Annotated in this window: 108 protein-coding genes, 1 tRNA gene and 5 pseudogenes (1 of these 114 running past the window's edge); 66 read left to right on the top strand and 48 right to left on the bottom strand. The window is 34.6% G+C overall.

The features are described 5' to 3' along the window. The 4 genes from PQO00_RS12615 to PQO00_RS12600 all read left to right on the top strand — a co-directional run. A protein-coding gene (locus PQO00_RS12615) for a 3-phosphoshikimate 1-carboxyvinyltransferase (RefSeq protein WP_274185200.1) crosses the window boundary here: on the top strand, window positions 1-468 show its 3' end. Its footprint begins 756 nt before the window's first position; 468 of the gene's 1,224 nt are visible here — the last part of the coding sequence; its start codon lies off the left edge, out of view; it ends in the stop codon at window positions 466-468. A 174-nt stretch (window positions 469-642) separates the two neighbouring features. After that, complete coding sequence (queA, locus tag PQO00_RS12610) at window positions 643-1,692, top strand: tRNA preQ1(34) S-adenosylmethionine ribosyltransferase-isomerase QueA (RefSeq protein WP_274185199.1); 1,050 nt, start codon at window positions 643-645, stop codon at window positions 1,690-1,692. 274 nt (window positions 1,693-1,966) lie between these two features. Next, the gene (gene rlmN / locus PQO00_RS12605; protein ID WP_274185198.1) at window positions 1,967-3,007 is read left to right on the top strand and encodes a 23S rRNA (adenine(2503)-C(2))-methyltransferase RlmN; all 1,041 of its coding nucleotides are present in this window, start codon (window positions 1,967-1,969) and stop codon (window positions 3,005-3,007) included. A gap of 392 nt (window positions 3,008-3,399) precedes the next feature. Beyond that, window positions 3,400-4,377, top strand: coding sequence for a polyprenyl synthetase family protein (locus PQO00_RS12600; RefSeq protein WP_274185197.1), 978 nt, complete (start codon window positions 3,400-3,402; stop codon window positions 4,375-4,377). Window positions 4,378-4,660: 283 nt separating this feature from the next. Here the strand turns inward: PQO00_RS12600 and PQO00_RS12595 are convergent, their stop codons facing one another. Then, window positions 4,661-5,422: a phospholipase D-like domain-containing protein gene (locus PQO00_RS12595; protein WP_274185196.1), complete on the bottom strand. Its 762-nt coding sequence runs from the start codon at window positions 5,420-5,422 to the stop codon at window positions 4,661-4,663. 223 nt (window positions 5,423-5,645) lie between these two features. Between PQO00_RS12595 and PQO00_RS12590 the strand changes: the two genes are divergently transcribed. The 4 genes from PQO00_RS12590 (at window position 5,646) to PQO00_RS12575 (ending at window position 9,071) form a co-directional block, all read left to right on the top strand. Continuing rightward, entirely contained in the window at window positions 5,646-6,224 is a 579-nt protein-coding gene (locus PQO00_RS12590; RefSeq protein ID WP_274185195.1) for an RNA polymerase sigma factor, read from the top strand. After that, window positions 6,211-6,972 carry a hypothetical protein gene (locus PQO00_RS12585; protein WP_274185194.1) on the top strand — a complete coding sequence of 254 codons (762 nt, stop codon included), beginning with the start codon at window positions 6,211-6,213 and terminating at the stop codon, window positions 6,970-6,972. Before PQO00_RS12590 ends, PQO00_RS12585 begins: the two co-directional genes overlap by 14 nt. A 72-nt stretch (window positions 6,973-7,044) precedes the next feature. Next, the gene (locus PQO00_RS12580) at window positions 7,045-8,139 is read left to right on the top strand and encodes a hypothetical protein (protein WP_337992842.1); all 1,095 of its coding nucleotides are present in this window, start codon (window positions 7,045-7,047) and stop codon (window positions 8,137-8,139) included. A 728-nt stretch (window positions 8,140-8,867) separates the two neighbouring features. Further along, window positions 8,868-9,071 carry an RHS repeat-associated core domain-containing protein gene (locus PQO00_RS12575; RefSeq protein ID WP_274185276.1) on the top strand — a complete coding sequence of 68 codons (204 nt, stop codon included), beginning with the start codon at window positions 8,868-8,870 and terminating at the stop codon, window positions 9,069-9,071. Window positions 9,072-9,483: 412 nt separating this feature from the next. Here the strand turns inward: PQO00_RS12575 and PQO00_RS12570 are convergent, their stop codons facing one another. Continuing rightward, window positions 9,484-11,661 carry a M1 family metallopeptidase gene (locus PQO00_RS12570; RefSeq protein WP_274185193.1) on the bottom strand — a complete coding sequence of 726 codons (2,178 nt, stop codon included), beginning with the start codon at window positions 11,659-11,661 and terminating at the stop codon, window positions 9,484-9,486. 175 nt (window positions 11,662-11,836) lie between these two features. Between PQO00_RS12570 and PQO00_RS12565 the strand changes: the two genes are divergently transcribed. Both PQO00_RS12565 and PQO00_RS12560 read left to right on the top strand, forming a co-directional pair. Beyond that, a complete protein-coding gene (locus tag PQO00_RS12565; RefSeq protein ID WP_274185192.1) occupies window positions 11,837-12,364 on the top strand; it encodes an inorganic diphosphatase in 528 nt (175 codons plus the stop codon). 331 nt (window positions 12,365-12,695) lie between these two features. Continuing rightward, window positions 12,696-15,080, top strand: coding sequence for a sodium-translocating pyrophosphatase (locus PQO00_RS12560; protein ID WP_274185191.1), 2,385 nt, complete (start codon window positions 12,696-12,698; stop codon window positions 15,078-15,080). Window positions 15,081-15,262: 182 nt separating this feature from the next. Here the strand turns inward: PQO00_RS12560 and PQO00_RS12555 are convergent, their stop codons facing one another. Next, window positions 15,263-17,779, bottom strand: a complete 2,517-nt coding sequence (locus tag PQO00_RS12555) for a DPP IV N-terminal domain-containing protein (RefSeq protein ID WP_274185190.1) — start codon at window positions 17,777-17,779, stop codon at window positions 15,263-15,265. A 470-nt stretch (window positions 17,780-18,249) separates the two neighbouring features. On the opposite strand from PQO00_RS12555, the gene PQO00_RS12550 reads away from it, so the two are divergent. The 5 genes from PQO00_RS12550 to PQO00_RS12530 all read left to right on the top strand — a co-directional run bounded on the left by PQO00_RS12550 (window position 18,250) and on the right by PQO00_RS12530 (window position 22,855). Then, entirely contained in the window at window positions 18,250-18,393 is a 144-nt protein-coding gene (locus PQO00_RS12550) for a DUF5679 domain-containing protein (protein WP_274185189.1), read from the top strand. A 327-nt stretch (window positions 18,394-18,720) separates the two neighbouring features. Then, window positions 18,721-19,728, top strand: a complete 1,008-nt coding sequence (locus PQO00_RS12545; protein ID WP_274185188.1) for a LacI family DNA-binding transcriptional regulator — start codon at window positions 18,721-18,723, stop codon at window positions 19,726-19,728. A 340-nt stretch (window positions 19,729-20,068) separates the two neighbouring features. Next, the gene (locus PQO00_RS12540) at window positions 20,069-20,221 is read left to right on the top strand and encodes a hypothetical protein (protein WP_274185187.1); all 153 of its coding nucleotides are present in this window, start codon (window positions 20,069-20,071) and stop codon (window positions 20,219-20,221) included. A gap of 109 nt (window positions 20,222-20,330) precedes the next feature. After that, window positions 20,331-22,166, top strand: a complete 1,836-nt coding sequence (locus PQO00_RS12535) for a tetratricopeptide repeat protein (protein ID WP_274185186.1) — start codon at window positions 20,331-20,333, stop codon at window positions 22,164-22,166. 14 nt (window positions 22,167-22,180) lie between these two features. Next, the gene (locus PQO00_RS12530) at window positions 22,181-22,855 is read left to right on the top strand and encodes a response regulator (protein WP_274185185.1); all 675 of its coding nucleotides are present in this window, start codon (window positions 22,181-22,183) and stop codon (window positions 22,853-22,855) included. Window positions 22,856-23,795: 940 nt separating this feature from the next. Here PQO00_RS12530 and PQO00_RS12525 read toward each other — a convergent pair. Then, a complete protein-coding gene (locus tag PQO00_RS12525; protein ID WP_274185184.1) occupies window positions 23,796-24,278 on the bottom strand; it encodes a DUF456 domain-containing protein in 483 nt (160 codons plus the stop codon). Window positions 24,279-24,476: 198 nt separating this feature from the next. Between PQO00_RS12525 and PQO00_RS12520 the strand changes: the two genes are divergently transcribed. The 3 genes from PQO00_RS12520 to PQO00_RS12510 all read left to right on the top strand — a co-directional run bounded on the left by PQO00_RS12520 (window position 24,477) and on the right by PQO00_RS12510 (window position 27,726). Continuing rightward, window positions 24,477-24,839: a BlaI/MecI/CopY family transcriptional regulator gene (locus PQO00_RS12520; RefSeq protein WP_274185183.1), complete on the top strand. Its 363-nt coding sequence runs from the start codon at window positions 24,477-24,479 to the stop codon at window positions 24,837-24,839. A 2-nt stretch (window positions 24,840-24,841) separates the two neighbouring features. Then, window positions 24,842-26,980 (top strand): energy transducer TonB, encoded by a 2,139-nt coding sequence (locus PQO00_RS12515; protein ID WP_274185182.1) that lies wholly within the window; start codon window positions 24,842-24,844, stop codon window positions 26,978-26,980. Window positions 26,981-27,249: 269 nt separating this feature from the next. Further along, complete coding sequence (locus PQO00_RS12510; protein WP_274185181.1) at window positions 27,250-27,726, top strand: hypothetical protein; 477 nt, start codon at window positions 27,250-27,252, stop codon at window positions 27,724-27,726. Here the strand turns inward: PQO00_RS12510 and PQO00_RS12505 are convergent. Both PQO00_RS12505 and PQO00_RS12500 read right to left on the bottom strand, forming a co-directional pair. Further along, window positions 27,719-28,852, bottom strand: coding sequence for a glycosyltransferase (locus PQO00_RS12505; RefSeq protein ID WP_274185180.1), 1,134 nt, complete (start codon window positions 28,850-28,852; stop codon window positions 27,719-27,721). The two genes, PQO00_RS12510 and PQO00_RS12505, sit on opposite strands and share 8 nt — an antisense overlap. A gap of 2 nt (window positions 28,853-28,854) precedes the next feature. Next, window positions 28,855-29,814, bottom strand: a complete 960-nt coding sequence (locus tag PQO00_RS12500) for a lysylphosphatidylglycerol synthase domain-containing protein (RefSeq protein ID WP_274185179.1) — start codon at window positions 29,812-29,814, stop codon at window positions 28,855-28,857. A gap of 49 nt (window positions 29,815-29,863) precedes the next feature. Here PQO00_RS12500 and PQO00_RS12495 point away from each other — a divergent pair, with 49 nt between their 5' ends. The 9 genes from PQO00_RS12495 (at window position 29,864) to PQO00_RS12455 (ending at window position 36,912) form a co-directional block, all read left to right on the top strand. After that, window positions 29,864-30,499 carry an outer membrane beta-barrel protein gene (locus PQO00_RS12495; RefSeq protein WP_274185178.1) on the top strand — a complete coding sequence of 212 codons (636 nt, stop codon included), beginning with the start codon at window positions 29,864-29,866 and terminating at the stop codon, window positions 30,497-30,499. 1 nt (window position 30,500) lies between these two features. Next, entirely contained in the window at window positions 30,501-31,100 is a 600-nt protein-coding gene (gene ruvC / locus PQO00_RS12490; protein ID WP_274185177.1) for a crossover junction endodeoxyribonuclease RuvC, read from the top strand. Between the two features lie 61 nt (window positions 31,101-31,161). Then, on the top strand, window positions 31,162-32,364 hold the full coding sequence (gene hemW, locus PQO00_RS12485; RefSeq protein ID WP_274185275.1) for a radical SAM family heme chaperone HemW: 1,203 nt from the start codon (window positions 31,162-31,164) through the stop codon (window positions 32,362-32,364). Window positions 32,365-32,787: 423 nt separating this feature from the next. Beyond that, entirely contained in the window at window positions 32,788-33,537 is a 750-nt protein-coding gene (locus PQO00_RS12480; protein WP_274185176.1) for a cyclase family protein, read from the top strand. Between the two features lie 161 nt (window positions 33,538-33,698). Beyond that, window positions 33,699-34,049 carry a DUF4260 domain-containing protein gene (locus PQO00_RS12475; protein ID WP_274185175.1) on the top strand — a complete coding sequence of 117 codons (351 nt, stop codon included), beginning with the start codon at window positions 33,699-33,701 and terminating at the stop codon, window positions 34,047-34,049. A gap of 5 nt (window positions 34,050-34,054) precedes the next feature. Further along, window positions 34,055-34,663, top strand: coding sequence for a DUF4230 domain-containing protein (locus PQO00_RS12470; protein ID WP_274185174.1), 609 nt, complete (start codon window positions 34,055-34,057; stop codon window positions 34,661-34,663). A gap of 141 nt (window positions 34,664-34,804) precedes the next feature. Next, window positions 34,805-35,173 (top strand): MmcQ/YjbR family DNA-binding protein, encoded by a 369-nt coding sequence (locus PQO00_RS12465; protein ID WP_274185173.1) that lies wholly within the window; start codon window positions 34,805-34,807, stop codon window positions 35,171-35,173. Window positions 35,174-35,393: 220 nt separating this feature from the next. Beyond that, the gene (locus tag PQO00_RS12460) at window positions 35,394-36,194 is read left to right on the top strand and encodes a hypothetical protein (protein ID WP_274185172.1); all 801 of its coding nucleotides are present in this window, start codon (window positions 35,394-35,396) and stop codon (window positions 36,192-36,194) included. A gap of 139 nt (window positions 36,195-36,333) precedes the next feature. After that, entirely contained in the window at window positions 36,334-36,912 is a 579-nt protein-coding gene (locus PQO00_RS12455; RefSeq protein WP_274185171.1) for an alkylphosphonate utilization protein, read from the top strand. Between the two features lie 177 nt (window positions 36,913-37,089). On the opposite strand, the gene PQO00_RS12450 is transcribed toward PQO00_RS12455, so the two are convergent. Next, window positions 37,090-37,566, bottom strand: a complete 477-nt coding sequence (locus PQO00_RS12450; protein ID WP_274185170.1) for a GNAT family N-acetyltransferase — start codon at window positions 37,564-37,566, stop codon at window positions 37,090-37,092. Window positions 37,567-37,569: 3 nt separating this feature from the next. Next, entirely contained in the window at window positions 37,570-38,001 is a 432-nt protein-coding gene (locus PQO00_RS12445; protein WP_274185169.1) for a nuclear transport factor 2 family protein, read from the bottom strand. 254 nt (window positions 38,002-38,255) lie between these two features. Here PQO00_RS12445 and PQO00_RS12440 point away from each other — a divergent pair, with 254 nt between their 5' ends. Then, entirely contained in the window at window positions 38,256-38,534 is a 279-nt protein-coding gene (locus tag PQO00_RS12440; RefSeq protein ID WP_274185168.1) for a hypothetical protein, read from the top strand. 6 nt (window positions 38,535-38,540) lie between these two features. Here PQO00_RS12440 and PQO00_RS12435 read toward each other — a convergent pair whose 3' ends face one another. The 3 genes from PQO00_RS12435 to PQO00_RS12425 all read right to left on the bottom strand — a co-directional run bounded on the left by PQO00_RS12435 (window position 38,541) and on the right by PQO00_RS12425 (window position 42,175). Beyond that, window positions 38,541-39,641: a DUF4407 domain-containing protein gene (locus tag PQO00_RS12435; RefSeq protein ID WP_274185167.1), complete on the bottom strand. Its 1,101-nt coding sequence runs from the start codon at window positions 39,639-39,641 to the stop codon at window positions 38,541-38,543. A 145-nt stretch (window positions 39,642-39,786) separates the two neighbouring features. Continuing rightward, window positions 39,787-40,653: a DMT family transporter gene (locus PQO00_RS12430; RefSeq protein WP_274185166.1), complete on the bottom strand. Its 867-nt coding sequence runs from the start codon at window positions 40,651-40,653 to the stop codon at window positions 39,787-39,789. A gap of 133 nt (window positions 40,654-40,786) precedes the next feature. Then, window positions 40,787-42,175, bottom strand: a complete 1,389-nt coding sequence (locus tag PQO00_RS12425) for a dipeptidase (RefSeq protein WP_274185165.1) — start codon at window positions 42,173-42,175, stop codon at window positions 40,787-40,789. 345 nt (window positions 42,176-42,520) lie between these two features. On the opposite strand from PQO00_RS12425, the gene PQO00_RS12420 reads away from it, so the two are divergent. Beyond that, a tRNA-Leu gene (locus tag PQO00_RS12420) sits at window positions 42,521-42,602 on the top strand. A 237-nt stretch (window positions 42,603-42,839) separates the two neighbouring features. On the opposite strand, the gene PQO00_RS12415 is transcribed toward PQO00_RS12420, so the two are convergent. The 6 genes from PQO00_RS12415 to PQO00_RS12390 all read right to left on the bottom strand — a co-directional run bounded on the left by PQO00_RS12415 (window position 42,840) and on the right by PQO00_RS12390 (window position 46,414). Next, complete coding sequence (locus PQO00_RS12415) at window positions 42,840-43,619, bottom strand: nucleotidyl transferase AbiEii/AbiGii toxin family protein (protein WP_274185164.1); 780 nt, start codon at window positions 43,617-43,619, stop codon at window positions 42,840-42,842. Between the two features lie 121 nt (window positions 43,620-43,740). Continuing rightward, entirely contained in the window at window positions 43,741-44,031 is a 291-nt protein-coding gene (locus PQO00_RS12410) for a type IV toxin-antitoxin system AbiEi family antitoxin domain-containing protein (RefSeq protein ID WP_274185163.1), read from the bottom strand. Then, window positions 43,925-44,344, bottom strand: a complete 420-nt coding sequence (locus PQO00_RS12405) for an AbiEi antitoxin N-terminal domain-containing protein (protein WP_274185162.1) — start codon at window positions 44,342-44,344, stop codon at window positions 43,925-43,927. The genes PQO00_RS12410 and PQO00_RS12405 overlap by 107 nt, the downstream gene beginning before the upstream one ends. A 19-nt stretch (window positions 44,345-44,363) precedes the next feature. Further along, window positions 44,364-44,504, bottom strand: a complete 141-nt coding sequence (locus tag PQO00_RS12400) for an AbiEi antitoxin N-terminal domain-containing protein (RefSeq protein ID WP_274185161.1) — start codon at window positions 44,502-44,504, stop codon at window positions 44,364-44,366. Window positions 44,505-45,063: 559 nt separating this feature from the next. Continuing rightward, the gene (locus tag PQO00_RS12395) at window positions 45,064-45,432 is read right to left on the bottom strand and encodes a DUF4260 domain-containing protein (RefSeq protein ID WP_274185160.1); all 369 of its coding nucleotides are present in this window, start codon (window positions 45,430-45,432) and stop codon (window positions 45,064-45,066) included. A 235-nt stretch (window positions 45,433-45,667) separates the two neighbouring features. Next, window positions 45,668-46,414 carry an SDR family oxidoreductase gene (locus tag PQO00_RS12390; RefSeq protein ID WP_274185159.1) on the bottom strand — a complete coding sequence of 249 codons (747 nt, stop codon included), beginning with the start codon at window positions 46,412-46,414 and terminating at the stop codon, window positions 45,668-45,670. A 104-nt stretch (window positions 46,415-46,518) separates the two neighbouring features. Here PQO00_RS12390 and PQO00_RS12385 point away from each other — a divergent pair, with 104 nt between their 5' ends. Further along, window positions 46,519-46,875 (top strand): helix-turn-helix domain-containing protein, encoded by a 357-nt coding sequence (locus tag PQO00_RS12385; protein WP_274185158.1) that lies wholly within the window; start codon window positions 46,519-46,521, stop codon window positions 46,873-46,875. A 190-nt stretch (window positions 46,876-47,065) separates the two neighbouring features. Here the strand turns inward: PQO00_RS12385 and PQO00_RS12380 are convergent, their stop codons facing one another. From PQO00_RS12380 to PQO00_RS12370, 3 genes are all read right to left on the bottom strand, one after another. After that, on the bottom strand, window positions 47,066-47,986 hold the full coding sequence (locus tag PQO00_RS12380) for an AraC family transcriptional regulator (RefSeq protein ID WP_274185157.1): 921 nt from the start codon (window positions 47,984-47,986) through the stop codon (window positions 47,066-47,068). 20 nt (window positions 47,987-48,006) lie between these two features. Then, on the bottom strand, window positions 48,007-48,894 hold the full coding sequence (locus PQO00_RS12375; RefSeq protein ID WP_274185156.1) for an NAD(P)H-binding protein: 888 nt from the start codon (window positions 48,892-48,894) through the stop codon (window positions 48,007-48,009). Window positions 48,895-49,235: 341 nt separating this feature from the next. Then, window positions 49,236-49,841, bottom strand: coding sequence for a tyrosine-type recombinase/integrase (locus PQO00_RS12370; protein ID WP_337992844.1), 606 nt, complete (start codon window positions 49,839-49,841; stop codon window positions 49,236-49,238). Between the two features lie 1,222 nt (window positions 49,842-51,063). On the opposite strand from PQO00_RS12370, the pseudogene PQO00_RS12365 reads away from it, so the two are divergent. The 9 genes and pseudogenes from PQO00_RS12365 to PQO00_RS12325 all read left to right on the top strand — a co-directional run. Beyond that, a pseudogene (locus PQO00_RS12365) lies at window positions 51,064-51,502 on the top strand (DUF5712 family protein); the annotation flags it as partial. 320 nt (window positions 51,503-51,822) lie between these two features. After that, window positions 51,823-52,485 (top strand): RNA polymerase sigma factor, encoded by a 663-nt coding sequence (locus PQO00_RS12360; RefSeq protein WP_274185155.1) that lies wholly within the window; start codon window positions 51,823-51,825, stop codon window positions 52,483-52,485. 313 nt (window positions 52,486-52,798) lie between these two features. Further along, complete coding sequence (locus PQO00_RS12355) at window positions 52,799-54,025, top strand: FecR family protein (RefSeq protein ID WP_274185154.1); 1,227 nt, start codon at window positions 52,799-52,801, stop codon at window positions 54,023-54,025. 206 nt (window positions 54,026-54,231) lie between these two features. Next, window positions 54,232-57,693: a SusC/RagA family TonB-linked outer membrane protein gene (locus PQO00_RS12350; RefSeq protein WP_274185153.1), complete on the top strand. Its 3,462-nt coding sequence runs from the start codon at window positions 54,232-54,234 to the stop codon at window positions 57,691-57,693. Between the two features lie 12 nt (window positions 57,694-57,705). Then, window positions 57,706-59,061 carry a RagB/SusD family nutrient uptake outer membrane protein gene (locus PQO00_RS12345; RefSeq protein ID WP_274185152.1) on the top strand — a complete coding sequence of 452 codons (1,356 nt, stop codon included), beginning with the start codon at window positions 57,706-57,708 and terminating at the stop codon, window positions 59,059-59,061. A gap of 43 nt (window positions 59,062-59,104) precedes the next feature. After that, the gene (locus tag PQO00_RS12340; protein ID WP_274185151.1) at window positions 59,105-60,022 is read left to right on the top strand and encodes a DUF1735 domain-containing protein; all 918 of its coding nucleotides are present in this window, start codon (window positions 59,105-59,107) and stop codon (window positions 60,020-60,022) included. Window positions 60,023-60,078: 56 nt separating this feature from the next. After that, the gene (locus tag PQO00_RS12335) at window positions 60,079-62,151 is read left to right on the top strand and encodes a TlpA disulfide reductase family protein (RefSeq protein ID WP_274185150.1); all 2,073 of its coding nucleotides are present in this window, start codon (window positions 60,079-60,081) and stop codon (window positions 62,149-62,151) included. Window positions 62,152-62,480: 329 nt separating this feature from the next. Then, complete coding sequence (locus tag PQO00_RS12330; protein ID WP_274185149.1) at window positions 62,481-65,291, top strand: pitrilysin family protein; 2,811 nt, start codon at window positions 62,481-62,483, stop codon at window positions 65,289-65,291. Between the two features lie 99 nt (window positions 65,292-65,390). After that, entirely contained in the window at window positions 65,391-65,852 is a 462-nt protein-coding gene (locus PQO00_RS12325; RefSeq protein WP_274185148.1) for a protein-disulfide reductase DsbD domain-containing protein, read from the top strand. Here the strand turns inward: PQO00_RS12325 and PQO00_RS12320 are convergent. Beyond that, a complete protein-coding gene (locus tag PQO00_RS12320) occupies window positions 65,845-66,138 on the bottom strand; it encodes an Arm DNA-binding domain-containing protein (RefSeq protein WP_274185147.1) in 294 nt (97 codons plus the stop codon). The genes PQO00_RS12325 and PQO00_RS12320 overlap by 8 nt on opposite strands. Window positions 66,139-66,849: 711 nt before the next feature. After that, window positions 66,850-67,519 (bottom strand): annotated as a pseudogene (locus PQO00_RS12315) (IS6 family transposase). Here PQO00_RS12315 and PQO00_RS12310 point away from each other — a divergent pair. The 17 genes from PQO00_RS12310 to PQO00_RS12235 all read left to right on the top strand — a co-directional run bounded on the left by PQO00_RS12310 (window position 67,519) and on the right by PQO00_RS12235 (window position 85,585). Beyond that, entirely contained in the window at window positions 67,519-68,514 is a 996-nt protein-coding gene (locus tag PQO00_RS12310) for a LysR family transcriptional regulator (RefSeq protein WP_274185146.1), read from the top strand. The pseudogene PQO00_RS12315 and the gene PQO00_RS12310 overlap by 1 nt on opposite strands. A 198-nt stretch (window positions 68,515-68,712) precedes the next feature. Continuing rightward, window positions 68,713-69,348 carry a peroxiredoxin gene (locus PQO00_RS12305; protein ID WP_274185145.1) on the top strand — a complete coding sequence of 212 codons (636 nt, stop codon included), beginning with the start codon at window positions 68,713-68,715 and terminating at the stop codon, window positions 69,346-69,348. 19 nt (window positions 69,349-69,367) lie between these two features. Next, window positions 69,368-71,188, top strand: coding sequence for an assimilatory sulfite reductase (NADPH) flavoprotein subunit (locus PQO00_RS12300; protein WP_274185144.1), 1,821 nt, complete (start codon window positions 69,368-69,370; stop codon window positions 71,186-71,188). Window positions 71,189-71,216: 28 nt separating this feature from the next. Then, the gene (cysI, locus tag PQO00_RS12295) at window positions 71,217-72,917 is read left to right on the top strand and encodes an assimilatory sulfite reductase (NADPH) hemoprotein subunit (RefSeq protein ID WP_274185143.1); all 1,701 of its coding nucleotides are present in this window, start codon (window positions 71,217-71,219) and stop codon (window positions 72,915-72,917) included. 318 nt (window positions 72,918-73,235) lie between these two features. Then, window positions 73,236-74,255: a 3-dehydro-L-gulonate 2-dehydrogenase gene (gene yiaK, locus PQO00_RS12290; protein WP_274185142.1), complete on the top strand. Its 1,020-nt coding sequence runs from the start codon at window positions 73,236-73,238 to the stop codon at window positions 74,253-74,255. Window positions 74,256-75,233: 978 nt separating this feature from the next. Next, window positions 75,234-76,550 carry a Na+/H+ antiporter NhaA gene (nhaA, locus tag PQO00_RS12285; protein ID WP_274185141.1) on the top strand — a complete coding sequence of 439 codons (1,317 nt, stop codon included), beginning with the start codon at window positions 75,234-75,236 and terminating at the stop codon, window positions 76,548-76,550. A 26-nt stretch (window positions 76,551-76,576) separates the two neighbouring features. After that, entirely contained in the window at window positions 76,577-77,380 is an 804-nt protein-coding gene (locus PQO00_RS12280; protein WP_337992841.1) for a mechanosensitive ion channel domain-containing protein, read from the top strand. Window positions 77,381-77,391: 11 nt separating this feature from the next. Beyond that, window positions 77,392-77,676 carry a mechanosensitive ion channel family protein gene (locus PQO00_RS20340; protein ID WP_337992840.1) on the top strand — a complete coding sequence of 95 codons (285 nt, stop codon included), beginning with the start codon at window positions 77,392-77,394 and terminating at the stop codon, window positions 77,674-77,676. A gap of 11 nt (window positions 77,677-77,687) precedes the next feature. Then, window positions 77,688-78,779, top strand: coding sequence for a sensor histidine kinase (locus tag PQO00_RS12275; protein ID WP_274185140.1), 1,092 nt, complete (start codon window positions 77,688-77,690; stop codon window positions 78,777-78,779). An 8-nt stretch (window positions 78,780-78,787) separates the two neighbouring features. Further along, on the top strand, window positions 78,788-80,116 hold the full coding sequence (locus PQO00_RS12270; RefSeq protein WP_274185139.1) for a sigma-54 dependent transcriptional regulator: 1,329 nt from the start codon (window positions 78,788-78,790) through the stop codon (window positions 80,114-80,116). Between the two features lie 128 nt (window positions 80,117-80,244). Then, on the top strand, window positions 80,245-80,472 hold the full coding sequence (locus PQO00_RS12265) for a hypothetical protein (RefSeq protein ID WP_274185138.1): 228 nt from the start codon (window positions 80,245-80,247) through the stop codon (window positions 80,470-80,472). Window positions 80,473-80,875: 403 nt separating this feature from the next. Continuing rightward, window positions 80,876-82,180 (top strand): Glu/Leu/Phe/Val dehydrogenase, encoded by a 1,305-nt coding sequence (locus PQO00_RS12260; protein WP_274185137.1) that lies wholly within the window; start codon window positions 80,876-80,878, stop codon window positions 82,178-82,180. Between the two features lie 31 nt (window positions 82,181-82,211). Continuing rightward, window positions 82,212-82,622 carry a GreA/GreB family elongation factor gene (locus tag PQO00_RS12255; protein ID WP_274185136.1) on the top strand — a complete coding sequence of 137 codons (411 nt, stop codon included), beginning with the start codon at window positions 82,212-82,214 and terminating at the stop codon, window positions 82,620-82,622. A gap of 11 nt (window positions 82,623-82,633) precedes the next feature. Further along, the gene (locus PQO00_RS12250) at window positions 82,634-83,041 is read left to right on the top strand and encodes a hypothetical protein (protein ID WP_274185135.1); all 408 of its coding nucleotides are present in this window, start codon (window positions 82,634-82,636) and stop codon (window positions 83,039-83,041) included. A 99-nt stretch (window positions 83,042-83,140) separates the two neighbouring features. Beyond that, window positions 83,141-83,440: a hypothetical protein gene (locus PQO00_RS12245; protein WP_274185134.1), complete on the top strand. Its 300-nt coding sequence runs from the start codon at window positions 83,141-83,143 to the stop codon at window positions 83,438-83,440. Window positions 83,441-83,745: 305 nt separating this feature from the next. Further along, entirely contained in the window at window positions 83,746-84,576 is an 831-nt protein-coding gene (locus PQO00_RS12240; protein ID WP_274185133.1) for a universal stress protein, read from the top strand. A gap of 559 nt (window positions 84,577-85,135) precedes the next feature. Beyond that, the gene (locus PQO00_RS12235) at window positions 85,136-85,585 is read left to right on the top strand and encodes an HdeD family acid-resistance protein (RefSeq protein ID WP_274185132.1); all 450 of its coding nucleotides are present in this window, start codon (window positions 85,136-85,138) and stop codon (window positions 85,583-85,585) included. Between the two features lie 351 nt (window positions 85,586-85,936). Here the strand turns inward: PQO00_RS12235 and PQO00_RS12230 are convergent, their stop codons facing one another. The 11 genes and pseudogenes from PQO00_RS12230 to PQO00_RS12180 all read right to left on the bottom strand — a co-directional run bounded on the left by PQO00_RS12230 (window position 85,937) and on the right by PQO00_RS12180 (window position 95,706). After that, window positions 85,937-86,755 carry a DUF4249 domain-containing protein gene (locus tag PQO00_RS12230; protein WP_274185131.1) on the bottom strand — a complete coding sequence of 273 codons (819 nt, stop codon included), beginning with the start codon at window positions 86,753-86,755 and terminating at the stop codon, window positions 85,937-85,939. 19 nt (window positions 86,756-86,774) lie between these two features. Beyond that, on the bottom strand, window positions 86,775-89,384 hold the full coding sequence (locus tag PQO00_RS12225) for a TonB-dependent receptor (RefSeq protein ID WP_274185130.1): 2,610 nt from the start codon (window positions 89,382-89,384) through the stop codon (window positions 86,775-86,777). Window positions 89,385-89,481: 97 nt separating this feature from the next. Then, entirely contained in the window at window positions 89,482-90,324 is an 843-nt protein-coding gene (locus PQO00_RS12220) for a FecR family protein (RefSeq protein WP_274185129.1), read from the bottom strand. Window positions 90,325-90,334: 10 nt separating this feature from the next. Continuing rightward, window positions 90,335-90,544 (bottom strand): hypothetical protein, encoded by a 210-nt coding sequence (locus PQO00_RS12215; protein WP_274185128.1) that lies wholly within the window; start codon window positions 90,542-90,544, stop codon window positions 90,335-90,337. 198 nt (window positions 90,545-90,742) lie between these two features. After that, window positions 90,743-91,093: a hypothetical protein gene (locus PQO00_RS12210; protein ID WP_274185127.1), complete on the bottom strand. Its 351-nt coding sequence runs from the start codon at window positions 91,091-91,093 to the stop codon at window positions 90,743-90,745. Window positions 91,094-91,144: 51 nt separating this feature from the next. After that, the gene (locus PQO00_RS12205) at window positions 91,145-91,672 is read right to left on the bottom strand and encodes a sigma-70 family RNA polymerase sigma factor (RefSeq protein WP_274185126.1); all 528 of its coding nucleotides are present in this window, start codon (window positions 91,670-91,672) and stop codon (window positions 91,145-91,147) included. Between the two features lie 286 nt (window positions 91,673-91,958). Further along, a pseudogene (locus tag PQO00_RS12200) lies at window positions 91,959-92,149 on the bottom strand (IS3 family transposase); the annotation flags it as partial. Between the two features lie 36 nt (window positions 92,150-92,185). Then, window positions 92,186-93,100, bottom strand: coding sequence for an AraC family transcriptional regulator (locus tag PQO00_RS12195; protein ID WP_274185125.1), 915 nt, complete (start codon window positions 93,098-93,100; stop codon window positions 92,186-92,188). A gap of 33 nt (window positions 93,101-93,133) precedes the next feature. Then, window positions 93,134-93,870: pseudogene (locus tag PQO00_RS12190) on the bottom strand (SDR family oxidoreductase). 10 nt (window positions 93,871-93,880) lie between these two features. Next, window positions 93,881-94,783 carry an NmrA family NAD(P)-binding protein gene (locus PQO00_RS12185; RefSeq protein ID WP_274185124.1) on the bottom strand — a complete coding sequence of 301 codons (903 nt, stop codon included), beginning with the start codon at window positions 94,781-94,783 and terminating at the stop codon, window positions 93,881-93,883. 311 nt (window positions 94,784-95,094) lie between these two features. Next, on the bottom strand, window positions 95,095-95,706 hold the full coding sequence (locus PQO00_RS12180) for an FMN-dependent NADH-azoreductase (RefSeq protein WP_274185123.1): 612 nt from the start codon (window positions 95,704-95,706) through the stop codon (window positions 95,095-95,097). Between the two features lie 115 nt (window positions 95,707-95,821). Between PQO00_RS12180 and PQO00_RS12175 the strand changes: the two genes are divergently transcribed. Further along, window positions 95,822-96,190 (top strand): helix-turn-helix domain-containing protein, encoded by a 369-nt coding sequence (locus PQO00_RS12175; RefSeq protein WP_274185122.1) that lies wholly within the window; start codon window positions 95,822-95,824, stop codon window positions 96,188-96,190. A gap of 7 nt (window positions 96,191-96,197) precedes the next feature. On the opposite strand, the gene PQO00_RS12170 is transcribed toward PQO00_RS12175, so the two are convergent. Then, window positions 96,198-96,455, bottom strand: a complete 258-nt coding sequence (locus tag PQO00_RS12170) for a helix-turn-helix domain-containing protein (protein ID WP_274185121.1) — start codon at window positions 96,453-96,455, stop codon at window positions 96,198-96,200. Between the two features lie 22 nt (window positions 96,456-96,477). Between PQO00_RS12170 and PQO00_RS12165 the strand changes: the two are divergent. Beyond that, window positions 96,478-97,059: pseudogene (locus PQO00_RS12165) on the top strand (NAD(P)H-dependent oxidoreductase). 37 nt (window positions 97,060-97,096) lie between these two features. Continuing rightward, complete coding sequence (locus PQO00_RS12160; RefSeq protein WP_337992843.1) at window positions 97,097-97,381, top strand: SDR family NAD(P)-dependent oxidoreductase; 285 nt, start codon at window positions 97,097-97,099, stop codon at window positions 97,379-97,381. Here the strand turns inward: PQO00_RS12160 and PQO00_RS12155 are convergent. Beyond that, the gene (locus PQO00_RS12155) at window positions 97,365-97,961 is read right to left on the bottom strand and encodes an NADPH-dependent F420 reductase (RefSeq protein WP_274185120.1); all 597 of its coding nucleotides are present in this window, start codon (window positions 97,959-97,961) and stop codon (window positions 97,365-97,367) included. The two genes, PQO00_RS12160 and PQO00_RS12155, sit on opposite strands and share 17 nt — an antisense overlap. A gap of 95 nt (window positions 97,962-98,056) precedes the next feature. Beyond that, window positions 98,057-98,926, bottom strand: a complete 870-nt coding sequence (locus tag PQO00_RS12150; protein ID WP_274185119.1) for an SDR family oxidoreductase — start codon at window positions 98,924-98,926, stop codon at window positions 98,057-98,059. Between the two features lie 136 nt (window positions 98,927-99,062). On the opposite strand from PQO00_RS12150, the gene PQO00_RS12145 reads away from it, so the two are divergent. Together PQO00_RS12145 and PQO00_RS12140 are read left to right on the top strand one after the other, a co-directional pair. Continuing rightward, window positions 99,063-99,491: a helix-turn-helix domain-containing protein gene (locus PQO00_RS12145; RefSeq protein ID WP_274185118.1), complete on the top strand. Its 429-nt coding sequence runs from the start codon at window positions 99,063-99,065 to the stop codon at window positions 99,489-99,491. 177 nt (window positions 99,492-99,668) lie between these two features. Further along, window positions 99,669-100,187 carry a GNAT family N-acetyltransferase gene (locus tag PQO00_RS12140; protein WP_274185117.1) on the top strand — a complete coding sequence of 173 codons (519 nt, stop codon included), beginning with the start codon at window positions 99,669-99,671 and terminating at the stop codon, window positions 100,185-100,187. 160 nt (window positions 100,188-100,347) lie between these two features. Here the strand turns inward: PQO00_RS12140 and PQO00_RS12135 are convergent, their stop codons facing one another. From PQO00_RS12135 to PQO00_RS12120, 4 genes are read right to left on the bottom strand one after another with little or no spacing between them, the layout of a single operon-like run. After that, window positions 100,348-100,623 (bottom strand): hypothetical protein, encoded by a 276-nt coding sequence (locus tag PQO00_RS12135; protein ID WP_274185116.1) that lies wholly within the window; start codon window positions 100,621-100,623, stop codon window positions 100,348-100,350. A 32-nt stretch (window positions 100,624-100,655) separates the two neighbouring features. Beyond that, window positions 100,656-100,973 (bottom strand): hypothetical protein, encoded by a 318-nt coding sequence (locus tag PQO00_RS12130; protein ID WP_274185115.1) that lies wholly within the window; start codon window positions 100,971-100,973, stop codon window positions 100,656-100,658. Window positions 100,974-100,986: 13 nt separating this feature from the next. Beyond that, window positions 100,987-101,232 (bottom strand): hypothetical protein, encoded by a 246-nt coding sequence (locus tag PQO00_RS12125; RefSeq protein ID WP_274185114.1) that lies wholly within the window; start codon window positions 101,230-101,232, stop codon window positions 100,987-100,989. Window positions 101,233-101,246: 14 nt separating this feature from the next. Continuing rightward, complete coding sequence (locus PQO00_RS12120; RefSeq protein WP_274185113.1) at window positions 101,247-102,068, bottom strand: NAD(P)/FAD-dependent oxidoreductase; 822 nt, start codon at window positions 102,066-102,068, stop codon at window positions 101,247-101,249. Window positions 102,069-102,412: 344 nt separating this feature from the next. Between PQO00_RS12120 and PQO00_RS12115 the strand changes: the two genes are divergently transcribed. The 5 genes from PQO00_RS12115 (at window position 102,413) to PQO00_RS12095 (ending at window position 106,278) form a co-directional block, all read left to right on the top strand. After that, the gene (locus tag PQO00_RS12115) at window positions 102,413-102,970 is read left to right on the top strand and encodes a TetR/AcrR family transcriptional regulator (RefSeq protein WP_274185112.1); all 558 of its coding nucleotides are present in this window, start codon (window positions 102,413-102,415) and stop codon (window positions 102,968-102,970) included. A 12-nt stretch (window positions 102,971-102,982) separates the two neighbouring features. Further along, entirely contained in the window at window positions 102,983-103,858 is an 876-nt protein-coding gene (locus PQO00_RS12110; protein ID WP_274185111.1) for an alpha/beta fold hydrolase, read from the top strand. 45 nt (window positions 103,859-103,903) lie between these two features. After that, complete coding sequence (locus PQO00_RS12105) at window positions 103,904-104,257, top strand: nuclear transport factor 2 family protein (RefSeq protein ID WP_274185110.1); 354 nt, start codon at window positions 103,904-103,906, stop codon at window positions 104,255-104,257. Window positions 104,258-104,525: 268 nt separating this feature from the next. Next, the gene (locus tag PQO00_RS12100; protein ID WP_274185109.1) at window positions 104,526-105,359 is read left to right on the top strand and encodes an oxidoreductase; all 834 of its coding nucleotides are present in this window, start codon (window positions 104,526-104,528) and stop codon (window positions 105,357-105,359) included. Window positions 105,360-105,366: 7 nt separating this feature from the next. After that, complete coding sequence (locus PQO00_RS12095) at window positions 105,367-106,278, top strand: AraC family transcriptional regulator (protein ID WP_274185108.1); 912 nt, start codon at window positions 105,367-105,369, stop codon at window positions 106,276-106,278. A gap of 35 nt (window positions 106,279-106,313) precedes the next feature. Here the strand turns inward: PQO00_RS12095 and eptA are convergent, their stop codons facing one another. From eptA to PQO00_RS12055, 8 genes are all read right to left on the bottom strand, one after another. Then, window positions 106,314-107,834 carry a phosphoethanolamine--lipid A transferase EptA gene (eptA, locus tag PQO00_RS12090; RefSeq protein WP_274185107.1) on the bottom strand — a complete coding sequence of 507 codons (1,521 nt, stop codon included), beginning with the start codon at window positions 107,832-107,834 and terminating at the stop codon, window positions 106,314-106,316. Window positions 107,835-107,841: 7 nt separating this feature from the next. Beyond that, window positions 107,842-108,591, bottom strand: a complete 750-nt coding sequence (locus PQO00_RS12085; RefSeq protein ID WP_274185106.1) for a phosphatase PAP2 family protein — start codon at window positions 108,589-108,591, stop codon at window positions 107,842-107,844. Window positions 108,592-108,686: 95 nt separating this feature from the next. Further along, window positions 108,687-108,989 carry a hypothetical protein gene (locus PQO00_RS12080; protein WP_274185105.1) on the bottom strand — a complete coding sequence of 101 codons (303 nt, stop codon included), beginning with the start codon at window positions 108,987-108,989 and terminating at the stop codon, window positions 108,687-108,689. Window positions 108,990-109,101: 112 nt separating this feature from the next. Beyond that, window positions 109,102-109,695, bottom strand: coding sequence for a phosphatase PAP2 family protein (locus PQO00_RS12075; protein WP_274185104.1), 594 nt, complete (start codon window positions 109,693-109,695; stop codon window positions 109,102-109,104). Between the two features lie 5 nt (window positions 109,696-109,700). Further along, entirely contained in the window at window positions 109,701-110,744 is a 1,044-nt protein-coding gene (locus PQO00_RS12070) for a glycosyltransferase family 9 protein (RefSeq protein WP_274185103.1), read from the bottom strand. Window positions 110,745-110,956: 212 nt separating this feature from the next. After that, entirely contained in the window at window positions 110,957-111,793 is an 837-nt protein-coding gene (locus tag PQO00_RS12065) for a DUF4249 domain-containing protein (protein WP_274185102.1), read from the bottom strand. Between the two features lie 4 nt (window positions 111,794-111,797). After that, window positions 111,798-114,206, bottom strand: coding sequence for a TonB-dependent receptor (locus PQO00_RS12060; RefSeq protein WP_274185101.1), 2,409 nt, complete (start codon window positions 114,204-114,206; stop codon window positions 111,798-111,800). An 856-nt stretch (window positions 114,207-115,062) separates the two neighbouring features. Next, window positions 115,063-115,343 (bottom strand): AraC family transcriptional regulator (locus PQO00_RS12055; RefSeq protein ID WP_274185100.1); only part of this gene is annotated, 281 nt, incomplete at its 5' end.

Below are 115,343 nucleotides of genomic sequence, written 5' to 3'. Positions count from 1 at the left end.
GTTGAAGTCTATAAACATTTTGGAGTAAGTACGGTCTTTAGTGGTAATAAAGTGACCTTAAAGAAAGCATTTTCAAACCTAGAGCCATTAGCTTTAAATTTAAAAAATGCTCCCGATATTGCCCAAACGATTACGGTAACCTGTTTTGCTTTAGGTATGTCTTGTGATTTAACAGGGCTTCATACACTTAAAATTAAAGAAACGGATAGGTTGGTTGCTTTAAAAAATGAAATCGAAAAACTAGGAGGTCAGGTTAAAATTACAGACAGGTCCCTACATTTATCGGCTTCAAATACAATGAACGAACTGGTGTCAATTGAGACATATCACGATCATAGAATGGCAATGGCATTTGCTCCTATAGCGCTTAAAACAGCTGTTGTTATTGAAGATGCAGACGTTGTTTCAAAATCTTATCCAAGTTTTTGGGATGACCTTAAATCTATTGGATTTAAAATAACTAAATAATAATCACCTATTTACTTGACAACCCCTACTTGCAGATTGTATATTTGCAGCTTTCAAAAAATAACTAAACAGCTAGCTAAATAAACCTTTCAATACTATTAGGTTACGTGTTAACCTAATATTTGTGCTATTGAAAGCACTCTTTGGCTTATTAAGAACAATAAAAACTAACAAATGAAATTATCACACTTTGGTTTCAATCTCCCAGAAGAATTATTAGCAGAATACCCAGCGGAAAACAGAGATGAGTCGCGTTTAATGGTTTTAAATAGAAAAGAGCAAACCATTGAACATAAAATGTTTAAGGATTTAATAGACTATTTTGAAGAAGAAGATGTATTAATACTTAATAATACTAAAGTGTTTCCTGCAAGATTATATGGTAATAAAGAAAAAACAGGAGCTAGGATAGAGGTATTCTTATTAAGAGAATTAAACGAAGAACAACGTCTTTGGGATGTTTTGGTAGATCCAGCTCGTAAAATAAGAATTGGTAATAAATTATACTTTGGTGATGATGATACCTTGGTTGCAGAGGTTATAGACAATACGACATCCAGAGGACGTACATTACGTTTTTTATATGATGGATCATATTCTGAGTTCCGTAGAAAATTAAATGAACTTGGTGAAACACCGCTTCCAAAGTATATAAAAAGAGATGTAGAGCCAGACGATGAAGACCGTTACCAAACTATATATGCAAAAAACGAAGGCGCTGTAGCAGCTCCAACTGCTGGACTTCACTTTTCTAAGCATTTACTGAAAAGATTAGAAATTAAAGGGGTTAATTTTGCAGAAGTAACTTTACATGTAGGGTTAGGTACTTTTAACCCGGTTGAGGTAGAAGATTTGTCGAAACACAAAATGGATAGTGAAGAGTTAAAAATTGATGAAAAAGCAGTAAGCGTTGTAAACAAAGGTATTGATAACAAAAGACGTATTTGTGCTGTGGGTACTACTGCCATGCGTGCTATAGAAAGTTCTGTGTCTTCAAATGGCATGCTAAATGAAATTGATGGATGGACCAATAAATTTATTTTCCCTCCGTACGACTTTAGTATTGCTAATTGTATGATTACTAATTTTCATACCCCAAAGTCAACATTGTTAATGATGGTTTCGGCATTTGCAGGACACGACTTTATTAAAAGAGCATACGAAGAAGCTGTAAAGGAAAAATACAAATTTTACAGTTATGGCGATGCCATGTTGATCATTTAATCCTGAACTCGTTTCAGGATCTTTTGAAATAAAAAGATGAGGGTGTCTAAAAAGTAAGTTCGATGTCATATTGAGCTTGTCGAAATATTTTTAACTTACTGATAATCAATATCGGTTTCGACAGGCTCAACCTGACAAATCAAATTATAAAGACTTTTTAGACACCCTCATCTTTCCTGTACCTGTCTTGTTGGCAGGCAGGAGAGCAGGAATAACAAAATGGATAGATTAAATACCAAAATTCGAAAAACCTTTCACTACTTTTGAAACACTTATGGCAACGGGTAAAAAAGACATTCGGGCATTAACCAAGGAAGATCTAAGAGCATTCTTTGAAAAACAAGGAGATAAAGCCTTTCGAGGTAACCAGGTTTATGAATGGCTTTGGCAAAAATCGGCACATACTTTTAAGGATATGACCAATGTTTCAAAAGAAACACGCCAAATGCTGGAAGATAACTTTGTTATTAACCATATCGAAGTTGATACGATGCAACGTAGTAAAGATGGTACCGTAAAAAATGCGGTTAGATTGCACGATGGTCTCATAGTAGAGTCGGTTTTAATTCCAACAGCCACAAGAACAACAGCCTGTGTGTCCAGTCAGGTAGGGTGTAGTTTAGACTGTAAGTTTTGCGCAACAGCACGTTTAAAGCGTATGCGTAACTTAAATCCGGATGAGATTTACGATCAGGTTGTCGCTATCGATAAAGAAAGCCGTTTATATCATAACCGCCCATTAAGCAATATTGTGTTTATGGGCATGGGGGAACCTCTTATGAATTACAACAATGTTATTAAGGCTATCGATAAAATTACATCCCCAGAAGGATTGGGGATGTCTGCAAAGCGAATTACGGTGTCAACATCGGGCGTGCCGAAAATGATAAAAAAGATGGCAGATGATGGGGTGAAGTTCAATTTGGCAGTGTCTTTGCACTCGGCTATTGATGCTGTTCGTACATCCATCATGCCCTTTAATGAAACCTTTCCTTTAGTAGATTTAAAAGAAGCATTAGAATATTGGTACGAAAAAACAAGCAGAAAAATAAGTTATGAGTATGTGGTTTGGAAAGGGATAAACGATACTCAAAAAGATATCGATGCTTTTGTGAGGTTCTGTAAGTATGTACCATGCAAAGTAAATATAATTGAATATAATCCTATTGATGATGGCGCTTTTCAGCAAGCAACGAATGAAGCCTTAGAAAACTATATTAATACCTTGCAGAAAAATGGAATTGTCGTAAATGTACGCCGCAGTAGAGGAAAAGATATAGATGCTGCTTGCGGACAATTAGCAAATAAAAAATGAAAAATGAAAAAAGATCTTTAGTCAAAGTTCTTTTTTCATCTTCTTTGTTAGAATAGCATTATTCTTTTATTTAATTTACGCTTATTGCTTGTGAAAAATTGCGAAGCAATACATTCAAAATGGGTAATATAACCACGCCTAAGACGTGGCATGCTAATCCCGTTTTTGAAATAAATTCAGGATAAATGTTTCAGTATCCAGTGGGATTCTAGGTTTAATGCCTAGTTATTCTATATGTAAGATAGAAAATCTTTTTTATGAATGAACATTTTATCGATCAAATGTTTTTTTTGTAAGATAAATAGTAAAAAATGTTTAAAATAAACTTTCGAGAATCTATAGTAGTAATATTTTAACATTATTAGTAATTTCGCTGAGATTAAGTTTGAATATTGAAAATAGTAGAGCAAATAAAACAACCTATAGCTTATGAGATGGATCTTTTTGAACAGAAGTTCCAACTTTCCATGTCTAGTAAAGTTGCCCTGCTAAATAGGATTACTCATTATATTGTAAACAGAAAAGGGAAACAAATGCGTCCCATGTTCGTGTTTTTAGTTTCTAAAATGGTATCCAATGGTGAGGTTAGTGAGCGTACCTACAGGGGCGCTTCGGTCATTGAGCTTATCCATACGGCGACTTTAGTACATGATGATGTGGTTGATGATAGTAATCGCCGACGTGGATTTTTCTCTGTAAATGCGCTTTGGAAAAATAAGATAGCTGTTTTAATTGGTGATTATTTATTGTCTAAAGGATTGCTTTTAAGTATTGATAATAATGATTTTGATTTACTTAAGATTATTTCTATTGCAGTTCGCGAAATGAGCGAAGGTGAGTTGCTTCAAATTGAGAAAGCACGAAAACTTGATATTACAGAAGCTGTTTACTATGAAATTATCCGTCAGAAAACAGCAACTTTAATTGCGGCTTGCTGTAGTTTGGGAGCAGCCTCTGTAAAACCAGAATCGCAGCATGTGGAGTCTATGAGAAAGTTTGGTGAACTTATAGGCATGGCGTTTCAAATAAAAGATGATTTATTTGATTATGGCGATACTCAAATTGGCAAGCCTACAGGGATAGATATTAAAGAGCAGAAAATGACCTTGCCTTTAATCTACGTGCTTAACCAAGCTTCAAAAAAAGATAAAAACTGGCTTATTAATTCCATAAAAAACCATAATAAGGATACTAAGCGCGTTAAAGAAGTTATTGCTTTTGTGAAAAACAATGGCGGTTTAGATTACGCTATAAAAAAGATGAAAGCCTTTCGGGAAGAAGCTTTGCAAATACTTCAAACATATCCAGAATCAGATTATAAGAATTCATTGGAACTTATGGTGAATTATGTGATTGATAGGAAAAAATAGGTTGTTTTTTAACTCATTTATTATTGATAATTATTGTTGTCCGATAAAAACTATTGACTATAATTAGAAGTCCATCAATAATAGTAAAAGTAAAAGCATTACAGATTAGACACCTTGCTTTAAATACAAGTAAAAACAAACAAGAAATATTTAGTTTTCAGGAAGTAAAACAATAGAGGAGTCTCTGTTTGTCTGTTAGTTACAATCAAGTCTTTGTTCTTGGTTCCAATAGCGAAGTGGTCTTACGTCTTTAGTCGGACACTAATGATTGATAATAGTATTTTTAGTTTATGGGTTCTTGATATAATTGTTTCCCCCATAATTGGATATCTCTTTCTGGCAAATAAGAATGATTCATTAACTGATAAATCTCATCTTTGATTTCTTTAATAGCATTTAGATCATTTGTTCGTATTCTAGTTTCGTAATTATGTTTTGTTCCGCTAGATGTAAAATTCAAGGAGCCTAAATATGCTATTTGATCATCTATTAAATAGATTTTGCTATGAATAAATGTGTCACTTTCATCAGTCGTATCTGGTGACATATAAACTTTAAAAGGGAATAGTTGAGAATACCAATATGAATAGATTCTTTTATTATTAATCTTGTTTTTGTATAGCTTAATAATTAGAAATAAAATGATAATAGGAGTGAGTCCTAAGATTAATTTTACATCTTTAAGATAATAAATGATTCCTATTAAAATGACTAGAAGACCAAATCCAATATAAGTCAGTATTTTTATTAGGTCTTTCCACTTTTCACGCTTTTCAACAGCTTCTTTGTCAATTTTCTTGTTTTGAATTATCAGTTTATGAATATTCTTTTCATAGCTTCCATAAAAATCCTCAATATTATCGGTCGTAATTAATTGAACTTCTAGATTCCTTTTTCGAAAGTTTATTAATTCGGTAATTAAAAAAGGGGAAAGGTAAGGAGAAACTATTTTGATTGATTTTTTTGCATTACGAATATCATTCAGGAGTTTTTTCCCAGCTCCTTTACCAATATAAATATCGCAATTTGCCCCATTATAAAACATTCCTAATTTTGTTTTATCTATAACTATTACCAATATGTAACGAATATGATTTCATTTTAATGAAAAATATTCGGAGTTAAACGAAGGTAGTTGAAAATTTTTACAAAATCAAATACCTCAATTTTAATGTATTACCTTTTATTTCTTTTTAAATTGCATGTGTGTGTTTTTCTTCAGGCAACCATTAGCATGAAATTTGCGTCTTTAAAAATAGAGCGCTATAATGAAATCATTTTTGAAAGTCATACAACTGCATAAAAACGAATCGTTACTTATAAAAAAAGCGATTAAAAATAATCGTGAGGCACAGCACGTATTGTTTGAAATACATGCCCCAAAAATGCTAAGTGTTTGTAGGTATTATATAAAAGATTTACAACAAGCAGAAGAAGCCATGCTTAATGGCTTCTTTAAGGTATTGTCCAATTTGAAAAGTTTTAAGGGCAAAGGCAGTTTTGAAGGATGGATTAGACGTATCATGATAAGAGAGGCTCTATCATTTTTAAGACAGAAAAAGCAGGTAGTATTTTCTGTTGAGGATTTTGACCCTAAGAACGATTATGCTAATAATATTAGTGCCAACATAGAAGTTGCCGAAATACAACAGCTTATCGACGCGCTTCCCGAAGGCTATAGAGCGGTATTTATTATGTATGCTATTGAAGGCTATAAGCATTACGAAATAGCAGAGATGCTAAATATAACAGAGGGCACATCAAAATCGCAATTATTTAAGGCACGAAAATGGCTTCAGGAGAAAATTAAGGAATTAAACAAAACAACAAGCTATGGAACCAATTAAATTTGAAGAACGCATAAAGGATAAGTTGGATAAGAGAAGGTTGCAACCTTCTCATAGTGCTTGGGATAAACTTTCGGAACGTTTAGATAATCAAGAAAAAAAGAGAAATAATAAGCCTATCTTATGGTTAGGTTTAGCAGCAAGTATCGTTGGGATTTTATTAGTAATTTCTCAGCTTTTTAATAATGAAACCATTGCAAATGATGTTCCTAAAACGATGGTAAATCCAGAAATTGTAGAGCAGAATGAAAGTAAGGTTATAGACGTTGAAGAATACATTAATACTGAAAATACCTCAGAAAGGACCCTAGTCAATCCAAAGGAAATCGTTAAAAAACCAATAAAAAAGCCAGTTCTAATTAAATCTGAACTTAATAAAGGGCAAACGGTCATTGTTCAGGAAAACGGCGTAAAGAAAATAAACAAAGAGACTGTTAATACTGTTAAAATTGCTCTCGATCCTTTATCGTTTGAAGAAGAAAAGGTTCAGGCAGTCGCCCATAAAATACAAGCACTAAAAAATAATAATGCTGTTACGGATGATGCCATAGACGCTTTGTTATTGGAGGCCCAAAAAGAAATTAGATTAAACCGATTATATAATGAAACCACAGGAGTGGTCGATGCTAATTTATTACTTAAAGACGTTGAAGCAGAATTAGATGCATCCTTTAGAAGTAAAGTTTTTGAGGCTATAAAGGCAAGTTATGGCACCGTAAAAACAGCAGTAGCCCAACGTAATGATTAATTTTATTTCCGCGAAAGCGGGAATCTCGCAAATTATAACTATAAACATCATCAATTATCAAGAGATACTGAAATGAATTCAGTATTAAAAAAACGAACAGTTATGCAAACCATTACCAAGTATTTAGCACTTGTCGTGCTATGTGTAAACGTGCAATTAATCAATGCACAAGACACGATCCCAGCTATTAAAAATGAAAAGAATATTAAAATGCTTAGGCATTTAAAAACAGTTGTTGAAAAGGAAGAAAAAGAATTTTTGAAAATAGAAGTAGAAGCTATTAATAAACGTTTGGACAATGGCAAAATAACAAGTGAAGAAGCTCAAAAGCTAAAAATGAAGGCAGCAAAATTAGCAGCACTGAATATTGAAAATCGTATAGGGATTATAGACAATAAGATAGCGCTTTTTGAACGAAATGATTATGGACTGAATAGAGGAGGGAAAGAAACTAAACTAGGCGTTATTATAGGAGGAGAGGAAGTGCTTTATGTGAGGGAGAATGATGACAAACGAAAGAAATATGATAAGCGAACTTCCAGTGATTTTGTATTGGCTTTTGGCTTAAATAACGCTATTGTTGAAGGCGAAAATCTTGAGGACTCTCCGTATAAGTTTGGCGGATCCCGATTTTTAGAGTTGGGTTGGGCATGGAAAACAAGGGTGTTTAAAAACTCTAATTTTTTGCGCTTTAAATACGGGTATTCTTTTCAAATAAATGGGTTAAAACCTGATGACAATAAGTATTTTGTTCAACAAGGCAATCAAACTATATTGCAAGAATTCCCTGAAAACCTTAAAAAGTCTAAACTGTCGATTACCAATTTGGTGTTTCCTGTCCATTTTGAGTTCGGACCTTCAAAAAAGGTTGACAAAGAGACTTATTTTAGGTACTCTACACGAAATCAATTTAAAATAGGAATGGGCGGATATGCTGGTTTTAATATTGGCACACGTCAAAAGCTAAAATATAAATTGAATGGCGAGCAAATAAAAGACAAACAAAAACGTGGATTTAATACCAGTAATTTAGTGTATGGGTTAAGTGGTTATATTGCTTTTGATAGTGTTGCCCTATATGTTAAATATGATGTATCACCTATTTTTAAAGATCAGATCATCGACCAGAATAATATCTCGTTGGGAGTTCGATTTGATGTGGATTAAAATAAAAGAGGTCTGAAAAGTAAAGTATTTTATCCATGTGTGAGGAGCATTGGTATCACTTTCTTTAACTTAAAAACAACAAATTGACTGTCATTGCGAAGCTTCCCCGCTACCGCTAGTTTTAAAAACTAGTGGCGTACCGAGTAAGAAAAAAACACAAGGCACATTAGATAGTTGTAGTGTGGTTTTTGTTTATAACCCCTGCTAGTCCTCGTATGCGCTAGCGCTTCGTCTTTGACGAGTGCCGTGTCGAGTAGGAAATAAATAAAAATAAGAAGCCATGCTTTAGCGATAAAGTGTGGTTTTAGTATACGTTCTTAAAAAGAAAAATTTTGTAGCTACTCTTTGGAGTAATAGGCTGTAAAAGGTGACCGTAGTTAAAAAAAACGCATAGACTACTACCCCCTTTGGTGGGAAACATAAAGGATACAATAATAACGTTGCCCCGCTACCGCTAGTTTTAAAAACTAGTGGCGTACCGAGTAAGAAAAAAACACAAGCCACATTAGATAGTTGTGGTGTGGTTTTTGTTTATAACCCTGCTAGTCCTCGTATGCGCTAGCGCTTCGTCTTTGACGAGTGCCGTGTCGAGTAGGCAATAAATAAAAATAAGAAGCCACGCTTTAGCGATAAAGTGTGGTTTTAGTATACGTTCTTAAAAATAAAATTTTTGTAGCTGCTCTTTGGAGAGGTAGGCTTGAAAAGGTGACCGTCGTTGAAAAAAACGCATAGACTACTACCCCTTTGGACTTGAACATAAAGGATACAATAATGTTGTGAATGGTACTGAAAATAACCATCACACATTCCAAGGAAAAGAAAATCAAAAAGAGTTAGGTTTAAACTGGCACGACTTCCACGCCAGAAATTATGATGCAAGTTTAGGTAGATGGATGAACATTGACCCCGCTACCGCTAGTTTTAAAAACTAGTGGCGTACCGAGTAAGAAAAAAACACAAGGCACATTAGATAGTTGTAGTGTGGTTTTTGTTTATAACCCCTGCTAGTCCTCGTATGCGCTAGCGCTTCGTCTTTGACGAGTGCCGTGTCGAGTAGGAAATAAATAAAAATAAGAAGCCATGCTTTAGCGATAAAGTGTGGTTTTAGTATACGTTCTTAAAAAGAAAAATTTTGTAGCTGCTCTTTGGAGTAATAGGCTGTAAAAGGTGACCGTAGTTAAAAAAACGCATAGACTACTACCCCCTTTGGTGGGAAACATAAAGGATACAATAATAACGTTGCTTCCAGTAATATAGCCCCCGCTCGTGACAGTATGAGTGCTATCGGGTTTTTACTTTTTGTGTCAAAAACCAAAATTCTTTATTTTCTATTATAAGCTTCCTTTATTTAGTGTTCTTAAAAGCATCAAATTGAGATGGCGTTTCAACTTTAGGAAACGAGTTGTTTTTCATATTGGTATCGGCATATTCAAAATTAGGATCCAAATTCACCTCCTTAACCTTTTTTTCTTTTATAAAAGTTTTTTGGATTTCGTATTCGTTTCTGCGCCAAACTTCAGCAGGAATGATATCTATTTCTTTAGAACCATCAGTAAATGCCCATTCAATAGTAACGGGCATAACAAGACCCCCTACATTTTTGATAGTGATTTCATAAATATTTTTACCAGAAAGTTGTTTGCGTAGTTTGGGTTCATCAATTCTTGATAAAAATTGGCCATACGCAGCATCGGGAGTTGTATTCATGGTAATCATTTCCGGACCACTAGAAAAGTCTTTAGCTTGCACTTGCACATTTTTACCGGAGGCATCAATTTTTACTTTAGAGCTGTTATTTTGATCTTCAATATTCGAATTTTCTTCATACACTTTAAACCATTTTACCTGGCTCAATTCCATATCTACATGATCGGTAGTAAAAAACCAACCTCTATAAAACCAATCTAGATCGGTAGCAGTGGCATCTTCAAGGGTTCTAAATAAGTCGGCAGGATTTGGATGTTTATATTTCCATCGATTGGCATACTCTTTAAAAGCTTCATCAAATAGCTCTTTTCCAATAATGGAGTTACGAAGCATTTGTAGGCCAACAGTTGGTTTTAAATAAAAATTAGCCCCAAATTGAGACATAAGCTCATTATCTGAAGTTGTCATAATTGGACGTAAAATATTTTTGTCACCACTCATAAAAGGTACAATGCTTTTAGGTGTTACACTATTAAAACCAGGGTAGCGTTCTGCAAGGGTTCTTTGGTGTAAAAAAGTATTTAAACCTTCGTCCATCCACATCCATTTACGTTCGTCCGAACTCACAATCATAGGAAACCAGTTATGGCCAACCTCATGAATAATAGTGCCTATCATACCTTGCTTGGCTCCATCACTTATTTTGCCATTTTTTGGTCGTCCGCCATTAAAGCTGATCATAGGGAATTCCATACCAATATTAGACGTATTTACAGAAATAGCTACCGGATAAGGGTAATCGAAAGTCGCTTCAGAATAAACCTCTAAAGCCTGCCTCACCGCTTTAGTAGATTCTTCTTGCCAGACGGGCAAACCTTCTTTTGGGTAAAGAGACATGGCCATAACGGTGTTGGTCGGTAATTTTACAGCTTGGGCATCCCACATAAATTTACGAGAGGATGCAAAGGCAAAATCACGAACATTTTTAGCACTAAACTTCCAGGTTTTTTGCTTCTTTGATTTTTGTTTTTCATGGGCTTCAGCTTCTTTTTGTGTAATGATCATGACGGGTTTGTCAAAAGACTTCCGGGCGTCATCTAGTCTTTTGCGCTGTGTTTTTGATAGCACGGACTCACTATTTTGAAGCAAGCCAGTAGCGGCAACAATATGGTCTTCTGGTACCGTGATTTCAACATCATAATCACCAAACTCTAGAGCAAATTCCCCAAGCTTTTGAAATTGCTGATTCTGCCAACCTTCTGTATCGTTATAAACGGCCATTCTGGGAAACCAGTGGGCAATGAGGTAAATAGTATTATCATCGGATGGAAAATACTCATAACCTTCTCGAGATAACAAATACATGCTTCTGTCGGTAATGGGATAGGACCATGCTATGGAAAAACGTGTAGATTCACCCGATTTAAGAAGGGTGTTCAATTTAACCTTCATCATGGTATTGTTAATCATGGTTTTTATATGGTTCCCATCGGCATCTTTTACATATTTAATAGAATAGCCAGCAGGGAAATCTATGGCTCTAGTAAGAAATTGCATTTGCCTGCTGGTCATACCATTTTTTATAGTATTATTTATACTGCCAAAATCTTCGTTTCCTTTTTTGTTGACGTTTTGTTCAAGTTGGATCCATAAATAGCTCAGATCATCTGGAGAATTATTGTAATAAGTAATAGTTTCTTCACCAGAAATGGTATTGTTGCTTTCGTCAAGGATCACTTTTATTTTATAATTAGCACGTTGTTGCCAATAATCCCTTCCAGGAGCCCCACTAGCAGTTCTGTAGGTGTTAGGAGGTTTAATCATATGGTCAATAGGCTCAAATTTGCCTTGCCAAGGTTGCGTTTGTGCCTTCATGAATGCTAAAGAAAAAAGAGTCAAAAATAAAAAAAGGAAAAATCTCATGGTTTTTAGTGTATTATTTGAATTAGTCAGGCACAAGATAGGAAATATTAATGTAAAACAACCTTAGTTTTTGTTGCTTAAAGTCTAAGCGTTCAGTACATTTGCGTCCCTAAAATATTTATAATTTATGAGTAAGAAAAAAGATTTAACATTTGATGTGTTAATAGAAATACCTAAAGGGAGTAGAAATAAATATGAGTACGATTTTACACTACACAAAATACGTTTCGACCGCATGTTATTTTCATCAATGATGTATCCAGGAGATTATGGGTTTATCCCAGAAACTTTGGCTTTAGATCAAGACCCATTAGATGTATTGGTTATGGGTACAGAACCAACATACCCTATGGTAGTTATGGAAGTAAGGCCGATTGGTGTATTCCATATGACTGACGAAAAAGGACCTGATGAAAAAATTATTTGTGTACCCGTTTCGGATCCCATTTGGAGTAAAAACAAAGATATATTAGATTTAAACCCGCATAGATTAAAAGAAATAGAACATTTTTTCCAAGTATATAAGGATTTGGAAAAAAAGAAAGTAGATACTGGTGGATGGGGAAATGCAGAAGAGGCCGTTAAAATTTATCACGAATGTATTAAGCGGTATGAAAATAGCGAACACAAGAAAAAAAGAACTTTTACTATCTAAATACCAATTTTAGTGTAAAATGCCACATATCGACTCGTTTCCCTAATCTTTGTCGGTAGGCAAGAAGTTGAGTACAGGCTTTTTAAACACTAAATATCCTGTTCATAAATCTATAACGATGCTATGTCATCCAATCACAGTGTTTTTGGATTTTAAAAAAGCACCAGCTTAATACGATATTTTACCTTCAGACAGGTATAATTGAAAGATTAATAAAATATCACGAAAAAAAATGAGCCATCTTTAATTAAGGGTGGCTTTTTTTATCACTTATATTTTCCTATTTTTAGCTCCATTAAAATAATAATAACCAATAAAATAACTAATTAATATGGAATTAATAGTGAGATTTTTACCAGTATTTGGTGTTTTAGCATTGCTCTATGTCTTTATAAAAAGTGCGTGGGTGTCCAAACAGGATCAAGGTGATGAAAAAATGATTAGAATTGCGAAAAACATTGCCGATGGCGCTATGTCTTTTCTTAAAGCAGAATACAAAATTTTATCAGTATTTGTAATAGCTGTGGCGGTTCTATTATATTTTAAAGGAAATGCAGAGGAAGGGTCTAATGGTATGGTTGCCGTATCATTTATTGTTGGAGCTATTTGTTCGGCCTTAGCTGGATTTATAGGGATGAAAGTTGCTACTAAGGCAAATGTTAGAACGACAAGTGCAGCAAGGACGTCTTTGGGGAAAGCATTAGAGGTTGCTTTTGCCGGTGGTGCTGTTATGGGATTAGGTGTTGTTGGATTAGGTGTATTGGGGCTAAGTGGTTTGTTTATGATTTATCAGGAGATGTGGAGTGGTCCTGAGAATTTATCATTGGTATTAAATGTGCTTTCTGGATTTTCATTGGGAGCGTCATCTATAGCATTATTTGCACGTGTTGGGGGTGGTATTTATACCAAAGCAGCCGATGTTGGAGCCGATTTAGTTGGTAAAGTGGAAGCGGGAATTCCTGAGGATCACCCTCTAAACCCTGCGACCATTGCAGATAATGTAGGTGATAATGTAGGTGATGTAGCTGGTATGGGAGCCGATTTATTTGAATCTTATGTGGGGTCTATTATTGGTACCATGGTATTAGGTGCTTTTATTTTAACACCGGATTTTAATGGTTTAGGAGCTGTGTATTTACCGTTGGTATTAGCAGCCGTTGGTATTATTATGTCTATTATAGGAACGTTTTTTGTAAGAGTTAAAAATGGTGGAAACCCACAAACAGCTTTAAATATTGGTGAATTTGGTTCGGCAGGATTAATGGTTGTTGCTTCTTATTTTATTATTAATGCTTTAATTCCTGAAACTGTTGATGGTTTACCTTTTGGAGCCATGGGTGTATTTTGGGCAACGATTGCTGGTTTAGTTGCTGGTTTAGCAGTTGGTAAAATAACAGAATATTATACGGGAACAGGAAAAGGACCTGTAGCGTCTATAGTTAGACAATCTGAAACCGGTGCTGCAACAAATATTATTGCTGGTTTGGGTATTGGAATGATGTCTACTGCGATTCCTATTATATTAATTGCTGGAGCTATTTTGGTGTCACATCATTTTGCCGGTTTATATGGTATCGCTATTGCAGCGGTAGGGATGCTGGCAAATACGGGAATACAATTAGCGGTGGATGCTTATGGACCAATTTCGGATAATGCCGGGGGTATTGCTGAAATGGCGGAACTACCAAGTGAAGTTCGTGAACGTACCGATAAGTTAGATGCTGTAGGGAATACAACAGCTGCCATAGGGAAGGGATTTGCAATTGCTTCTGCGGCATTGACGGCATTGGCTTTATTTGCAGCTTTTATGAAAACAGCAAATGTGATTGCTATTGATGTTTCACAACCTCAAATTATGGCAGGACTATTAGTAGGAGGTATGTTGCCTTTTGTGTTTTCTGCCTTGTCTATGAATGCGGTTGGTCGTGCAGCAATGGCCATGATTGAAGAAGTACGCCGTCAATTTAGGGATATTCCGCAGTTAAAAGCGGCTCTTGAAGTGATGCGTAAATATGATTCTGATATGTCTAAAGCTAATGAAGAAGATAGAAAAATATTTGATGCTGCCGATGGGTATGCCGAGTATGATAAATGTGTAGATATTTCTACAAAAGCATCCATTAAAGAAATGGTGCTTCCAGGCTTATTGGCCATTGCAGTTCCTGTAGCTGTTGGATTTATTGGAGGAGCGGAAATGTTGGGTGGTTTGCTTGCGGGCGTAACTACTTGTGGTGTCCTTATGGCGATTTTCCAATCGAATGCTGGTGGCGCATGGGATAATGCCAAAAAAACTATTGAAGAACAAGGAAGGAAGGGAACAGATGCCCATAAAGCAGCTGTTGTTGGTGATACCGTTGGAGATCCCTTTAAAGATACTTCAGGGCCTTCTTTAAATATCTTATTAAAATTAATGTCGGTTGTAGCATTGGTTATTGCGCCTAGTATTGCTTTATCCTCAGAGGTTGTAACGGCTTATGTTTCGGAAGGAAATGAGGTGGAAAATGTAGCCATTTCTAAAGACATTCAAGTAGAAATGATTAATAATAATGATGGCACTGTTAAGGCGATAGTAACTACAGTGACTGTTGAGAATGGAGAAGAATCGACCAGTTACGAGACTTTTAATGGAAGTGCATCTGAAGTAGAAGCCCATATTGAAGCTTTAAAAAGAAGTGATAAAATAGCTGGTATAGAAGTAGAAAAGGTCCTTAATTAAGAATAACTAACATTTAACCAACCATAACAAAAAGGCTATCTAAAAAGTAAGTTCGATGTCATATTGAGCTTGTCGAAATATTTTTAACTTACTGATAATCAATATCGGTTTCGACAAGCTCAACCTGACAAATCAAATTATAAAGACTTTTTAGATAGCCTCTTTTTATTCGACTCAGCCCATTATTTTTTCGGTTTATCCCTATTCATTTCTGTAATATCGATGCTTGTAGTTTCGGTACCCAATAGATGCTTGCTAAAATGATCTGCTCTAAGCCAAAAGGAATATTCTGTCATATCTCCAAAACCATGACGTTGTCCTGGCATGATCATAAAATCAAATCGCTTATTAGCTTTAATTAAGGCATTTGCCATTCTAATAGTGCCTCCAGGATGTACATTATTATCTATATCTCCAGTAATTAGCATAAGATGGCCTTTTAAGTTAGATGCTAAAGACTGGTTTTTATCAATGGCATACTCATAAGAAATATTATTATCTGCATCTTTTTTTTCTTTAATCCCATGATGGGTTTCACTCCACCAACTATTGTATATCGAGTTGTCGTGGTTTCCAGCAGAAGAAACGGCTGCTTTAAAAAAGTCTGGATACACTAGCATGGCGGCGGTAGACATAAAGCCGCCTCCAGAATGTCCGTAAATACCAATTTTATCAATATTGATATAAGGATGTGTTTTTGCTAATTGCTCTGCTACGTATTTTTTATCGGCTATGCCATAATCCCTAAGGTTTCCATAACCATAATTGTGATACCATTTTGAGCGGTTAGGATGTCCGCCTCTATTTCCCAGTGTAATGACTATAAACCCTACTTGTGCCATACGATCTAATCTATCCATTCTAACCGAAAAAGATTTATTTACAGCTTCAGTTTGAGGGCCGGGATATACATATTCCAATAAAGGATAGCTTTTAGTGTCATCAAAATCAAAAGGTTTGTACATAACACCATAAATGTCTGTAATCCCGTCATCTGCTTTTACTTTAAAAGGCTCAGGGAATTTGTATCCTGTTGCAAAAAGCTGGGACAGGTCTGCTTCTTCCAAGGTCATAATAATAGAACCATTGGCATTTCTTAATTCAGATTTTGGGATGGTATTAACCCTGGAACAATTACTTACAAAATACTTATTGGAATCGGCCATACTTGTAGCTGTATTATAATCTCCAGCATTGATATTTCGTAAACCAGTGCCGTCTAGGTTAATACGATATATATGTTCGTAGTAAGGATCTTGATTTTTAGAGACTCCACTTGCTGTAAAATAAAGAACACGCGCTTTCTCGTCTAAATTAGTGAATTCATTTACATGATAAGACCCCGAGGTTACCTGGCGTTTCAAGTTGCCACTAGAATCATATAGGTAAAAATGAGCCCAACCGTCACGTTCAGACCAATGGAGTATTTCTTGTTCATTATTGAATAAGACCAAAGGTCTCGATTCAATATAAGTATTAAATCGTTCTTTGATTAAAACAGTGACATCTCCAGAATTAATATCTGCAACACATATATCCAGTTTCTTTCTATCTCTGCTTATGGTGTTAAAATAAATTTTACCTTTTTTTGAAAGTAACAATGCCGGTTGGAAATCATCATCTCTGTCTGATTGTTTTCTTGGTGCCCTGAAAACAGAGATACTTTGTTGTTTTGTTGTGTCTAACTTAATACTAACAATCTCTTTTGAAGGCATATCAAAAACCAATAATTCTCGTTTGTAGAATTCTGCTTCTCCTGGCATATGGTATTTGTAGGTTTCCAGAGTAGGGCGTTTTTTCGCGACAGAATTGATTACCCACAGATCCTTAATATGTCTAGAGTCAGTTTTTGTGAATACAAATTTTTTGGAATCATGGGACCAAATACCATGAATCTTTTTTCTATCGTTTTTCTTTTTTTCCTTGGTTTCATTATTTTCCCCACGTCCAGAGCCACCATAGCCATAATGTTCCACGCCATCGGTAGTCCATTGGTTCTCTACGATTGTTGAGTCTTTTTCATCTTTTACGGCTTTTAAAAAATTGGCTTTATCCATCCAAAACAAATTATAATTCTTAGAGAACAATACAATGGTGCTATCGGGAGAAATCGTGGCCCATTTTTTCCAGGGTTCATTCTCTTTCTTTTTGTTGTCTACGATAGTTAAGGAATTACCGCCTAATTTATATTCAAGATGATACACCTTTTTTTCCATTTTAGGGGTCTTCTTTTTTTCTTTTTTTGTGGCAGAAGAATCCTTTTCGGTAGTTTTCCCATCTTCTAAAACCTCTACTTCTTCTGTAGAAGTTACTCTAAAGCGAATAGCAGTTTCATTTTTAACGAATTTAAAATTGAAACGCGGCAAATGTTGTGCATCATAGGGGTCTTTTGTGATTTCTGTTAACCACTTAGCCATTTTTTCATTGTCAAATAATTTTGATTTCGATTTTGTATCCGCGTTTACTAAGTAGTAGTTGGAACCTTCTGTCGTTTTATATTGGTACCAAAAACGATTGCCTTTTTTCAACCAATGAGGTCTCACTGTTGTAGAGTGTACTAATTTTGCAAGGTTGGTTGGGGAAAATTGTGATGCTAAGCGATAATTAGGCATCGGTGTTGTTGAAGGGGGGGTGTCTTGGGCTGAAATTGAATTTATACTTAAAAAAAGAATAAACAATAACGTAATGTGTCTCATCATAGGTTTATTTTGGTTGTATTTGACCAACGAAATTACCGTTTTTAGCTAAAAAGCTTTAAGAATGTTATGTTAAAACTTTACTAATATCAATTGAATTTCAAAATGATGTATGGCTAATTTGAAATCGAAGATTTATGAAACCCTACTTTAAAAATAAAAAATAGCGAGCTGAACAAATAGTTGCTTTTAAGCAAGGTTTATTCCCATGCCTGTACCGAACTTGCCTGAGCAGAGCAAGTTTTGGTATTTCAAGTATCCAGCAATCTCAGTTTTAATGCCTTTTATTTGAGCCATGTTAAATTAGAACTGGGATAAAATGTGTTTGATGATAAACGATTGTAAAACAGAAAAATAAATCTTTTTTTTGTTTAAAAAGAGTATTGTTTACCAGACCTTTTTATTTGCTAACACCAAGAATAAAACCTACATTTATAATATTATAAAGTCTAATTAAAATAAAATCTTAAATTATGGAAGGTTATTGTGTAAAGTGTAAAGACAAAAAAGAAATTAAAGGGGCTAATGAAGTGACTATGAAAAATGGTAGAAAAGCAATGAAGGGAAGTTGCCCAACTTGTGGAACAGGTATGTTTAGAATATTAGGAAAGTCTTAATTGTATTAGCTTACAAAATTTTTTAGTTTTTTACAATCCATCAATTTAAATAAAATTTTCAGCTCATATTTGACGCTTATCTGGCTCGTCAAATATTAGTTACGCTTGCTGCTTTTTGTGTTTCTTTTTTGAAACGCCATTCACTTTAAAAGTGCCATTTGCTTTTAAGCTCAATGGTACCGCTACTAAGACCTTTCCGATCTCTTATATCATTTTAAATAAATTAAGGAATATATTATACTGTATTTTACATTCAAATTAGTATTAGACTATTTGCAATGAGTAATTTTGTAAATTGCAATATTTATAATTTTTAAGTAAAAAAGTATGGTTACTTTAAAACAATTAGCAAGAGAGTTAAATGTTTCTATTTCTACGGTTTCGAAAGCATTGAATAATAGTGAAGAAATTGGAGAAGACACAGTGAGGCGAGTTAAAGAACTTGCAGAGTTGTATAACTACAGACCTAATAAAGTAGCCCTAAGTTTAAAGCAGAATAAGACTAAAACCATAGGTGTTATAATTCCTAACATCCTTAATCACTTTTTGGCCAAGGTGCTCTTTGGTATAGAAAGGGAGGCAAATGAATTAGGTTATAATATAATTACCTGCATCTCTAACGAATCATTAGAGCAAGAAAAAAAAAGCTTGCAGTTGTTAGCAAATGGGAGTGTAGATGGATTTATACTATCGGTTGCAGAAGAAACTCAAATTAAGAACGAAATAGATCATTTTAAGAAAACCATTAGCCAAGGTTTGCCTATTGTTATGTTTGATAGAGTGGCCCATGATGTATTGTGTGATAAAGTGATTGTAGATGATTTTGATGCTACTTATAATGCAACCAAAGGCTTGTTTCTCGAACGGCGTAAGAATATTGCTTTTATTAGTAGTATTAATGACTTAAGCGTTGGTAAATTAAGAGAAAGAGGTTACAACAAGGCGATATTAGAAAGTAATAATCAAGAACCTCTGGTTTTAAAAATTGAAAAGCAGGACGACCACCAAAAAAAAATAAAATCTTTCCTAAAAAAGAACAAAACGGTCGATGCCGTAATTGCTGCAGATAGCTCTTCGGGTATTATCGCTATTAATACAGCTGTCAATTTAGGCTTAAAAGTGCCGAAAGATATTTCCGTTATTGGTTTTGCGAGCAAATCAGATTCCAATCATACCCTTCCCAGATTAACAACCATTAGGCAACATGCTAAAATTATTGGGGCTCATGCAGCACAATTATTAATTAATAGGTTGGCAAACATGCATTTAAATGAAGATGTAAAAACTAAAATTGTAAAGACAAGTTTGGTTAAAAGCCAATCTACCCTAAAATAGTTTTCAACAAGTTGTCAACAGATTTTATTGGTTAATTATCATTTCATCGTTAAAATAGTGCATTTCATCGAGTATATTTCGTCGGCAAATGTAGTTTGACCAATTTTGTTGTGTCTTAAAAGAGCGCCCCAAAATATCCCTAAGTTCTTTAAAGACAAATTAATTCATTTAGTATTCCCTCAAAAAATATTTTATAGAATCGTTAAGCTATTGTGCATTCGATTTTAAGTTAATTATCCATTTTTTTCCCTCGTTTAAGATGTTTGTATGTCTTAATCAACAATTTTTATTATAAATATTAAAGAGAAAATAATTAATAATAACCTTAAAATTGAAAATTATGAAAGCCCTAAAAATTACTTTATTAGCAACACTATTTTTTGCAACATTAGTATCTTGTACAAAACAAGACTTAAACGAGGATGATGTATTAAGAGCTGGTGATGACACTGAGATACCAATACCACCTACTGGAGGTGGAGTTAATGACTAATATTAGCATCTATTTAAATAATAAAAGGCTCTTTACTTTTGTGAAGAGTCTTTTATTATTTAAATAATTATAAATACATTTGAGGAAATAGCTAATACTTTCTGATTTTTTGAAATTTATTTTATATAGTGTGGTCGTTTTCTTTTATATAAATTCTGCTTTTGCTCAGCAGGATAGCCAGTATATAATTGACTCTATACAGAGTAATTTTCTAAACTCTAAAATTAAAGATTCTTCATTAGTAGCTAATGCACATTATAAAATAGGAGAATTATATAGATACAGTTTTTCGGGAGGTGATAGTGCTTATTATCATTATTACAAAGCTGAAAAAATTTTTAAAAGCCTAAACAACGATTATAAAAGAGCACTTGCTTTATATGGTATAGCAGTAATTCAAAAAGACGAAAAAGATTTTACAGGAAGTGAACTTACTTCTATTGAGGCCCTGTCTTTGTTAGACGGACTAAGAGAAACAAATAACAGTAGACGGTATAAATCATTTTTGTTTAATAATCTTGGATTAGTGTTTGACCAGCTGGAACAATATGATGAGTCTATTTTATATCATGTAAAAGCGTTGGATATCAAAAAAAGTTTGAAAGGGGATAATAAGGCTAGGATTGATAATTCTAAGAACAATTTAGCGTTAGCTTATAAAAATAAAGGAGAATATGAATTAGCTTCAAGGTATTATAATCAAATTTTAGAGAACAAAAATTTAATCCATGAGCGGACCGATTTTTATGCTTTAGTTTTAGATAATTATGCTCATACCTTGTATTTGTCTAAAAATTACGAGAAGCTTCCACATTTGTATTTTAAGGCCTTAAAGATTACAGATAGTGTTAATCCAGGAGGGTATAATTCAATTATTATTAACCAGCATTTAGCAGAATATTATGATGATAGAAATAACAAGGACTCAGCCAAATATTATGCTTATAAAGCTAAAGATATTTCTCAAAAATATTACAATGATGATTTGTTAAAATCTCTTTTATTACTTTCTGAGATAGAAGACGGTGATGTTGCCGCAAAGTATTCAAAAGAATATATTAGGCTTAATGATAGCTTGCAAAAGAATGAACGTGCTATAAGAAATAAGTTTGCCAGAATTCGTTTTGAAACAAACCAGATAGAGCAAGAAAATATAAAAATGGCAAGGGAACGGATGTGGCTTTTAATAATCTCTGTAGTCATCGTCATTTCATCTTTTCTATTATATCTGGTCATAACTCAAAGAAATAGAAATAAAGAATTAAAGTTTATACAGAAACAACAAGAAACAAATGAAGAGATTTACAACTTAATGCTGTCTCAAAACGAAAGTATTGAGGAAGCAAGAACATTAGAGAAAAGACGTATTTCTGAAGAGTTGCATGACGGGGTTTTAGGACGCCTATTTGGTACACGTTTAAGTCTAGACAGTCTAAACATGAGTAATAGTGCAGAAGCTATAAAAACCAGAGGTCAATATATAGACGAACTAAAAACAATTGAGCAGGATATAAGGAAAGTATCGCATGAGTTAAATACCAATTTTGTTTCAGGTTCTGGATTTATAGATATTATAAAGACCTTTTTAGAAACACAAACAGTAGCCTATGAACTTGATTACAAATTAGAACATGATGATACGATTCATTGGGATGAAGTTTCTAATAAAACTAAAATTCATATATACCGGATTATTCAAGAATCCCTCCATAATATATATAAACATGCCAGCGCAACACAGGTAAATATTAGTATTAAATTAAAAAATAATGTAATTTGCTTAAAAATGAGTGATAATGGTTCTGGATTTGATGTTAATAGAGTAAAGTCCGGTATAGGTTTAAAGAACATGAACTCTAGAATAAATGAAATAAATGGAAGTATAAATATAATCTCAGAAAAAGATGCAGGAACTACAGTAACTATCGAAGCCCCAATTACCTAAACAAAATTTATTATATGATTGAAAAAATAAAAATACTAATGATTGATGATCACCCTATAATTATAGAAGGGTATCAAAATACATTGCTTTTTACTAAAAAAGAAAACCAAGAACTCGAAATCGATATCGCCAATAATTGTGATGAGGCTATTGCCTATATGGATAAATCAATTCAAAAAGGGCTGCCGTATAATGTATTGTTTGTAGACATTAGTTTACCACCTTCAAAAGATGGTGTGATGAGTTCTGGTGAAGACCTGGCAGAATATGCACGTCGAATTTTACCAAATACAAAAATTATTATATTAACGATGTTTAATGAATCTTTTAGAATTCATAATATTATCAAAACGATAGATCCTGAAGGGTTTTTAATTAAAAGTGATTTAACATCCAGCGAACTTGCCAGTGCATTTCAAGCGGTCCTCAATAATCCGCCATTTTACAGTGGTACAGTAAATAGTCATATTAGAAAAACCATTACAAGCGATATTGTTGTTGATATTAAAAACAGAAAAATACTGCATTTATTATCTCAAGGTGTAAAAACTAAAAACTTGGCATCTCACTTAGATATTTCTTTAAGTGCGGTTGAAAAAAGAAAAAAACATCTTAGGGATATTTTTGAAGTTAGTGACGGACAGGATGAGACTTTATTAAATGAGGCAAGAAAAAAAGGCTTTGTTTAGTATCGGAATTTATGTTAGTTTAGTTTTTTTTCTAAAAAATCCTACTTTTTTTGTTCTGAAAACCACTGATATATCTCAATAGTACAATAAACCCGTAAAGATGTTACGGGTTTTCCACAGCTAAAATACAAGACTAATAATTATCTTTACACTATCAACACTTCAAAAAATTAATTAATCCCTCAATTTTTTTGTTGATAATAGCAATTTACAGACCCTATGGAGGTGAGAGACCCATAGGGTTTCTTCTTTTTATATTCCTGCGTAGGCAGGAATCTCAAGATCATATCTTCTGATATATAGCTAATACCAATTATGAATTAAAAAGAGCTACAGAAAACGATATTGCTTATTTGTTTTAGCCAGCTACGAGTTATTTGCATAGCCTAAGCTATGGAAATGATGAGTAAAGAGAAAAAACGAATTAATGAATGAGTTTGAATAGCGTATTTTAATTCATAATTGGTATAAATCGGGATCGTGCACAAAAGTTGTGTTTAGGTAAAAGTTTTGGTCGATCTGAAAAAAGGCCTCCCATTGACCTATCCTGGTTCAGTCCTCCTAAATTTGGGCCTTGTCGAAATTATCCTCCCTTTTGAAAACTACCGTGAGTACACATTTTTAAAAGACACGAACGGCACAAACTCACACGAATCCAATACATTAAGGAATAGATTGGACACAGCATGAATAAGAATTCCTAGACCATATAGACTTGAAATCTGCCGATAGACAGAATAATTAGTGAAAATTTGTGCCATTCGAGACCAATCCTTTTTATTGTGCATTATTTGTGTACACACAGTAGTTAAATTTAAGAGGAGAAGAATTCTAATTTTACAAGTTCGGCACAGGGCACATTTGTCTTTATTAGAGTTATAATCATTTATGATCTAAATAGAAACTCAGGTTAAATAAGCATATCACTTCGGTATAGTATTTAACCATCTAAAAGAAACCCAATAAAAAAGCCTAAGTAAATAATGGACGCAATAAATTTTATAAATGTAGATGCTATAAAGCCCATAAAAGACCCAAAAGCAGCTTTTGCGGCCGATTTGGTATCGCTTTTGTTTAAAAGTTCTCCTATTAATGCGCCAACAAAAGGACCGATAATAATACCGCCGGGGACAGGGCTTAAAAGACCTACTATAAGACCTATGGTTGTTCCTATCATACCATATCTAGTGCCTCCAAATCGTTTAGTGCCCATGGCAGGAATAATATAATCTAGCACCCAAATGAGTGCTGCTATTATGAATGTTGTTATTATAAACGACTTGCTCATTGTGATGGCGTCTGTAAAGTAAAGTATTAAAAGTCCAACCCAACTTGTTAGTGGACCGGGCAATACGGGTAAAAAACTGCCTATAATGCCTAGAACCATAAATAAAGCAGCAATAATAATTAAGACTATGTCCATTTATACTATTTAAGTTTTACGGGTGTAAGACGTATGAAACAGATAAATGTTACATTTTATAACTAAAAAATTAGTTTAAACTAATTTTTTAGTTATATTAGCAAAACGAAATATTTCATTTTGCTATGCTGAACTCGATTTAGCATCTTATTAAGTTAAATAAAAAGCACCAAAAACACTTAAATAAATTCAATATTCATGAAACAACTAACAAAAGCAGAAGAGGACATCATGCAAATTCTTTGGAAATTAAAAAAAGCCAATGTTAAGGCTATAATTGAGCAATTTCCTGAGCCTAAGCCCGCTTATAATACGGTATCTACCATAGTTAGGATTTTGGAGAATAAAGAGTTTGTCGATTACGAAAAAAAAGGAAAAGGACACCTCTATTTTCCATTAGTGGCAAAACAAGACTATAGCAATCAGTCTATAAATAAATTGGTTGATAATTATTTTCAAGGATCTTTTAAAAGTATGGTATCCTTTTTTATGAAGAAAAATGATATGAATATTGAAGATTTAGAATCTATTTTGAAAGAGGTTAATAAAAAAGATAGGTAGCCATGGTACATTATATTATTAATACAGTCGCATTTCAGTTATTCTTTCTAATTATTTATGATTTGTTTTTAAAGAAAGAAACGTTCTTTAATTGGAACCGAGCCTATCTTCTTGTTACATCTATATTGTCTTTAGTAATTCCCTTTATTGAGATAAACCATTTTAAAGAGATCATTCCTCCCGGTTATATAATAAGTTTACCTGAGGCTATTATTGGTAATGTTTCGCAAACAGACGCCAATACTTTGCAATTAGATCCGGTCTTAATAACTACAAAACCTGTGTGGTCTTGGGAATTGGTTTTATATATAGGGATGTTATTAGCGGCTCTTTTATTGCTATTTAAGATCACTAAATTAATCCTGATAGTTTCTAAAAATCCAAAAACGAAAAGGGGACATCTGTTTATTGTTAGGCTGCTAAATAGTTATGCGGCTTTTTCTTGTTTCCACTATATCTTTTTAGGAGAACAAATAAATGAAAAAGATAAAGCATCTATTTTAAAACATGAAATGGTGCATGTTAAACAAAAGCACACATTGGATTTATTGTTTTTTGAAGTCCTACGGATTCTATTTTGGTTTAGCCCTTTGGTATACATGTACCAAAATAGAATGATGCAGCTTCATGAGTTTATCGCAGATAAGAAAGCTTCAAAAAATCAAAGTAAAACAGACTATTACGAAAACTTGTTATCGCAGGTTTTTCAAACAAAAAATATATCATTCATCAATCCATTTTTTAAACAATCATTAATCAAAAAACGAATCGTTATGTTACAAAAATCACAATCAAAACAAATCAATCTTTTAAAGTACGTATTATTAATTCCAACGATATTTGCTATGATGGTTTATACGTCTACACAAGCACAAAAATCAGATAAAAACAAAACTGAGGTTTCAGATGGGACTGCTTTACAAGAAGTTGATATAGAAGTTCCTTTTGCGGTAGTAGAACAAGTTCCTGTATTTCCCGGGTGTGAAGATCTGTCTAGAGAAGAACAAAAGGATTGCATATCCAAAAGTATTGCAAAACATGTGAATAGAAACTTTAATACAGAGCTAGCCACCCAATTAGGGTTAATAGGTAGGCAACGTATTAATGTCATCTTTAAAATTGATACCGATGGAAATATAGGGGAAGTTCGGTCTCGAGCTCCACATCCTAAGTTAGAAGAAGAAGCCATTAGGGTAATAAAAACCCTACCTAGAATGATACCTGGCAAACAGAAAGGAAAAACAGTTGTTGTGCCCTATTCGTTACCTATAATTTTTCAAGTCCAAGATCGATCGGTTGTCGATGAAACGCTAGTGGCTGCACATAAAGAGGTCTCTGCCAAAGATGAGCCGTTAGAAAATATTGAAGTTCCTTTTGGGGTAATTGACCAAGTTCCCATTTTCCCGGGATGCGATAGTTTGTCTTCTAGGTTTGAAAAAAGAAATTGTACGTCTGGGAACATTCAAGAATTTGTAGCAAAAAACTTTAATACAAAATTGGCTACTGATTTAGGCTTAACTGGTAGACAGCGTATTAATGTTATTTTTAAGATTGATACAGAGGGCCATATTACAGGTGTTCGATCTAGGGCCAGCCACCCTAAATTGGAAGAAGAAGCTATTCGGGTCATTAGTGCCTTACCCAAAATGATTCCAGGAAAACAAAAAGGGAATAAAGTAACTGTTCCTTATTCATTACCCATTATTTTTGAGGTTGAAGATGATATACAAATGCTGGATGAAGTAGCTGTTGTTGGTTATGCCGATGATACTTTGAATGGATCGGCTGTGCCTTTTGGAACTTTAGATAAAGTTCCAACATTTGGAGTTTGTAAAAGTGTATCCCAAGACGAACAAAGAACGTGTGTGTCTTATGAAATTCAAAAGCATGTCAATCAAAATTTTAATACAAATTTGGCTAAAAGCCTAGGTTTAAAAGGACAACAACGTATCAATATTGTTTTTAAAATCACTAAAGAGGGGCATATAGAAATTGAACAATCAAGAGCGCCTCACCTAGTATTGGAAGAAGAAGCCATTAGGGTAATAAAAACATTACCTAAAATGACTCCAGGTGAACATAAAGGAGAAAAAGTAGATGCCCTATATTCCTTGCCAATTATTTTTAAAGTGGCGGACTAATTATGTTTAGACTAATTCTATTTTTTTACTGGCTGTGACCATTTCATGAAATAGAAGTTTCGGTTTTAAATAAAGCGGATAGTTTGTATGCAAATTTAGATGTTAAATTTGTTCTTTATAAAAATTTTAAAAAAATACCCATCAGGCTATCATATAGAATATATTAATAAGCGTATTAGTGAGTTAAAGAAAGAAAAATTAATGAAGGAGGGGGCTAAAAGGTAATTAAAATATAAAAAAATTGTACATTTCGGTTTCAGTTTTAATCCATGAGACAGATTTGTGCATTTCTAGTAGTCATATTGCTCGCTTCCTGTGGGTATTTTAATGTGAAAAAAACATCTTCTGAAACTTTTTTAAATGAAGAGTTGCAGACTTTTAAATGGAATGATGTCGATGAATATCCAACCTTCTCTTTATGCGATTCCTTGTCTACCAAACAAGAAAAAAAACAGTGTTTTACAAGTGTTTTAACAGGGCATATATTTACACATCTACAAAAAGAAATTATTGTTGTTACCCAAGATATTAATGATACTATAGATTTGAAACTTCAAGTGTCGGAAACTGGCACAATCATTTTGTTGGAAACAAAAATAGATAGTCTGACCATACGGGAAATACCAAACATTAATGATCTATTAGAGGAGAGTTTAGATGCTTTACCAAAAATTTTTCCAGCTATAAAACGTGGACAACAGGTAACTACAGAATTTAAGTTGCCTATAATTATAGGTGTTAACTGATGCCGTTTTTAAATGTTCTCCCCTTCCATTTATAAGTTTTAAAAAGCGATACAAAAGCGACGTAGAAACTGAAAAAGGGATATATAACAGACCCGAAAACAAAATGTCCTAAGACCGCCTTTTTATTAAAAAAAGAAGCTGCCTTATAGATTAGGAGAAAATCGATACCAAATTTTATTGTTAAAATATAACCCCAGATTTTAAAATTAAAATCATTAAAGATCGAAAGCAATAAAGTTAAAATAACCAATCCGTTCATTAGTAAAACAATAAGTCCAGTAAATTTTCCAAACCAATTATGGTAGGCACTTGTCTTTGCAGCCCAGCGAATACGCTGTGATATCAAATCTTTCCATGATGGCTGGGGTTGTGTTTTTACAATAGCATGTTCGCATTTTAAATAATGAAGTTGCTCGGGGTATGCTTTGTTCACTTTTTCAAGTAGAAAAATATCGTCCCCACTTGCAATGTCCGTATTGCCTTCAAAACCCTTTAGTTCCTGAAATAATGCCTTTTCGTATCCAAAATTAGCACCATTGCAAAGAAAAGGTTGTTTTATGCCAAAGCCACCTATTGTAGCCCCTTGCAAACTTAAAATATCCAATAATTGAAACTGTTCTAAAAAACGATTGGAATGTGCATAGGCAATTGGCGCAGCAATGCATTTTGCATTTGTTTTTTGAATAAAGGCATCAAAGCTATCTAGCCAATATTTTGGCAATATACAATCTGCGTCCGTTGTTACGATCCATTTGTTTTTAGAATGATTAACAGCCGTAGTTATCGCATCCTTTTTTGGAGAATTAGACGTTCTTTCATTCTTAATAACCTTTATGTTATCTTGAGTATTAGCAGAAAATCCCATAATTAAGTTAAGGGAATCATCATGAGAGTCATCATCAACAAAAATAATTTCAAATAAAGGATTCGGATATTCCAATGCGTCTATAGATTCTAATAGACCAGATAAATTTTCCGCTTCATTCCTAAAAGGAACGATAACCGAAAATGTGTTTTTTGGAGGTGTATTTCCTAATTTAAACGGCTTGATTTTATCAAAACCAAAAACAAAACATCCTATTAAAAATAGATAAACTAAAGTGATAATAATGCCTATTAAAACCATGATTAATGCGTGTCTTTAGGAAAATTAAAATTAATGACATAGTAGCTTCCAATAATACTTGGTAAAACAAAGTTGAACAGCCACATGATGGTAATAATGCTTAAGATAGTCATTTCATTAAAACCTATAAGACCAAATAGATAAATAGCAATGCTCCCTTTTACAATAACGTCCAATATAAAAATAGAAGGTAGTATGGAAGCTAATAAATACATGGAAGCAATAACGGTCATGGCATCGAAGTATGATATGTCGGTTTCGAAAAACTGTAGCAAAAGGTAAAATTGAAACGAAAAAACAAGATAGCGCAACATGGATAAAAACAAAGCAAAAACCATTGTCTTTTTGGGAAATTCTAAAACGAAATGTTTGATTTTTCCTAGAGGAAAGCCCTTAATGGTAAATGTTGTTTTTAGTGCTGCAAAAGCTATTAAGGCAACAATAAAGAAACCAATTAAAAGAAATTGGCCAAATTTATAATAATCGATATTAATTTGATATTTAGCAGCAAAGAGACAAAAACCAATAGCACCAAAAACAGTGGTAGTAAGCATTTGCAATATATTACCCAATAAATTGATTAAAAGAATACGCTTTCTATAATTAGAAGTATAATAAATAGCTTTAGCACCATATTCGCCAATCCTATTAGGTGTAAATAAGGATGCTGTTAAAGCACCTAGGCTTTGTTCGAAAGCATTTTTAAAGCTTATTTTTTTAATGGGAGCGACTAATGTTTGCCATTTTATAATTTCTAAAAACCAATTGAAAGACGTCAAAAAAAGTAATAGAAGTGTATTTTTGAGTGAGAAAACGTCTTTTTTTGATAAAAAACCAATAAAATCATTAAAATTTAATTCAGGATTGTTTATTAGTTTTTGGTATATAAAATAAAAAGCCCCAATAACAATGCTTAATTTAATAAGCTCAAAAAAGAATTGTTTAGTTTTGTACGGTAGCATGTAAATGATATACCTATAATTAAACACAAAATTAAATCATTATTACGTTATGACCTCAAATTTTAAAATATATAAAAAAGCCCTTTGTGCTATAGTTCTTGTCATGAGCAGTTTTGTATCGGTTTCACAAGGCGATACAAGTACATTTAAGGCACAATTTGCATTGGGGCTAAACAGTCCGTCAAAAAACGGATTTGTTACTGGTTTTGAAGGGAAAACATATAATTTTCCTACAGTAAATTTAGGGATTCAATATATGTTCAAGCCCATGCTGGGTGCAAAATTAGATTATGGCTTTAGTAGAATATCGAACCAAAAAGATACACAACCATTTAAGCTTAATTACTCCCGTATCAATTTGCAGGCCGTTTATAATGCCAATAGAATATTTAACTTATCTCAAAATAAAGGGGTATTTGTTCATGCAGGACCAGGGTTGACATCGGTGAAACCTTTGGGGAATTTTACTCAAAATAAGACCTCGTTTATGAATGCCATGGCGGGGGTAGAACTCCATTTTGGGGTTTCAGATAAACTTTCTATTTACACAGATGTATCTTACATACATGGATTTGCAAAAGATTTTGAACCCATATCAGATGGATTTGGAGCATTTAACGGTAACCTTTTAACACTAACAGTAGGGGCTTCCATATCGCTGAGTGGCTGTTATTACTGTGAATAGAATGACTAAAGAAAGAATTATTTTAGGGATTGATCCAGGTACAACTATTATGGGGTTTGGGCTTATAAAAGTAGTGGGTAAAACCATGCAATTTATGCAGCTTAATGAACTCAATTTAAAAAAATATGATGATCATTATCTAAAACTAAAGCTCATTTTTGAACGAACTATTGAGCTTATTGATACTTACAATCCGGACGAAATTGCTATTGAAGCACCTTTTTTTGGTAAAAATGTACAAAGTATGCTAAAACTTGGTAGGGCTCAAGGGGTAGCTATGGCTGCGGGTTTGAGTCGGGAAATACCCATAACGGAATACCTTCCTAAAAAGATAAAGATGGCCATAACGGGTAATGGAAATGCCAGTAAGGAGCAAGTAGCCAAGATGTTGCAGAGTATGCTGGGTTTAAAAACCTTGCCTAAAAATTTAGATGCTACAGATGGTCTGGCAGCGGCAGTTTGCCATTTTTATAACTCGAGCAAAGTGAATATTGGTAAAAGTTATTCCGGTTGGGATGCTTTTGTAAAACAGAATAGCCCCCTAACCCCCAAAGGGGGAACAAAAACAACTGTTGTTAACTTACGTAAAAAGAAAAACTAGTTTCAGTTTGCCAAAAAGAAATTATAATTTTAATGTTAATAATTCCTCCCCTTTGGGGAGGATAGGAGGGGCTCTCTACATCCACATACCATTTTGTAAACAAGCATGTTATTATTGTGACTTTCATTTTTCAACATCTTTAAAAAAGAAGGATGAACTTATTCAGGCTTTAGTCAAGGAGTTGGTGCTTAGAAAAGAAGAACTCAAACATCAAACTATTGAAACTATTTATTTTGGAGGGGGCACGCCCTCGTTATTGACGATTGATGAATTACAATTTTTGATCGACACGGTCTATGAAAATTATTCGGTTATAGACCATCCTGAAATAACGCTAGAGGCAAACCCAGATGATTTAATTAGCAACTCACTGTCACCTCAAGATTCGTCGAAAACCTCTATAAATAAAACGGTTTTTGAAAGTTATCGAACTATTGGAATAAACCGACTCAGCATTGGCATTCAGTCTTTTTTTGAAGCTGATTTAAAAAGTATGAATCGAGCACATAATTCTAAAGAAGCTAAAACCTGTCTAGAATTCGCAACTCAATATTTTGATAATATAACGATTGATCTTATTTATGGCATTCCTAATATGAGCTTGGAAAAATGGAATGAAAACCTTGAGATAGCTTTTAATTATGGCGTTAACCATATCTCTAGCTATGCACTAACCGTTGAGCCCAAAACAGCACTTGATGTTTTTATAAAAAAAGGCGATTACCCTCCAATTGACGAAACGTTGGCGTTAGAACATTTCAACCATTTAATTGAAAAAACTAAAGCACAAGGTTTTGTACATTATGAAATCTCAAATTTTGGAAAGCCCAATTATTTTTCGAAACATAATACCAGTTACTGGCAAGGGAAGCCTTATATGGGTATAGGGCCTTCGGCACATTCATTTAAAGGAAACCAACGGAGTTGGAATGTCTCAAGCAATTCAAAATATATACGGTCACTTCAAAGTAATGAACTGCCAAACACTGTAGAAACGCTATCAGAGAAAGACCGATATAATGAGTATGTTATGACGGGATTGCGAACAGTTTGGGGCGTGTCTTTAAATAAAATAGAAAGCGATTTTGGAGAACACTTTATTAGGCATTTAAAAACGTCTTCAGAAAAATTTATAGAAAACGGTTTGCTTGTTATTTCGAGCGGTTTTGATGCCCATCAAAATCGTATTGAGACCTTAAAAGCAACACAAAAAGGTAAATTTTTGGTCGATGGCATGGCTTCTGGACTATTTATGTTGAACTAGTTTCAGAATCTGAATACAGAATTTTGATTTTTGACCCAAAGGTCTAAACCTTGCGGACAATTTCCTGCCTGCCAGCGAGGCAGGAACTGGGTACGAAAGCGGCGAAATACCCCTACGGTTTGACTTGGAGATCGTCGGTTTTAAGAAATTTTTTATTAAGATATTTTACACTCAAACTGGCATATAGCTAAATCAATATAAAATAACATGAACCTTCAGAGTAAAAAACCGAATATCTTCGTTAAAAATACTCGCCTTAACTAGGCTATGCCTATGCTTTTTGCCTTGAACTTCAATTTTTTATATCTAAATATTCTATGCCATTTTATATCGACTTAGCTATAAATGGCAAAATCCAGAATTAAAAAACTTATATTTGAAACAGTATCTTAATTAAAAGATGCTGAAACAAATTCGGTATAAATGCTAGCAACCATTCAGTGCAAATCAAAAAAACTTCAAATAGATTTATCGCTACCCATTGATATTTCAATACCGCTTAGAGCGTCAAAAAACAACGTAAATGCATGGTATATAGATGCACCTACAATTGAACCTGCAAAAGATGGCGAGCGGATTGTTAGTGTGGCAGAAGGCGCCTGTGTAAATTTCAATAATATTTTTTTTAATCCACATGCACACGGTACGCATACCGAATGCGTGGGACATATTACTGAAAATATACATTCTATAAACCAGAATTTAAAGCAATTTTTCTTTTTGGCTGAGGTTGTAACCGTGGCACCGGAAAGATTAAATGGTGATTTTGTGATCTCTAAAAAGCAATTAAAATTTGCTATTGGGAATAAAAAAAGAGAGGCCATAGTTATAAGAACAATTCCTAATACTAAAGAAAAATTGATAGCACAATATTCGCATACCAATCCGCCTTATTTATTAGAAGATGCGGCTACTTATTTATGTGAAAAAGAGGTAAAACATTTATTAATTGATTTGCCCAGTGTAGATAAAGAAAAAGATGAATGTGCACTGTTGGCGCATAACGCCTTTTGGAATACCAAAGGCAAAATAAGACTGGATGCTACCATAACAGAACTTGTTTTTGTGCCAAATACAGTTAAAGATGGGATGTATTTTTTAAATCTTCAAATAGCTCCTTTCGAAAATGATGCCTCGCCTAGCAAGCCTATTTTATATAAAATTATAAATTAATAAAATGGCATGGACTGCTTTGATGATTGACGACAATTGAGATATCCATAACTAAAAGTTCGCTATACAAGGACAAAGATTATATGGATGTTACATGCGACAAATAAAACACAATGAACACATGAACGAGCATTAATAAATTACTACAAAAATTCAAGCATATGAAAGCGTCGTTGAAAATTGAAGAATTATTTATGTTTATTTTTGGAATATATCTTTTTTCAGAATTAAATTATAGCTGGTGGTGGTTTGTGGCATTAATTTTAGTTCCGGATATTGGGATGCTTGGCTATTTATGGAACCCTAAGATAGGCGCTATTATATATAATGTTTTTCATCACAAGGCCATAGCTATAAGTGTCTATTTTTTAGGAATAATTTTTCAAAATGATCTCATGGAACTAGCAGGGATTATTTTGTTTTCCCATGCTTGTTTCGACAGGGTTTGTGGTTATGGATTAAAATATTTTGACAGCTTTAAGAATACCCATTTAGGACGAATAGGTAAATAAGGATTATGGAGGCATTTTTAGGAATTATAATAGGTGTTTTAATGACTTTAGGTATGGTTACTTATTTTAAGTCATTAAAAAGAAAACAATTGGTTAAATCTCAATCCGTATTACTTTTAGATAAAATTAAAACAGTTTGTAAGTTTATAACGGTTGAAGGCGATTTTGCAGAGATCTATCACTACGAAGATGTTAAAGAGCGTTTTTTAAAATTGATTTCGAGTAAAAAGAAAGCCTTGGTTGTCATAAATGCAAAAGCCTATGTAGGATACGATTTATCAAAAATCAAATTAATAGCAGATAATGGTAAAAAGAAAATTTTATTAAAACACTTTCCACAGCCAGAAGTGCTATCCATTGAAACCAACTTGAATTATTATGACAAGTCTGATGGTCTGTTTAATAAGTTTGAAGCGACCGATTTAACGGGTTTACATAACGAAGCCAAACTGCATATCCAAGATAAAATCCCAGCAAGTGGTCTCATTCAGATAGCTCAAAAAGAAGCTTTGGAAACGGTTTTATTAATGGAAACGATAGTAGAAACCATAGGTTGGAAATTAGATTATTCGGCATTAAAAATAGAAGAGAAATCTGGTGAAAAGCTTTTGTGACGGTTAATATTTCAATGGGTAAGAATGAACTATATTCCTGCGAAGGCAGGAATCTTATAAATTAAAATGAATGTGTTGGCAGATTCCTGCTGTAGTTTATCTTGAGTAAAGCCGAAAGGCAGGAATTAAAAAAGTAAAAAGATGTATATAGATCAACTTCGTGAATATTGTTTAAGTAAAAAAGGCACTACAGAAGAATTTCCTTTTGATGAAGAAACACTTGTTTTTAAAGTGCTTGGAAAAATGTTTGCATTGGCTTCGTTAAAGTACTGGGAAAGTGGTGAAGCAGCCATAAACTTAAAAGCGGATCCAGAATATTCTGAAGAACTTCGAGCAGAATACAACAGTATTCGTCCAGGTTTTCATATGAGTAAAAAACATTGGAACACTTTATATATCCATGAAGGTGAGCTCCAGTCCAAGTTAGTGTTTCATCTTATAGATCATTCTTACGACATGGTTGTAAAAGGGATGACGAAAAAGGTAAGGGATCAGTTGTCAAATATGTAAATTAAATATATAATATTGTTTTTTTGTTGTATATTTAGATACTCTCAATCTTCCATTTTATTAAAATGCTTTTAAACTTTTTTTATTGCAATAAAAAAAGTTTAAATCACTTCATCTATTAAAAGTGCATAAATAGGTTGTCCTAAATCTTTTTGTTGCCCCATAATCTTAAAGTTGTATTGACTAATTCAAATATATTAACTTTAAATTTTAACAGATTATGAAAACAACCAATCAATTTTTATCGGCCCTTGTAGTGATGCTTCTATTGTTTAACACGGCCATTATTTCTGCCCAAGAAGAAGCCCCCAAAAGACCAGAGTACATAACGGTTACAAAAACATACTGGAATAGTAAAAATGATAGTACTGTGGATGAATGGAAAGCCGTAGAGAAGGAATACCTAGAAAAGGTTACCAAAAAAAACGAATATATTATAGGATCGGGATATTATTCACATCTTATGACAGAGCATAGTAACGAGGTGCTTTACGTGCAATCTCACCCAAATTGGGAGGCCATTGATAAAGCAGGAGAAAGAAATAGCGAACTTGAAAAAGAAGCCTGGCCAGATGAAGAAGCCCGAAAAGCCTTTTTAAAGAAAAGAAATTCGGCTTATTCCATTTTTCATTCAGATGAAATTTATGCGACCTTACCAGGAGCAAAACCAATGGAAGGAGAAAAAACTAAAGATATGGTCATGTATTTGCGTCAAAGTAAATTAGCTTTTCCAGAGGACGGGAGTAGGGAAGAGTTTATGTTGTTACGTAAAAAAATACTTGAAAATGTTATCTATAAGAATGAATATATAAAAGCATACTATCCCAGTATACATGCTTGGGGTGCAGATAGAAGAGATTTTAATGAGGCTATTTTAATGGATGCTTTAGGCGATTTAGAAAAAATGTTTGATAGAAATACCGAGCTTATGAAAGAAGCGCTAACAGAAGAAGAAGGAAAAACATTAAAAAAGTATTTTAAAGGACATGGCGATTATGTTTATTCGGCTATAAAACTATAAAACTTATATTTTTATTTGTAAAAAGAGGCTGAATTATTTAAGTTTTTAACTTAGAATTCAGGCTCTTTTGTTTATCTGTAAAATGGAACTTGTAAAACCTTTTATTAAAACGTATTATTGCAAAAACTAAAAGTAAAGCATGAGCGTATTACAAACATTACAAGAAAGAAGCAACAATACCTGTGAATTATGTACTTCTACAGAAGGTTTAAAGTCATATACCATCCCACCTTCATTAAACGAAAATGTGGCTAATGATGTATTGGTCTGTAAAACCTGTTTAGATCAAATAGAAGGGAAAGAGGATATGGATGCTAATCATTGGAGATGTTTAAACGATAGTATGTGGAGCGAGCATGTTGCCGTACAGATTATGGCTTGGAGGATGCTTCAAAGATTACGTAATGAAGGCTGGCCAAAAGATTTGTTGGACATGATGTATTTAGATGATGAAGCTTTAGCTTTGGCACGTGCAACAGGCGAGCATGAAGATCCCGATAACAAGATTATCCATAGGGATGTAAACGGTGTTATTTTAGAATCTGGAGATGCTGTAGTTTTGGTAAAAGATTTAAAAGTTAAAGGTTCTAGTATGGTCGCTAAACAGGGTACAGCTGTTAGAAATATCCGCTTAGATCGTGAGAATGCAGAATTTATTGAGGGCAAAGTAGGAGCACAACAAATTGTAATTATTACCAAATACGTAAAGAAATTATAGCACTCGGGTGTTGAAATGTCATTACGGTTAGGCTTTCTGCTATTCAACAAAATAATTTTAAATGTCCGTCCGTAATTAGTAATAATAAGTAGTTTTGATGTTATACTGCACTAGTTTCAGTATTAAAACCAATAAATTAATTTATGGGGCCCTGAAACAAGTCTAAGGGAAGGCTGTTCACTCTAGATCTAAATTTTCAATATCCAGACGCATATTAATCATATGTTTTTTAAATCCTACTTTTTCATAGGCTTTAATAGCCGGGATATTATCATCATACACATCCAGTCTGATCTCAAAAACATGCCGTGCTTTGCACCACTTTAGTAAAGCATCAATAATCATTTTGTTTAGACGTTTGCCTCTATGCTTTTTAGAAACAAACATAAAACCTAAGTAACCCTGATAAGCATGTTTTAAATACTGCCTGTCAGTTTTAATCTTGGCATAACCTGATGCCACTATTTCACCGTCAGATTCTGCTACGAACACATCAGAATCGCTGCTTGTTATTAATTCGTTAATATCATAATAGTTAATAGGGCCTTCTTTTATAGTAGGATCGAAAGGGCGTTCTGCAGTAATAACACCCTGTTCAAACTCTAATAAAACAGGAGCATCATTTAATGTTGCTTTTCTAATAATTATGGACATGGTTTAGTTAGAGGTGTCGGCAATAATTTTCCACTTACCATTAATTTTTTTAAAAATAATCATAAAAATACCATCGGCATTTCCAACTTCACGTTTTAAATGATATTCCCCCATAACATAATAAGCACCTTCGGCTATTTTGGTAATAGCATTTATTCTAAAATTTAATTTTCCTGTATGATCCTTGGTAGGATAGGCCTTTTTGTATCTGTCTAAAGTGTTTTCCCAACCATAGGTTATGCCATTACTGCCATAAAATTTGAGTGAATCACTTTTCCAATAGCTTTCCATAAATTCTTCAATATTATTATCGGACCAAGCAAGGCGTTGCTTTTTTAATACTTTAAGAATAGCTTTTTTGTCATGCTCTTCAGAAGTTTGAGAATAACTAGTGAAAATAGATATTAGGCAAAGTAGCAATACAAATTTTTTCATTATCGATATAATTAAAATGTTTTGTAGGAGTAAAAGTAACGAAATCTTGATATTAATACCATATTCTAATTAGAAATGGTATTAATATGGTTACTTGACGATGAAATTGACACAGAATATTTTTTCATCTAAAGTTAGAATCTATTGATCGAAAAAATAATATTTTTAATTTTTAATTTCTGTATATTTGTTTCGTTATCAGTTGATTAATTGCCCTAGGATCTATCATTGAAACAATTTAAAATACTATGATTATGGATTTAACAATTTCAAGCTGCAATAATTTTTTCAAAATTAAAGGCATTCTAAACAGACATAGTTTAGAAGTGTTTCAAAATGAATTCAAAAATATTTTTGAAAAAGTAAACAATCTTACTATTAGTATTCAAGATATTGAAAGTATGGATCGCTATGGGGTTAATGCCTTAGCGGCACTTCATAATGAGGCCGTCAAAAAAAATAAAAGCTTCTCGATTATAGGTTTAGGGTGTAAAGATTTATATAATCATTTTAAATCGGAAAACAGGATGTAAATAGGATTAGAAGGCGTTTTTTTGATGTTTGAAAAAAGCATCAGCTTGAAGTTGCATCAACTCTCTCACTTTTTTGCGCTTATAAGTATATAATTCGTCTTCTTTTTCTATATCACTATAAATACGATCGTTAATAGCATAGTCCGTTTTTAATAAAGCGGCTCTCTGATTTTTATTTTGAAGGACATTCGTTTTAATAGCTGTTTCCTGATCTTCTAGCCTAAAGTCGTAAGCACTTTTCGGAGATAACAATTTTGCAAAAATAGGAGCCGTTTCAATAGCTAAAAACAGCAAGAATATAAAAAAGGAAGGGAGCCATGGTAACTTTCCTAGCGCATTCACACGGGCCATTAAACCGTCAAAATTATTGATAATGGGCTGTGTGGTTACAATTTGCTTTTCATAATCCCCTTTTAGTGTTGCTATTTGAGTTTCAATAGCAGTAATTTTGGCTTTATTTTCAGCTTTTAATAGTTGCAGTTCGGCCAACAACGCATCATGCTTCTCTCTTTTTTCTTTATAGACAGGACCTTTGCCCAATAATTTAGTGCCAGCAGTTCCTTCGGCTTCAGCAATATAAGTATCGTATAAAGTGTTTACTTCGGCTTCTTTATTATCTATATCATTTTGTAAACCAACTATGTCGTTTTGAAGTGTGGCGATGGTAGGTGTGAATTGCTCTGCAATCTGGGTTTTATTGGCTAATGTTAGTTCGTTCTTCTGTTCTAACAGTACTTGATTGATTTCTTTTTCAAAAATCTTTAACTCTAGTGGTTTGGAAATAACAATGGCAATAATGATAGCTAAAATTATTCTAGGTGAAGCCTGCATGAGCTCGTCCGTAATATTTCCGGTTTTTTTAATGGTAGAAACAATGTATCTGTCTAAATTAAAGATAAGCAAGCCCCATATAAAGCCAAAAGCAATGGCAATAAATAGATTGTCGAAAACTGTGTAAAGCGCGTAACTGGCAGCAATAAAGGCCATAACCGCGGTAAAGAAAACAGTAGCGCCAATACCGGCATATTTGTTTTGTTCGCCTTTGGAACATTGATCTAAAATATCGGTGTCCGAACCTGAGCAGGTAATAAAAAATTGCTTTAACATACTATGATTTATTTTGATTGACTGACTATTAGAACGCTGAGCCTATCAATTTGTTACATGATTTTCCCATAAATGTAGATAATAATATGTATTCTGCATATGTAGAACAAATTTATATGCTACACATGTAGTACCAAAAGTATGTTTAAGAGCTGATCTTTTTTGATCGAATGCTTTCTATAATAACTGTAGAGAGAATAATAAGTCCTCCAAAAAAAGTATTCCAGGTTGGGATTTCGCTTAAAAAAATAAAGGCTATAATAATCCCTAAAATGGGCTGTGTACTACTAATAATACTTGCGGTACTTACCGTAAAATGTTTTAGACTATTTATTAACATAGTATGTCCTATAGCTGTAGTGATAACAGCTAAAATAATAACATAAGGAAATTGAGTGGACATTCCTGAGGTATCCATGAAAAATAAAACAGGAGATAGAACAATGCTAATAATGCCTATTTGATATAACATGATGGAGGTTCCATTATAACTGCTAACTAATTGTTTTGAGATAATATTGCGCAGCGCATAGAACAATGCAGAAGAGAGCCCAAAAAGAAGCCCTTTAACATGAGAGCTTTCCAGATTAAATTCTGGGGCTAATATGTAGAGGCCTATTAAAACTTGTAGCCCCAGTAGGGTGTAAATAGGGTCGAATTTTACTTTAAAAAATAAAGGTTCTAAAAAAGCTGTGATGATAGGGTATACAAATAAAGAAAGCATGCCTATAGCGACATTGGATAGCTTTAGGGCATAAAAATAGGTAATCCAATGTGTTGCTAAAAAAAGAGCGCTTATTATAAAAAGAAAGATGTCTTTCCTAGATTTAGGTCTTAAGCTTATTTTTTTATATCTACAAAAACCATATAATAATATAAAGGCCAGTATAGAGCGCCACCAAATGATCACTGGAATGGGCAGCTCTATAAATTTACCTAAAGGACCAGAAGTACTAATAAAAAGAGTCGCTAATAAGAGTAGTAGTAGGTGTTTGTTGTGTTGGTTTTTCATAGCACATTACAACCTTCTAAATTCATTTGCATATAGTAATATCGTAAATTTCCCTGATTCCTTTTTTTAGACAAAACAGACCGCTTTAAAACACATGCTACTTTTCGTTCCAAAGGTAAGGAATCCCCTAAAATCAGTTAGATAATTCCGTGAAATATTTATAGAATAAAGGAATGGTTTCGATACCCTTTAAATAATTAAAAACCCCAAAATGTTCGTTTGGAGAATGAATGGCATCGCTATCTAAACCAAAGCCCATAAGTATGATTTTACTTTTTAGTTCTTGCTCAAAAAGAGACACAATAGGAATGCTGCCACCACTCCGTTGTGGAATAGGCCTTTTGCCAAAGGTTTCCTGGTAGGCTTTACTAGCTGCTTGATAACCAATACTGTTTATAGGCGTTACATAACCTTGGCCGCCATGATGAGGTGTTACTTTTACGGTTACTCCTTTTGGGGCAAGACTTTCGAAATGTGTTTTGAATAGCTGTGTGATTTCTTCCCAATCCTGATGAGGAACGAGCCGCATTGAGATTTTAGCATAAGCTTTACTTGCAATGACGGTTTTGGCTCCTTCTCCTATATAACCTCCCCAAATACCATTAACATCTAAAGTAGGGCGAATGGCATTGCGTTCGTTGGTGGTATACCCAGTTTCGCCATAGACATCATTTATATCTAGGGCTTTTTTATAATGATCTAAATTAAATGGCGCTTTTGCCATTTCTGCACGTTCTTCTTTGGATAGTTCTTCTACTTTATCATAAAACCCTGGAATAGTTATATGATTGTTTTCGTCATGAAGTGACGCAATCATTTTGGTTAAAACGTTTATCGGGTTGGCCACTGCACCGCCATAAAGACCAGAATGCAAATCGCGATTAGGCCCGGTAACTTCAACTTCTACATAGCTTAATCCACGTAAACCCGTGGTAATAGAAGGGATATCTTGAGCGATCATACCAGTATCTGAAATTAGAATGACATCATTTTTTAATTTGTCTTGATTGTTTTTTACAAACGTTGCCAAATTAGCGCTACCAACTTCTTCTTCGCCTTCAATCATAAATTTCACATTGCACGGTAATTGGTTTGTGGATGTCATAAATTCCATAGCTTTTACGTGCATGTACATCTGCCCCTTGTCGTCGCAAGCACCGCGAGCATAAATGGCACCTTCTGGGTGTAACGCTGTTTTTTTAATTACGGGTTCAAAAGGAGGTGAGTTCCAAAGGTCTAAAGGATCTGGCGGTTGTACATCGTAATGGCCATAAACCAATACTGTCGGTAGATTTTTATCAATAATCTTTTCACCATAAACCACAGGGTACCCATCTGTTTTACAAATTTCAACAATATCGCACCCAGCTTTTTCTAAACTAACCTTAATGGCTTCGGCTGTTTTTAAAACATCATCTCTATAAGCAGAATCTGCACTTATAGATGGTATTTTAAGTAGCTCTATTAATTCATTTAAAAAACGGGTTTTGTTTTCTTTTATATAAGATTGAATGTTGTTCATTGAAGTGATTATATAGTTTGCTCAAAAATATAAAAAAGAATACTTTATTTATTTGAGAACTCATTTAAACTTTTTCAATGGACTAAAAAATGTCCCCTTTTACACCTATTTTTATCTTTTTTTCCTTCCGTAGCCCTACTATGTAATTTAAAAAGCCTTCAAATGGAAAACACCTGCCTGCTGGCATTTGTTAATCTTCGCTACCATCCAAAAACATGTGCTCAGCTAGACGGGGTAGTTTAAATGAGTTCCGATTATAAAAACGACTTATCGATTTATTTTTAGAATTATTTTGACATATCAACTTTGCAATTTAAAAATCTTGTTTATATTTGCAGTCCTTTTGCGGGCGTGGTGGAATTGGTAGACACGCTAGACTTAGGATCTAGTGCCGCGAGGTGTGAGAGTTCGAGTCTCTCCGCCCGCACTTTTTTTCAACTGTAAATTTGCAGTCAAAAAACCTCTCAATTTTGAGAGGTTTTTTTGTTTGGGTACAACATAGGTACAACATTTTTACTTTTTATCGGTTAGAATAGGGTTTGATGCCTATTGATATTTTTTGAGGTTTAAGAATATTATAGGGATCAATTATAATAGTACCTATCTTAATTTCATATTCACTTTGTCCTAAAAATAGAATGAATTTGGGACAGGAAATCTTCTGTTAATGCAATGCATTTTTCAAAGCACCAACTAATTCATTGTATTTTGACAGGTCATTGCTTTTAAGTTTAATAAGATTTTGTAGCTTCCATTGCACAGCAGGGAATCTTTCAAAATCGTAAACGCTCCAATCCGGTGCAAGGCTCTTGAAGCTCAATAAAAAATCTTTATCTTTTTTTGTTAGGCTCTCTTTGACGGCCGTTATAAGTTGACTTCTGGTTTCTTCAAAATCTTCATAGGAAAACGGAACATAGCTCATTCCATCAAAATGATTTTCCATAGCATGACTTTGGTCCGTGAGGTTTGGGCTGAGCATTTCGTGCAAAGGACGGTTGCTGCCCAATAGACAAAGTAAAAAGCCTTTTTTTATTTCGTCCGTAAAACCTTCGTTCTGTGTTAGATATTTGATATCGAACAAATCCCTTGGGTGTTGCCTGTCCAAAGCAGCACATATTTTACCCCCATAAAGCAGGCTTAATGGGACTACATCAATAGCACAGAATGCTGCAAACTCATCTTGGGCTTTTTCACAAAGCATCATTTCCTTAGTGCCATCGATCACACCCCTGTTGGTTTGGTTGACTTCCAGTTTTATTTGTGCTTTCGGGATTGAAATAAGAAGTTTGAGTATTTTCTCCTGAAGGGAAATATGCATTTCGGGGACGGCAGCTTCGATACTTGATTTTATCCGTTTTAGGGCTTCAACGATATTTTTCATTGAAGTATCCCTATCTTCTATGGATACATAGGTTAAATTGACGTCCACAGACAGTCTGGGCATTTCCCTGACGAATAAATTTATGGCTTACAACCATGTAAAGCAAAACATTTTTCCTTTGCTACCTCTGGCAACACTCTTAACAAAAGTGATACCTGGGCTTTATATACATTTCTTATTTCCATTATGCTTCCAATTCTTTGGGTACGGTTATATTGTATTTAGGTATATAGACCCCATCATTCAAAAGTGCCCGTTTTCCGCTACCCAAATCTACTTTTTCTATTTTTATGTAATTGAACCAATTGTGATCTGTCTTTTCGGCCATATATAAAAACAATCGTTTTACTTTGACGGAACTACACTGTTCAAGCAAGGCTTGTACATGGTTTGGTCTTAGGTTGTTCAACCCCTCCATAAGTTCGTAGGATTCTAAAAAAGAATGGATTTTTGGGGTTAAATAAAGACATTCCAAGATAGCCCTTTCCGGGTTTGATATTTTTATGGAAAATGTTTTGCTCTATAGCGGACAAATCTATATCAGAGGGAAGAAAAGAGGTGTTTATTTGCTCTATTTTATTTTCCCAATCATACTCTAAAAACCATGTGGGAAGTTTAGTGCCACTTTTGCAGAACAGGAATATTTTTTTCACGTTAAAGTCCAAATAATGTGCCCTTCCGAGCAGGGATAGGGCCGTCCTTCCTCCAAGATGTACGCTCAGCCCTGATTGTTCTTGTAATGTGTATAGAGCGCCTTCATACCCCACTTCTTCGCCAATTCTTATCATGGCCCCTGAGCCTATGGGGTCAACCAGTTACTTTCCCTGTACTTTCGTAACAGGTCGCGTGACTATAACCATGCTGAACAAGCCAAGAGGACAAGAACACTGTTCCAGATGGTTGGGACTGTAACAATTGGTTTATTTTAAATCCTTTTTTAGTACTCATGGTACGAATTAAGTAAATATTTCGAACTAAATACAAATATTTGCCACTTTATTGCAATAGTGGTAATTATTGAATTTTCAATTTCATAATCCGTTCAGCACATTCCCCTCCATTCCGCGAAAAGCTGCATTCCGGGCAAAGGACTTCCCTAAAAAGTCTTGGACACCATCCCCAATTTCTCCTTTTCATTCCGTTAACCCTTCCCGTCCCGATAACTATCGGGACGGGAAGGAACACCTGTCCTGAGCGGAGTCGAAGGGCTGCATTCCCAATCCGAAATCGTGAACGAAGTCCGCTCCATCGGAGTTCCATTATTCATTTGGTGCCGCTTCCTATGTATTGGTACTTCACAAAAGCCTTTAGACATACTCCCGCACCCTCACTGTCTCTCCCTTTTATAAGTCCTTATCAATTCCAAATATTGAAAATGTACCAGCAATCAAAAACTTTGTAATTAATCATCGTCTTGTGAATATGGAAGGTAACCAATTGAATAAAAGTAGTGACTCCCACTAACTATTATTGCTAATAGGCTTTGTTAGTAGCTACCTTCCTAATGCTAAAATTCTGTATCAATCCGGCTTAAATGCGTATGGGTAAAACGATCTTTGTACTTTAAACCTATACCAAACATCCTGTCCATTGCTGAATGACCCAATAAAATAACCCCTGCCAAAGTGATTACTGATTCATTCAGCCATATCCCCATAATAAAAGTAATAATGACCGCCAGTTTATGATGAAAAAAATTATAGATCCAGGCACCTATTCTTAGATTCATCACATAACCAATCATAGAAATATCGGGTAGTAGAAGACAGGCAGGAAAAACCCACCAAGGATAGTCCAGTTGATTGAATAAAATAATAGAAAGAAGGAACATCCCTACCTCTTCAAGTTTTAAAAGAGTACCCATCGCTTTTGTCATTATTTCTGAATTTAATTATTGAGAACCAAAGGTCTTCAACTTTAATTTTGAAACTCTTGATAAAAGTCAAGAGTTTCAAAATACATTTAACACTAACACTAATTTATTTGCCAGTAATTTCCTGTTTGCTTGGTCGCTCTCTTTATTAAAATAGATTTTAGTAGTAAAGTATAAATGAGTGATAGATGATAATAAGAAGTCCTAATTCATTACAAACTACCTAAGTTTTAAAAAATTATTTTCGGGCATACGTGGTATAGCCACCGTCCACTAATAATTCAGTTCCCATAATAAAACTTGCCTCATCAGAAGCCAGGAACAACACCGTATTCGCAACTTCATCCGGATTTCCTATTCTTTTTAATGCCGTTACCGAAGCCAGATAATCTTTTGCATCTGCACTAGGCATTACGCTGTCAAGGCCTTCGGTTTGGATAGGACCGGGGCTTACAATATTGACCCTAATTTTTCTTTCTGCCAACTCGTTTGATGCAACCTGCGCAATTTTATTAAGTGCTCCTTTGGTAGCCGAATAAACGGTTGATCCCAGTAGTGCGGCTGTTGCCACTGTTGATGAGGTAAATATTACAGAGCCCCCATTCTTAATGTTGGGCAGCAATTTTTGCAACGTGAAAAAACTTCCTTTTACATTGGTGTTGAATTGTGCGTCAAAATCGGCTTCCGTTACCTGGTCTATTGAGCTGAAAACAGCTGTTCCTGCATTTAAATAAAGAACATCAATGTTGATTTTATGCTCCTCAATGGTTTTTTGTAACACTTCAATCCCTGCTAAATTTGAGGTGTCTGAAACTACTGTTGTCAGTTTTGAACTATTAATAGTAGAAGAAGCTTTTTGAAGATTATCAGCATTTCTTCCGGTAATCCATACATTGGCACCGTTTTTAATAAAGGCTTTTGCAGTGGCGAATCCTATGCCGGTACTTCCGCCAGTGATCACTACGTTTTTGTTTTCGAAATTCATTTTTTAATATATTTTAAATTAGATTTCAAATGTAAACTGGTTTTATTTATTTTCGTTACTTTGTAACAAAAAGTAACAGTAACCTTGAAGTAACAAAGTAACCTATGATGGCGTGTAAAGAACGTAAGCAAGATGAGTACAAGAAGGAAATGATGGCGGTGCAAGACACCTTGGATGTACTAAAAGGAAAATGGAAAATAATTATTCTATCATCTATATGTTTTTACAATCAAAGACGATTTTCAGATATTTTAAATGATATAAATGGCATTTCCAACAAAATGTTGAGCAAGGAATTAAAAGAGCTTGAAATAAATCAGTTAATTAAAAGAACAGTTATAGATACGCATCCTGTAACCATTCATTACCAGCTTACCGAGCATGGGAAAACACTAAGAACAATAATAGATAATATGACCGATTGGGGAATTAGACATAGAAAAAAGATTATTGGGAATTAAATTTGCTTCAACGAGCTTTACTTTACTCTTAGATTTTTTTTAAACTTCCGAGTAAGAATGTCAAATCTTGACCCAAATTCAAATGCTACTTCGCCTAGTGTGTAGTGATAAATGTGGAAAAATAAAGAACCATTTGCAACAAGAAAGCCCTTTTACATTATAAATAATTATGGTTTAAGCTCGGAAGTAGTCAATTTGAATTCCTAAAACTTTCACGGAAACCTGAAGGGGACATTTTTGTTTTTTGTTTAAACAGTTTGCTGAAGGACTGCGGATGTTCAAATCCAAGTGCATAAGCAACTTCGCTCACGCTTAATTCAGTCGTAGAAAGTTTCTCCTTGGCCTTTTCAACTAGTTTATGATGAATATGTTCCTGCGTTGATTTTCCTGTGACATTCTTTAGTAAGCCGGTTAAATACTTAGGAGATAAGTTGATTTGATTGGCGACCTTTTGAACAGTAGGGAGCCCTTCTACAGATAATATATCTTCAGCAAAGTAATGATTCAATAAATTTTCAAGCCTGGAAAGTATTTGATGGTTTGTTTTTCGCCGGATGAGAAACTGCCTGTTATAATACCGCTCGGCATAGGAAAAAAGCAAATCTAATTGTGCAATAATAATTTTATGACTGTATTGGTCAATATTGCCGTGATATTCCAGTTGGATGATTTTAAGGATTTTGGTTATCGAAGCTTCTTCTTTTTTAGATAGAAATAAAGCCTCGTTGATAGCATAATCAAAATATTCATAATTGTGTATGCTGTTTGCCAATTTCGTTTTCCAAAGAAAATCAGGATGTAACATCAACATCCAGCCCGTAGGTTTTTCTTTGGTAGCGTTTTTTATGCCGAATACTTGTTCAGGGGCCATAAAAAGCATTACACCATCATCAAAATCATATTCCTGTTGCCCGTATTTTAATTTTGCTTCTGGGTGTCTTTTTAGGGCGATGGTATAGAAGCCGGAAACCAATCTATCGGGTTCGTTTTTCTTTAATTTAATGTCATCAAAATTAATCACACTTATCAGGGGATGTTCCGGTGCGGGTAATCCCCTGAACGTATGATATTCGCTGATAGTGTTAAATCGATGTGGCGATTTTTTGACCATTGCTAAAATTAATCATTATATTAAAACTCTTTGGCAAATTCTTGGGCAAAGTCCTTTAACTTTTTGTTCCCAAAGGTATGGGGTCTATTGTTTTCAAAATCTTCTTTAAGCAATCCAGATTCCAATGCGGCATACATTTCGATAAGGCCTTCTGCAATTTCAGGGTTCATTCCGGCTTTTTTAAGTGCATTCATAACAGTTTCATCATCCACTATCTGCCATTTTAAATTTGGTTTTTCAATGGCTTTTCCCAATATTTTCGCCGTTTCTTCCCCGTTAAGTTCATCGCTTACCACATAACGGATTTTTTCGTTGTTGTCGAAGGAGCTTAGTTCTTCTGCAACTACTTTGGCGATATCTTCAGGCGCAACCCAGGGAATAGCGTGAGTGCCGTAATTTGCATAAATGGCGTTCTGTGCTTTGATGCTTTCAATATATCCGTATAGATTGTAGTAGAAAGAAGTAGGCCGCATATGTGTCAATGAAATGTTTGAAGGCAGGGCGTTAAGTGTTTTTTCAACATAATGGGCACCTTTAAGAATTCCGTTTCCTTTTTCTAGATGGGCACCAAAAGTGCTTAGGTTCACCACTCTTTTTATGTCTGTGCCGGAAATTGCTTTTGCATAGTTTTCTCCAAGGTGTTTATAATAACCTGTTAGATCTAAATCGTGATCAAAATAATTATTGGGCGGAACCATTGTAAAAACAGCATCGGCATCTTTAAAATGTGTTTTTAAAAAGTCAATATCCTCTAAGCTGCCAATGGCAGGGATTGCCCCAAGAGCTATGATATCGCTTATTCTTTCTGAAGAACTACTTATGACCTTCACCTCGTTATTTGCTGCGAGAAGGATCTCGGTCAAGGATCTTCCAATGTGGCCTAATGAACCCGTTACTGTGATTTTCATAATTTTTTAATTTTAAATTATATGACAAAGTTCTGCATTAGTGTCTTTACTGAAATAACCAAATTTCAGCTTATTGTAGCCAAAAAGGTAGAATCAGCCGATTGTGTTGTTCAATAATTTACTTTTCAAAATAACTTTGAAATCAAAACATAGTATTGAAAGTGAGTTTACCAATCTCATAAAAATCATATCATCATATTTACCCATTTTGAAGGCTTCTTCTACTTTGTTAAATGGCTCCTTTAAGTTTGAAGCTTACAAGCAGATTATGAGAAACGCTTTTAGTCTGTAAATCATATTTGATTATAATAAATCAAAATTCGGTAGTAAAGATACGTGTATTAAAGCAGAAGCTTAGCCCTAAAAAAATCGCAAAGATGATTTATTGTACCTTGAAAATTAATTACGCTATCCAAGGCATCGTCCGCATCTTTGTGGATAAAATTCGCTTGATAATTTATGGTGGTTTTCAAATCGCTGTGTCGGTAAAGTTTTTGTAACATTAAAGGATGAATAGCATCACCTGCAATGTTTCCAAATGAGTGCCTTGCAATATGCATTGTCACTTTTTTGTTGATTCCAGCTTTTTTAACAATTGATTTTAGGTTCTTGTTGAATTTACTGGTCGCTACTTTAATTTTATTATAAACGTCTTTGGCATTACAGAAACCTGCCTTTTTCATTTCAGGAAAAATAAAATCATCAGCTCCATTTTTATTCTTCTCATAATACTTCATTATTATCAATACCTTTTGGGGTATTTTGAACGATACAATTTTGGTGTTCTTGCTCATCCTGTAGTTCAATCTTCCATCATAAACCATTGACCATTTGGTAAAAAGAATATCCGAAACTCGCATCCCGGCAAAGTAAAAACTGAAAAGCCAAACATTTAATGAGTGTCGTTGTACTTCTGATAAGTTTTGAACTTTCTCAAGTTGTGTAATACCAATTATTATTTAAAAAGAGCTATAAATAATTTGAATTATATTTTGGTCAGATAAGATAGAAAATTCAATCATAGCCTTAGTTATGATTTTATACCCAGTCAAGCTGAGCACATGTTTAATATTGAAATATGAGCAAAATAGAAATCGAAGATTCATGAACACCTATTTTTAAAATGAAAGATAGTGAACTAAACAAATTATAGGGGTTGTTTTGAGTCATAATTGGTATAATTTCCTTTTTGTTAAGTCCTATTTTAATGGTTTGTGGAAATTTGATTTTGAAACTACCTTTACCGAAAGGGTATAAATCTTTGCTTACAACTTTATCAGCAATTGCTCTATTGTAAATCAAACGAATCAATACCATGACATTGAGCGCAGAAGTCTCCGTTAAGCATCAGATAAGTTTTGAATCTTTTGAGAAAGCGCAGATTAATTTCTTGAAAAAAACCTCTCAATTTTGAGAGGTTTTTTTGTTTGGGTACAACATTTTGCCATTTTCCAACCTATAATATTGGTTCAATATGTTTTGATATCATTCGAAATTAAATATTAACAGTTGGTTTTCTCAAAATTTATTCCTACAATAATTTGTAAATTTACAAGTCTCTCTGTTTGTTAAATAATCTTTTCAATATTTTATAGATTAATTATGGGCAATAAGGTTGCCCGTAATGATAAATGTCCCTGTGGTAGGTAGTGGTAAAAAATACAAAAAGTGCTGTATTGGTAAAATTAGTAATGTGAAATGTTTAGAATTATTAATGAGAGAGAGAGTTTGTTATACGGTAAAAAAGATTCTGGCTCTGCAAATATTAAGGAATAGAAAGAAATTCTAAACACTTATAATGCTCATTATCACTTAGAAGATCTGCCTGTTAGTCCATTTACTAAAATAACGTGAGTTCGATTAAAAACAAGGGAGTTTTTAACAATAAAATCACTAATAAAGCGATTTGTCGCCTTGAGCGCAGACGAAGTACTCAACCTGACAACCTAGATTAAATTATTGATAGTCAGCTAAATAATATTATGCTTACATCGAACTCACGTTAAAATAATTACCTTTTTTGGAGGAGATTATTTGATACTACCTGGAATATCCGAAGGAGGAGATTTTATATTATCCAATTTGCTTAGTGCTATTTTTCACACTAAAAATGAGCTTCCCAAAACTTTCAAAAGTTTGGTTAGGCAATTAGACTTACTTATGAATACTATGTTAAAATCGGGTTCGCAGTCCCATATCCATATCATTGTGAGCCGAAAGGATGCCTCCAATAAATACAGTTTGTCCCCTGAAAGTAAACACAAAGTCTCTGAAGTAGAGATGAACGGAAAAATGGTCAAACGGGGATTTGATAGGGATGTTTTCTTTTCGGTATCCGAAAAAACCTTTGATCGCTTGTTTTCATACAAACGAAATTATGTGGAAAACCTATCAGGCGAGAAAGTTGTTCATTAAAGCCCCAAAGACCTATTATACCAGTATCATGGGCTTGCCGACCAATCAACGTGCCTTGACCTTTAAGCTTATTAGTAAAACGGGCATAAATATAGCTTTGATGAACATCCCTACGAATAAAGTGCAACTAGCCCTTAAGGTGAAAAAGAAGTCTCCAAACGTCGTGCGGATGTGTTTTTTAGACCGAAACTAGGCGAGTTCATCACATTTGCAGACGGCAAAGACGAAAAATTACAATTTAAATTGCAGAAATTCAAAAAGAAATTCCCAAACCAGTATATCGGTTTTCCAAAGATGAACTCCAAATAAACTTCAAGTGCATCCATCGTGAAGCCCAATCCATATTTGGAAAATAAAGGTATTTTATTCATGGCTTAAGGAAGGGGTGTAACTAATTCAAATTCAGTTAAATAATGTCTGTTTAAGTAGTGCTGATTTTAGCAACTTTTGGAGGTTTCAATTTTTTTATTATACCTTTGAAGGTACAATCATCCCATTTTACATATTTTAATTGTGGAAAAAAAAGCGACATATAAGCACTTTGATTTTCAGGGAAATGAACAAAATCATAAAGCTTCAGTTTCTGACGAAAAAGCCGTGCATATGACCGATTTACAGATATGGCAGGAATTTCAATCCGGTAGCGACTCTGCCTTTGCCAATATTTATAAATCCCATGCAACTCTGTTGTATAGCTATGGGCTGAAACTGGTTTATGATAAAGAATTGGTAAAGGATGCCATACAAGATCTCTTTATCGAACTATGGGATTCCAAAGATAGATTGTCAAAAGTAAAATCCATAAAGGCATATCTTTACAAATCATTACGACGTAAATTAATCTCGAAAGTTATAAAGGAAAGAAAGACATTTGATAAAAACCAGGATTTGACAAGTTTGGATGCAGAAATACCTTCCACCGAAATTAGTCTCATCGAGAAACAGCAATTTGATGCCAAGCGAAAAACCTTGGAAAAAGCAATAGCTTCACTTTCCAATAAGCAACGCGAAATCATCCATTTAAAGTTTTATGGGCGATTAAGCTATTTGGAGATTTCCGAAATCATGGCATTGGATAAAAAAGGCACTTATAATTTAATGGCACGTACCATTCAAATTTTAAAAGACCATTTGGTTTCCATCATGTTGTTAATCGTATTGTTCTCTGTTCTTTAAGCTATACTTTTCTAAAGTTAAATCACTTTATCTTTATTATTTCCAATCAATTCACCATTTTTTAAAATAATTTTTCAACGGTTAAGACCTTAAAGCACAGTGCTTTTAAATTTTTATTAAAAAAAAAGTTAAGTTTTTATGAAGTAAAAATGAAATTTTCTTCTCTTAACTATAAAGAGCCTGATTGTAGTATCAGATTCTGAATTGAAAAGCGATAAATAGCAACTGATGAAACACCCATGACAAATAACTTTAATACAAATATGATTATTGAAGGTGTTGTATTTGACCTCTAAAACAATAAAACGAACAAATGAAATACATTCATTATACCGTAGAAGACTTTGTAAATGACGAATATTTCCAAAAATGGGCTTTGGATTCCGATGCGATGACCACCAAGTTTTGGAACAGTTGGATGGCTAAACATCCTGAAAAGGTATCCATATTAGAGGAAGCAAAACAATTGATTCTATTATTGGACTTTGACACTGAAAAACTTTCCGAATCCGATTTTGACATGATGTGGCAACACATCATCGAAAAACGAACTTCTACTCCAGCCCCGAAACAAATCCAGTCAAAAACAAAAGTAAGACCGTTGTATTGGCGATATGCCGCAGCAGCCATTCTGGTTGGTATTTTGGCAGGAACTTACATTTTTAAGGATAACATCTTCACATCTCCACAGGGATTTGTTGAACCTATCATAGTAAACAATACCATAGAGACTGGTACAGATAAAGCTACGTTAACCCTGGAGACAGGAGAAATAGTGGCACTTGAGAAAGGTAAAACCTATCAAACACAAAATGCCACCAGTAATGGTGAAGAAATCACCTATATTAATAGTACTTCCCACAAATTAGTCTATAACTATATAACAATCCCAAGAGGAGGGCAGTTTCAAATGACCCTTTCAGATGGTACCAAGGTATGGTTGAACTCGGAGAGCCAACTAAAATACCCTGTAAGTTTTGCCGACGGCGAAAGCCGCCAGGTAGAACTTGTTTACGGTGAGGCTTATTTTGATGTATCACCAAGCACAGAGCATAATGGTTCAGACTTTAAGGTCTTTAATAATAATCAGGAAGTTGAGGTTTTGGGCACCGAGTTCAATATTAAGGCTTATAAAGGAGAAACCAATGTATATACCACATTGGTCGAAGGAAAAGTGGCCGTAACACCCAATTCAGACACTTTCAATACCAAAATATTGTTGCCTGGCCAACAATCCGATTTTAATACAGCCAACAAAAACATAGCCATCAACACGGTGGATATCTACAATCAGGTCTCATGGAAAAAAGGTGTGTTTAGTTTCGAGAATATGAAACTATCAGAAGTGATGAAAGTAATGGCACGTTGGTACGATATGGAAATTTCAATAGAAAACAAAGCAATAGAACAGTTAAGGTTTACAGGTGGTATACAGAAAAGCCAACGTATTGTAAGCATCTTATCTGTTATTTGTAACAACGTTAGAAACGTGAGTTACGAAATACATGATAAAAAAGTCATTTTAAAGAACACTAACTAACCAAAAAACTAAAATATATGGATAAAAACTAACTCTAAAAAACAAAGGGAGCATATAGTTCATACCTGGACAGTACCTTAACTATATCCCCCTTTCACGTATCGATTAACTAAGAATAATTAATTAACCAATAACATAACAAATTTATGGAATTAAAATTTAAATCCAAGCTTTTCCCAAATAGGGGAAGTATTTTAAAATTCATTATGAGAACGTTTATACTATTGTTCTGTACTACTGTCTTTAGTTTGTCATCGGGAAATATCCTTTCCCAGAATACTAAAGTGACCATTGATGCAGATAAAACAGTAATGGTAGATGAAGTTTTCAAAATTATCATCCAGCAAACAGATTATACAATTATCTATCAAGCAGGTTTGTTTAAAGACTTCCCGAAAGTAGAGTTAAAAAAGGGTGTCATCCGTATGGATAAACTCATCAACCAAAGCATTAAAGGCGGTAATTTAAATGTAGTGCTAACAGAAGACAACACCATACTCATCAAGGAAGCTAAAACCCAACAACAAATACAGGTAAGTGGCAAAGTAACCGATGATAAAGAGATGCCACTTTCTGGTGTTACAGTTCTTATAAAAGGAACGACTAAAGGTACAGCTACCAATTTTGATGGTTCATATAATATAACGGTTCCAAACCCAGAAAATGTATTAGTGTTTTCAGTTTTGGGTTTTAAAACTCAGGAAATTTCCATTCGGGAACAAAGGAATATTAACATAACCATGGAAGAGGAAATCTCTAATTTGGATGAGGTTGTTATTTCTACAGGATACCAAAAAATAAAACCTGAACAGAGTACAGGCAGTGTAACAGTGATAAAGTCCAAAGAATTTGAATCACAGGTAAATAATGATTTTCTCTCTGGATTAGCTAATAGAATTCCTGGATTGATGATAAATGATAATGTAGGTTTTACCAGTAATGTAGATGGAGAAATATCTAGTAGAAGCCTATTTAATATTCGTGGTATTTCTACCATATCAGGCAACCAAAACCCATTAATTGTTATCGATGGATTTCCAACAGAATTAACATTGGATATGATTAATCCCAACGAAATAGAATCTGTAACGGTACTGAAAGATGCAGCGGCGGCTACAGTTTATGGGGTTAGGGCTTCTAATGGTGTAATAGTTATTGAAAGAAAAAAAGCAGCAGTAGGAAAACCAAAGGTTCAATACAGAGTAAATTTTGGGTTTACACCAAAAGAAAATTATAGTAGATATAATTACGCCTCCAACGCCTCAGAATTAGCGGTCAATTATATAAGAGATCTAAATACGTCAGTTGATCCTTTAGCATACAGTGGGTTTTTTAATTATACTGGAAGATACGCTGAGAACCCTGTGTATTATTTATTAGCCATGCAATCAGGAAATATAATTCCCCCAAGTAGAATAGAAGAAGCACTAATCGACTTGGGTAAATATGACAATGTAGAGGATTATGAACGACTATTTTTACGAGCTGCCGAATCCCAAAACCACAACCTAAATGTTTCTGGTGGCAGCACCAATTATTTATACTACCTAACTTTAAATCATGTTCGAAATAGTTTATCACAAATAAATAACAATGATGAGCGAACCATGCTTTCCATTCGTACAAATTTGAAATTATCAAAGCGTCTGTCTCTGGAGCTAACGAACATGTATATGGAATCAGATGCTTATAGTGCACCTATACCCAATGTGGACACCGCTTACCGTTTTGAGCCTTACGCAGACGAAGATGGGAACGCCCTACCTATTAACAATGGGTCTATTATAAACCCATATTATAATACCTACATAATGTCATTGGGTTTGCAAGACCATTTGTATTATCCATTGACAGATGCACTCCATGTTAAAGATCATCAACATACGGTAAATAATAGGTTTAATGCCAATTTTAAATATGGTATAGGTAAAGGTTTAGACTTAGCTTTTGGCGGAATTTATGAAAATAGCCGTACTGATTTTGTTCATTATGCCGATGAAGAATCAACAGAGGTACGGCAAACTATTAATAATTTTATTACGATAAATCCCGAGGGGTCCTTAAACTATAATATACCTGTTGGAGCTTATTTGAATGAGACAACTTCTACTACGAATACGTATACACTTCGTTCCCAACTAAATTATAATAAAAATATTGGAGAAAACCATTCCGTTAACGCGATATTGGGCGGTGAAATAAGGGGTATTTTAACAGAGGGAAGTAACAGGGCTTATTATGGTTATAACGAACAAAACCTCTTACAGCAACCAGTGGATTATAGCGAATTAGGCAATAATTTTGTTAGCACTTTATTTGGAAGTCAGAGTCTTTCTTATCCATTTAGCAAGACCTATCAAGAAGACCGTTTTATGAGTGTTTACTCCAATATTGTGTATTCATTTCGTAATACATATTCTCTTACTGGCAGTTTTCGTATAGATCAGTCCAATCTTTTCGGAACCAATCCTAAGTACCGTTACAAGCCTTTGTGGTCTGTGGGCGTAGCATGGAATGTTCATAATGAAAATTTCATGGAAGATATAAGTTGGTTAAATAATTTGAAGTTTAGAATGGCATATGGTTTCAATGGAAATGTTACGAAAAACTCTCTTCCAGAGGTTATTGCTTCAAGTTATTTGAATACGGATACCAGTCCTGCTTCTACCGCATTAGAATTGTTTTCCCTTGCGAACAGCACATTGAGATGGGAACAGACCAGTAATTTTAATATTGGTTTAGATTTTGGTTTTTCAAAAAACATTAACGGTTCTGTTGATTTTTATACTAAACGTAGTACAGATGTGTTGAATAACGCTCAAATAGACCCTACCTATGGTAAAACAACTTCGTTACTTAACGAGGCGAGTATCAATAACAAGGGTTTTGAATTCAATTTACAAGCAGATTGGATTAGCTTGCCTACATTTAATTGGAATACAGGTCTTGTATTTTCTCGTAACACCAGTAAGGTGTTAAACGTATATGAATATAGTTCGGATAATTTACCTAATGAACTTAATGTAAGAGGGTATGTGCCAGGTTATCCCATAGGAGCATTGTTTGTATATCGTGATGGGGGATTGGATGATTCGGGGTATCCAGTAGTATTAGATGAAGAAGGAATAAGCCAGCCAACAACATCATTATCTTTATCTACGGAGGGACTTACTTATTATGCGGGTTCATCAATTCCTACAATTAGTGCTGGTTTGAGCAATCGTATAGATATTGGTAACTTTTATTTATTCTGTTTGATGAGTTATTATGGGGGCTTTAAAGTACAGGTGCCTAGAATTCGACCAGGAGATCCTGTAGCTGGATCTGACAATTATTGGAAACAACCAGGGGATGAAGAAACAACAGACATTGTAGGAATAGAGGCTAACAACTATTACTTAACGCATCATATTTACGATAATCTTGATACATTTGTGGTAAATGGCGATTATATTACATTAAAAACGATTACCGCCTCCTATAATTTTGATGATAAAAAGCTTCTTTTTCTTAAAAAGGCAGGAATAAATAGTTTTGAGCTTAAACTACAGGCTTCAAACCTTTTTACAGTAGGGTTAAATAAATATAATTATAGTTTAGCTACTGGAAATTACTACAAACAGTTTCTTACACCAACCTTTACAACTAGCCTATTAATTAACTTTTAAAAATTGAATATTATGAAATATAAATATTGCTATAAATACATTTTATCAATATGCTGCATAATGCTTATAGCTTGTGATGATTATCTTGATATCGATCCTAAAGGTAAGACGACCTTAGTTACTGTAGAGCATTACGACCAATGGTTGAACGATTTGGAAGTTTTGGGATATGTTGACTTCCGATTGGATTTTCTAGGCGACAACGTAGATATTTCCACTTTAACATTGCCAACTACAGTAACTCATTATTTGGCCTACCTTTGGGAAGAGCAGTACAACAGCTCCACAACTGCAAACCCTCATCCTTGGGGAGACCATTATGCTTCAATTAACAAATATAATTCCGTACTTGTAGGAATAGATGATGCTACTGAAGGGACAGAAGAGAAAAGAAATTCCCTAAAGGCAGAGGCGTTATTGGGAAGGGCTTTGGAATATTTATACCTTGTCAATGAATATGGACCAGTATATAATAGTACTACGGCGGATGAAGATCTTTCGGTGCCATTCGTAACCTCTAATGATGTGGGTGAATCCATCCCTTCCAGGGCAACTGTACAGGATATTTACGAACATATTATTGATGATATAGAGACCGCTATTCCAGATCTTCCAACAGACAATAGTACAAACCGTTTTCGTGGTAGTGTAGCTGCTGCTTATAGTGTATTGGCTAGAACATATCTTTACATGGGAGAATATACCATGGCCGCCCAAAATGCGCAACGTGCTTTGGATAATGGAGATGCTGCTATAATAGATTTTAACGAGCCTCTTCCTGCTCAAAAACTGCTAAGTCTTAGGCCAGATGTTATTTATGCTCGTCAAGGAGGATTTGGTGTAGAAGGAACACTTGATTTTATGCGTATGTACGATCCAAACGATTTACGTATAGTAATGTTCTATGCTAGCTTTAATGGATATTCTTTTACTGAAAGAGGGGATTCTTTTGTAAATTATTCTATTCTAGATGGTAATCGAGGTACTTCTGCACAGGAAATGAAGCTAATTATAGCTGAGTCTGCAGCCCGAAATGGAGATTTGTCTACTGCTTTGCAGCAATTAAACGATATCCGTATGAATCGTTTTTCTGAATCTGATTATGAGGAGCTTGAGTCTACAGATCAAGAAATGGTACTAGACTTAGTTTTAAAAGAGCGTGCTTTAGAGTTGCCTTTTAATGGCTTACGCTGGTTTGATATGCGCCGTTTAGATAAAGAAGGAAAAATGTCTACGATACAACGTTACCTTGGAAATGGAGAGCTTATTTCTACATTGTCTCCTAATAGTCCTAAATATACTTTACAAATACCTGTACAGGTTATGGTATATCACCCCGATTGGATACAAAACCCTTGGGAAGAATAAAAATAATGATGTTATATTATTTGTTTAATAAAAAAAATGAGTCATGAATAAAAAATCCAGATTTATATTTTGTTGTATTACAGTAATGCTATTAGTAGCTTGTAGTGAAGACGATATACCTAATTTAGTTGAATCATCTAGTGTTAGTATCCAAAATTATATAACAACCGATGTGATTGTTAACGAGTTGCCAGTGGTAGAGGATGTTATAATTCCTGTTAATTTGAAAGCTCAACTGAACAACCAAACGGCAAAACAAGACCTCCATGTGCGTTTTGCAGTAGATGAATCAAAAACACAACTTTATCGTAATAAATATGGAGATGCATTTTTGCTACCCTATACCTCTTACAATTTCTTTAAGTCCAACTGTCATATTCGGGAAGGGGAAACTTTATCGGACGATATAGAGTTGTATATTGTTAGAGAATCTTTACTTAGACCATATAGCACTTATGTATTGCCACTAGTCATTAAATCGGTAGATGGGGAAAAGCATGATGTTACACCAGGAGAGGTAATGTATTTGGTATTGAAAACAGGTAAATCTTCTATAATTAGCAAGAATGAATGGAAAGTTGTAGATGTATCTCACGAGTCAAGTGGTGGCCCAGCTAGGTTTGCAATAGATGATAATCTGGATACAATTTGGAGCAGTGACATTTTTGATTCCCCTCCATATAGCATAGAGATTGATTTTGGTTATGCAATAACCTTTAGTGGAGTAACTTGCACACCAGGATTGCTTTCATTTGCTTACCCTACACAGACTCAAATTGAATTTAGTGAGGATGGAAGCACTTGGGTAGATAAAGGAACTTTTGATTTAGCAGTGGCTGAACAACAACTAATGGATACAGGAATTAGTACAGCTCGCTATATGCGTTTCACCGTATTGGATGTGGCTCCTTTTGCTATTTACACACCCTTAAGCTTAAAAGAAATAGGTTTAGAACCTTAATAGGAGTCCACCTTTTTTAAACTTAAATAAAAAGAACAATTTCAAACTTTATTAAAATGTTATTAAACTTAAAAATAATAATAAGTAAGTTTTTATCCGTCTTATTTTTTGCAACTCTTTTTTCGCATCTATTTTCTTGTGCGAGACAAGTAACCTCCCAATCAGTAAATCCAAATTTCAATGTTGAGACAAGGGAAACGGCAAACACAGACAATGATAGTATATTAATCTATGGAAGCGTAGTTAAGTTTAGTGAGGGAGCACATAATATTGATGCCGTTAAAGTGATACGTTATGATAACACTAACATTATTGTGGCTGCATCTTTTGTTAAAAATGGGAACTTCGAGTTTAAGGTACCAAAATCGATGAGAGGTACTCAAGTTTTGGTTATTTTTTACAATAAACTTCAAAAGAGTAGGGGAGGCTCTAATTTTAAGCGTTTTATGATAGAAGGAGATTCCATTTATATGGTGTTCGATGAGAATACTAAGAAAGTGCATATAACGGGTGGAATTCAGAACTTGGCCAATGATGTATACACTTTGGAGAATGAATTATGGTCTCTAAAAAAGGGAAACCTTAAAGATAAGAAGGCTAAGGGCGTAATTTCTTCAGAGACTTACAGAGAAAAAAAGAAAGAACTTGATTCCTTTATTAAAAAGGAAAAAGTTCAGTTTGTTAAAAGCCACCCTTATGCATGGAAATCATTAGATATACTACAGGAATTAATGCAAAATTATATGCGTATTACTTGGGTAGATATTTTGCCAGAAGGGGGTGAGCCATTAAAGGAGTATAAAAAGATATTCTATAGTTTAGACAAACCTGTTCAGGAAAAGGGACAGAATATACTAAAGATGATTCAAAATATGGAGGCTAGAAGAGTTCCATATTTTACAGGTGAAATGCCCGATGGAAACACATTTGATTTAGCCGATATGAAAGGAAAAGTGGTTCTTATCGATTTTTGGGGAAGTTGGTGTGGTTGGTGCCGTAAAGCACACCCTCACCTAAAGGAGTTATATGCAAAATATAAGGATAAAGGATTTGAAATTATTGGTGTTGGTGTAGAACACGAAAAAACCAGAGAAGAAAAGTGGCAGAAATTTCGAGATGCCATAGCGGAAGACGGGATTACTTGGCCACAGATGTTGGTGGACAGGAATAAGCAAGATATTCCTGCAGAATATGGCGTAATAACTTATCCTTCATCATTTTTGCTTGATAGAGATGGTCGCCTTATATTACGTGTTGGAGGAACTGATATTAACAGGGTAATTGATGCAAAACTGGATGAACTCTTTAGTGAGAATAGCATTTCTACATACAGAAGCAAAGAATTATATGAGTCGGATATGTCTTTATTGCATAAAGAACATGGCGAGGTTTATAACAAAATTGGAGAACTAGCAAAAGCAGTCTCAGGTGTTTCAGAAGAGGAAAAAAAAGCTGTTATAAATGAATTTTTAAAATTGGAGGGTGAAATGTTAAAAAAACATACGGACTTTGTATCTAAACATCCTGAGGCACCATTTAGTTTAGATATTTTAAAAGATAACAGTGATTTATTTATTAAGCATGGAGATTCAACGTTTAGAGTACTACATAGTTTATACAAAGGACTTTCTGGGAAAGTACGGGCTTTAGATACTGATGATGCGCTGGGAGATTATCTTAAGAATTATGCCAATACAAGCGCGGGAGAAAAGTTTGTTCCTTTTTCTTTTGTTAATAACGATGGACGAACAATAGATATGAACAATTTAAAAGGCAAGGTTATCCTTTTGGATTTTTGGGGGAGTTGGTGCTTTTGGTGTCGTAAATTAGACCCTCATCTAAAAGAGTTATATTCAAAATACAAGGATGAGGGGTTTGAAATAGTAGGTATAGCATTTGAGTATGGTACAAAAGAAGAGCAAATACAAAGATGGAAAGAAGCTATAGAAAAAGACGAAACCCCTTGGTTGCACGCTTTAAGCGACGTTGATGGAAGAGATTTGATTAAAGAATATGCCATAAAAGAATACCCAAGTTTAGTTTTAATAGATAAGCAGGGGATAATCGTATCACGTAGCAAAGATTTAAATGGATTAAAAGAAAAAATAGAAGAGCTTTTAAAAACATAAAAATCGATTTTGTTCTAGAGTACAGACAAATAAGAATTGATCATATATAGCTTGAAGTATTATTTGTAAATCATATGTTGATAATTCTAGAATCAATTGCATAAATCGTAAATTTTATTAAATTCTAAAATTTTTAACAGTTTATTAATTGGGGAAAAAGTTTGAATATAACGTTTCTCTAGGTAAGTAATATCTTTTAGGTTTTTATTCATATTTGAATTAGTCACTCTGTTATGAAGAAAAATTTAGGGGCTGTTTAAAAAACAGCCCTCTTTGATTAAAATTATATATACATAAAACTTAACTTCTTAAAAAATACAAAACAGATTATGAAACGTTTAATAACTATTACGCTCATTTTTTTTGCGGTCTTAAACATAAAAGGTGTAGCTCAAACAATTGATTATAACAGCATACTACCAGTGGACGAAACCATTAAAAAAGGTGTGTTGCCCAACGGGATGACCTATTATATCAAAAGTACGGATGTGGTAAAAGGTGCGGCAAGCTACTATATTATTCAAAATGTTGGGTCTATTTTAGAGAACGACGACCAACAAGGATTAGCACATTTTTTAGAGCATATGGCCTTTAACGGTACCAAACATTTTCCAGGGAAAGGTATTTTGAATACCTTACAAAAGCACGGCGCTGTTTTTGGGAAAGACATAAATGCTTATACATCTTTTGATGAAACAGTTTATAATTTAAATAACATTCCTACCAAAGATGGTTTGGTAGATATCTGTTTAACTGTTTTGGAAGATTGGTCACATTATTTATTGTTGACCAATGAAGAAATTGATGCTGAACGTGGTGTTATAAAAGAAGAAAGGCGCACAAGACAAAGCGGACAAATGAGAATGTTCGAATCTTCAGCTCCCATTGTATATAATAACTCTAAATATGTAAATAGACTGCCAATAGGCTTAATGTCTGTTGTAGAAAATTTTGACTATAAAGTTTTAAGAGATTTCTATCACGATTGGTATAGAACTGATTTACAGGCTATAGCTATTATTGGAGATGTAGATGTTAAAGATATTGAACAAAAAATTATAGAAAACTTTTCAAAAATTCCAGCAGTAGAAAACCCAAAAGAACGTTTTGTTGTTGATATTCCTGAAAATGAAGAGATGTTGTACAGTTTGGGAACAGACCCAGAGGTGTCAACCGCTTCTATAAGTTTTGGTATTCGTCATAAAAAATCATTGAAAATAGAAACCGTAGAGACCTTTAAAGAAAGTTTACTGGAGCAAATAGCTTTGCGTATGTTGTCTGCTAGAATTTCAGAAAAATCCCAAAACCCAGAAGCTTCATTTTTAAGAGCGAGCCTTAAATTCAGTTCATTATCGAGAACTTCCAACTTGTTTAGTCTAAACGTAACCCCGAAACTAAATAAACAACAAGAAGCTTTTAAAGAAGTTTTTAAAGAAGTTATGCGGGCCATAAAACATGGTTTTGTAACTGCCGAAATTGATCGAACTAAAATCATATATCTTAATAATTATGAAAATAAAATAGCAAAATATAACGATAGGAGCCATCGTAATATAATAGGAGATATTCAAGACAATTATCTTAACAACAAACCTATAACCGATATTAAAAAAGAATATGAGCTTGTAAAGCAAATTTTAAGTACGGTAAATGGGGACGAAATACAAAATGCATTAAAGAAACTATATACGCCCAACAATAGGTTTTTAAATGTTACTGGGGTAGAAAGTCAGAAAAACTTAACCAAGACACAAGGCTTGGAAATTATTAAAACTATTGAAACCAGTGAAGATATAGAACCATATAAGGAAGAACTAGTAGATCAATCACTTCTATCTAGCATAGAAATTAAACCAGGGACGATTATAAACACATCCACTAAAAATAGTGTAGGAGCAACTACATTTTTTTTAAGTAATGGTGTTAAGGTACACTATAAATTTGTTGATAAGAATAAAAATGAAGTTAGTTTGGAGGCATTAAGTTATGGTGGTAATTCACTATTGGAAGATGAGGAATTACCATCGGCTGGTATGGTTACAAGCCTTTTGCAACGTTCTGGTTTGGCAAAATTTAATTCAACCGATTTAAAAAAGATACTTGCCGGTAAAACAGTAAGTATGAGATTAGGTTTAAATGATATTAGCGAGTCTATTTTTGGTAGTTCCAGTACAAAAGACGTAGAAACCATGCTGCAATTAGTTCATGCCTATTTTGTAAAGCCAAGGTTTGATGAAGAGGCGTATAAAGTATTGAAAAGTAGACTCAATAATAATTTGCAAAGACGTGTTAATCATATTGGTTCAAAAATAAATGATAGTATTACAGTTGCTCTTTACGGGAAAAACAATACTAGAAAGCGTATTTATAATCAAGATTACATTAATGACATATCTTTCGAAAAAATAAAAACAATTTATAAAGAAAGGTTTTCAGATGCTTCAGATTTCGAATTTTTTATAGTTGGCGATGTTAAAGAAGCACAATTAAAACCGTTATTAAAGCAGTATTTAGCAAGTATACCAACATGGAACACAAAAGAAATCTACAAGGATAATGGTCCAGAATGGATATCGGACCAAATCGATAAAGACATTTATTTAAAAATGGAAGAACCTAAAGCTAATATAAATATTGCCTATAAAAAGGAAATGCCTTATTCAAAAAGCAATGAAATTTACACAAATGCTTTAGGCGATATTTTACAATTGCGTATAACCGAAAGTATCCGGGAAGCCGAAGGTGGTGCTTATAGTCCAGCTGTAGGTGCAAGTTTCTCTAAAGAACCAAAATCTCAAGCTTATGTGTCTTTTAGATTTGACTGTAATCCAGAAATGGCTGATAATTTAGTTAACATAGCTAAAGGCGAGCTTGAAAACATTTCTAAAGGCAATATTAAAGAGGATGATTTAAACAAAACCAAAACCAATTTTATTAAAAAACGCGAACAAAGCAAAGATAAAAACGGTTATGATATGAGTGTGCTAGTTAATTATTTTAGATACGATACCGATATTAACGATCCTAAAAACTTCGAGAAAATAGTAAACGGAATGACAAAAAAACATATTCAAAAAATAGCAAAAGAAGTGCTAACGGGTAGTGTGTGGTACGAAATCGTTTTTAAACCAGAGCAATAAGTTGAATTTGTTTAAAACAGTCTTAGAGAAATAGGTGACTTTTTAAGTTATTGCTTACTTATAAAAATTCATACAAAAAATAATTTTAAGAAATAAAACATGAAATATTATTTAAAAAAAACTTTACTATTAATGGTAACCTTAATGAGTTTTTCATTAGGAAACGCTCAAATTTCAGATCCTGTAAACTGGAATACCTCTGTTAAAAAGATTTCAGATTCAGAATACGAACTAATAGCCACAGCAACCATAGAAGATGGCTGGCATTTATATTCACAACAGGTATCAGAAGGCGGGCCAATAGCCACAACTTTTAACTTTGAAAGTAATAAAAACTATCTAAAAAAAGGGAATACTTTAGAGGAAGAAGGTCATACGGTAAACGATCCTATATTTGAAATGCAAATCAAGTATTTTGAAGATAAAGTAGATTTTAAACAACGTATTAAACTAAAATCAAAAGCACCTTTCAAGATTAATGGCACTGTAGAATTTATGGTTTGTGACGATAGCAGATGCTTGCCGCCAACTGAAGCCGATTTGGTTTTTAACATCAAATAGTCCCCCCCCCCCCTAAAAATGAAGAGAATTCTTTTTGTTTTGCTTGGAATTTAATAAGACCTCTGTTAGCTTTTTTAAATTCAGAAGAAATGAGCTTGTTTAAAATACCCGAATTTGGATGGGCAGATTTTACTTGTCTGTTTTTGGAATCCCAATCACTTAATTTAATGTAGTGTCCTAAATACCTATAGGTAGATTGGCGATTTTTGGTGAAACGTACTGCAAGAGGGTATAATACGTCCTTGTTTTTTTTCTTTATTAAGACTATTTTTATACTAGAAGCCATAGTTGTCCTGTTTAGTCATGAAAGCTAAATCAGGTAAAACGTTTTGCGAAAAAACCTTGTTTAAAAATAAAAAATATTTAATACATTCTCGACACAACATAAGTACAACTTTGAATGATTTCAAATGGTTTTAAATGAAATCAAAGAAAATTAATAAAAATGTAAGAAATTGTAAATCAATCCGTTTAGCTTGTTTTGTGCAAATATAATGATAGCTTAGGATCTAGTGCCGCGAGGTGTGAGAGTTCGAGTCACTCCGCCCGCACTTTTTTCAACTGTAAATTTGCAGTCAAAAAACCTCTCAAAATTGAGAGGTTTTTTTGTTTGGGTACAACATAGGTACAACATTTCGCTTTTTTACTGACTTAATTTAACGTGAGTTCGATGTAAGAATAATTCTATTGAGTTGGCTATCAATAATTTAATATTTATTGTCAGGTTGAGTACTTCGTCTGTGCTCAGCATAAACTAAAGTCGAAACCATTTAAATAGCTGGTTTTAATGACCTTTCGACTGCGCAAGGCGACAAATCGTTTTATTAGTGAATTTATTGTTAAAAACTCCCTTATTTTAAATCGAACTCACGTTAATTTAGAATAATTGGTTTTAATTATATTTAGCATTAAAAACTATTATTTTGTACTACTATCAATAATTTTGGTTCTGTCTCATTAAATAGAAAGGGCTGTATTTTTAAAAGAGAATCTGATTTCAAGAAGCGAGAGCGCAGAAAGTTTTAAACGTTGAAGATTTAGGTTTTAAGATTTGATCCTTTCTAATTATATTTATTATTTCTATTCCTGCTAGTGTTCTTTGTGCTGCCTCAAAATTCTTTAAACTCTGTTGAAATTGCTACTCTTCTTTTAATACTCCTATGGTCTTGCTCTATAATATTGTTCAAGTATTTGACTCGTCTAATCTTTATCTTTTTTCTAGAGAAGCTTCTTTTATTCCAAGTCTTAATGCCAACAGTATTAGCGCCGCTTTTATCTATATTTATGATTCTAGGTTTACCATTGTTTCTAATCGCTTTATTCAAGAACTTTTGAGCAGAACCTTTCATTCTTCTTTTGGTTAGTAGGAAGTCTATGGTATTTCCTTGTTTGTCAACAGCTCTGTATAAGAACCTGTCTTTACCAGGGACTTTAATATAAGTTTCATCTAACCTCCAACTATTAGTTACTTATTTTTTACGCTGATTCATATTGTGCTCAATCTCTTTAGAGAACTTAAAGAACCATCTTTGAATGGTAGAATGATCAACATTAACAACTCTAATTGCTAAAAGCTCTTCGACATCACGATAGCTTAGAGTAAATCTTGGTTTGAAATAGACAGCTTGTTTGATTATAATAGGAGGGTAGCGGTGGTGTTTGTACATTGAGTAGATTTTTTATTTCAAAAGTAAGTATATTTGAAAAGGAAGGAATTAATGCGACAGAACCTCAATTTCCCATTCTAAAAATATTCGTAGTATTGTATATGTTCAATTTTCGCTTAAAAGTTTTTTATACCGTCGCTCGAAGGCTTAATTTCACTAAGGCTTCAGAAGAACTGCTCATATCTCAACCTGCTGTAACCAAACATATCAAAGAATTGGAAAGCCAGTTCAATCTTGCTTTATTTGATAGAAAAGGAAATAAAGTAACACTAACTCCTGCTGGAAAAGTATTACTTAAACATACCGAACAAATACGAGAAATTTATCGCCAAATAGAATTTGATTTAAATCAGTTTAATGAGACTCTAAAGGGAACATTACATGTTGGTTCTAGTACCTCTATCACACAATATATTTTGCCCCCCTTACTAGCGCAGTTTCATAGTATTCATCAAGATATAAAGGTAGAATTGCTCAATGGCAATTCAGAACAGATAGAACAAGCTCTGCTGAATAAAAACATAGAACTAGGTATAATTGAAAGCAAGTCCAAAAGACGAGAAATCCATTATACACCATTTTTAAAAGATGAGATTGTTCTTGTCTCTAGTAGTAATAATTCATTGATTGAAAAGGATGAAATAAATCCTGAAGATTTGAAAAATATTCAACTACTTATGAGGGAACCAGGATCTGGTACTTTAGAGGTTATTGCCGATGCGCTAAAGCAAAAAGGAATTGGTCTTTCTGACCTAAAGGTGGAAATGCAACTGGGAAGTACAGAAGCTATCAAATCATACTTGCAACATTCCAATTGTATGGCTTTCATTTCTTTACACGCCATATTTAAAGAACTAAAAAATGATACGCTTAAAATAATTGAAATCAAAAAATTACCAATTCATAGACATTTTTACTTTATCACCCCTCAAGGTTCAGAAGGAGGTTTACCTGCTTTATTAATCCAGTTTTTAATACGGAATCATAAATTTTGATTATATAAGTGACCATTGTTTTAAATACGTCCTTATGTTCTTTTCTATTACCTTCATTACAAAAATCACATTTAAGCTATAACCTAAGGTTATGCTAAATAAAAATTAGCTATTGGCAATTCGTTTTCTTGCTCCTTATCTTTGAAGTACTAAAAAATTAGTACAATATTTTTATTGTTTAACTTAAAATTTAAAAAAATGAGTTTACGAATTGGAGACGACGCACCAAATTTTAATGCCCAAACTACACTGGGAGTAATCGATTTTCATCAATGGTTAGGAAATACTTGGGGAATTATTTATTCACATCCTGCCGATTTCACCCCAGTTTGTACAACAGAACTTGGGCGTACCGCACAGTTAAAGGATGAATTTTCAAAAAGAGATACCAAGGTAGTTGCCGTTAGTACAGATGATCTTGAATCCCATAAGGGTTGGATTAATGACATTAACGAAACGCAAAATACCAAAGTGGAATTTCCTATTATCGCTGATACGGATAAAAAAGTAGCCACGCTTTATAATATGATTCATCCTAATTTCTCTACAACGGCAACAGTACGATCTGTGTATTTCATCAATCCTGCTAAAAAAATTCAGGCTATTATTACCTATCCAGCTTCTACAGGAAGGAACTTTACAGAAATATTACGTGTACTGGACTCCTTGCAACTAACTGCTGGGCATAGTGTTGCTACACCTGTGGATTGGGAAGTGGGACAAGATGTAATAATTTCTCCTTCAGTAAAACAGGAAGATGTTGAGGCTAAATTTCCTAAAGGACACCGTGTTATAAAACCATATTTAAGATACACACCAGAACCCAACAAGTAATTTGAAATTAGTGTAAAGCATGGATTTAAAAAAGGGATTAGAAAGAGGGCCGTTTAACGATAGGCAAACAGAAAAACTTAGTAATGCGTTGTCTGAGCTTGATTCTGGACAACTTTATTGGTTAAGCGGCTATTTTTCAGGTCTCAACTATGTAGCTTCAACAGTTTCTCCTGAGCTTGATAATCAGACAATAGTATCTACAACTACTGTTACAGAGGTTAAGCCCGAAAAAATAAATATTTTATTCGGTAGTCATACAGGTAATAGTGAGGCACTGGCAAAGAATCTTGCTGCTCAGGCCAAAGAAAGAGGTGTGGAAGTAGATATTTCTGATATGGCTTCTTTTAAAACTAGAGAACTTAAAAATATTAAAAACTTAGCGGTTGTTGTAAGTACTCATGGATTGGGAGAGCCACCTGTACAAGCCGAAGACCTTCATAAGTATCTTCATGGCAAAAAAGCACCAAATCTTTCTCATGTCAATTTTTCTGTTCTGGGTCTTGGAGATAGTAGTTATGTTGATTTTTGCCAAACAGGTAAAGATTTTGATACCATTCTAGAAAAATTAGGGGCTAAACGACTTGCTCCTCGTCAGGATTGTGATGTAGATTATGAGGAAGAAGCAGAAGCTTGGCAAAAAATATTTTTAGATTCTATAGTACGAACATCCGAAGAGGTTTCTAATTTAGAAAACCTAAATGATGTAATTGCACCAGTAAATGGAATAAAATATGATAAAAAAAAACCTTTTGAAGCCACCATTCTGGAAAAGATCAATCTTAATGCCACGGGGTCTTCCAAGGAAACTATACACTTGGAATTAGACCTAGCAGGATCTGGCATAACATACGAACCAGGTGATGCTTTGGGCGTATATGGCAGTAATTCTCCTAAACTTGTCCAAGCGGTTTTAGAAGCTACAAATTTCGATGGAAAAGAAAATGTAATAACGCACAAAGGAGAAAAAAAGTTATTGGAAGCACTGACCTATGATTACGAATTAACCCCTTTATCTAAAACCACATTGTCTAAATATGCTGAATTAACAGATAATCTTCGATTAAATAAAATATTGTCAAATAGTGCCCCGGTTCTTGAATATCTTAAAGGTCGAGATATTTTGGATTTATTAAAAGAAGAACCTCATAAATTATCTCCCAATGAACTGATTTCAGTTTTAAGAAAAAATACGCCACGGATGTATTCCATTGCTTCTTCTCAAAAAGCAGTAGAAGATGAAGTGCATCTGCTGGTATCTGTAGTTCGTTATAATGCCTTTGGTAGGAATAAGGAAGGCCATTGCTCGTCTACTCTAGCAGACCGATTGGAAGTTGACGATAAGGTAAAGATATTTTTAGATAAAAATTCCCGTTTTAAGCTTCCAAAAAAACCTGATATCCCAATTATTATGGTGGGGCCAGGAACCGGTATTGCGCCTTTTAGAGCCTTTATGCAACAACTTGAAGTTTCTGAAAAAAGAACGCCTTCATGGCTTTTCTTCGGCGACCGAAATTTTACAACAGATTTCCTGTATCAAACAGAATGGCAACAGTATCTAAAAGAAGGGATATTGACAAAAGCCGATGTTGCTTTTTCTAGAGACCAAACACACAAGCAGTATGTACAGCACAGAATGTTGGAAAATGGCAAAGAGTTGTATAACTGGCTAGAAAGCGGTGCCCATTTTTATGTTTGCGGCGATGCCAAAAATATGGCAAAGGACGTAGATTTGGCATTAAAACAGATTATTCAACAACAGGGAGGAGTCACTCTTGAAAAAGCAGAAGAATACATTAAAAACCTTCAGTTGTCCAATCGATATCAAGCGGATATTTATTAAATCAAATTAAACAGCCTACAATACAGTTATGGAAAAAAAATTTGCACAAGATAATTTATCGGAAGACGAACATATCAAAGATAAGAGTGATTTCCTTCGAGGAACAATTAAGGAAAGTTTACAGAATCGTTTGACGGGTGCTTTGGATACTGATGATGTAAAGCTTATAAAATACCATGGATCTTATCAGCAGTATGACAGGGATTTGGAGAGTGAAAGAAAACAGAAAAAATTAGAACCTTTATATCAGTTCATGGTCAGAGTAAGAGCTGCAGGAGGTCTTACTACTCCCAAACAATGGCTCGCTTTGGACAAACTTTCAGATGAATATGGTAATGGTACCCTTAAATTGACCAGCAGACAATCATTTCAGTTTCATGGAATATTGAAACGAGGTCTAAAGCCAACTATTCAAGCAGTGAATGAGGTGTTATTGAGTACGCTTGCAACTTGTGGTGATGTGAACAGGAACGTGATGTGTAATTCAAATCCTTATCAATCATTAATCCATAAAGAAGTGTATGGGCTTGCGGGCGAGATAAGTAATTATTTTCTTCCTAAGACTACCGCATATCATGAAATTTGGCTAAATAAAGAAAAGGTAGCTGGAACTCCTGATTTTGAACCATTATACCACCATACTTATTTACCTCGAAAATTTAAGATAGCATTGGCCATTCCGCCAAACAACGAGATTGATATTTTTGCCAATGACCTTGGTTTTATAGCCATTGAGGAAAACAACAAAATCAAAGGATTTAATATTTGTGTTGGTGGAGGATTAGGAAGTACTTTTGGTAATGAAACCACATATCCACGACTGGCGGATGTCATAGGTTTTACACCAAAGGAAAAAGTAATTGAAGTAGCGGAAACTGTGATAGCCATTCAAAGAGATTACGGTAACCGATCGGACAGAAGATTATCGAGATTAAAACATACCATCGATGATAGAGGGTTGGAATGGTTTGTAAATGAACTAAATACTCGCCTCGGTTGGAAGCTTGCCAGTCCTCGGTCATATCAATTCATATCAAACGGCGATAAATATGGTTGGTTAAAAGGGATAAACAATAAATGGTTCTACACATTGTTTGTGGAACATGGAAGAGTGAAAAATGAAGAAGGTTATTCGTTGAAAAAGGCATTAAGTGAAATAGCTTATATTCATAAAGGTGATTTTCGGTTAACGGGAAACCAAAACCTAATTATTGGAAATGTATTAGAAAAAGATAAAAAAAATATTGAAGATATTTTAAAGAAGAATGGGGTTAAAGATCATTCTAAATTAACTGGCCTTCGGAAAAGTTCTATGGCATGTGTTGCATTGGGCACCTGCGGACTTGCTTTTGCCGAATCAGAACGTTACTTACCTTCATTAATAGATAAGCTCGATGTAATAATACGGAAAAATGGTCTTGAAGAAAATGAAATTAATATTAGAATGACTGGTTGTCCCAATAATTGTGCGCGTTCATCTCTTGGAGAAATTGGTTTAGTCGGTCGTGCTATTGGACGCTATAATCTTTATTTAGGAGCTAGCCATAATGGAGATAGATTAAATAGTCTTTATAAAGAAATGCTATCTGAGGCGGATATTTTAGCAGAATTAGAACCTATAATTGTGGCTTATGCACAAGAACGAGACATGGAAGAAAGTTTTGGAAACTTCGTAATTCGTAAAGAAATAGTTGAAAAAACAATACGTCCTTTACAAGTACTAAAATAAAAAATATATTCTGTGTAGTTGTTTTTTGAATTTGCAAATGGTCAGTTTGCTTAGATTTTCAAGAGCAGACTGGTTAGGAAAATAAAGGAAGGTCTTTTACTATTTACCCAAAGAAGAACAACTCGAATTTATTATAAAAATAATAATACCGATTTACATGCATATTTTATCTATGTGGTTTCCTTCCAGTGATGGAAAAAGCTGAAAAACAATTGACCAGTTTATAAATACATGCGAATTCAATCGTAAAAAGGATTTCAATGATTTGAATCAGCAAGTAGATTAGATATGTTAACAGATAGTGAGATTCTTAAAAAAATGAATTCAAAACTTGTTCAGATTCAGTTTAGCGAAATGCAGAAAGTGTTGTATGCCTTATTTCTCAAGTACAACTTTACTGAGAAGAAGTCTAAATTACTTGCCAAAATCTATACAGAAAGTACCTTGGACGGAGTTAATTCTCACGGTATCAACAGGGTTGCACCATTTATTGAATATGTTGAAAAAGGGCTTGTAAGTATTGATGTTGAAGCTAAAAAAATGGAATCCTTTGGCAGTATGGAACGATGGGATGGTCAACTAGGGCCTGGGATCATCAATGCGACAAAATGTATGGAGCGAGCAATAACCTTATCAAAAAGGCATGGAATAGGTCTCGTTGCACTACGAAATACAAACCATTGGATGCGTGGGGGCACCTATGGTTGGCAAGCGGCCAATAGTGGATGTATTTCTATATTATTTACCAATACCAAACCCAATATGCCGCCATGGGGAGGTAAGGAAAGTCGATTGGGGAATAACCCGCTTATTATTTCTATTCCTAGAGAAGAAGGTCATGTGGTATTAGACATGGCAATGTCTCAGTTTGCTTTTGGAACAATCAATAATTATATGTTAAAAGGGGAGAAACTTCCATATCCTGGTGGTTGGGACTCTAATGATGTACTTTCAGATGATCCAAAAAAAATTTCAGAAAATGAGCGCGGCCTACCTATAGGCTACTGGAAAGGCTCAGCCCTTTCTATGGTCTTGGATATGTTAGCCACATTATTGTCTGCGGGTGATTCAACTTCTAAAATTGCAAGCAGAAATTATGAGACAGGGGTTTCTCAAATATTTCTTAGTATATTCCCCAAATTATTTTGTGACATAGAATTACAGAAAAAGCTACTCAATGAAATTATCGATTACACTCATGATGTGGAGCCTATGGAAGTTGATAAACGTACCTATTATCCAGGAGAGCAAACCCTACTGACCCGAAATAGAAATCTAAAGGAGGGAATTCCGGTTAATAAAGAGGTCTGGAAAGACATATTGAATTTGGTTCGTTAAAAGATAAGAATCATTTAATATAGATTTACTTTTTTTGTATTAAGATGTTTAAAAACTATCTATTTCAATTTTGAGTATTACCTTCGATTTTTTATAAATCCATTCATTATCGGATTATAATTATTTTTCAATCTCAGGTAGTTTGAATTGAATTTTTCTGTTCTTTCCAGCAAAAACTACAAACTCATCTTGTTTCAAACGAAAAAGATATCAGCACTCCATTTGACCACAAACTTTTCTTTTTTAAGGCACTTTTATATCAGAACAAATCTGTTATCTAAGACAAAATAACCGTGGGATTTTTTGCTTGATTAATAGGTTGGTTAAGGACAGCTGTTTTTTTTGCTTTTAAATCTACTTTAGGTGCTTTTAAAGTTTTTCCTCTAGCCATGATTTCTAATTTTTTAAATATGAAACATCAATTATTGTTTTTAATGACGATCCTTGATAAGCGAACGTCTTACCTAGCGAGTAGTCATCAATTGCATAGCAACGGAATATTAAAACAGTAAGGTTTAATAATGGGCATTTATAAGCACACTCGCAGTGCTTATAAAGTCGGGAAGATGATTTTTAATTTACTAATTTGAAACTTAGTTTGATACGGTATATTACCATTAAAAGATGTTGTTAAATGTAAAGTAATATGTTGCAATTTGCCAAGATAGTGAATTGAAATTTTTGATAACAGGATAAACATAAGCTTAATATTTAAACTTTCAAGTTAAATGATTCTTAAAGCTTTCTAAAACGCGACAAGTCAAAAATTTCTATCGTTAGTAAAATAAATTTGGCACATAAATTCTCTCAGTTCAGTTGAATTTACACAAAATTTAAACAAACCAATTATTAATTGATTAACTATGTTATAGTAATTTCATATGACCATCAAATTTATGTTTTATGAAATCCAATATTCTGTACTTTTCAAAACACTATCTTTGAAGTTTATTTTATTTCTAATATTAAATAGCCTAAATGATCAAAAGAATCTTCCTTACACCATTTCAGAAATTCGTAAAAATTGAAAGTTTTAGTGGTATTTTATTGCTGCTTGCTACAATTGTAGCATTGGTTTGGGCAAACTCGTCTTTTGGTAATACATATAGAGAACTTTGGCAGTACGATATAGGTGTTGTAACCGATAGCTTCGAATTTAAAAAACCTTTGATCCTTTGGGTTAATGATGGTTTGATGGCTATTTTCTTTTTTTTAATTGGTTTGGAAATAAAACGAGAATTATTGATTGGCGAACTCAATTCCATGAAAAAAATTGCATTTCCTTTAGTTGGTGCTTTGGGGGGTATGTTGGTGCCTGTTATTTTCTTTTTGGTGATTAACCAAAACCCTGACACAACCAAAGGTTGGGGAATTCCTATGGCTACTGATATTGCTTTTTCGTTGGCGGTTATAAATGTACTGGGAAAGCGAGTACCTTTAAATCTTAAAATATTTCTAACGGCATTTGCTATTGTAGATGATATTGGATCAATTTTGGTTATTGCACTGTTTTATAGTGGCACTATTAACCTAACTTTATTATTGATTGCACTTATAATGTTAGCAGTATTGTATTTCATGTCCTTTAAAGGTCTTTACTCTAGATTTATGCTGTTTTTCTTTGGGGTTATTATATGGTTCTTGTTTTTAAAATCTGGAATCCATCCAACAGTTGCAGGTATTTTGCTGGCGTTTTCTGTACCCATAAGACAAAAAATAGACACATCAACATTTTTAGTTCAATTGGAATCGGTATTTAATAATATCAAAAAAGCAAGTGTTTCCAATAAGCCGATTTTGTCAAATGAACAAATTGGGCATATTGATGATTTAGAAGATTGGTCTGTGAAATTTCAGTCGCCTTTACAGCATTTAGAGCATAATTTACATGGTTGGGTGGCCTATTTTATTATTCCAATATTTGCGCTTGCCAATGCAGGCTTGTTTATTGATAGTAGAGCATATTTAGATACAGCCTTAATAATAAATATTATAATTTGCTTGGTGTTGGGCAAAGGTATTGGAATTACATTTATAGTAATGTTCGCTAAAAAGATGAAATTGGTAGAAGTTCCAAAGGATATAAGTTTCAAGCAAATTATAGGTGTTTCTTTTTTAGCAGGAATTGGATTTACAATGGCGATTTTTATTGCTAATTTAGCATTTGCTTCAACACCAGAATTTATAGATTCTGCCAAGATTGGAATTCTAATAGGATCGTTTTTTTCTGCAATAATTGGCTATTTGATTTTGAGAATGGATTCAATTAACAAAAAAACAACTCAAAAAAAATGAATATGTTAATATAATATGAATTTATTATGATAAAGCTATTAGAAACACATAGACAAGATATTATTTATGGAATAGTAGTCATAATTGCAGTAATAGTTTTACGAATTCTAACAAACAAATTACATTATTGGCTCTCCAAAGAAAAACAGAGTAAGTTCCCAGGAGAACCGATACAATCTTTGAGTTTATTAAAACTCATTCTTAATGCATTATGGATTGTTTTAGGGTTGATAGCTTTAAGTTACCTTTTTGTAGATGAAAGTCACCATAATACATTGACCGATGATTTTAAAACAGTACTATACATAGGTATTGTTTTGGCACTTACCATAATTGCTGCTACAACTTCCAATATATGGTTCAAACATGATATTAAGAAAAAAATAGAAAGTGAGCATGACCCAACCAGTTTTAAATTTTTAAGATACATAGTCCTAATTGGAATTTATTTTGTTGGTATTCTTCTTTGTCTCTTGGCTTTCCCGTCTCTTAAAGGTGTTGCTCAAACTGCTTTGGGTGGAGCAGGTGTCATGGCTATTATTGCGGGACTTGCGGCACAAGAAGCCTTGGCAAATATCATAGGAGGTTTATTTATTATTACTTTTAAGCCTTTTAAGATTGGTGATCTTGTTAAAGTAACAGACACTATGGTGGGTAGGGTTAAAGATATTACACTAAGGCATACTGTAATTCGCAATTTTGAAAATAAGATGATTGTGATTCCTAACGCTATAATTAATAAGGAAAAACTCATTAATTATGATATGGGCGAACTTAAATGCTGTGAACGATTGAGATTGGAATATCATATGATAGTGATATCGATTTAGCAAAAAGAATCATGCAGGAAGAATGTGAAAGGCATTCATTAATTTTAGACAATCGTACTGAATTAGAGGTTGAAGAAGGTAACCCAATAGTGAAAACTGCGCTAACACAATTAAATGAATTTTCAATGACCATACAAGCTTGGGCTTGGGGACGAAGTTTCGATGAAGTATTTCAATTAAAAATTGCTGTATTAGAAAGTATTAAAAAACGATTTGATAAGGAAGGTATTGAAATTCCATTTCCTTATAGGACCATTGTTATGAAGCAAGACATGAATTCTCAATTTAAAAAATAAATTACAATTTGATGGGTGATACAGAGCAAGAATTAAAAGAACGTATCAAAGAGTTAACTTGTCTTTATGAGGTGTCATCTATTATTGGCAATGCTAACGCAGAATTGATAGAAGACACGTTAAAAGCTGTTGCTTTCAGTTTAAAAAAAGCATTTCAATATCCCGAAAAAACTGTTGTTGTCTTTCGTATAGAAAATATTTCAATTTCTACAGACAATCAAGTTAGTAACGAACTAAAAATCCAATCTCATATTAAGATTTTTAATAAAGTTAAAGGAGAATTAATAGCAGGGCTTAACAGTTCCGATTCTAAAGAAATCAATTTTTTAAAAGAAGAACAATCACTGTTGGATAATGTAGCTTTAAAAGTAGGAAGCTTACTTGAACGTATTGAGATTCAGAAAAACGAAACCTCTTTAAAACGGCAGATGGAGCGTGCAGACCGTTTAGGTATCTTAGGAGAAATCACAGCAGGTATTGCTCACGAACTCAATACACCTCTAGCCAATATTCTTGGTTTTGCAGAATTGCTAAAAAATGATTTAGACATAAATAGTAAATTATCTGAAGATATAGATAAGATTATAAAAAATGCTATTTTCTCACGTGAGGTGGTTAAAAAGCTAATGTTTTTTTCTTGTGAGATGCCTCAAGAAATGAAGCGTATTAACCTTATTCCTCACATAAAAAATGCCATTAATTTGTTGGCTGCCACTTTTAAAAAAGAACAGGTAAAATATGTAGTTAAAATAGAAGAGGAAGAACTTTGGTTGCGAGCCGATCCAATTCAATTAACACAAATTATTTTCAATTTATTGATGAACGCCATCTACTTCTCACCAACAGAGGGTTTGGTTACTATTGAGGTTCTAGGTTCAGAAAAAGAAATTATTCTTAAAATTTCTGATGAAGGTAAAGGGTTTGCACTGAATGAACTAGAGAAAGTATTTCAACCATTTTTTACAACAAAACCGACAGGGGAGGGTTCAGGATTAGGACTGAGTGTGGTTCATGGCATAGTTGCTTCACATAAAGGCACTATAACTGCTCAAAATAACAAAAAAAAAGGGGCTATATTTACAATTATACTTCCTAAGGAATAATTATAACCATGCAGTTACGAAAAGAAAATATACTTATTGTAGATGATGATGTTAACATTCTAGAACTCTTGCAACGTCATTTACAATCATGGAATTATCATACCTATAAAGCGGTTTCAGTTAAAGAGGCGGTCATTATTTTGCGAGATACAAAAGTTGATTTGTTAATTACAGATTTAAAAATGCCCGAAATAGATGGGTTCGAATTGATAAAGTTTGTTTCAGAGCATTATCCGAAATTACCTAAATTAGTGGTTACTGGCTATCCTTCAGTTCAAAATTCTTTGGCTGCGATTAAATCTGGTGTGGTCGATTATTTAACAAAACCATTTACAAAAGATGAGTTAAAATCTGCATTAGATAAGTCTTTGATTACTTCCGAAGAAAACGTACAGCAATCTAAAAAAATTTCTGAACCACAAAATAAGGCTTATGGTGAAATCATTGGAAATTCAGAAAAAATGAATGATGTCATACAAGTTATAGAGCGTGTAAAAGATAATAAAGCTACCATTTTTATTAAAGGAGAAAGTGGTACAGGCAAAGAGTTGGTAGCTCGTGCCATTCATTATCAAGGCAGGTTTTCAAGAGCTCCTTTCATTGCGGTAAATTGTGGTGGGATTCCAGAAAATTTGTTAGAAGCCGAATTATTTGGTTATATAAAAGGGGCTTTTACAGGTGCCGAAACGAATAGAGAAGGTTTTTTTCAAGCAGCTAATGGAGGAACCATTTTTCTAGATGAAATTGGAAATGCCTCACTTAAAGTTCAGTCACGATTGTTGCGAGTGCTCCAAGAAAAGGAAGTGGTTAAGGTTGGTGCAACTAAAGCCGAAAAAATAGATGTTCGAATTATAGCAGCAACGAATAGCGATCTGCGAGGCATGATACAAAAGCAGACCTTTAGGGAAGATTTGTTTTATCGTTTAACAGTTGTAGAAATCGATGTTGCGCCATTACGTGATCGAAAAGATGATATTCAATTATTAGTTGATAAATTTCTATTTAAATATGGTATAGAGTACAAAGATCAATTTGTGAAAATGACACCTGAAACTTTGACCATTTTAAACCGTTATGATTGGCCTGGTAATATTAGAGAATTGGAAAACATCGTTCAACGCGCTGTGATTATGTGTGACAAAATTATAGATGTAGAGCATTTGCCAGAGCATTTAAAACATACGTTAAATTTTTCTTCAGAAGCATTAGTACCCCTAAAAGTTATAGAAAAGCAATACATTGAGAAAGTATTGCGAGCCACCAATAATAATAAAACGAAAGCAGCAGAAATTCTTCAAATTGACCGAAAAACCATTCGACAAAAACTTTCAGAATAGTTGTTTTTAACTGATACATTTTTACCCTTCTGGGTAATTTTGTACCGTTTCTGTTTTTTAAGATTTAATTATATTCTATATCAAACCCTTTGTTTATAAGGGTTTTCTTGTTTTATGTCAATTTTACAATGCTTCTGGCACAGGCATTGCCTTTTGGTATGTGTATAACATTAATAAGTTTAATTATGAATCACTTTAATATCTGTCCAGATTGTATGCATCGTAGCTATTGTGTTTTAACAACGCAAAAAGATAAAGTCTGGTCTTGTAGTGAGTTTGATGAAGAAGTTCCAAACCAATACAATTTAGAGACAGTGCAAGAACAACAGCAAAAAAAAGAACTAAGATTAGTTTAACTTTTAAATTCTAAAGAAAATGATTTTTAATGTGTTCATAAAAGCAATGATATGTCAAAGTTTAATATCCAAAAAGCCTAAAGCAAAAACACTAAGGCATAAATATATCATTGAGAAATTCCATGAAAGGTCTATCGTTAATCGATATTTTAGATGTTAGATTAAACACACACGCACACATAAATTACAAAACAAAAGATTCATAAAAAGCCAATCGCTTAAAGTATTGGTATAATAAAATAAAAAATAAGATCATGAATTATAAAACACTTTCAAACATTTTTACAAATCGAAGGACAACTACAGGTAAATTAAGATTTGAAACCATTAGTGCTAGTCCTTACAAACTTTCAAACAATGCAAGATATCGCAGAAACAATCAAACTTTAATTTAAAACATAAAATGGCAACATTAACAGCAGAATTAAAAAAGAAAACCAAGAAAGTGCCTGTTAGAGGTATGATGAATAATGTTATGAAGCAGTTCAATAGTGCTGCAGACCAAATTAATTTGCATCCAAGTATTAGAAAGATATTAAGCATAACCAACAATGAGATTATTGTAAATTTTCCAGTTAAAATGGATAATGGTGAAGTAGAAATTTTTAGAGGATATCGAGTGCAACACAATAATGCATTAGGGCCCTATAAAGGTGGTTTGCGTTATCATTCAACTGTAGACATTGATGCGGCTAGAGCTTTAGCGATGTGGATGACTTGGAAAACTTCTTTGGCAGGACTACCATATGGTGGTGGAAAGGGAGGTATTCAGTTAGATCCTTCAAAATATTCTCAAGGAGAACTAGAGCGGATTACAAGGCGTTTCACATTTGCTTTAGCAGATAATATTGGTCCAGAGCATGATATTCCAGCTCCAGACGTAAATACCAATGATCAAACCATGGCGTGGATGGCAGATACATATATGAGTATGCGTCCACCAGCTGAACGTACAGCTAATCAACATGTAGTTACTGGAAAGCCAGCAGGTAGTGGTGGTCTTGAAGGTCGGGATAGAGCAACAGGTTTTGGGGTTTTCTTAGCTATTAAGTTTTGGGCAGAAAAAAACAACAAAAACTTAAAAAGGAAAAAATTTATTGTTCAAGGTTTTGGAAACGTAGGATATTGGGCAGCGCATTTTCTTGAGGATGAAGGTGCAAAATTAGTAGCAGTTCAAGATGCTTTTGGTAGTATTGAAAACCAGAAAGGAATTGTAGTAGATGATTTATTTAACTATACAAAATCTAATAAAGGTAGCATTATAGATTTTCCAGATGCTAAAAGTTTAAAGAAAGAAGACTTTTTTGCAACGGAATGTGATATATGTATTCCAGCCGCATTAGGGAACCAAATAACTGCAGATAATGCTACGCAAATTAAAGCAACCATTGTGGCAGAAGGTGCCAATGGACCAACAAACGTAGAGGGAGAAAAAATTCTACTAGAAAGAGGAATTACAATTATTCCTGACATTTTATGCAATTCTGGAGGTGTTGTGGGTAGTTATTATGAGTGGCTTCAAAACCGTAATGGTGAGCTATGGCAGCTTGATGAAGTAATGGCTAAACTGGAGAAAAAGTTAAGAGAATCATTTAATAAGGTATATGACTACTCTCTAAAAAAAGTTGTAGATATGCGCACAGCAGCCTATTGTATTGCTATACAACGTATAGAAAGAGCGTATGTTGAAAGAGGGATTTTTCCTTAAAATTAAAATAATCATTTAAACATTTTATGACATGAAGTACGGGAGTTTAATATTAGAAAAGAAAGAATATGTGTATTTAAAACGCATACTCAATATTTCAGGTTATGCTGAAAATTTCGAAACACAAAAGTCCTTGCAACGATTAACAGATGAGATCAAAACTGCTCATATAGTCGATGAAGATGAAGTGCCAGATGATGTAATTCGCATAAATAGCAAAGTTAGGGTAATCTCTGGTAATGGTTGGGAAAAAACGGTTCAAGTGGTGATGCCAATGGACAAAGATTTGAAGCAAAATAAGATTTCGATTCTTACTCCAATGGGAGCTGCATTAATTGGATATTCAAAAAACGACATCATAATTTGGGATTTCCCTGGAGGGAAACAACAACTACAAATAGTTGATGTGGATCAAGAAAAACATATAGTAATATCGATATAAAAATATAATATATGAAAACTTTAAATACAGAAATATTGAATCATGATAACGATGTAGATATTCTACACAAATATAATTCAATAGAACTAAAGGGGTGGGTGAATCAACTTCAATATATAGATAAAGAAGTAGACAAGCTTTTAAACTTATATGCGCAATCCATTCAAAATGAAGAAATACCTGAATCCGTTTTAACCCTTTTTTCAAAACGAAAAGAAGCTAATAAACAACTTTATAATACAGTTTTAAAATATGCTAATACCTATAATAAAGTTGTAGAATGTGATGACATACAATGTGATATCGTTTTTTTAGGAGAATATGAACGTTTACGTAAAAGTTATCAGTACCATTTGGATAAATATCAACGGCTTAAAGACAATCTATATGATAGGGTATTACCAAAATTTCAAGTTTAAAGAAATTGGTTGATGCAAATCACAATACATAAGATAAATGTTCATAGAAGACTATGTATACAAAAAGATCTGCTCGAATTAAACTCTTGGATTAATTCTATGGAATGTTTCAATAGTGAATTAGATCATGTTTCTATAATTGAAAAGCAGCTCATAAGAATTGAATCGGTTTCTAGGAAAATTCAAGTTCTACGCAGAAATAATATATTATACATGGCAAACCTGTGTAAATATGAGCAAGAGCTTAAGATAGAATATGAGTATGGAAAAGTAGAATATGATTTCAATAGATTGAAAGTACATGAACAAAAACGCGAAAACTATATGAAGCTAGTTGAAGAGTTTAACGCTTTTAAAAATGAGTTCTATTTGTTACTTAGAAAGTACCAACGTAAATAAAAATCAAATTTTCTTAGGTGCACAAAACCATGGTTGGTTAATAACAGGTTAGTTAGTGTTTCAAAAGGTTTTGTGCATTTCTAACCACAAAGATGATTGAATTTGCGGTTAGCCTAAGTAATACCAATTAAGAATTAAAATACGCAATTCAAACTCATTCATTAATTCGTTTTATCACTTTACTCATCATTTCCATAGCTTAGGCTATGCAAATAACACGCAGCAGGCAAAAACAAATAAGCAATGTCGTTTTCTGTTGCTCATTTTAATTCATAATTGGTATAATAATTAAAAATCATAGCATCATGAAAAAAATATTGATTCCAACAGATTTTTCACTAAATAGTTATCAGACCGTAGATTATATCACTACGCTTTTCAAGAATGTGAATTGCGAGTTTTATTTTTTGAATACTTATAAGTATGAAACTTCTGGTTTGAATGCGATCGAAATGCTTCAAGCTGATGACGAATGGTTTGAAAAACCAAAAAAAGAATCCTTAAAGAAACTAGGAATACTAGTTACGCGTAAAACTTTAAAATCCGACAATCCAAAGCATACTTTCCATGCCATTTCAGAATCTAGAAGTTTGGCTGAAGGTATTAAGGAAAACGTTGATAAAATAGGAATAGATGTCGTAGTGCTAACAAGTAAAGGTTTAACCTCATTGGGAGCAACGACCGAAAATATATTGGAAAAAATAAGGTCTTGTCCTATTTTAATTGTGCCGCCACACGCTAAAGCATACAATGGAATTCATCTAATAATTGCATCAGATTTTCAGGAAAAAATCAATACCGAAGAAATTGAACGATTCATAAAGGTTTTAGAAAACACCAAAACCAAGATTGGAATTTTCGTGCTAGAGGAACAGAGTATGCTATCTGGGAAAGCAACAGATAATCTAGAAATCATGCTAGGATATCTTAAACAATTGTCCAACAAACCGATAGACCTGGAATTTTTAAGGCCAGATCATAAATTGGCAGATTATGCAGCTTCTCACAATGACAAGATCATCTGTGTGGTGGATAAAAAACCAGATTTATTTAGGAGAATGGGTATAGTGCAATCGAAAGTTATTTCAACATTAAAAAAGTTAAATACAAACACGGTATTGACAGTACACCAATAAATTCTTCTCTAATTAAAAGTTTAACACTGTATTGGTAAGAACTTGTTGCTATTTATAAATGCAAAATCATAAATTATTAGTTAAAATTAAAAACCCTTTGATTTTGTGTTTAATAACCGTGAAAGTTTTGGCTTTCACGGTTTATATTAGAGAATCCGCTTTATGGGTGTATTAAAAAGCATAATAAAAATTACTTTAGTTTTTTTAATAAGTTCAAGAAACGTATGTTAATTAATTATATAAAATAAGACGTGAGTTCGATTTAAAACCTGTCTGCCGACCAGGCAGGCAAGGGGGTTTTTAACAATAAATTCGCTAATAAAGCGATTTGTCGCCTTGAGCCTTTCGACTTCCTGCCCGTCCGGCAGGCGGGCGCTCAGCATAAACTAAAGTCGAAAGGTCATTAAAACCAGCTATTTAAATAGGTTTCGACAGAGCCTGTGCTGAGTTTACCGAAGTATTCAACCTGACAACCAAGATTAAATTATTGATAGTCAGTTCAGTAATATTATGCTTACATCGAGTTAAAATAAACAATATGTCTGGAGCTTCATTAAATTTGGCTAAACCAACAGCAAAAAATTGGTGGCTGTTCCTTGTATTGGGAGTACTATTTATAGTTTTAGGTATTTGGATGTATAGAACACCAGAGGCAAGTTATGTTTCTTTAGCTTTAATTTTTAGTATTTCAATTTTTATTTCAGGAGTATTTTCTATCATCTTTTCACTCTCAAATAGAAAGAAAATGGAAAGTTGGGGTTGGCATTTGGTTGGCGGACTCTTTGATTTAATTTTAGGCACACTTCTCATCTTACATCCACAGCTAACGATAATTATTCTTCCTTTTTATATGGGTTTCTGGACCTTGTTTAGAGGGATTTTCGCTATAGGCTTATCATTTCAGTTCAAAGCTGTTGGAAGACCAGGTCAGTTTTGGTTATTGCTTGTGGGTTTTTTAGCTGTAATAATTGCTTCTTTATTATTATTAAAACCTATACCTAAGATTTAATTATCCTGATGAAAAAGGTTTCATTTTATGTGGCTTAGTGGGTATTCTCAATACTACTAATATCAATCTGGTCTATAATCGTGTTAACTATACGAACGGGATGGTTCTTGGGACTAATTTATCATAACTAGGTGGTAGTAGAATCAATTGGTCTTGATGATTGCTCTTCCATACTACTTTTTTATTCATACTTTAAGATACGAACACCATCAATCAATACAAAAAAAGAAGCTGCCTTTTTAGACAGCTCCTTTTTGTTTGGGTACAACATAGGTACAACATTTCAAAATCTTTCCTCTGCTAGATATCTCGTGGGCTCTGTCCTGAGGAAGTTCATTTGGTATTCTCGGTTCACTCTTCTTCCAGATTATATAACAAATGGTTTGCTTCGCATAATCTGAAATATCCCAAAACATATTCTTCAGGATTGTTTTGGTTTATAATATTACCTCTAATGTTTGCGGGTGGAGTTGCAAAGGGGTTGGAACTCGTAGTTTCCAATACTAAATTCATATAATTATAAAACTGTTCAGAGACCCCCCTATGTATAATCTCTACAGTATCTCCCACTTCCAAATCTTCATCTGAAAAGTTATTTTCAATTTCATTACCATTAAAGAAATCATCATCGGCCAGAATGTATTCAGGATATTGTAAAACCTGAGCTTTAAAATGAGTTAAATAAAAATTAGTTTGATTTTCAGGGTCATTATAAAAAATAGAAACCTCAAAGTTTTTATCTCCTGAAAACCCATTTACGTAATCTTGTTCTACGCGGTTTATTTCTGGTACAGGGATTAAAGTTTCAGAAGCACTAAAAACGTGATCTCCTACCGTGACTTCTAAGGTATAGGTGTTGTTTAATTGAGGAAGAAAATGATCGCACACATACACACCAGTTTCATCAGATTCATTGAAAGTAAATAAATCTCCACGGCTATTTTCTATATAAACCTGAGCTCCGGATACTTTTGGGGGCTCCGGATTATAATAATCTGTCATTCTGCTTATTCTTATAGTCTGAAGATTTCCATCTGTTCCCTTTTCCCATAAAATCTCTGCATCGATTACAATTGTAGAATCACCTGTTTCCAGATCTACATCGATGACCTCTTCACAGGAGCTTAAAAAAAATAGAAAAAAAACGCCTATATATTTTAAATATTTCATTGTTATTATTTTCATCTCTTTAAAATTTGAAATTATACGATATGCTTGGTAATATGCCAAAGATGGATAGGCGGCGTGCTTCATTTGCGCCTGTGTCATCGTTGGTAGTAAATCGAATTGAAGCTGCGTTTTTTCTATGATATGCATTGTAGATGCTAAAGACCCAAGAACTTTGCCACCCTTTCTTTTTATCTGGTTTGGGGGTATAAGTAGCTGCCAAATCCAAATGATGGTACGTAGGTAAACGGTTCTCATTTCGGCTTGAATAGTTGGGAATATGAAGTTCACCAAGCTCATAATAACCATTTGGATAGGTTACGGGTTGACCTGATTGCAATGAAAAATTAGCGTTGAACGACCATTTTTTGTTATAATCATAATCTGCTATAATGCTAATGTCGTGTAATTTATCATATGGAGATAAATACCAATTCCCATTTGCGATTCCCGGTTCTTCAGGTGTTCTGCCTATTGTTTTTTGTTCTGCCCTTGAAAGGGTATAGGCGATCCATCCCGTTAATCTTCCTGTGTTTTTACGAAACAATAATTCCATTCCGTAAGCTCTGGCTTTCCCATTGAGAATAATCCTTTCTATGTTGTTATTCGCCAATAAATCTGCTCCTTCTACATAATCCAGTCTATTTTTTACATCTTTATAGAAGAATTCCGTTTCGAGTGAATATTGCTTATCACTAAAATTTCTAAAATATCCTACAGCATATTGGTCAAGCAGTTGTGGTTTTATAAACGGTCCGCTAGGTGTCCAAATGTTCATCGGTGTCGGTGATTGTGTGTTGGATAAAATGTGCAGGTACTGCGCCATCCTATTATAACTTGCCTTAAAGGATTGATCATCGTTTAAAGCATATGACAATGCCACCCTAGGTTCCAAATTGTTGAAACTTGCAATTTTTTCTCCCTTGCCATAGGCCACAGATCCTGTAGGTGTAGCCTCTTCATAAATGTTATAGATAGAATTATAGATTACAGGATTATTATTGGCATAGGTATTTATTTCCTGCTTCCCAAAACGATAGAACATACTATAGCGTAAGCCGTAGCGTAGGTTAAGTTTTTCTGTGATTTTATGTTCAACATCTAAATATGCTGAAGGTTCTAAAGCATATTTTTTATCAAGCTGCTGAAAATTAAATTGTGAATCTTCACTTTCGGGTTTCAAGGTACCAGGGTTAAAATCATAATAATTTGCCGCTATACCATAGTTGAGCTGTAAATTTTCTGAAATAAAATGATTCCAGTTGTATTTCAAACCATAACTATTGATGTTACTTTCCCAATTAAAATTTCGCCCACTAATACTTAATTTGAACGTATAATCACTGTAGAATAATGATAAATTTGTATTTATATTATCGGAGAAACGATGTTTCCAACTTAAATTCCCCATAGTATTTCCATAAGTACTAGAGAAACTATCGCTTATGTCAAATACATCATTTCCGAAGTAGCCTGAAAAATGAATGCTGTTATTTTCATTAAGCTTATAATTCAATTTTGTGTTAAGGTCATAAAACTTAGCAGAATTGTTATTGTTTGCCAGTTTTAAAAAAAGATGGGCATAAGATGTACGTCCGGCAACCATAAAAGATCCTCTTTCTTTTTGAATAGGCCCTTCTGCGGTAAGCCTGCTGGAGATTAATCCAATACCTCCGTTCATATGAAAGTCATCATAATCTCCTGTTTTTTGGTGTACGTCCAAAATAGAAGATACCCTCCCGCCAAATCGGGAAGGGATGCCTCCTTTATATAAGTCTAAATTACTAATGGCATCAGCATTAAAGACAGAGAAAAATCCAAATAAATGCGAATCACTATAGATGGGGGTGCCATCTAATAAAATTAAATTCTGATCTGCTGCACCACCCCTCACATTAAAACCCGAAGAGGCTTCTCCAGAACTGGTCACTCCGGGAAGAGTTAAAAGGGATTTTAAGGGATCGGCTTCTCCCATGGCTACGGGCATTTCCTTTATTTCTTTGATTGATAGACTATTCACGCTCATTTGCGGTTTTTTAATATTCACCGCCTTGGTATTCTGGGTAATTACAACCTCGTCCAAGGCTTGATTGTTTGCAAGCATTGAGATGTTAAGATTTTTATTACTATTGAGAGCTACATTTAGGGTTTGGTTTTCATACCCTAAATAACTTGTTATTAAAGTATAGTTCCCTTCCGGGAGCCACATTGAGAAGTATCCATTTTCATCCGTTACAGTTCCTGTTGATGTTTCCTGAATGTAAATGTTAGTTCCTAACTGAGGCTGTCCTGAATCATCTAGGATTACACCAGATAGTTTATGTCTCTCTTGTTGAGATTGTAATTCTCTTCTCTTAACAGTAATACTGTTTCCTATAACGGAAAATTGAAAAGGTGAGTTTTTATTGAGAATCGAAATAAGGTTTTTAATTTCAACATCACTATAGTCTATTTTTTCACTTAGATTTTGGTCTACATATATGGAGTTATTATATGCAAATTTATAGTCGGTCTGATTTTCTATTTCAGTAAATAGTTGTTTCAACGTTGCTGTTTGATCTAACGAAATTGAGATATTTTGCGAAAAGATATTTAGGCTAAGCATTAGAAAGCAATATTTTATATGCTTCATAAAATTTGTATTTTTATATTCGGTTAAAATGGATGTATGTCTTTTTTAATCATAGAAAGGATGTTTAGTTTAGCGGCTAGGACATCCTTTCGCTTTTTTATTTAAATGTTATTTCTTTTATGTTTTCATCTCTATAAGAATTTAGATTGTATATTTCAGATAATATTTGTGTGATGTTCGATAATTTCTCCTTTTTTCGAATGCGAATTGTAACTTGCTTTTGTAGTAGTTCTTGAGGGAAGGTTATTTTATAGTTGTAATTTGTTTGAATGTATTTAATGACCTCTTTTAAAGGTTTTTTATTAAAATCTTTAAACCTTTTAAAAGACGTTATGGTCAAGTGATTTGTATTGTAGACAAACTTTTCGCCTGGTGATAGTATCCAATTATTAGTACTGTCCTTTACGCTCATTTGAATACTACCCTCATAAAGCTGGACATTTACAGTATTACTAATTTCTTCTTTCACGTTAAACTCAGTGCCTAAAACAGTAGTAGTGGTAGTTTTGCACGATACTTGAAATGGATGGTCTTTGTCTTTTTTAACTCTAAAGAAAGCTTCTCCTTTTACCCTGATTTTTCTGTTCTTTCTAAAATTATCTGAAAATTCGAGTTGAGCATGTGGTTCAAGTTCTACGAGTGAGCCATCCGGAAGATAAACGGTTTTATCCTGATTGCCTGGATTTTTGATAATATTGATCTTGCTGGCAATAGAAGGCTCAAATGTTGAATTATTGTACATCCACAAACCACTTATCGAAAGGAAAATAACGAGCACGGCCGCAGCTGCGTAGTGCCAGGGTTTAATAGGTTTCTTTTTACGGTTAAATGTTTTCGATGAAAAATCTTGCCAGGATTTTTCAAATTTATCTTCGGGCTGTACTTCAGAAGTTTCCTCCCAAACATCTTGTAATTTTTTTTCAATCTCTTTATCGTCCATAATATATCTTTTAAAGCTTTTGACATTTTACTCCCTGAGTTATAAATAATGAATGTACTATTTCTGAAACATCACGGTTTACTTCAACTTTTAATAAAGTATTGCTCTCTTTAAAATCAAAATCGATTAACGCATCTGAAATACTTTTTCTAAGTAGGCTTAACAAGTAATTAGCCTGTTGCTCATTTTTAATATCGGTATTAAATATTTCAACCTTCATTGTTTACGTATATATGACAAACGAGAAATACAAAGTTCCCAAGCTTAATCAATTTTTCTTTTAATATTTATCATTGGGTTGGTAATGAAGGTTTATATTCAGATGTATCATCAATTTGAACTATCGTAAGTAATAGCCTTCCTTGAAAAGGTAAACCCGAAGTTTGATTCAAACTTCAGGTTTTTTATATTGGAACAGCTATTGGCGTTCAAGGGTAATAGTTCCTTCACCCGCTCCTTCCATAGTATTTGTGCTTTCACAAGTTAATTCTTGTTGTGTACTGGCGTCAATCATAATATTTGTGTAGGTAAGTCCTCCATTTTCTTGAAATATAGCTACAGGTATAGGATCACATAAATCGGTCAAATCGTAAACTTTTTCTATAATGTTGCCATTAGATGGGTTTTCATATTTCAAACTAACTTTGCTTTGAACCCAATTGCCCACCATGGTTGTGGTTTCCGGAACAGAGTTGTCGTCGTCATTGCTACAGGACGGGAAAATTAAAATGAAGATAAATAGACTAAGAAATTTTACTACGTTTTTCATAATAAGTTTGTTTTGTACTTACTTATATGACAAACAAGAATCGAAAAGTTCCTAAGCGTTTGCTATTTTTTTCTGAAGAAATTTATTGGCCAGGTAAATGTGGTTGGCAATTGTCTTGGGGGAGAGTTGGGTAATTTCTGCTATTTCCTGATAAGAATAATTTTTTAGTTTGTGAAGTATGAAAATTTTCCGTTGCTGTTCTGGAAGTTGGAGGAGTAAATCCTCTAATTGTTTTTTTTTATATTCGAAATCTTCATAAAAATCATCTTCTTCCTGAAGATCACTTTTAAGAATAGAGGCGTTAATAGGAATAACCTTATTTTCTCTTCTTAAATGATTTAGGATAATGTTTTTACAAATGACAAATAACTGCTTATCAAAAAGAACGTCTTCTTTTAGCTGTTCTCTGTTATTGTAGATCTTAAGAAAAGTTTCCTGTACAAAATCTTCGGGTGTAAGAAACTTGAACTCAAATCGCTTTGCGGTTTGAATTAATTTTGAATAATAGGAGGAATATATATCCTTGAAGGCCTTTTTATTGCCTTTCTTAAGCTTTTTCACAAGTTCTTTGTTTTCCATTTCATTGAAGGTTCTTCTGCTTTAAAACAAACATTTGGGTTATTTATTATAGGTTTTATGTTATTTCTTTTTAGTAATCAAGGCTTTTTTTTACAATTGATTTTAGGTCCTTGTTGAATTTACTGATCACCACTTTGATTTTGTGATAAATAGCTTTGGCGTTACTGAAATCTGCTTTTTTCATTTCAGGAAAAATAAAATTATCGGCTCCATTTTTATTGTTCTCATAATACCTCATAATTATTAATTGGACTTGCAACAAAAAACTGGACTTTAAGTTGAATGACTAAGCAGCTAGTTTGTGGTTATACATATCTAATTCAAATTCTCTTATTGTTCTGTTCCCTAAAAAGGAATGTCTTCGTTTGTTATTGTACCAAGTCTCTATCCACCCGAAGATGGATAACTCTACTTCAGTTCTTAGTTTATAATGATGCCTATAAAACCATTCTACCTTTAAGGATTAAAAAATGATTCTATTTTTTATAGCATTGCTAATTTGGATTATTTAATTCAATTGAAACTCGCCCTAAACGCCATCGGACTGACCCCATTTTTACTCTTAAACAATCGGCTAAAACTTTGAGGGTATTCAAAGCCTAATTTATATGCTATTTCACTAACTGTTAATTCAGATACAGAAAGCATTTCTTTTGCCTTTTCGACAAGTTTGTTGTGTATATGGTGCTGTGCGCTTAAACCGGTTAGAGCTCTCAACATATCACTTAAATAGCTGGGAGAAATATTTAATTCTTCAGAGAGCAATTGCACTGTTGGAATTCCTTCCTTCAATGGTGAGGAGCCATTAAAATAGTTGTCTAAAATTTCCTCCATTTTTTGTAGTAATTCGTTGTTTACGACTTTTCGAGTCATGAATTGTCGTTTATAAAAACGGTTACAGTAACTTAACAGGAGCTCAAGTTGTGCTATCATGACATCCTGGCTAAAATCATCTATCCTACTTTTTAATTCAGCGTCTATAATTTCAAAAATGGATAAGATTGTTTTTCTTTCATTTTCTGATAAATGCAGTGCTTCATTAGTGGCATAGGAAAAGAAACCATATTCCTTGATCTTCTTTGCCAATGGATAGGTTAAAAGAAAATCGGGGTGGACCAATAATAAACTACCACCTGCGTGATTGCCACTGGGACTTTCAAATACTTGATTTGGAGAGGTAAGTACCAAACCCCCTTCTCCAAAATCATAATAATGCTGTCCGTATTTAGCTTGTCCACACATCCCCGTTTTATAGGAAACCTTATAGAAGTTCATTACCATAGATTTCGGAAAATCGTTGGGTAGTTTTTCTAAGTCCGTAATATCAATGAAGCTAATCAACGGGTGCATAGGTTTTTGTAAGCCAAACACCCAATGAAAGTCGTTTAATGATTCAAATTTATAAAGTGTATTCTCTTCCTTTTTCATTCTCAAATTTACAAAATTCAAAAGCAATAATTTTTACCAAGGGCATTCTCCTGTTTCTGGATTGTGTTCCTCGCTGATGAACTTTCCTGTGGGACCATCCTCGCCAATCATAGCATATTTACTAATACGAGTTCCTGCTTCTTGCACCGTACCTGTGCCACGATGGTCATTAAAGTCCGTTGCCACGAATCCCGGACAAACGGCATTTACCTTAAATGACGTATCCTTTAGTTCATATGCCAAATTGATAGTGTACATATTAAGGGCTGCTTTTGATGCCGGATAGACAGCCGCTTTGTGTGAATAATATTTCCAAGCGGGATCGCAATGTAGTGTTAAGGAACAACCACTTGATGATACATTTACTATACGTGGTTCTTCTGCTTTATACATCATATAATAAATGCTTGTGTCACTCTAGCCACACCATACACATTGGTTTCAAATACTTGTTTGAATTGGTCTATGCTTGCTTCTAATGCAGCTTGTGGCCAACCGCCATTGATACCTGCATTGTTGATAAGCACGTCCAGAACTTCCGTTTTTTTACCGATTTCAATTCTTGCCGATTTTACTGAATCGTCATCGGTAACATCCAATTGTACGATTTCAACATGAGTTAGTCCTTCGGCTTTAAGTTTTTCGAAAGCTGCCGCTCCGTTTTCCAGATTGCGACTGCCTATGAAAACGTAGTAGCCTTGTTGCAATAATTGTCGTGCGGTTTCATAGCCAATACTTTTGTTGGCCCCTGTAATTAGTACTTTTTTCATGTCGCTTTTTTTAATTATTATAAGCTATAGCAAAATCTTTGGCGAAATCAACAAATTTTATTTTGCCCAATTCTGGTTTGTTACGATAAAAATCTTCGAACAATAAACCGGTACGTTGACTTGCCTGCATTTCTACCATCCCTTTTGCAATTTTTGGATTTACGCCCATTGACAACATGCCCTCTAGCATTTGTTCGTCTGAAATTTCAACCCATTTTAAATCAGGGTTTCCGATGGCTTTTCCCAATATTCGGACTATCTCATTGGGAGATACTTCATCACTTGCTATATAACGAACTTTTCTTCCCTCAAAAGGGGATGCCATTTCTTCGGCAATTGCGTCAGCGATATCCAATGGGGAAACCCAAGGTTCTTTTTTATCGCCACCATAGTTTGAAACAATCGCCCCTTTTTCTTTAATAGATGGCATAGACCTAAATAAATTGGTGTAGAAACCGGTTGGTCTCATAAACTTGATGGAAACATCATCGGGAAGTTGCTTCAAAATATTTTCAACATCATAGTGGGCGGAAAGCGAACCATACCCTGTAGAACAGTGAGCACCAACACTGCTGAGATGAACAACCTTTTTAACTCCCGAAGCCAATACAGCTTGTTTATAATTGTTTCCAATGAGATGAAAGCCTGCCAAAAAATCAACATCTTTATCAAAAATGCTGCCGATGCCTTCCCATGCTTCCATGAGGTAAACGATATCGGCTCCTTTGAAAGTTTTGGCTAAAAACCCGCCATCTTTCATAGAGCCAATGGCTGCTTTTGCCCCAAAAGCTTCAATGTTCTGTTGCCTTTCTGCTTTGCTCGAGATTACTGTGACATGATGCCCTCTTTTTACCAAAGTGGGGGTGAGCGATTTACCGATGTTCCCTAAGGAACCTGTAATGACTATATTCATACTTCTATTTTATAGTGCAAATATCATCAAGCGGATAAAGGCAGATATAACCTAAATGAGGGATTTTATAACAGGAATGGGGATAATGAAAAGAGGCTGTCTGAAAAGTTTGTTATTAACTTAGAATGCTCAGTACAGGCTATAGCGAAGAATCTTATTATTTTGTAAAACAATATATTATGTTTTTAAGAGATTCATCATAGCTTCGCGGCTACCTTCAAAACAAAATATTTTTGTTTCTCGGTAATATTCAGAATGACACTTTTCAGACAGCCTCTTTTTCAAACTATTGAGAAGAGCAGTATATTTTTTTAATCAATGACAATACTATTAACTCCTTTTTCTAATGCCGTATCCTGTATAACGGGAATATGAAGTCCTTCAGCTCTAAATACGGTAAGGTCGGTCATGCCCAAGAAGCCTAAGAACGATTTTAGGTAAGGTGCTACAAAATCATTCGATTTACCTTGTTCATCTGTGTAAATGCCACCTGAACTCATGGCCACATATACTTTTTTTTCTGAGATGAATCCAATGGGCATGCCAGCTTCATTATAGCCAAATGTGATTCCACGACGTGTTATATGGTCTATCCATGCCTTCAGGGAAGAATGGATGGTACGGTTGATAAGTGGTGCGCCAATTACCACGATGTCACAGTCAAATAATTGTTTCACCAAATTATCCGACAGTTGAAGTGCTTGCCTCACTTCATCGGTTTGATGCTCTTCTGGAGTAAACATGGCATGTAAAGTTTCCGGTGTTAGATGTGGGATATTACTTTCCACCAAATCCAATTGCTCAAGTGTACTGTTAGGATATTTTACCTTTATTTTTTCAACGATAGCATTTCCTAATTTTCTGCTATACGATTTTTCTTCCATGATACTGGAGTTGATTTGTAATATGCGTTTTGAATTCATTTTGTATTTTATTTACAACTTTAAAAGCACAAAACTAACGCGAATAACTATACAAAATATAGTAGTTACCTAAAGGAAAGCGGTTACCTTTAGGAAAGTTTTTATCTTTGTTACTATGAAAACACTTGAACAAGAAGCACTTCCGACCAAGGAAGCATGTGCGGGCTCATTAAAAAACGTGCTGGATGCGATGTACGTATTAAACGGAAAATGGAAATTGGCCATAGTGCTTTGCCTGGTGCAATCTCCCAAAAGGTTTAATGAGATTCAAAAAGAAATCAAGGGTATTTCGCCCAAAGTATTGTCGAATGAATTGAAGGATCTAGAAATGAATTTTCTCATAAAACGAATCGTATATCCAAGTTCACCGGTAAGTATCATTTATGAATCCACAGCATATAGCCACACATTAAAAAATGTCCTGGAAGAGCTAAGCACATGGGGCAAAAATCATAGAGATAAAGTGATTGGGAAATCTATATAAACCTTTTTTATATTATAATTCCTTTAAAACATCTTTCAAGTTTTTTACGTTTTTTTTCTAATTTTTTCCTGAAATCACTAGCCCATTCTTTCATTTGGTCAAGCACGGGTTTCAAGGTAAGTCCATCATCCGTTAAACTATACTCAACGGTAATAGGGACCGTATTGAATGTTTCCCGGTTTACTATGCCAATAGCTTTGAGGTTCTTTAATTCCTTGATTAGCATCTTACTTGAAAAAGTATAATATTGAAAGTATATTTGCAATTCCAATTTTTAAAAATTGAGAATGGCTAAAAAAATTTTGATCCTTAATGGCCATCCAAATAAAGAAAGTCTGAACTTTAGACTTGCGGCCGCATATAAAAAAGGAGCTTTGGAAAGTAATGCGGAAGTAGAAGAATTAATAATTTCTAATTTAAAGTTTAATCCTAATCTTGAATTTGGCTATCTAAAAAGAACCGAATTGGAGCCGGATCTTTTGAATGCTTGGGAAAAAATTACATGGGCAGACCATTTGGTTTGGACTCATCCTGTTTGGTGGGCAGGAATACCTGCAATTTTAAAGGGCTTCATAGATCAACTTTTTTTACCTGGTATGGCATTTCAACCCAGAGAAAACTCAGTTTAGTGGGATAAGTTGCTTAAAGGTGAAACGGTACATATAATTACAACTCTTGACGCTCCAAGTTGGTATTATTGGCTTGTTTTAGGAAAACCAAGTATCAATCAACTTAAAAAGGCAACCTTGGAATATTGTGGAATTAAACCAGTGAAAGTTACCTATTTTGGATCTGTAAAAAAATCGACCAACGGATTAAGGAAAAAGTGGCTAGATAAAGTGGAAGAATTTGGTCGGAAAAATAAATAAAGGTGAACTTTTAGCAGCAAATAAATTAGAATAAAATATAATTAAAGTATATATAAAACAGAGTAATAATACAGTATTAATTACTGGTGGAAGTGCAGGTATTGGTTTGGCAATGGACGAAACCTTTTTAAATGAAGGACATGTAGTTATTATTTGTGGCAGAACAAAGGCAACACTTAATGAGGTGAAAAAACGTTTTCCAAAAATAAATACCATTGTGGCAGATGTTTCAACACAAACTGGTCGTGAATCATTAACAGCAGAAATCACAAGTCGATTTCCTAAACTAAATGTATTGATAAATATTAAATTGGGTAACTAACTAAATTCAGTCCAGATAGTGCTTGCCCAACATCGGTTATTTGACCCGCCTGTTCCAAATTACCAAGGTCAACAACCTTAAATCCTAAGTCTTTTATTATCCTCCCTACGGTTGCATTGGCAGAGGGGTGGTCTCCGGAAATAAAGCTGACACGTTTGCCGTTCGCTACTTTAGGATCTGCTTCGATCCACTTGCCATATAAATGGTTAAATGCTTTGACGATTTTAGAATCAGGCATTAGTTCTGCGACGATAACACCAGTTGGCTTTTCCAATTTTGTAGGATTACCGTCTTTAGAAAAATAATTGCTAACATCAACAACGATTTTTCCTTTCAACTGGATTTTAAGTTCATTTACCACATCGGGTATATGCCACCACATCACAGCCAATATTATAACATCCGCATTGCAGGCATCTTCGTTTGTACCGGCTATTGCCAATGTTCCAAGTTCTTTTATAAGGGGTTGCAACGACTCAATACCCCTCGAATTGGATAGGATAACAGGATAACCTGCATTTACCAATTTCTTTGAAAGGGCTTTGCCTATTTGCCCTGATCCGATAATTCCAATTTTCATACCTTTTTTTAACAGTTAAGATTTGATAGAGTTAAATCGAAGTGGCTGAAAACATATATTCTCAACCGCTTCGGTTATTATAACTCGCAAGTATTCTAAACTAAAGTTGTTTCCATGATATCTTTGAAAGTTTTTGTCTTTCTACCTAATAACCGCTCCAAATCACCGGATTGATATTCGAATTCACCTCCTTCAATGGCCAGTACCCAACCTGTTATAAATTCGGCAACATGACGAGCGACTCCTTGGGCAACTATTCCATCAATATATTCTTCGGCCGTAATGGTGGTAAAAGAAACAGGTTGTCCTTTTAGTTCCGAAAGAATTTTTGCTATGTCGGAAAACGAAATAGCATGGGATCCACCTAATGAATAGGTTTTATTTTCATGTCCCGGTGTAGAAAGTATTTCAGCGTGGGCTTCTGCCAATTCGTCTCTTGTCGCAGGAGCCATTTTTCCATTGTTTGCTGGAACTTTTATTCCAGTTTCAAAAGGATCGGGACCATAGTAGAACGATAAAAGATCGGCGAAGGGCGGGTGGTACAAAATAGTATAATCAAGCCCTGAGGATTTAAGCACTTGTTCCGTAAAAAGGTCCGATTCCGTAACTTCGGGCATAATACGTCCCGAACCTTCTTTACGCATAATTGACATATATACCACGTGCTTAACGCCCATTTGTCGGGCAGCGGTAATTACATTATAATGTTGGGTAGATCGATCTGTAAAAGCAATGGCGCTCGTTAGCATGATTTTATCAACACCTTCAAATGCACGCAATAAGGAATCATAATCAAAATAATCACCTTCACGTATTTCTACGCCTTTCGCAGCTAAGTCTTCTAGATTTTCTTTTTTTCGAGAAAGTCCGATAATTTGACTTGCGGGAACACCTTTCTTTAACAAATGTTCCACTGTACTTCTTCCCACTACTCCTGTGGCTCCTGTTACTAAAATTTTTGTCATGATGTAATATCTTTTTATTTCAAATGATTAAATTTGCTTTTGATTTGCAAGTGTAAATTAAAATTAATTACTTGCAAAATGCAAGTACAAAAATAAATAATCACTTTCAATATGCAAGTAAAAAAATAAAAAAATTATGAAATCAGCTGAAATGCGCTCCGATTGCCCAATAAGTTCATCGTTGGATATTTTCGGAGATAAATGGTCGTTATTGATAGTTAGGGATTTAATGCTGCATAAATCTCGTACTTACGGAGATTTTACAAAATCTGCGGAAAAAATAGCAACCAATATATTAGCGAATAGATTACAGATGTTGGAGAATAATGGAATCATCATCAAATTACTGTATCCGGGTAATAAGGTAAAAGGATTGTATAGACTGACTCCAAAAGGTGTTGATTTAATACCTGCTCTAATTGAAATTGCGCTATGGGGAGGGAAGAATATCTCCAACATTGATGATGGTTCGCCGTTTCTCAAAGAAGTAAAAAAGAACAAAACAAAATTTCTAAAAAAGATTATGGATGGCCTATTACAGGAGGATAAGACAAATATCGATTAGGCCCGCCTTAAGGTAAAACCAGTCCCCCTGAAATTAGGAAGGAAGATTGCCCACTAGGTTTTTTACGATCTATGGTATGTGCTTGATATTTGAAAGAACTAGCTACTTGGATGCACAACAACACTAGGTCTCATAATCTACCACCTATAAATTAAACTAATGAATTGATAGAAAGTTATGGAAATAAAAAACTGTGGTACAGATGATATAGATGAAATATTTCGTCTGTATAAAATTGCAAGGGATTTTCAAAAAACAAAATTTACGATGCATTGGCCTAAATTTGATAGAAAACTCATTATAACAGAGATATCTGAAAATAGGCAATGGAAATTATTGATTGATAACCAAGTTGCTTGTGTTTGGGCGACAACTTTTGATGACGCACAAATTTGGGAAGGACGGAATAATGATCCTTCTGTTTATATACATCGTATTGCGACCAATCCAAGTTTCAGGGGGCAAAATTTAGTTAGGGAGCTTCTAAAATGGGCAAAAAAATTCGCTATTGAGAATGACAAAAAATATATTCGCATGGATACTGTTGGAAATAATCCTGGATTAATAAAATATTACGAAAAATGTGGTTTTGATTTTTTAGGATTGGTGAAATTAAAAAATACAAATGGACTACCAGCACCATATAAAAACTCCAGTATAGGTTTATTTCAAGCAACGACAGATTCAAGTAAATGAAGCAATAAAAATGGCAAGGGGGCTATAATAATAAGGGGTTTTCTACAGAATCAATCATCTAAATAGGGAAATGGATTTTCATCATGCGTCATAAAGGGTTGTAAGATGATCACGTTTTCAGTGATTGTTATTCATTTTTCGAATGACCTTTTTTTACAAATTACTTTTTACAGATAATATACCAAAACCGTTGCGAGGGTTTGTCTCCTAAATTATTTATAGGTTCTCTAATTTCTCTGGCATCTACCAAACCATAATTGCCAAAATCTACTCGAATTGATTCTGAATCATAAAAGTACAGGGTAACACCGTAATTTTTCTTAAATGTGTCTTTGCATATTTCTTCTCCTTCTCCATATCTAAAATCCTTTTTCGAGATGGATACAAAAACCATATATCTACCAGACCTAAGTTGGTTATAGCAATCCTTTATCAACTTTGTTCGCTCTTTGTGGTTTAGTAAATGGATTAAAGAATAACTGAATATGCCATCATACAGGTCTTGGTCAAACGGCATTGAACTTGCAGGCCATGGTGTATTTTTATACTTGCTCCAAAATGCTCTTTTGCTATATCAATTGCTGTTTTGGAAATCTCTATCCCAGCTACTTTGAATCCATTGTCAATAAAAGCCTTGGCATTTCTTCCATAACCAAACCCGGGTATTAAGATTTTATTTAAGCCATTTTTCTTAAATAATTCTACAGTTTCAATAGCTGAATCTGCAGGTTCCCATCCCCACATTTCTTGCCTATCCCGAAAACTTGTCTCCCAAAATTCTGCCATAGTTACCTTTACTTTATTTACAAATTTTATCTTCCAAAATTTGACATTTAAACCCTTGTTCGTTTACTATTGCTATAGTTTCATCAGAGTTAATGGCACCTCCTTCTATTCTTAGAATTGTATGCCCACAAGGAAATGATAAATCTGTCTCGTTTAAATCAAAGTTAATTTTCAAGTCAGCGGTTTCAGTTTGAATTTTACTTAAAATATGATTTGCTTGGACCTTGTTTTGAATATCGGTAATAAAAACTTCTATCATTGTATGTTTGTAGATTAAAATGGCTCATTTGATAGTTCTCCGTTTACCACTGCTCCTGTAACATTGCCACTATAAACGGCATTAGCAATGGAACGCATCATATTCGAATTATCACCGCAGGCATAAATACCTTGAATAGTAGTCTTTTGAAAATCGTCTACATGGATATAGCCAAGCTCAGAAAGTTTACAACCAAGAGAAACCGGAATATCTGAATGTTGTATAAAAGGAATGGCAGCATAAGCAGCATCAAATGATATTTTAGTGCTATCGTCAAAAACGACATTCCTTAGATGTCCGTTCTCGTTTTCAAATTCGGAAATTTTTGTTTCTATAATTTTTATACCATGTTTGTTCAGTTTATCAAATTGTTCTGAACTAAAGTCAGCTTTTCCAGTGGTCAAAATCGTAATGTTGTCTGTCAGATTATTGACTAACGTAGCAAGGTGAAATGCTTTTGCTCCGTTTGCCAATATTGCTGTGTTTTGGTTCCGATATTCATAGCCGTGACAGTAAGGGCAATGAATTATTGAAATTCCCCAACATTCTGAAAATCCCTTAATATCTGGCATAATATCTTTTATGCCAGTTGCAAAAATCAATTTTTTTGCAGTGAATTTTTCTTTTGTACCTGTTGTGATTTCAAAGCCTTTTTCTGTTTTTGTTCCGCTCATGGCAAGCCCGTTATAAAATTTAACCGTTTCATATTTTTCAACTTGTTGTTTGGCTAGGACGGAAATTTCTTGTGGTGTTTTTCCGTCATGTGTTAAAAAATTATGTGAATGCGGTGTCCGAGTGTTTTTCGCTAAAAAAGGTGAAAGTGCTAATTGTGACACAGTCTGTCAGTACAGGCTATAGCGAAGAATCTTATAGTTTAGTAAATCCATATATTATATTTTTAAGAGGTTCTTCACAGCTTCGCAGTTACCTTCTAAACAAAATATTTTTTGTTTCTCGGTAATATTCAGAATGACACTTTTCAGCCTCGTTTATTAAGTTAACACAAAACTTTTCCTCTTCCTTTTGAGTGACCATATAAATCTCTTGCAACCTTGTGAATCGTTTTTAAATTACTGAAAAATTTTTTCGGTTCTGGAAAAAATCTAGAAACGACACCATTCAACAAATTTAATTTTAAGAAAATGTCACATTATTGAGACAAATTTCATAAATTTGTGTCATGATAAGTACTAGAACTAAAATTATAGCTGCCGCGGTGAGATGTCTTAGGAACAACCAATCTGATACCTTGGAGAAGATTGCTGAAGAAGCCGGGGTTTCCCGTAGAACGCTGCATCGCTATTTTGAAAATCGTGAGGACTTGATCGAATCGTGCAAAAACGAGATGTTAGTTAGTTGTAACAAGGCTATGACTACAGCTTATGCAAGTGACAAGGACCCTATAAAAAAAATAAGGAATATGCTTTTTGCCGCTATTGAGCAAGGAGCCAATTATTCATTCGTTAAAAGAATCTATGAACGCAGTAATTTCTCTGATTTAGACAGGAAAAAAGAATTTGAATCCGATAACGTCAAATCAAAATGGTTGAAAACTATCAACGAACTTCAAAAGGCTAAGCGGCTTAACACGGAGCTAACCACCCCCTGGATTTTTAATTTGTTCGGATCGATCATTGAGACTGCAATTTATGCAGTCGAGTCTGGGGATGTTGCCAAGAACGATAATAAGAATTTTGCATGGATTTCCTTTAAGGGAGCCATCGGATTAAAAGAATAAAATCATATCAATATGAATCCATACACAACAGAAAATCTTATAAAACAAATGCCAGGTTTTTCCAGCCGCTTTCAAAAAGTCAATGGCATAAACACCCACTATGTCATAGGTGGAAAAGGAGAACCCTTGATACTGTTACCAGGTTGGCCTCAGACCTGGTGGTCTTACCACCATATTATGCCTTTCTTAGCCGAAAAGTATACTGTAATTGCAGTCGATCTGCGGGGAATGGGTGATAGTGATAAACCTGAAGAAGGTTATACCAAGAAGCATATGGCCAATGATATTCAAGAATTGATAGTTGCTTTAGGATACGATATGGTGCATGTCGCGGGACATGATATTGGAGCCAATGTTGCCTATTCGTTTGCCGTCAATCATCCAGACAGTGTGAATAAACTGATTCTTCTGGATACTCCCCCTCCCGATGAAAATATGTATCGACTCCCCATGTTGCCCGTGGGAACTCCTGTGTATCCTTGGTGGGTGGCTTTTAATCAGTTAAACGATTTGCCTGCCCAACTACTGGAAGGACGTTTTGGGTTATTGTTGGATCATCTGTTTGAAAAGTTACTTGTCAATAAAAAGGCAATCAATGATTTTGACCGTTCCGTCTACCTTCACCACTATAACCACAAGGAAAATATAAGAGCGGCCAATGCCTGGTACCAGACCTTTGGTGAAGATATTGTGCAACAGAAAACCTATCCTAAAATTAAAAATCCAACCAAAGGAATTGCGTCATCCGCTAGTTTTGAAATTCTCGATAATTTTTTATCTCAAAATGTATTTGAGCATGAAATGATGGAAGTTAAGGAATGTGGTCATTTTCTTCAAGAAGAGAAACCTGAACAAATTGCAAGGTCGATCTCGGATTTCTTGAATTAGGTAGGGTAACATAATATATTAACTATGTAAATACAGCATACTACTATGACAGAAAACAATAAAATAATTCTACAGAAAGCAAATGAAGCTGTTTCTAAGGGTAATTATGAAGAATTTCTTCAATACTGCACCGATGATACCAAATGGATATTTGTAGGTGACCAGGTTCTAAATGGAAAAGAAGCAGTCCGAAAATGGATGTCTAACGAATATATTGAACCACCACAAAATGATGTTAAAAATTTGGTTGCCGAGAATGATTATCTTACAGCAATTGGTCAAATCGCGGTGATGAACGAAAACGGAGAAAACATTAAATACTCTTACTGTGATGTATGGAGGTTTCGTGATGGAAAAATGGCCGAACTAATAGCTTTTGTAATCGAGCACAAGGATTAGAAAGACAACAAATAATAAAAAAAAATGACTTTTAAGAAGTTGCTGTTCTGCTCAAAAAAAAATTACTAGCATGGGCCTTATGCATGCTTATTGTGGCAAATCAAAATTACACAAAAGAAATATATAAGTAAAAGGACTAGGCCTGTTGCTGTTCAAAACGTTAGCGGTAATAAAAAATTAACTAAACTTGAATTTCAACACATTTATCCTTGATTTGAAAACTTCATAAATCTATGTGCCCTGTAGTTTTGTAAAAAAACAATATAGTATGAGCACACAGAAAGTTTGGTTTATTACAGGAGCCTCTAAAGGGATGGGGCTTGAAATTACAAAAGCCGTTTTGAATAACGGAGGGAAAGTGATTGCAACATCCAGAAATACAGATACACTTTTAGAAAAAATTGAGGATTACAAGGACAATCTACTTCCCGTAAAGTTGGACATCACCAAAGAAACAGCTATTGAAAATGCTATTTCTAAAGGTATAAGAAAATTTGGTCAAATAGATGTTGTGGTCAACAATGCAGGTTATAACCTGTTAGGAAACATCGAAGAACTAAGTGATACCGAGTTTAGGAAGACAATGAACGTAAATGTTTTTGCAATGGCCAATATTATTAGGAAAGTCTTGCCGCATTTACGAAGACAAAAATCCGGGCATATCATTAATACTTCATCTATGATGGGCTATATGGGTTATCCGGGCAATGGAAGCTATAATGCATCAAAATTTGCTGTTATCGGACTATCAGAGGCCCTTGCCCAAGAAGTTGTTCCTTTTGGGATAAAAGTAACGATTCTTGCACCAGGAACATTTCGTACAAACTTTATGAGCGAGGATAGTCTGAACGTTGCGAAAAATAAAATTGACGCCTATAATTTAGATAAGCAGGTTGAACAGTTTACGGGATTTGATGGCAAACAATTGGGTGATCCAAAAAAATTGGCAGAAGTAGTTCTTAAGATTACTGAAATGCCGAATCCACCCTTACATCTTCCATTAGGCTCAGATAGTTACGACGCCATTTTAGAGGTACGCAAAAACGAGAAAAAAGAAATGGAAAAATGGAAAGCTTTATCTTTATCTACTGATTTTAAATAATTATATAGTGAAAAAAGCTGCTCCATATAGAATTCGGTCAATTTCAGAGCTTCATAGTTTATTCGGCTTGCCTAGGCCTTATCATCCATTAATAAGTGTTATCGATTTTGAACTTCTGAAATTTGATGAAAACAAAATTTGGAACAGTTTTTTCTATGATTTCTATTGTGTAGCTTGCAAAAAAGAATCTTCAGGAAAGTTCAAATATGGGCAAGGTGATTATGACTTCGATGAAGGTGTTATGGGTTTCACCAAACCAGGGCAAATTTTTTCTGTAACGAATATTACGAATGATCCAGTGTCTGGTTATATGCTGGTCTTTAAACCCGAGCTCATTCGGCATTATGAATTAGGAAAGGTCATTGGAAATTACGGGTTCTTTTCCTATTCAACTGCGGAAGCCCTACATCTTTCGGAAAAGGAGGATAAAATAATGATGCATCTTATGCATCAAATGCAGGATGAACTAAAAAATAACATCGATTCTTATAGCCAGGACCTTATTGTTGCCCATATTGATCTGCTTCTCCATTATGCGAAGCGTTTTCACAACAGGCAGTTTCTCACACGAAGTGCTGTCAACAACGACCTAGTTGCCAAATTAGAGGAATTGATAGATAAATATCTAAAAAGTGATGCTACGCTCACGGGTTTGCCAACTGTTAAGTTTTTTGCGGAAAAGCTCAATGTATCTCCTAATTATTTGAGTGATCTCTTGAGAAATGTTACAGGGAAGAACGCTCAAACACATATTCAAGAATTTGTAATCGATAGAGCTAAACAACTGCTTTCAACTACTAGTTTAAGCGTAAAGGAAATAGCTTACGATTTGGGATTTGAATACCCCCAATCCTTTAGTACCATGTTTAGGAAAAAGACTCAACAAACTCCCCTGCAATACAGAGCATTGTTTAATTGAAAAAATACTAGTGCTCGATAAACAGCTAATTGGTATTATTTAAATATGTTCATATTTTCATCATAAATAGGACTGTCTATAGCCAAGAAACTCAGGATACTATGAAAAACATGATTTTGTGATAGAGTATCGTTTGACTTCAATTTTTTAGAGCCATCCGATAACCATACAATAAAAGGAATTTCTAATTGCTCTTTAGGGGCAAAAGCCGCTGGTACTCCATGCATGTACAAATTATATTCCCCTAAGGATTCACCATGGTCTGAAACGAACAGCATCGTACTGTTGTATTCCTTTAATCCCTTTAAATCCTTAATTAAACTTGCAAGTATAAAATCTGTATAAACAATGGTATTGTCATAGGCGTTTACGAGTTCCTCTTGGGTACATTCTCCCAGTTCAACACTTTTGCAAACGGGCACGAACCTTTCAAATTCAGGGGGGTATTTGGTATTGTACGATGGCCCATGACTGGTACTTGTATGTAAAACAACTAATATTTTATCTTTTTTACTTGCTAAAATTTGCTCTTTTAACCCTTTTAAAAGAATCCCATCATAATTACAATCTTCTCCCTTAAACATTTCTTTTAAATCCTCTTTTTTTAAATAACTTTTAATATGGACAGGAGGCTCTCCCCAATTTGTGGTTCTCCAAATGACTTCGACATTATTTCTGTATAAGTAATTAGGCAAAATCTCATAAAGCTTACCAGAATTTGTGTGTTCCAATATGCACTTGACACCTGCTGTGGTGTAAGTAGCACAAGCTATTGAATTGAAATTGTGCACATTTTCTATTTTAGACAATAGAGGGTTAGTGGGTTTTTCATAGCCATAAAGAGAAAAGTTTTCACTTCTTGCCGATTCTCCAATAACTAAAACTGCAATAGACTTTACATGGTCCTTTATTTTCGCATTGGGCAATAAAATCTCTTTTTTATTTTCTTTACTCTTATAAATGTAGAATCTTGAGATATTTACCATATAGGACCAAGGCATTGTCAAGGCACCTAACTTGGTCGAATTTTTATCGATCCATCGCCAATTGCCACCATTAATAAAAACAAAAACGACAAGAAAAAGCAATGTTAAAGAAAAATTAATTAAAAATCTCTTGGAGGTTTCTTTAATGATCTTGACCCTAATTATAAAGATTACAGGGATAAGGCCTAATAAAACTAAATACAGCATCAATCGAAAAGAAAAGAAACTGCTGGCTTCTTCGTAATTGGTATTCAGAATATTACCAATCATTGTAAGATCTAAAATAACGTGATAGGTATTTATAAAATAGGCAACAATTGCATTAACGATGAAAAAGAAAGTCAATAAGGTTTTTCCAACAGATCGAGAAAGAAAAAATATAAGATATAATACAAAAGCATTTACAACGAGCATTGCAGTTACCAAAGAGACAATAATGGTAATTCCGCTAAAACTTTTATAATCCAGAGCATTAAAAACGTACTTAAAAAAAGGATAGTGAAATAATAAAAAATTAACAAAGCTTGCTATGAATACAAAATGAACTAATTTGATGCTATTTTTTAACATAAATACATCAGAATTTCAATGATAACCCCAATCCATATTCCCTTCCATTGTAAAAAGGCATCACAATAGCATTTGTTTTTTCCCTGTCTTTGAAAAATGTTTTCTTGATTAATGGCTGCATCCAATAAGCCATTTTGGTACTTAAGATTCCGATTCCTGCACCTGTGGCAACATCGGTAAGCCAATGCCTTTCGTTGTGCAATCTAAACAAGCCCGTGCCGGCAGCGACCACATAGCCGGTAATACCATACCAAACCGATACATCTTTATATTCTTGATATAAAAATTCGGCACCCATAAACGCCGTAGCGGTATGCCCCGAAGGAAACGAGTTTGTGGAAGAGCCATCTGGTCTGGTAATATTTGTGGTTTTTTTTAGGATGTTTACAGAGCTACCCATAATAAGATATGCTGTTGCCAAAACGATGGTCCTGTCCTTAAAATTATGTTTTCCTTTTATGCCCATCGCATTTAAGGCATATACAGATAAAAGCGGACTGTATTGGGAAAAATCGTCGATGTTTAATTTTCTATCATCATGATCTCTAAATTCATTTTTTGTACTGGTATTAATGTCTTTTAGAGTACGGCTTTTAAGACCAACAACTCCATATCCGATTAAAGCAGTTGGGATTATGAGCGATTTGTATTTGAACGGAGTATTTTTCTTGTTTTTTGTTGAGTCAATTGAAGTGTTTTGTCCGCGAACCTTAAAAACGGACAATAATAGAAAAAGCACAATGATTATTTTATTCATTTCATTTAAATTAGTAGATTATTACCACCACACCCTATCCATCCAAAAAAGGATAAGCTAGGCAGCGACTAGATTTGTTGTTATTAACCAATCATCTAGGGAATAATTTTTATATACATTTTGCGTAGAAGACCTGAAACATTTGATAACCGAACTATATCGGTTTTAAAAACATACTTTTCCAGCTCATTGCTATTTTTTTGATAATTATATTTTCTGTGATATATAACCCTAATTTTAGGAAGTAAAACGTGGTCTGTTTCCGTAAAGGAAACAATAGCGTACTCCAATGGGGCATTGGGTTCCTTTTGCAGGATTTTCCCCGTTACTATAATTTTAGCATTGCCGTACATCAACGATGTAGTTAAAAAAAGTAAGAGTGCGATCGTCCTAATCATTATTTATGCTATTTTGTGTGTTGCTGTTTTCGTCATTATATGCCGGAATCACTATGACCAACTCAAAATGTTCCCCATATCGGTTATTTTTTCAAGTAATTCTCAATAGGCCCTAAAATTTGTAGGTTAAACCAATGGTAGGGATGTTTTCAATAAAGCCTGAAGAAACCCCTAACTTCTTTTTCCCTTCATACCGTTTGGTGAACAAATAGCTCATTCCAACACCTATCGTAGCACCCGCTAGCACATCCAAGCCATCGTGCTTGGTTGTCTTGATTCTTGTATATCCAACATATCCTGCCAAGAGGTAGGCAGGAATGCCATATTCCCAACCATATCTTTTTTGCACAAATGCAGCACTGGCAAATGCAACAGAAGTATGACCAGAAGGAAAACTATTGTTGTTTTCACCATTCGGCCGCTCTTTGTTTATGGCCAGTTTTAAACCATACGTTAATACAACAGCACCGATTAATGCTTTGGAAAATTGATAAGCACCCTTTTGACCATCCTGCCAAATGAATGTAGAGCCCAGAGCGAGAGCGGGCATTGCACCAAGCAAAACATCTCCTGCCACCTGATGGGCTTTTTGGGATGGGGTCAGGGGCCCGACCTGCCCATACGTTAGGGACGAACTCAAAAACACAAGCACGACCAGGGCCTTAAAACCGCGCGGACCTCTCCGTAAAATGCTGCTGCTGCCCATAAGTTTCATGCTGAGGTATTTAGATTTGGATAAAGCGCATTTTCAACAATTGCTATCAGCCCACCGATATCCACCACATTGGTGTCTACGGCGACACTGCCCTCGTTGTAAGGCCTGTATTTTTCTATATCCGTAACGGAGAACAGGCCAATGGTGGGGGTAAGCGAGGCGCTCGCCAAGTGCATTACCCCGCTATCGGCTCCAATGAAGACATCCGTGCTTGCAATCATGGCGGCCATTTCCCGTATGTTTAAGGAATACACGGAAGGGGACCTGAAACCGATCCTGGATACATTTTCCTTGGGAAGCACCTCGATAATGTTCACATCTGGAAAAGCCCTCAGCAAGCGCCCGTACAGATCGAGCCACCACCGTTCAGTATAGCACTTGTCACCAGTGGCATGAGTGAACAAGCAAATGGTCGGCTGTGCGTTCTGGACCATGTCATATACCAAACGGCCACCATGTACCAGTTCATCGTTCGCAAGCCTCAGGTCCAAGCTGGCCGGAACCGCATCATTTTCCTTAACCCCTATACTGGCTAAAAACCCCCTCAAGGAATAAATCACCTGCATTGCAATATGTCCTTCCTTTTTATCCATATCGATAGCACCTACAAATTTGAACCTGGCATTGGAAATGCTCGTAAACAGTCTTCCAGAAGAAGATTCCTTGACGGCATTTATGGCCAGATCATATTTCTTGCTTCTAAGCCGTACAAATGTTCTTATGTACCTTATAATATTTTTGAAGGGTCTCTGCGGAAATTCAATGACCAGATTGACATTATCATAATTTTGATAAAGTTGGCCAGCACAGGATTCGTTTACCAGCAGATCGATCTCGCTATTTGGGAATGTGGATTCCAGCTCCTGGACCAAAGGAGAGAGCAACAATAAATTCCCCAACCTATGGTTCGGCCTACAGATCAGGATGCTTTTTATGGCATCATTATTACTGACCGTTTTACCGATCTTGTTTTTAAAACTACCAGTAAAATACCTAAATGCTTTCCTCTTTATAGTGTTGATGGATTTTTTTGGATTCATTTATAAAATTTTTGTGTTGAACAACTTTCTGAGAGTTCGTCTGATTCTTATGCATTTTCATATAAATCTATCAGCGGAAAATGGGCGGAAAAATAAGGAGGTTCAGGATACGTACTAAAAATTTATCCGTGCAAATAAATTTTTGTCCATTCGATAGCCAATAGTTCCAAGCACTCATCTACGCACCCTAAAACCACCTTTTTGTCCCATTACTAATTAATCGTATACGATGTCGTATCAAATTCACCTAGCCTAAAATATCCCAATACCTCTTCGCTGGGATCATTGACATTGGTACAGTTTCCCTTTAAGGGTACCGGGGTCGTAGGAAAAGGCCCTTGCTCATCACTTCCGGACTGTTGGATCAATATGTTCAAAAAGTCATGATACCGTTGTGAAATACCGGACACATTAATATTTACAGTTACTCCCGCAACATAGTTGTCATTATCGTTCTCAATGAAATTTTCGTTGCCGTCCGTAAATTCGTCGCTAATGACCCTAAGTGCCGGTATTGGTAAATTGGAAGGAACAAATTCGCCCAGATAATAATTTTCAACATCACCAAGGTCGTCAAAAAACACTTGAAGTTGAATTTCTGTATCATCTCCAGAACCTTCAATGGTTTGCTCAACCCGATTAATTTCCGGACCTGCAATTAACCTTTCGGTTGAAGAATAGGTATTGCCATTATATAGGATCTCCAAGTTGTAAGTAGCATCTACTTCCGGAACAAATTCGTTTGTTGTGTAACTACCATTATTCTGGTCGCCAAACACAAATATTGACCCATCGTTTTCTTTGGTCACCGTTACCGAGGCCCCCGTAACGGGGACATCCGGATTGCTGTCGAAAAAAGTAGTTGATTCCCTTAGATAAATTGTTTGTGTTCCGCCCGAAGTACCCTTTTGCCATTTAATGGACGCATCGACCACCAATCGTGTGCCGCCGTTTGGAACATTGACATCTATGACATCGGTACATGAGTTCAATAATCCAATTATTATAAGGAATATCCCTAATTTGTGGTATATATTTATTTTTTTCATTGTCTTAAAATTTAAAGTTGTACGTTACAGAAGGAACAATACCAAATATGGAAGTACGCGTGGCCTCGGTCACGCCCGTCTTTTGATTTTGGCCAAAGGAAATAGAAGCTGCATTACTTCTGTTGTAAGCGTTGTATATACCAAATACCCATTCGCCCTGCCATTTTCTGTCCTTGTTTTTTCGGGGTGTCAAGGTTGCAGAAAGGTCCAGTCTGTGGTAGGCCGGCAACCGGTCTGCATTCCTTTCGGAATAAGTTGCCACGGACACTCCGTTGTATATAAACTGTCCGTTGGGATAGGTAACGGGCCGCCCCGTTTGGAATACCATATTGGCCCCGAACCGCCATTTTTCGTTGAGCTCGTAACTCCCGGTAAACGAAAAGTCGTGGGTCCTGTCCCAGTTCGAGCTGTACCATTTCCCATTGTTAATGCCCAATCCGCCCGCTGCTCCGCCCGGTGTACGCTGTTGCGATCTGGACCACGTATATGACAGCCAGCCCGTGAAATCGCCTTTGTTTTTTCGTACTAAAAATTCCAGTCCATAAGCACGGGCCTCACCGGTCAATATTTCGGTCTCAATGGTGTTTTGGGCTATAAGTTCTGCGCCATTGATGTAATCCACCCTATTGTCGATGGTCTTGTAATAGGCCTCGGCTTCAATAGAAAACATATTCTCCCTGAAATTCCTGAAGTAGCCCACGGCATATTGGTCCGCAATCTGTGGCTCGATAAACTTTCCGCTAGGTGCCCAGACATCCAAGGGCGTGGCCGAGGTGGTGTTGGAGATCAAATGCAGGTACTGGGCCATTCGGTTATAACTTACTTTAAACGAGGACTTCCCGTTAATTTGGTATGAAAGCGCAAACCGGGGCTCTAGATTATTGAAGGAAGCTATGCGCTTTCCATTGCCGTAATCGGTACTGGAAATAGGGTCGGCCCGCTCATAGATGCCCAATTCTTCGTTGTAGACTACCGGTAGATTATTGGCATAGTCGTTTAAGGTTTGCTTTCCCAACCGATTGAAGTAACTAAAGCGTAAGCCATATTGGGCGGTGAGCCTATCGGAAATTTTATGCTCCAGACCTGCATATACCCCAGCTTCTAGAGCAAATTTGTCGTCCAGTTTCTCCGGGTTAACGCCCGAATTTGCATCCAAGGGGTTGAGCTTGCCCGGATTAAAGTTGTAATAAATACCATTGGCCCCAAAATCAAATTTTAATTTATCGCTTGCATAATACCCCAGGTCATAGCGCATATTATAATTGCTGATATCCGAGGTCCAATCAATTCCTTCAATGGGAATTTCCAGATTGTAATTATAGCGGCTGTATATCAAGGATGCATTGGAGAACAACTTGTTATTAAAAATATGGTTCCATCGCAGGTTTCCTGAGAGGTTTCCGTATGAATTGGTGAAAATTCCTGCCAGGTTAAAGTTATCATTTCCTAAATAACCGGATAGATATAGTCTGTTCTTTCCATCAATTTCATAATTTGTTTTCAGGTTCAAATCGTAAAACCCCGCCCTGCTACTTTCGCCCGCCAGGGCCAAGAATATATTTGCATAAGCAGCCCTGCCCGCCATGAGAAACGACCCCTTGTCCCTGAACATTGGCCCTTCCGCGGCCAAACGGCTGGAAATGGCGCCAATACCGCCGGTGAGCTCGAACTCCTTGCTGTTCCCGTCTTTTTGGCGTATGTCCAGTACCGAAGAGGCCCGTCCTCCGAAACGCGCGGGAATGCCTCCCTTATAGAGCTTGACGTCCTTAATGGCATCGGCATTGAACACGGAGAAGAAACCGAACAAATGGGAGGCGTTGTAAATAACCGCTTCATCCAAAAGAATTAGGTTTTGGTCCTCTGCACCACCGCGTACATTGAAGCCCGATGCCCCTTCGCCGGCGTTGGTAACCCCTGGCAGCAATTGAATGGACTTGACCAAATCTACCTCGCCCAAAACAACAGGTATCTGTTTGATATCCTTGGTCGAGAGCTTTGCCACGCTCATTTGTGGTGTGCGAAGATCTACCTTTTTTGATTCCTGAGAGGTGATGACCACTTCATCCAATTGGGCGGCATCCTCTTTGAGCTCAATGTCGAGCTTTTGGTCGGCGCCCAGGTCTATGGCCCTTTCAAAAGTTGTAAACCCCAAATAGGAAACGATCAAGGTATAACTGCCCTCAGGGGCAGTGATGGAATAAAAACCATACTCGTTGGTCGTGCTTCCAATGGAAGTACCCTTTAAAAAGACGGTTGTCCCCAAGAGCGTTTCACCGTTGGCAACATCCTTGACCACACCACTGATCGTATATTTGGTCTGTGCAAAAAAGAATACAGGGCACAACACCATCACCGCGAACAGGGCCAGTCCTTTTCTTGGCCCAAGGGGTTTTAATTGCTTTTTTTTTGTCATAATTACTAGAAATTTTAATTGAGGTTTTATATTTAACTGGGGGTAAAATTAGGCCTGCCCCCATAGAGTCCAAAATGGAGTAGGTCTTGAATCCGCTTTCAGTACCTGTTTGTTCTTGGATTGGTTTTAAACACCTGTATATCAGTGTTTTGTGTTTTATCGGTTGGATGGTTTAAAAGGTACTAAATGCGTTTCTCGCACTTGGAAAGCCGCCAGCTGTAGAATTTGTGGCTTTTTTCGTTTTTAGATTAATATAAATTTTGGACCAAAAGCAACTACAGTGAGTACACAAAAAAAGCACAAAAAAAGATCGGGCACGAATGGCACAGATTTTTCACAAATTGTTCAGACTATTGACAGATTTCAGGCCTATAGCTAAATTGATATAAAATGGCATAAAATATTTTTAAAGAAAAAAGTCAAAGTTTTAGGCAAAAAATGTAGCCATAGCTATGTTATAGCGAGTATTTTTAACGAAGAAATTTGGCTTTTTTATCAAAAGATTGATGTTATTTTATGTTGATTTAGCTATATAATAGACCAGGGATTCATATTCATGCAGGGTCCAACCAATACCATAACGCATTGGATTCGCGTGAATTTGTGCCATTCGTGTCTTTTTTAAAGATGCGTACTCACGGTAGTCAAGAGCAAGGGGAAACCAAAAACCAGTTGGAGATCTGGCGTTACTATTTGGGGCCATCGATTCCAAATAGCTCTCATGAATCCCCATAAATATTAATATTTGGCAATGGTATTAAAGGAAATGATCCGGTATCCACCACAAAGAGGGGGCCTTCTTAAAGCGGATTTAGAGTGTTATTCTTCTATAAAGAACAAGGAAAAAGGGCAGGGCCTAAACTGCCGAGGGCAGGGCCTTTTTAAACTCACTGGGAGTAACCCCGTATATTTTTTTAAAGGTCGTGTTGAAAGAGGACTTGGACTTGAAGCCGACCTCGTTGGCAATGCCCATAATGGAATAGTTCCTGAACCTGTCGTCCTTGAGACAGGCTACAAACTCTTCCGCCCTGTACTTGTTCATACAGTCCTGGAAATTGGATTTTAAGTACACGTTCAGGACCTCGGATAAGTACTGTCTTGGAATGCCCATCCTTTGGGCTACCAGGTTGACCGTTA

Source organism: Flavivirga sp. 57AJ16, assembly GCF_028736925.1.
Lineage (GTDB): Bacteria > Bacteroidota > Bacteroidia > Flavobacteriales > Flavobacteriaceae > Flavivirga.
The sequence above is the reverse complement of the archived record's forward strand: the minus strand, read 5'-3'. Positions and strand labels throughout refer to the sequence as shown.

Excerpts from the sequence above, each read along its gene's own strand:
- queA (WP_274185199.1), top strand. The coding sequence starts at position 643 with ATGAAATTATCACACTTTGGTTTCAATCTCCCAGAAGAATTATTAGCA.
- rlmN (WP_274185198.1), top strand. The coding sequence starts at position 1,967 with ATGGCAACGGGTAAAAAAGACATTCGGGCATTAACCAAGGAAGATCTA.
- PQO00_RS12595 (WP_274185196.1), bottom strand. The coding sequence starts at position 5,422 with ATGTTTTATAATGGGGCAAATTGCGATATTTATATTGGTAAAGGAGCT.
- PQO00_RS12590 (WP_274185195.1), top strand. The coding sequence starts at position 5,646 with ATGAAATCATTTTTGAAAGTCATACAACTGCATAAAAACGAATCGTTA.
- PQO00_RS12585 (WP_274185194.1), top strand. The coding sequence starts at position 6,211 with ATGGAACCAATTAAATTTGAAGAACGCATAAAGGATAAGTTGGATAAG.
- PQO00_RS12580 (WP_337992842.1), top strand. The coding sequence starts at position 7,045 with ATGAATTCAGTATTAAAAAAACGAACAGTTATGCAAACCATTACCAAG.
- PQO00_RS12570 (WP_274185193.1), bottom strand. The coding sequence starts at position 11,661 with ATGAAGGCACAAACGCAACCTTGGCAAGGCAAATTTGAGCCTATTGAC.
- PQO00_RS12565 (WP_274185192.1), top strand. The coding sequence starts at position 11,837 with ATGAGTAAGAAAAAAGATTTAACATTTGATGTGTTAATAGAAATACCT.
- PQO00_RS12560 (WP_274185191.1), top strand. The coding sequence starts at position 12,696 with ATGGAATTAATAGTGAGATTTTTACCAGTATTTGGTGTTTTAGCATTG.
- PQO00_RS12555 (WP_274185190.1), bottom strand. The coding sequence starts at position 17,779 with ATGATGAGACACATTACGTTATTGTTTATTCTTTTTTTAAGTATAAAT.
- PQO00_RS12550 (WP_274185189.1), top strand. The coding sequence starts at position 18,250 with ATGGAAGGTTATTGTGTAAAGTGTAAAGACAAAAAAGAAATTAAAGGG.
- PQO00_RS12545 (WP_274185188.1), top strand. The coding sequence starts at position 18,721 with ATGGTTACTTTAAAACAATTAGCAAGAGAGTTAAATGTTTCTATTTCT.
- PQO00_RS12540 (WP_274185187.1), top strand. The coding sequence starts at position 20,069 with ATGAAAGCCCTAAAAATTACTTTATTAGCAACACTATTTTTTGCAACA.
- PQO00_RS12530 (WP_274185185.1), top strand. The coding sequence starts at position 22,181 with ATGATTGAAAAAATAAAAATACTAATGATTGATGATCACCCTATAATT.
- PQO00_RS12525 (WP_274185184.1), bottom strand. The coding sequence starts at position 24,278 with ATGGACATAGTCTTAATTATTATTGCTGCTTTATTTATGGTTCTAGGC.
- PQO00_RS12520 (WP_274185183.1), top strand. The coding sequence starts at position 24,477 with ATGAAACAACTAACAAAAGCAGAAGAGGACATCATGCAAATTCTTTGG.
- PQO00_RS12515 (WP_274185182.1), top strand. The coding sequence starts at position 24,842 with ATGGTACATTATATTATTAATACAGTCGCATTTCAGTTATTCTTTCTA.
- PQO00_RS12510 (WP_274185181.1), top strand. The coding sequence starts at position 27,250 with ATGAGACAGATTTGTGCATTTCTAGTAGTCATATTGCTCGCTTCCTGT.
- PQO00_RS12505 (WP_274185180.1), bottom strand. The coding sequence starts at position 28,852 with ATGGTTTTAATAGGCATTATTATCACTTTAGTTTATCTATTTTTAATA.
- PQO00_RS12500 (WP_274185179.1), bottom strand. The coding sequence starts at position 29,814 with ATGCTACCGTACAAAACTAAACAATTCTTTTTTGAGCTTATTAAATTA.
- PQO00_RS12495 (WP_274185178.1), top strand. The coding sequence starts at position 29,864 with ATGACCTCAAATTTTAAAATATATAAAAAAGCCCTTTGTGCTATAGTT.
- ruvC (WP_274185177.1), top strand. The coding sequence starts at position 30,501 with ATGACTAAAGAAAGAATTATTTTAGGGATTGATCCAGGTACAACTATT.
- PQO00_RS12480 (WP_274185176.1), top strand. The coding sequence starts at position 32,788 with ATGCTAGCAACCATTCAGTGCAAATCAAAAAAACTTCAAATAGATTTA.
- PQO00_RS12475 (WP_274185175.1), top strand. The coding sequence starts at position 33,699 with ATGAAAGCGTCGTTGAAAATTGAAGAATTATTTATGTTTATTTTTGGA.
- PQO00_RS12470 (WP_274185174.1), top strand. The coding sequence starts at position 34,055 with ATGGAGGCATTTTTAGGAATTATAATAGGTGTTTTAATGACTTTAGGT.
- PQO00_RS12465 (WP_274185173.1), top strand. The coding sequence starts at position 34,805 with ATGTATATAGATCAACTTCGTGAATATTGTTTAAGTAAAAAAGGCACT.
- PQO00_RS12460 (WP_274185172.1), top strand. The coding sequence starts at position 35,394 with ATGAAAACAACCAATCAATTTTTATCGGCCCTTGTAGTGATGCTTCTA.
- PQO00_RS12455 (WP_274185171.1), top strand. The coding sequence starts at position 36,334 with ATGAGCGTATTACAAACATTACAAGAAAGAAGCAACAATACCTGTGAA.
- PQO00_RS12450 (WP_274185170.1), bottom strand. The coding sequence starts at position 37,566 with ATGTCCATAATTATTAGAAAAGCAACATTAAATGATGCTCCTGTTTTA.
- PQO00_RS12445 (WP_274185169.1), bottom strand. The coding sequence starts at position 38,001 with ATGAAAAAATTTGTATTGCTACTTTGCCTAATATCTATTTTCACTAGT.
- PQO00_RS12440 (WP_274185168.1), top strand. The coding sequence starts at position 38,256 with ATGGATTTAACAATTTCAAGCTGCAATAATTTTTTCAAAATTAAAGGC.
- PQO00_RS12435 (WP_274185167.1), bottom strand. The coding sequence starts at position 39,641 with ATGTTAAAGCAATTTTTTATTACCTGCTCAGGTTCGGACACCGATATT.
- PQO00_RS12430 (WP_274185166.1), bottom strand. The coding sequence starts at position 40,653 with ATGAAAAACCAACACAACAAACACCTACTACTACTCTTATTAGCGACT.
- PQO00_RS12425 (WP_274185165.1), bottom strand. The coding sequence starts at position 42,175 with ATGAACAACATTCAATCTTATATAAAAGAAAACAAAACCCGTTTTTTA.
- PQO00_RS12415 (WP_274185164.1), bottom strand. The coding sequence starts at position 43,619 with ATGCCCAGACTGTCTGTGGACGTCAATTTAACCTATGTATCCATAGAA.
- PQO00_RS12405 (WP_274185162.1), bottom strand. The coding sequence starts at position 44,344 with ATGATAAGAATTGGCGAAGAAGTGGGGTATGAAGGCGCTCTATACACA.
- PQO00_RS12400 (WP_274185161.1), bottom strand. The coding sequence starts at position 44,504 with ATGAGTACTAAAAAAGGATTTAAAATAAACCAATTGTTACAGTCCCAA.
- PQO00_RS12395 (WP_274185160.1), bottom strand. The coding sequence starts at position 45,432 with ATGACAAAAGCGATGGGTACTCTTTTAAAACTTGAAGAGGTAGGGATG.
- PQO00_RS12390 (WP_274185159.1), bottom strand. The coding sequence starts at position 46,414 with ATGAATTTCGAAAACAAAAACGTAGTGATCACTGGCGGAAGTACCGGC.
- PQO00_RS12385 (WP_274185158.1), top strand. The coding sequence starts at position 46,519 with ATGATGGCGTGTAAAGAACGTAAGCAAGATGAGTACAAGAAGGAAATG.
- PQO00_RS12380 (WP_274185157.1), bottom strand. The coding sequence starts at position 47,986 with ATGGTCAAAAAATCGCCACATCGATTTAACACTATCAGCGAATATCAT.
- PQO00_RS12375 (WP_274185156.1), bottom strand. The coding sequence starts at position 48,894 with ATGAAAATCACAGTAACGGGTTCATTAGGCCACATTGGAAGATCCTTG.
- PQO00_RS12355 (WP_274185154.1), top strand. The coding sequence starts at position 52,799 with ATGAAATACATTCATTATACCGTAGAAGACTTTGTAAATGACGAATAT.
- PQO00_RS12350 (WP_274185153.1), top strand. The coding sequence starts at position 54,232 with ATGAGAACGTTTATACTATTGTTCTGTACTACTGTCTTTAGTTTGTCA.
- PQO00_RS12345 (WP_274185152.1), top strand. The coding sequence starts at position 57,706 with ATGAAATATAAATATTGCTATAAATACATTTTATCAATATGCTGCATA.
- PQO00_RS12340 (WP_274185151.1), top strand. The coding sequence starts at position 59,105 with ATGAATAAAAAATCCAGATTTATATTTTGTTGTATTACAGTAATGCTA.
- PQO00_RS12335 (WP_274185150.1), top strand. The coding sequence starts at position 60,079 with ATGTTATTAAACTTAAAAATAATAATAAGTAAGTTTTTATCCGTCTTA.
- PQO00_RS12330 (WP_274185149.1), top strand. The coding sequence starts at position 62,481 with ATGAAACGTTTAATAACTATTACGCTCATTTTTTTTGCGGTCTTAAAC.
- PQO00_RS12325 (WP_274185148.1), top strand. The coding sequence starts at position 65,391 with ATGAAATATTATTTAAAAAAAACTTTACTATTAATGGTAACCTTAATG.
- PQO00_RS12320 (WP_274185147.1), bottom strand. The coding sequence starts at position 66,138 with ATGGCTTCTAGTATAAAAATAGTCTTAATAAAGAAAAAAAACAAGGAC.
- PQO00_RS12305 (WP_274185145.1), top strand. The coding sequence starts at position 68,713 with ATGAGTTTACGAATTGGAGACGACGCACCAAATTTTAATGCCCAAACT.
- PQO00_RS12300 (WP_274185144.1), top strand. The coding sequence starts at position 69,368 with ATGGATTTAAAAAAGGGATTAGAAAGAGGGCCGTTTAACGATAGGCAA.
- cysI (WP_274185143.1), top strand. The coding sequence starts at position 71,217 with ATGGAAAAAAAATTTGCACAAGATAATTTATCGGAAGACGAACATATC.
- yiaK (WP_274185142.1), top strand. The coding sequence starts at position 73,236 with ATGAATTCAAAACTTGTTCAGATTCAGTTTAGCGAAATGCAGAAAGTG.
- nhaA (WP_274185141.1), top strand. The coding sequence starts at position 75,234 with ATGATCAAAAGAATCTTCCTTACACCATTTCAGAAATTCGTAAAAATT.
- PQO00_RS12280 (WP_337992841.1), top strand. The coding sequence starts at position 76,577 with ATGATAAAGCTATTAGAAACACATAGACAAGATATTATTTATGGAATA.
- PQO00_RS20340 (WP_337992840.1), top strand. The coding sequence starts at position 77,392 with ATGCAGGAAGAATGTGAAAGGCATTCATTAATTTTAGACAATCGTACT.
- PQO00_RS12275 (WP_274185140.1), top strand. The coding sequence starts at position 77,688 with ATGGGTGATACAGAGCAAGAATTAAAAGAACGTATCAAAGAGTTAACT.
- PQO00_RS12270 (WP_274185139.1), top strand. The coding sequence starts at position 78,788 with ATGCAGTTACGAAAAGAAAATATACTTATTGTAGATGATGATGTTAAC.
- PQO00_RS12265 (WP_274185138.1), top strand. The coding sequence starts at position 80,245 with ATGCTTCTGGCACAGGCATTGCCTTTTGGTATGTGTATAACATTAATA.
- PQO00_RS12260 (WP_274185137.1), top strand. The coding sequence starts at position 80,876 with ATGGCAACATTAACAGCAGAATTAAAAAAGAAAACCAAGAAAGTGCCT.
- PQO00_RS12255 (WP_274185136.1), top strand. The coding sequence starts at position 82,212 with ATGAAGTACGGGAGTTTAATATTAGAAAAGAAAGAATATGTGTATTTA.
- PQO00_RS12250 (WP_274185135.1), top strand. The coding sequence starts at position 82,634 with ATGAAAACTTTAAATACAGAAATATTGAATCATGATAACGATGTAGAT.
- PQO00_RS12245 (WP_274185134.1), top strand. The coding sequence starts at position 83,141 with ATGGAATGTTTCAATAGTGAATTAGATCATGTTTCTATAATTGAAAAG.
- PQO00_RS12240 (WP_274185133.1), top strand. The coding sequence starts at position 83,746 with ATGAAAAAAATATTGATTCCAACAGATTTTTCACTAAATAGTTATCAG.
- PQO00_RS12230 (WP_274185131.1), bottom strand. The coding sequence starts at position 86,755 with ATGAAATATTTAAAATATATAGGCGTTTTTTTTCTATTTTTTTTAAGC.
- PQO00_RS12225 (WP_274185130.1), bottom strand. The coding sequence starts at position 89,384 with ATGAAGCATATAAAATATTGCTTTCTAATGCTTAGCCTAAATATCTTT.
- PQO00_RS12220 (WP_274185129.1), bottom strand. The coding sequence starts at position 90,324 with ATGGACGATAAAGAGATTGAAAAAAAATTACAAGATGTTTGGGAGGAA.
- PQO00_RS12215 (WP_274185128.1), bottom strand. The coding sequence starts at position 90,544 with ATGAAGGTTGAAATATTTAATACCGATATTAAAAATGAGCAACAGGCT.
- PQO00_RS12210 (WP_274185127.1), bottom strand. The coding sequence starts at position 91,093 with ATGAAAAACGTAGTAAAATTTCTTAGTCTATTTATCTTCATTTTAATT.
- PQO00_RS12205 (WP_274185126.1), bottom strand. The coding sequence starts at position 91,672 with ATGGAAAACAAAGAACTTGTGAAAAAGCTTAAGAAAGGCAATAAAAAG.
- PQO00_RS12195 (WP_274185125.1), bottom strand. The coding sequence starts at position 93,100 with ATGAAAAAGGAAGAGAATACACTTTATAAATTTGAATCATTAAACGAC.
- PQO00_RS12185 (WP_274185124.1), bottom strand. The coding sequence starts at position 94,783 with ATGAATATAGTCATTACAGGTTCCTTAGGGAACATCGGTAAATCGCTC.
- PQO00_RS12180 (WP_274185123.1), bottom strand. The coding sequence starts at position 95,706 with ATGAATTCAAAACGCATATTACAAATCAACTCCAGTATCATGGAAGAA.
- PQO00_RS12175 (WP_274185122.1), top strand. The coding sequence starts at position 95,822 with ATGAAAACACTTGAACAAGAAGCACTTCCGACCAAGGAAGCATGTGCG.
- PQO00_RS12155 (WP_274185120.1), bottom strand. The coding sequence starts at position 97,961 with ATGAAAATTGGAATTATCGGATCAGGGCAAATAGGCAAAGCCCTTTCA.
- PQO00_RS12150 (WP_274185119.1), bottom strand. The coding sequence starts at position 98,926 with ATGACAAAAATTTTAGTAACAGGAGCCACAGGAGTAGTGGGAAGAAGT.
- PQO00_RS12145 (WP_274185118.1), top strand. The coding sequence starts at position 99,063 with ATGAAATCAGCTGAAATGCGCTCCGATTGCCCAATAAGTTCATCGTTG.
- PQO00_RS12140 (WP_274185117.1), top strand. The coding sequence starts at position 99,669 with ATGGAAATAAAAAACTGTGGTACAGATGATATAGATGAAATATTTCGT.
- PQO00_RS12130 (WP_274185115.1), bottom strand. The coding sequence starts at position 100,973 with ATGGCAGAATTTTGGGAGACAAGTTTTCGGGATAGGCAAGAAATGTGG.
- PQO00_RS12125 (WP_274185114.1), bottom strand. The coding sequence starts at position 101,232 with ATGATAGAAGTTTTTATTACCGATATTCAAAACAAGGTCCAAGCAAAT.
- PQO00_RS12115 (WP_274185112.1), top strand. The coding sequence starts at position 102,413 with ATGATAAGTACTAGAACTAAAATTATAGCTGCCGCGGTGAGATGTCTT.
- PQO00_RS12110 (WP_274185111.1), top strand. The coding sequence starts at position 102,983 with ATGAATCCATACACAACAGAAAATCTTATAAAACAAATGCCAGGTTTT.
- PQO00_RS12105 (WP_274185110.1), top strand. The coding sequence starts at position 103,904 with ATGACAGAAAACAATAAAATAATTCTACAGAAAGCAAATGAAGCTGTT.
- PQO00_RS12100 (WP_274185109.1), top strand. The coding sequence starts at position 104,526 with ATGAGCACACAGAAAGTTTGGTTTATTACAGGAGCCTCTAAAGGGATG.
- eptA (WP_274185107.1), bottom strand. The coding sequence starts at position 107,834 with ATGTTAAAAAATAGCATCAAATTAGTTCATTTTGTATTCATAGCAAGC.
- PQO00_RS12085 (WP_274185106.1), bottom strand. The coding sequence starts at position 108,591 with ATGAATAAAATAATCATTGTGCTTTTTCTATTATTGTCCGTTTTTAAG.
- PQO00_RS12080 (WP_274185105.1), bottom strand. The coding sequence starts at position 108,989 with ATGATTAGGACGATCGCACTCTTACTTTTTTTAACTACATCGTTGATG.
- PQO00_RS12075 (WP_274185104.1), bottom strand. The coding sequence starts at position 109,695 with ATGGGCAGCAGCAGCATTTTACGGAGAGGTCCGCGCGGTTTTAAGGCC.
- PQO00_RS12070 (WP_274185103.1), bottom strand. The coding sequence starts at position 110,744 with ATGAATCCAAAAAAATCCATCAACACTATAAAGAGGAAAGCATTTAGG.
- PQO00_RS12065 (WP_274185102.1), bottom strand. The coding sequence starts at position 111,793 with ATGAAAAAAATAAATATATACCACAAATTAGGGATATTCCTTATAATA.
- PQO00_RS12060 (WP_274185101.1), bottom strand. The coding sequence starts at position 114,206 with ATGACAAAAAAAAAGCAATTAAAACCCCTTGGGCCAAGAAAAGGACTG.